The sequence below is a fragment of the Uliginosibacterium sp. H1 genome, assembly GCF_036017065.1.
In the GTDB taxonomy this organism is placed as follows: domain Bacteria; phylum Pseudomonadota; class Gammaproteobacteria; order Burkholderiales; family Rhodocyclaceae; genus Uliginosibacterium.
On record NZ_JAYXHR010000001.1, the window covers coordinates 1654655 to 1769997 of the forward strand.

General features: G+C 66.8%; 90 protein-coding genes, 1 other RNA gene and 1 pseudogene (1 of these 92 cut by a window edge). 26 read left to right on the forward strand and 66 right to left on the reverse strand.

Annotated features, from left to right (window positions below; translation table 11 throughout):
- Together VVD47_RS07535 and VVD47_RS07540 are read left to right on the forward strand one after the other, a co-directional pair.
- On the forward strand, positions 1–581 hold the 3' portion of the coding sequence (locus VVD47_RS07535; RefSeq protein ID WP_327602787.1) for an HD domain-containing phosphohydrolase. The gene continues 463 nt to the left of window position 1, outside the view; only the last 581 of its 1044 coding nucleotides appear in the window; its start codon lies off the left edge, out of view; the stop codon is at positions 579–581.
- Between the two features lie 12 nt (positions 582–593).
- Positions 594–4097: a PAS domain S-box protein gene (locus tag VVD47_RS07540; RefSeq protein WP_327602788.1), complete on the forward strand. Its 3504-nt coding sequence runs from the start codon at positions 594–596 to the stop codon at positions 4095–4097.
- A 34-nt stretch (positions 4098–4131) separates the two neighbouring features.
- On the opposite strand, the gene phoU is transcribed toward VVD47_RS07540, so the two are convergent.
- Positions 4132–4821 (reverse strand): phosphate signaling complex protein PhoU, encoded by a 690-nt coding sequence (gene phoU / locus VVD47_RS07545; protein WP_327602789.1) that lies wholly within the window; start codon positions 4819–4821, stop codon positions 4132–4134.
- Positions 4822–4892: 71 nt separating this feature from the next.
- On the reverse strand, positions 4893–5555 hold the full coding sequence (gene rpiA / locus VVD47_RS07550; protein ID WP_327602790.1) for a ribose-5-phosphate isomerase RpiA: 663 nt from the start codon (positions 5553–5555) through the stop codon (positions 4893–4895).
- Between the two features lie 122 nt (positions 5556–5677).
- Here rpiA and VVD47_RS07555 point away from each other — a divergent pair, with 122 nt between their 5' ends.
- Positions 5678–6100 carry a YidB family protein gene (locus tag VVD47_RS07555; protein ID WP_327602791.1) on the forward strand — a complete coding sequence of 141 codons (423 nt, stop codon included), beginning with the start codon at positions 5678–5680 and terminating at the stop codon, positions 6098–6100.
- Between the two features lie 70 nt (positions 6101–6170).
- Positions 6171–6335 (forward strand): annotated as a pseudogene (locus VVD47_RS20815) (GlsB/YeaQ/YmgE family stress response membrane protein); the annotation flags it as partial.
- A 72-nt stretch (positions 6336–6407) separates the two neighbouring features.
- Here the strand turns inward: VVD47_RS20815 and VVD47_RS07560 are convergent.
- From VVD47_RS07560 to aceE, 5 genes are all read right to left on the reverse strand, one after another.
- Positions 6408–7583 (reverse strand): acetyl-CoA C-acetyltransferase, encoded by a 1176-nt coding sequence (locus tag VVD47_RS07560; protein WP_327602792.1) that lies wholly within the window; start codon positions 7581–7583, stop codon positions 6408–6410.
- 179 nt (positions 7584–7762) lie between these two features.
- Positions 7763–9562 (reverse strand): dihydrolipoyl dehydrogenase, encoded by a 1800-nt coding sequence (lpdA, locus tag VVD47_RS07565; protein ID WP_327602793.1) that lies wholly within the window; start codon positions 9560–9562, stop codon positions 7763–7765.
- The gene (locus VVD47_RS07570; RefSeq protein ID WP_327602794.1) at positions 9559–10155 is read right to left on the reverse strand and encodes a hypothetical protein; all 597 of its coding nucleotides are present in this window, start codon (positions 10153–10155) and stop codon (positions 9559–9561) included. The genes lpdA and VVD47_RS07570 overlap by 4 nt, the downstream gene beginning before the upstream one ends.
- Before the next feature lie 97 nt (positions 10156–10252).
- The gene (aceF, locus tag VVD47_RS07575) at positions 10253–11929 is read right to left on the reverse strand and encodes a dihydrolipoyllysine-residue acetyltransferase (RefSeq protein ID WP_327602795.1); all 1677 of its coding nucleotides are present in this window, start codon (positions 11927–11929) and stop codon (positions 10253–10255) included.
- A 105-nt stretch (positions 11930–12034) separates the two neighbouring features.
- Complete coding sequence (gene aceE / locus VVD47_RS07580) at positions 12035–14707, reverse strand: pyruvate dehydrogenase (acetyl-transferring), homodimeric type (protein WP_327602796.1); 2673 nt, start codon at positions 14705–14707, stop codon at positions 12035–12037.
- Positions 14708–15171: 464 nt separating this feature from the next.
- Here aceE and VVD47_RS07585 point away from each other — a divergent pair, with 464 nt between their 5' ends.
- Both VVD47_RS07585 and VVD47_RS07590 read left to right on the forward strand, forming a co-directional pair.
- Positions 15172–17265, forward strand: coding sequence for a PAS domain-containing sensor histidine kinase (locus tag VVD47_RS07585; protein ID WP_327602797.1), 2094 nt, complete (start codon positions 15172–15174; stop codon positions 17263–17265).
- Entirely contained in the window at positions 17252–17887 is a 636-nt protein-coding gene (locus VVD47_RS07590; protein ID WP_327602798.1) for a response regulator transcription factor, read from the forward strand. Before VVD47_RS07585 ends, VVD47_RS07590 begins: the two co-directional genes overlap by 14 nt.
- Before the next feature lie 84 nt (positions 17888–17971).
- On the opposite strand, the gene VVD47_RS07595 is transcribed toward VVD47_RS07590, so the two are convergent.
- The 7 genes from VVD47_RS07595 to rpe form a co-directional block, all read right to left on the reverse strand.
- Positions 17972–21904, reverse strand: a complete 3933-nt coding sequence (locus tag VVD47_RS07595; protein ID WP_327602799.1) for a translocation/assembly module TamB domain-containing protein — start codon at positions 21902–21904, stop codon at positions 17972–17974.
- Positions 21905–21991: 87 nt separating this feature from the next.
- On the reverse strand, positions 21992–22822 hold the full coding sequence (gene trpC, locus VVD47_RS07600; protein ID WP_327602800.1) for an indole-3-glycerol phosphate synthase TrpC: 831 nt from the start codon (positions 22820–22822) through the stop codon (positions 21992–21994).
- 26 nt (positions 22823–22848) lie between these two features.
- On the reverse strand, positions 22849–23880 hold the full coding sequence (trpD, locus tag VVD47_RS07605) for an anthranilate phosphoribosyltransferase (protein WP_327602801.1): 1032 nt from the start codon (positions 23878–23880) through the stop codon (positions 22849–22851).
- A gap of 1 nt (position 23881) precedes the next feature.
- Entirely contained in the window at positions 23882–24445 is a 564-nt protein-coding gene (gene pabA / locus VVD47_RS07610; RefSeq protein ID WP_327602802.1) for an aminodeoxychorismate/anthranilate synthase component II, read from the reverse strand.
- Positions 24446–24467: 22 nt separating this feature from the next.
- Positions 24468–25955 (reverse strand): anthranilate synthase component I, encoded by a 1488-nt coding sequence (trpE, locus tag VVD47_RS07615; RefSeq protein WP_327602803.1) that lies wholly within the window; start codon positions 25953–25955, stop codon positions 24468–24470.
- A gap of 161 nt (positions 25956–26116) precedes the next feature.
- Positions 26117–26812: a phosphoglycolate phosphatase gene (locus VVD47_RS07620; RefSeq protein ID WP_327602804.1), complete on the reverse strand. Its 696-nt coding sequence runs from the start codon at positions 26810–26812 to the stop codon at positions 26117–26119.
- Positions 26812–27513: a ribulose-phosphate 3-epimerase gene (gene rpe / locus VVD47_RS07625; RefSeq protein ID WP_327602805.1), complete on the reverse strand. Its 702-nt coding sequence runs from the start codon at positions 27511–27513 to the stop codon at positions 26812–26814. The genes VVD47_RS07620 and rpe overlap by 1 nt, the downstream gene beginning before the upstream one ends.
- 94 nt (positions 27514–27607) lie before the next feature.
- Between rpe and apaG the strand changes: the two genes are divergently transcribed.
- A complete protein-coding gene (apaG, locus tag VVD47_RS07630) occupies positions 27608–27991 on the forward strand; it encodes a Co2+/Mg2+ efflux protein ApaG (protein ID WP_327603200.1) in 384 nt (127 codons plus the stop codon).
- 236 nt (positions 27992–28227) lie between these two features.
- Here the strand turns inward: apaG and VVD47_RS07635 are convergent, their stop codons facing one another.
- The 5 genes from VVD47_RS07635 to VVD47_RS07655 form a co-directional block, all read right to left on the reverse strand.
- Positions 28228–28857 carry a PEP-CTERM sorting domain-containing protein gene (locus tag VVD47_RS07635; RefSeq protein WP_327602806.1) on the reverse strand — a complete coding sequence of 210 codons (630 nt, stop codon included), beginning with the start codon at positions 28855–28857 and terminating at the stop codon, positions 28228–28230.
- A 183-nt stretch (positions 28858–29040) separates the two neighbouring features.
- Positions 29041–30279, reverse strand: coding sequence for a bifunctional glutamate N-acetyltransferase/amino-acid acetyltransferase ArgJ (gene argJ / locus VVD47_RS07640; protein WP_327602807.1), 1239 nt, complete (start codon positions 30277–30279; stop codon positions 29041–29043).
- 132 nt (positions 30280–30411) lie between these two features.
- Positions 30412–31803 (reverse strand): glycoside hydrolase family 53 protein, encoded by a 1392-nt coding sequence (locus VVD47_RS07645; RefSeq protein WP_327602808.1) that lies wholly within the window; start codon positions 31801–31803, stop codon positions 30412–30414.
- A 137-nt stretch (positions 31804–31940) separates the two neighbouring features.
- The gene (locus VVD47_RS07650; protein WP_327602809.1) at positions 31941–33275 is read right to left on the reverse strand and encodes a glycoside hydrolase family 43 protein; all 1335 of its coding nucleotides are present in this window, start codon (positions 33273–33275) and stop codon (positions 31941–31943) included.
- A 122-nt stretch (positions 33276–33397) separates the two neighbouring features.
- A complete protein-coding gene (locus tag VVD47_RS07655; RefSeq protein WP_327602810.1) occupies positions 33398–35161 on the reverse strand; it encodes an AbfB domain-containing protein in 1764 nt (587 codons plus the stop codon).
- 439 nt (positions 35162–35600) lie between these two features.
- Between VVD47_RS07655 and VVD47_RS07660 the strand changes: the two genes are divergently transcribed.
- From VVD47_RS07660 to VVD47_RS07680, 5 genes are read left to right on the forward strand one after another with little or no spacing between them, the layout of a single operon-like run.
- Positions 35601–35984 (forward strand): hypothetical protein, encoded by a 384-nt coding sequence (locus VVD47_RS07660; protein ID WP_327602811.1) that lies wholly within the window; start codon positions 35601–35603, stop codon positions 35982–35984.
- Positions 35981–36241 (forward strand): DUF5985 family protein, encoded by a 261-nt coding sequence (locus tag VVD47_RS07665; RefSeq protein ID WP_327602812.1) that lies wholly within the window; start codon positions 35981–35983, stop codon positions 36239–36241. Before VVD47_RS07660 ends, VVD47_RS07665 begins: the two co-directional genes overlap by 4 nt.
- Positions 36238–36525, forward strand: coding sequence for a DUF5985 family protein (locus VVD47_RS07670; protein WP_327602813.1), 288 nt, complete (start codon positions 36238–36240; stop codon positions 36523–36525). Before VVD47_RS07665 ends, VVD47_RS07670 begins: the two co-directional genes overlap by 4 nt.
- A gap of 42 nt (positions 36526–36567) precedes the next feature.
- Entirely contained in the window at positions 36568–42918 is a 6351-nt protein-coding gene (locus tag VVD47_RS07675; protein WP_327602814.1) for a HAMP domain-containing protein, read from the forward strand.
- A 27-nt stretch (positions 42919–42945) separates the two neighbouring features.
- Positions 42946–45156, forward strand: coding sequence for a response regulator (locus VVD47_RS07680; RefSeq protein WP_327602815.1), 2211 nt, complete (start codon positions 42946–42948; stop codon positions 45154–45156).
- A gap of 34 nt (positions 45157–45190) precedes the next feature.
- Here the strand turns inward: VVD47_RS07680 and VVD47_RS07685 are convergent, their stop codons facing one another.
- The 5 genes from VVD47_RS07685 to VVD47_RS07705 all read right to left on the reverse strand — a co-directional run bounded on the left by VVD47_RS07685 (position 45191) and on the right by VVD47_RS07705 (position 53237).
- On the reverse strand, positions 45191–46624 hold the full coding sequence (locus VVD47_RS07685; protein WP_327602816.1) for an HDOD domain-containing protein: 1434 nt from the start codon (positions 46622–46624) through the stop codon (positions 45191–45193).
- Positions 46625–46782: 158 nt separating this feature from the next.
- Positions 46783–49515, reverse strand: a complete 2733-nt coding sequence (gene ligD / locus VVD47_RS07690) for a DNA ligase D (protein ID WP_327602817.1) — start codon at positions 49513–49515, stop codon at positions 46783–46785.
- An 18-nt stretch (positions 49516–49533) separates the two neighbouring features.
- Positions 49534–50496 (reverse strand): non-homologous end joining protein Ku, encoded by a 963-nt coding sequence (gene ku / locus VVD47_RS07695; RefSeq protein ID WP_327602818.1) that lies wholly within the window; start codon positions 50494–50496, stop codon positions 49534–49536.
- 124 nt (positions 50497–50620) lie between these two features.
- Positions 50621–51253 carry a hypothetical protein gene (locus VVD47_RS07700; RefSeq protein WP_327602819.1) on the reverse strand — a complete coding sequence of 211 codons (633 nt, stop codon included), beginning with the start codon at positions 51251–51253 and terminating at the stop codon, positions 50621–50623.
- A 100-nt stretch (positions 51254–51353) separates the two neighbouring features.
- Positions 51354–53237 (reverse strand): potassium transporter Kup, encoded by a 1884-nt coding sequence (locus tag VVD47_RS07705; protein ID WP_327602820.1) that lies wholly within the window; start codon positions 53235–53237, stop codon positions 51354–51356.
- A 362-nt stretch (positions 53238–53599) separates the two neighbouring features.
- On the opposite strand from VVD47_RS07705, the gene VVD47_RS07710 reads away from it, so the two are divergent.
- Positions 53600–53902, forward strand: a complete 303-nt coding sequence (locus tag VVD47_RS07710; RefSeq protein ID WP_327602821.1) for a hypothetical protein — start codon at positions 53600–53602, stop codon at positions 53900–53902.
- 27 nt (positions 53903–53929) lie between these two features.
- Here VVD47_RS07710 and kdpE read toward each other — a convergent pair whose 3' ends face one another.
- From kdpE to secA, 10 genes are all read right to left on the reverse strand, one after another.
- Positions 53930–54628 carry a two-component system response regulator KdpE gene (kdpE, locus tag VVD47_RS07715; protein ID WP_327602822.1) on the reverse strand — a complete coding sequence of 233 codons (699 nt, stop codon included), beginning with the start codon at positions 54626–54628 and terminating at the stop codon, positions 53930–53932.
- Positions 54625–57348, reverse strand: coding sequence for a two-component system sensor histidine kinase KdpD (kdpD, locus tag VVD47_RS07720; RefSeq protein WP_327602823.1), 2724 nt, complete (start codon positions 57346–57348; stop codon positions 54625–54627). Before kdpD ends, kdpE begins: the two co-directional genes overlap by 4 nt.
- 18 nt (positions 57349–57366) lie before the next feature.
- Entirely contained in the window at positions 57367–58359 is a 993-nt protein-coding gene (locus tag VVD47_RS07725) for a magnesium transporter CorA family protein (protein ID WP_327602824.1), read from the reverse strand.
- A 233-nt stretch (positions 58360–58592) separates the two neighbouring features.
- Positions 58593–58886, reverse strand: coding sequence for a hypothetical protein (locus VVD47_RS07730; protein ID WP_327602825.1), 294 nt, complete (start codon positions 58884–58886; stop codon positions 58593–58595).
- The gene (locus VVD47_RS07735; RefSeq protein ID WP_327602826.1) at positions 58883–59083 is read right to left on the reverse strand and encodes a hypothetical protein; all 201 of its coding nucleotides are present in this window, start codon (positions 59081–59083) and stop codon (positions 58883–58885) included. The genes VVD47_RS07730 and VVD47_RS07735 overlap by 4 nt, the downstream gene beginning before the upstream one ends.
- Positions 59084–59107: 24 nt before the next feature.
- Positions 59108–59692, reverse strand: a complete 585-nt coding sequence (gene kdpC / locus VVD47_RS07740; RefSeq protein WP_327602827.1) for a potassium-transporting ATPase subunit KdpC — start codon at positions 59690–59692, stop codon at positions 59108–59110.
- A 29-nt stretch (positions 59693–59721) separates the two neighbouring features.
- Entirely contained in the window at positions 59722–61806 is a 2085-nt protein-coding gene (gene kdpB / locus VVD47_RS07745) for a potassium-transporting ATPase subunit KdpB (RefSeq protein WP_327602828.1), read from the reverse strand.
- Positions 61807–61829: 23 nt separating this feature from the next.
- Entirely contained in the window at positions 61830–63635 is a 1806-nt protein-coding gene (gene kdpA / locus VVD47_RS07750; RefSeq protein ID WP_327602829.1) for a potassium-transporting ATPase subunit KdpA, read from the reverse strand.
- A complete protein-coding gene (locus VVD47_RS07755) occupies positions 63632–63724 on the reverse strand; it encodes a potassium-transporting ATPase subunit F (RefSeq protein ID WP_327602830.1) in 93 nt (30 codons plus the stop codon). Before VVD47_RS07755 ends, kdpA begins: the two co-directional genes overlap by 4 nt.
- A 517-nt stretch (positions 63725–64241) precedes the next feature.
- Positions 64242–66971 (reverse strand): preprotein translocase subunit SecA, encoded by a 2730-nt coding sequence (secA, locus tag VVD47_RS07760; protein WP_327602831.1) that lies wholly within the window; start codon positions 66969–66971, stop codon positions 64242–64244.
- A 155-nt stretch (positions 66972–67126) separates the two neighbouring features.
- On the opposite strand from secA, the gene VVD47_RS07765 reads away from it, so the two are divergent.
- Complete coding sequence (locus tag VVD47_RS07765; protein ID WP_327602832.1) at positions 67127–67564, forward strand: DciA family protein; 438 nt, start codon at positions 67127–67129, stop codon at positions 67562–67564.
- A gap of 15 nt (positions 67565–67579) precedes the next feature.
- Here the strand turns inward: VVD47_RS07765 and VVD47_RS07770 are convergent, their stop codons facing one another.
- The 18 genes from VVD47_RS07770 to rnpB form a co-directional block, all read right to left on the reverse strand.
- Positions 67580–67768, reverse strand: coding sequence for a hypothetical protein (locus VVD47_RS07770; RefSeq protein ID WP_327602833.1), 189 nt, complete (start codon positions 67766–67768; stop codon positions 67580–67582).
- A 5-nt stretch (positions 67769–67773) separates the two neighbouring features.
- Positions 67774–68691, reverse strand: coding sequence for a UDP-3-O-acyl-N-acetylglucosamine deacetylase (gene lpxC, locus VVD47_RS07775; protein WP_327602834.1), 918 nt, complete (start codon positions 68689–68691; stop codon positions 67774–67776).
- A gap of 178 nt (positions 68692–68869) precedes the next feature.
- The gene (gene ftsZ / locus VVD47_RS07780) at positions 68870–70009 is read right to left on the reverse strand and encodes a cell division protein FtsZ (RefSeq protein WP_327602835.1); all 1140 of its coding nucleotides are present in this window, start codon (positions 70007–70009) and stop codon (positions 68870–68872) included.
- Positions 70010–70194: 185 nt separating this feature from the next.
- Positions 70195–71424, reverse strand: coding sequence for a cell division protein FtsA (ftsA, locus tag VVD47_RS07785; RefSeq protein WP_327602836.1), 1230 nt, complete (start codon positions 71422–71424; stop codon positions 70195–70197).
- Positions 71421–72236 (reverse strand): cell division protein FtsQ/DivIB, encoded by an 816-nt coding sequence (locus VVD47_RS07790; protein WP_327602837.1) that lies wholly within the window; start codon positions 72234–72236, stop codon positions 71421–71423. Before VVD47_RS07790 ends, ftsA begins: the two co-directional genes overlap by 4 nt.
- Positions 72229–73146, reverse strand: a complete 918-nt coding sequence (locus VVD47_RS07795; RefSeq protein WP_327602838.1) for a D-alanine--D-alanine ligase — start codon at positions 73144–73146, stop codon at positions 72229–72231. Before VVD47_RS07795 ends, VVD47_RS07790 begins: the two co-directional genes overlap by 8 nt.
- An 8-nt stretch (positions 73147–73154) precedes the next feature.
- Positions 73155–74549: a UDP-N-acetylmuramate--L-alanine ligase gene (gene murC / locus VVD47_RS07800; RefSeq protein ID WP_327602839.1), complete on the reverse strand. Its 1395-nt coding sequence runs from the start codon at positions 74547–74549 to the stop codon at positions 73155–73157.
- 295 nt (positions 74550–74844) lie between these two features.
- Entirely contained in the window at positions 74845–75906 is a 1062-nt protein-coding gene (gene murG, locus VVD47_RS07805; RefSeq protein WP_327602840.1) for an undecaprenyldiphospho-muramoylpentapeptide beta-N-acetylglucosaminyltransferase, read from the reverse strand.
- 205 nt (positions 75907–76111) lie between these two features.
- Positions 76112–77350, reverse strand: coding sequence for a putative lipid II flippase FtsW (gene ftsW / locus VVD47_RS07810; RefSeq protein ID WP_327602841.1), 1239 nt, complete (start codon positions 77348–77350; stop codon positions 76112–76114).
- Positions 77347–78708: a UDP-N-acetylmuramoyl-L-alanine--D-glutamate ligase gene (gene murD / locus VVD47_RS07815; RefSeq protein ID WP_327602842.1), complete on the reverse strand. Its 1362-nt coding sequence runs from the start codon at positions 78706–78708 to the stop codon at positions 77347–77349. The genes ftsW and murD overlap by 4 nt, the downstream gene beginning before the upstream one ends.
- Before the next feature lie 29 nt (positions 78709–78737).
- Positions 78738–79826, reverse strand: coding sequence for a phospho-N-acetylmuramoyl-pentapeptide-transferase (gene mraY / locus VVD47_RS07820; protein WP_327602843.1), 1089 nt, complete (start codon positions 79824–79826; stop codon positions 78738–78740).
- A 4-nt stretch (positions 79827–79830) separates the two neighbouring features.
- On the reverse strand, positions 79831–81222 hold the full coding sequence (locus VVD47_RS07825) for a UDP-N-acetylmuramoyl-tripeptide--D-alanyl-D-alanine ligase (protein WP_327602844.1): 1392 nt from the start codon (positions 81220–81222) through the stop codon (positions 79831–79833).
- The gene (locus VVD47_RS07830) at positions 81219–82727 is read right to left on the reverse strand and encodes a UDP-N-acetylmuramoyl-L-alanyl-D-glutamate--2,6-diaminopimelate ligase (RefSeq protein ID WP_327602845.1); all 1509 of its coding nucleotides are present in this window, start codon (positions 82725–82727) and stop codon (positions 81219–81221) included. The genes VVD47_RS07825 and VVD47_RS07830 overlap by 4 nt, the downstream gene beginning before the upstream one ends.
- Positions 82727–84472 (reverse strand): peptidoglycan D,D-transpeptidase FtsI family protein, encoded by a 1746-nt coding sequence (locus VVD47_RS07835; protein WP_327602846.1) that lies wholly within the window; start codon positions 84470–84472, stop codon positions 82727–82729. The genes VVD47_RS07830 and VVD47_RS07835 overlap by 1 nt, the downstream gene beginning before the upstream one ends.
- The gene (gene ftsL / locus VVD47_RS07840) at positions 84469–84768 is read right to left on the reverse strand and encodes a cell division protein FtsL (RefSeq protein ID WP_327602847.1); all 300 of its coding nucleotides are present in this window, start codon (positions 84766–84768) and stop codon (positions 84469–84471) included. The genes VVD47_RS07835 and ftsL overlap by 4 nt, the downstream gene beginning before the upstream one ends.
- Positions 84769–84771: 3 nt before the next feature.
- Positions 84772–85734 carry a 16S rRNA (cytosine(1402)-N(4))-methyltransferase RsmH gene (rsmH, locus tag VVD47_RS07845; protein WP_327602848.1) on the reverse strand — a complete coding sequence of 321 codons (963 nt, stop codon included), beginning with the start codon at positions 85732–85734 and terminating at the stop codon, positions 84772–84774.
- A complete protein-coding gene (gene mraZ / locus VVD47_RS07850) occupies positions 85731–86183 on the reverse strand; it encodes a division/cell wall cluster transcriptional repressor MraZ (protein WP_327602849.1) in 453 nt (150 codons plus the stop codon). Before mraZ ends, rsmH begins: the two co-directional genes overlap by 4 nt.
- Positions 86184–86471: 288 nt before the next feature.
- An RNA gene (rnpB, locus tag VVD47_RS07855) (RNase P RNA component class A) lies at positions 86472–86885 on the reverse strand.
- A 119-nt stretch (positions 86886–87004) separates the two neighbouring features.
- On the opposite strand from rnpB, the gene VVD47_RS07860 reads away from it, so the two are divergent.
- Entirely contained in the window at positions 87005–88222 is a 1218-nt protein-coding gene (locus VVD47_RS07860; RefSeq protein ID WP_327602850.1) for an HD-GYP domain-containing protein, read from the forward strand.
- 15 nt (positions 88223–88237) lie between these two features.
- On the opposite strand, the gene VVD47_RS07865 is transcribed toward VVD47_RS07860, so the two are convergent.
- Both VVD47_RS07865 and pyrC read right to left on the reverse strand, forming a co-directional pair.
- Complete coding sequence (locus tag VVD47_RS07865; protein WP_327602851.1) at positions 88238–88648, reverse strand: hypothetical protein; 411 nt, start codon at positions 88646–88648, stop codon at positions 88238–88240.
- A 48-nt stretch (positions 88649–88696) separates the two neighbouring features.
- Positions 88697–89740, reverse strand: coding sequence for a dihydroorotase (gene pyrC, locus VVD47_RS07870; RefSeq protein ID WP_327602852.1), 1044 nt, complete (start codon positions 89738–89740; stop codon positions 88697–88699).
- Positions 89741–90027: 287 nt separating this feature from the next.
- On the opposite strand from pyrC, the gene VVD47_RS07875 reads away from it, so the two are divergent.
- The 3 genes from VVD47_RS07875 to VVD47_RS07885 are packed head-to-tail and all read left to right on the forward strand — an operon-like array spanning position 90028 to position 93213.
- Positions 90028–91230, forward strand: coding sequence for a cation:proton antiporter (locus tag VVD47_RS07875; RefSeq protein WP_327602853.1), 1203 nt, complete (start codon positions 90028–90030; stop codon positions 91228–91230).
- A gap of 1 nt (position 91231) precedes the next feature.
- Positions 91232–92395 carry a YbdK family carboxylate-amine ligase gene (locus tag VVD47_RS07880; protein ID WP_327602854.1) on the forward strand — a complete coding sequence of 388 codons (1164 nt, stop codon included), beginning with the start codon at positions 91232–91234 and terminating at the stop codon, positions 92393–92395.
- Complete coding sequence (locus tag VVD47_RS07885; RefSeq protein ID WP_327602855.1) at positions 92377–93213, forward strand: gamma-glutamyl-gamma-aminobutyrate hydrolase family protein; 837 nt, start codon at positions 92377–92379, stop codon at positions 93211–93213. The genes VVD47_RS07880 and VVD47_RS07885 overlap by 19 nt, the downstream gene beginning before the upstream one ends.
- A 142-nt stretch (positions 93214–93355) precedes the next feature.
- On the opposite strand, the gene VVD47_RS07890 is transcribed toward VVD47_RS07885, so the two are convergent.
- The 7 genes from VVD47_RS07890 to VVD47_RS07920 all read right to left on the reverse strand — a co-directional run bounded on the left by VVD47_RS07890 (position 93356) and on the right by VVD47_RS07920 (position 101309).
- The gene (locus VVD47_RS07890; protein WP_327602856.1) at positions 93356–95257 is read right to left on the reverse strand and encodes an ABC transporter ATP-binding protein; all 1902 of its coding nucleotides are present in this window, start codon (positions 95255–95257) and stop codon (positions 93356–93358) included.
- 57 nt (positions 95258–95314) lie between these two features.
- Positions 95315–95563: a GNAT family N-acetyltransferase gene (locus VVD47_RS07895; RefSeq protein WP_327602857.1), complete on the reverse strand. Its 249-nt coding sequence runs from the start codon at positions 95561–95563 to the stop codon at positions 95315–95317.
- A gap of 272 nt (positions 95564–95835) precedes the next feature.
- Entirely contained in the window at positions 95836–97137 is a 1302-nt protein-coding gene (locus VVD47_RS07900) for an MFS transporter (RefSeq protein WP_327602858.1), read from the reverse strand.
- A gap of 139 nt (positions 97138–97276) precedes the next feature.
- A complete protein-coding gene (locus VVD47_RS07905) occupies positions 97277–98146 on the reverse strand; it encodes an NADPH-dependent oxidoreductase (RefSeq protein WP_327602859.1) in 870 nt (289 codons plus the stop codon).
- Between the two features lie 114 nt (positions 98147–98260).
- The gene (locus VVD47_RS07910) at positions 98261–99136 is read right to left on the reverse strand and encodes an ABC transporter permease (RefSeq protein ID WP_327602860.1); all 876 of its coding nucleotides are present in this window, start codon (positions 99134–99136) and stop codon (positions 98261–98263) included.
- A gap of 10 nt (positions 99137–99146) precedes the next feature.
- Positions 99147–100079: an ABC transporter permease gene (locus VVD47_RS07915; protein ID WP_327602861.1), complete on the reverse strand. Its 933-nt coding sequence runs from the start codon at positions 100077–100079 to the stop codon at positions 99147–99149.
- A gap of 36 nt (positions 100080–100115) precedes the next feature.
- Positions 100116–101309, reverse strand: a complete 1194-nt coding sequence (locus VVD47_RS07920; protein WP_327602862.1) for an ABC transporter substrate-binding protein — start codon at positions 101307–101309, stop codon at positions 100116–100118.
- Between the two features lie 480 nt (positions 101310–101789).
- Between VVD47_RS07920 and VVD47_RS07925 the strand changes: the two genes are divergently transcribed.
- From VVD47_RS07925 to VVD47_RS07955, 7 genes are all read left to right on the forward strand, one after another.
- Complete coding sequence (locus tag VVD47_RS07925; protein ID WP_327602863.1) at positions 101790–102926, forward strand: ABC transporter substrate-binding protein; 1137 nt, start codon at positions 101790–101792, stop codon at positions 102924–102926.
- A 14-nt stretch (positions 102927–102940) separates the two neighbouring features.
- On the forward strand, positions 102941–103990 hold the full coding sequence (locus tag VVD47_RS07930) for a D-2-hydroxyacid dehydrogenase (RefSeq protein ID WP_327602864.1): 1050 nt from the start codon (positions 102941–102943) through the stop codon (positions 103988–103990).
- A gap of 245 nt (positions 103991–104235) precedes the next feature.
- Positions 104236–105243, forward strand: coding sequence for a TauD/TfdA dioxygenase family protein (locus VVD47_RS07935; protein WP_327602865.1), 1008 nt, complete (start codon positions 104236–104238; stop codon positions 105241–105243).
- Between the two features lie 28 nt (positions 105244–105271).
- Positions 105272–106660 carry an LLM class flavin-dependent oxidoreductase gene (locus tag VVD47_RS07940; RefSeq protein WP_327602866.1) on the forward strand — a complete coding sequence of 463 codons (1389 nt, stop codon included), beginning with the start codon at positions 105272–105274 and terminating at the stop codon, positions 106658–106660.
- A 250-nt stretch (positions 106661–106910) separates the two neighbouring features.
- Positions 106911–108209, forward strand: coding sequence for a serine hydrolase (locus tag VVD47_RS07945; RefSeq protein WP_327602867.1), 1299 nt, complete (start codon positions 106911–106913; stop codon positions 108207–108209).
- A gap of 97 nt (positions 108210–108306) precedes the next feature.
- A complete protein-coding gene (locus tag VVD47_RS07950) occupies positions 108307–109269 on the forward strand; it encodes a serine hydrolase (protein WP_327603201.1) in 963 nt (320 codons plus the stop codon).
- Between the two features lie 22 nt (positions 109270–109291).
- The gene (locus VVD47_RS07955; RefSeq protein WP_327602868.1) at positions 109292–110119 is read left to right on the forward strand and encodes a ferritin-like domain-containing protein; all 828 of its coding nucleotides are present in this window, start codon (positions 109292–109294) and stop codon (positions 110117–110119) included.
- Positions 110120–110155: 36 nt separating this feature from the next.
- On the opposite strand, the gene VVD47_RS07960 is transcribed toward VVD47_RS07955, so the two are convergent.
- From VVD47_RS07960 to VVD47_RS07980, 5 genes are all read right to left on the reverse strand, one after another.
- Positions 110156–110746 (reverse strand): malonic semialdehyde reductase, encoded by a 591-nt coding sequence (locus tag VVD47_RS07960; RefSeq protein ID WP_327602869.1) that lies wholly within the window; start codon positions 110744–110746, stop codon positions 110156–110158.
- Positions 110747–110782: 36 nt separating this feature from the next.
- Positions 110783–111403: a glutathione S-transferase family protein gene (locus VVD47_RS07965; protein ID WP_327602870.1), complete on the reverse strand. Its 621-nt coding sequence runs from the start codon at positions 111401–111403 to the stop codon at positions 110783–110785.
- A gap of 92 nt (positions 111404–111495) precedes the next feature.
- Complete coding sequence (locus VVD47_RS07970; protein WP_327602871.1) at positions 111496–111957, reverse strand: RidA family protein; 462 nt, start codon at positions 111955–111957, stop codon at positions 111496–111498.
- Entirely contained in the window at positions 111947–112756 is an 810-nt protein-coding gene (locus tag VVD47_RS07975) for a class I SAM-dependent methyltransferase (protein WP_327602872.1), read from the reverse strand. Before VVD47_RS07975 ends, VVD47_RS07970 begins: the two co-directional genes overlap by 11 nt.
- Positions 112757–112900: 144 nt before the next feature.
- Positions 112901–113764: an ABC transporter ATP-binding protein gene (locus VVD47_RS07980; protein WP_327602873.1), complete on the reverse strand. Its 864-nt coding sequence runs from the start codon at positions 113762–113764 to the stop codon at positions 112901–112903.
- A 295-nt stretch (positions 113765–114059) separates the two neighbouring features.
- Here VVD47_RS07980 and VVD47_RS07985 point away from each other — a divergent pair, with 295 nt between their 5' ends.
- Positions 114060–115280: an MFS transporter gene (locus VVD47_RS07985; RefSeq protein WP_327602874.1), complete on the forward strand. Its 1221-nt coding sequence runs from the start codon at positions 114060–114062 to the stop codon at positions 115278–115280.
- Positions 115281–115343: the final 63 nt, after the last annotated feature.

Genomic DNA, 115343 nt, shown 5'->3' on the forward strand with positions numbered 1-115343 from the left:
GCGAAACCGTCGTCCGGCTGGCGCGCGCCGCGGAGTTCCGCGACCCGGAAACCGGTGCCCACATCAACCGGATGGCGCAGTACTCGCTGCTGATCGCGCGCCACCTCGGCCTCGATGAAGACGACCTCGACTCCCTGTTGACCGCCGCACCGATGCACGATGTAGGAAAACTGGGCACGCCAGACCACATCCTGCTGAAGCCGGGCCGCCTCACCGAGGACGAACTCAAGATCATGCGACTCCACCCGCTGATCGGCTACGAAATTCTCAAGGATTCGGCCTCGCCGATGCTGCAGATGGCCGCCCAGATCGCGCTGTCGCATCACGAAAAATTCGACGGCTCCGGCTACCCTCACGGATTGCATGGCAACGACATCCCCCTGGTGGGACGCATCGTTGCCGTGGCGGACGTGTTCGATGCCCTGACCTCCGCCCGCCCCTACAAACCGGCCTGGGACATCGAGCGGGCGCGCAACTACCTCATCGACAATTCCGGCTCGCATTTCGACCCGGCCTGCATCGACGCCCTGCTCTCCCAGTGGAGCGAAGTGCTGGGCGTCCGCCAGCACTACCAGGACTAGGCGCCCGTTTCCATGCTTGCGGTCGGAGACCAGTTCAGGCGCTGGCTGCCTCGCGGTCTGCTGTGGCAACTGGCAGTGCTGTTCGCGCTGCTGTTCTCCGTGTCGATCGGGCTCTACGCCTTCTACACCGCCCACACCCAGGGCGAGCACCTCAGCAGGCAACTCGAAGCCCAGGCGGTGGCGCTGTCGTCCGGACTCGCCGCGGCTGCAGCCAACGAGGTCAAGCGCCAGAACGCCGCGCAGATCGAACAGATCCTGCTCCAGGCGCGCGATTTCTCGGACGTGCTGCGCATCGAAGCCATCAGCACCGCCGGCAAACCCTTCGCGTCCCTGTCCCGCCATGATGATGGCGTACTGCGGCCCGACGAAGCGCCGCGGCCCGTGATGCCACCGGGCAAGCTGCAGACCGAGGTGCGCCTCACCGACAATCCGGACATCAGCCACAAGGAGACGCTGCTGGAGGTGTGGCAACCCATCGTGCCGGGCTACCACGTCGGCTGGATCCACCTGTATTACAGCACCCGCCAGGCGGCCAGCCTGCGCAAGGGCATGATGATAGACAGCGTAGTGGTCGGCATATCCGCCGCCCTGTGCGCGTCCATCCTCGTCCTGCTGTTCCTGCGCCGGCCCCTGCTGCGCCTGCGCGCCGCCACCGGTTTCGCCGAGCGGCTGGACCGCGAGTACGGACGCACCCTGGACGCCGACGCCGGTGTCGAAGACATCGACGCCCTGGTGCGGGCGCTCAACTGGACGTCGACGCGGCTGCACGAGCAGCAGTCTGCGCTTGCCCAGAGCGAGTCACGCAAGCGCGCCATCGTCGAGTCCTCGCTGGACGCCATCATCTCGATGGACGGCGATGGCCGCATCCAGGAGTTCAACGAGGCGGCGGAGCGCATCTTCGGCTACACCCGCGAGGAAGTCCTGTTGCAGCCGGCAGATGCCTTCATCGTCCCGCCCGGCCTCCAGCGCAGCGGACTGAAAGGCCTGCAGCACTACCTTCATGGCCAGGCCGCGGGGATGTTCGGCCAGCGCTTCGAGGTCAGCATGCAGCGCAAGGGCGGCGAGGTGTTTCCTGCCGAACTCGCGGTGGTGCGCATTCCATCGGAGAGCGAACCGCTCTACTCCGCCTTCCTGCGCGACATTTCCGAGCGCAAGCACGCCGAGCAGGCCCTGGTGGTCAGCGAGACGCGCTTCCGCAACACGGTGGAATCGCTGTCCGAGCTGGTCTTCGAAACCGACGCGCTGTCGCGATGGACCTATCTCAACCCGGCCTGGAAGACCATCACCCAGTACGAGATCGATGAAGGCCTGGGGCGTTCGGTCATCGACTTCGCGCCAGCAGACGAACGACCACGCATCACCGCAGCCTTCAAGCCGCTGTTCCGCGGCGAGACCGACACGCTCCACCAGGAATTCCGCTACCTCACCAAGTCCGGCGGCATCCGCTGGCTGGAAGTGTTCTGCCGCGCGCGCCGCGACGAAACCGGACGCTTCCTGGCCTACACCGGCACGGTTACCGACATTACCGCGCGGAAACTGTCGGAACGCGCGATGCAGGACCAGCTGCAGTTCATGCAGAGCCTGATCGACAGCATTCCGAACAGCATCTACATGAAGGACCGCAGCGGCCGCTACCTGGCCTTCAACCGCGCCTGCGAAGCCTTCTTCGGCATCGACCGCAACGAGTGGATCAACCGGACGGTCTTCGACCTGTATGACGACCGGGAAATGGCCGCCTGGCACCACGAGCGCGACATCGTCCTGCTGCGCGAAGGCGGCGCGCAGAGTTTCGAGACGGTGATCCGCAACCGTCGCGGCGACATGATCGACACGCTGTACCAGAAGACCCTGTACTACCACGCGGACGGCAGCGTCGCCGGCATTGTCGGCACCATGACCGACATCTCCGAACGCAAGACCGCCGAACGCGCCATCCTTCGCGCCAAGGAAGCAGCCGAGGCAGCCAGCCGCGCCAAGGGTGACTTCCTGGCCAACATGAGCCACGAAATCCGCACCCCGATGAACGCCATCATCGGCATGACGGAGCTGACGCTCGACACCCGGCTCGACGACCAGCAGCGCGAATACCTGCAGCTGGTGCGCGACTCGGCCGATTCGCTGCTGACCATCATCAACGACATCCTCGACTTCTCGAAGATCGAGGCTGGTCGCATGGAGCTGGAGCAGGTGCCCTTCTCCCTGCGGGACTGCGTGAACGGCACCCTGCGCATGCTGACGCGCAGTGCGCAGGACAAGAACCTGGAGCTGGAGTCCCGCATCGACGCCGATCTGCCGGCACGCCTCATCGGCGACCCGCACCGGCTGCGCCAGGTATTGCTCAACCTGCTCTCCAACGCGCTGAAGTTCACCGAGGCAGGCGGCGTCAGCGTATCGGTGGACCGTTTGCACAACGCGACCGACGACGCCGGCACGATCTCGCTGCGCGTGGCCGTCGAGGACACCGGCATCGGCATTCCGGCAGACAAGCAGGCGCTCATCTTCGAGGCCTTCTCGCAGGCGGACACCTCCACGACGCGCCGCTTCGGCGGCACCGGGCTGGGGCTCGCCATCTGCAGCCGCCTGGTCGACGCCATGGGCGGACGTCTCATCGTGGTCAGCACGCCCGGTGTCGGCAGTACCTTCAGCTTCCTGATCGCGCTCCAGGTCGCCGACGGCGACGCACCCGCCGCAAACCTGCTGCCGGATGCTGCCAGCGCCGCGCCGACGCGCCCGCTGCGCCTGCTGCTGGCCGAAGACAACCCGGTCAACCAGACGCTGGCCTTGCGGATGCTGGAAAAGCTCGGGCACACCACCCTGGTCGTCGACAACGGCCAGCTGGCATTCGACACGCTGCGCAGCAACGAACATTTCGATGCCGTGCTGATGGATGTCCAGATGCCGATCATGGGGGGCTTCGAGGCCACCCAGGCGATCCGCCAGCTCGAACAGAACATGCAGCGGGTGCGCATGCCCATCATCGCGATGACCGCCCACGCGATGAGTGGCGATCGCGAACGCTGCATGGCCGCCGGCATGGACGGCTACGTCACGAAGCCGATTTCACTGGCGGCGCTGGCGCGGGAACTGGGCCGCCTCACCGAAGGCCGCGCCCCGTTGACCGCACCACCGCCCTTGCCGACCACGGCCAGCTTCAATCGCGAAGAGGTGCTTGAGCAGATCGGCGGGGACCTCGACCTGCTGCACGAGATTGCCCGCATCTTCCTGCGTGACGGCGAGACGCTGATCGCGCGGCTGCGTCGCGCGCTGGCGGCCGGTGATCGCGAGGAGCTGGCGCACGCCGCGCATACGGCCCGTGGTGCGGTGGGAAACTTTGGCGCCCGCACGGCAATGGCTGCCGCGACGACGCTGGAGAATGCCTGCAAGCGGGCCAGCACCACACCGCTGACGCCGGCCTGCGAGAAGCTGATTGCGGAGATCGAGAACCTGCTGCACAACCTGCGGGAAGAACTGGCCCGCGCCGACACCAGCCCACTCGCCAGTCGTCAGGACGCCTGAGCGGGCGAATGCCCGCCGGCGTCCTGGGTAACGCTCAGACCTTGCGCTGAGCGTCCTTCACGTGGCGCACGTCGCGGCCTTCCACGAGGAACACCACGTACTCGGCCAGGTTCTTCGAGTGGTCGCCGATGCGCTCGAAAGCCTTGGCGGCGAACAGCACGTCGATGCCACGCGAGATCGTGCGCGGATCTTCCATCATGAAGGTGATGAGCTGGCGCATCACCGACTTGAATTCGGTGTCCAGCTGCTTGTCTTCGCTGTGCGCTTCCAGCGCCGCATCCACGTCCAGACGGGCCATCGCGTCGAGCGACTTGCGCAGCAGTTCGATGGCGAGGTTGCCGAGGTGGCGCAGCTGCACGCGGGGAATGCCGCTGCCGGCGTCGCCGCTGTGCAGCACCTTGGCCATCTTGGCGATCTTCTTGGCTTCGTCGCCGATGCGCTCCAGGTCGGTCACGGCCTTCGACACGCTCATGATGGTGCGCAGGTCGTTGGCCGCGGGCTGGCGCTTGGCGATGATCTGCGCGCAGGCTTCGTCGAGCTCGCGCTCCAGTTCGTTCACACGGTGATCGTTCTCGATCACGCGGTCGATGACGTCCATCTCGCCCTTGAGCAAACCTTCCAGGGCCTTGACCACCTGCAGCTCGACATAGCCGCCCATCTGCAACACGCGGGTGCGGATGCCGTCGAGTTCAAGGTCGTACTGGTGATGGGTGTGGTCGTTCATGAAATCAGCTCCGAGGGACGGGAGAACGGGATTGGGCCGCAAGTATGCATGCCCTGCATGACTGAAATATTTCAGTCACGTTTCAGGGTCTGCACTCCGTTTGCCGTGCCCAGCAGCAGAACGTCAGCCGGACGCGCGGCGAACAGGCCATTGGTCACCACACCGACGATCTGGTTGATCTGCAGCTCCAGTCCGACCGGATCGGTGATGGACAGGCCATGCACGTCGAGGATCACATTGCCGTTGTCGGTGACCACGCCTTCGCGCCAGACCGGGCGGCCGCCCAGCGCAACCAGCGCGCGCGCCACCTGCATCCGCGCCATCGGGATGACCTCGACCGGCAGCGGGAAGCGCCCCAGGACCGGCACCTTCTTGCTGGCATCGCAGATGCACACGAACCGCTGCGCCACCGCCGCAACGATCTTCTCGCGCGTCAGCGCCGCTCCGCCACCCTTGATCATGCACAGCTGCGCATCGATCTCGTCCGCACCGTCCACATACACCGACAGCGATTCGATCTCGTTGAGGTCGAACAGCGGGATGCCAAGGGCCGCGAGGCGCGTGGCGCTGCCTTCGGAACTGGCCACTGCCCCTTTGATACGGTCGCGCATGCGGCCAAGACCATCTATGAAGAAGTTGGCGGTGGAGCCCGTACCCACCCCGATGATCTCGCCTTCCGGCACATGGGCCAGCGCGGCCTCGGCCACTGCCTGTTTCAACTCGTCCTGGGTCATGTCGCAAACATCCCGTATCCGTTGCAAGAAATCCTGCCCAGGATTGTACTGCCGCCGCACGCCCGGGCATGGCCCCGGGCGACGCATCCGTGCCCCTCGATAACCGCAAGGAGATGAACAACATGGGACTGCTCGATCAACTCGCCGGCCAGGTGCTTGGCTCCCTGAACGGCAACACCGCGTCCGCCGCGGGTGACTCGCCCCTCCTCCAGATCGCGGCCAGCCTGCTGCAGGGCCAGGGCGGACTGGGCGGCTTGCTGCAGCAGTTCCAGGCGGCCGGCCTCGGTGAGCAGGCCGCCTCCTGGGTCGGCACCGGACGCAACCTGCCCATCGACGCCAGCCAGCTGACCGAGGCGCTGGGCAGCGGCCAGCTCGGCGAACTGGCCGCGCGCTTCGGCATCAACCCGGAACAGCTCAGCGCCGGTCTGGCCCAGGTCCTGCCGCAGTTCGTCGACGGCCTGACCCCGCACGGCAACCCCAACGAGGCCAGCGACCTGCTCTCCCAGGGGTTGTCCGCGTTCGGCAGCGTGTTCGGCAAGGCCTGAGGAGCGCGCAATGGACTTCCTCTGGTTCATCATCGTCGGTCTCATCGCGGGCTGGCTGGCCGGCGTGATCATGAAAGGCGGCGGCTTCGGCGTTGTCGGCGACATTGTCGTGGGCATCGTCGGTGCGCTGATCGGCGGCTTCGTCTTCGGTGCGCTGGGTATCGGAGCCGGTGGCCTGCTCGGCAGCATCATCGTCGCAACGGTCGGCGCGATCCTGCTCATCTTCCTGCTGCGGCTCGTCAAACGGGCCTGCAGACGAAGAAAAAGCCGACCCGCGGGTCGGCTTTTTCTTCGTGCGGGCAAGCGCTCAGCGTTCGACTGCCAGCGCCACGCCCATGCCGCCACCGATGCACAACGAGGCGAAGCCCTTCTTCGCGTCGCGCTTCTGCATCTCGTGCAGCAGGCTGACCAGCACGCGGCAGCCCGATGCGCCGATGGGGTGGCCGATGGCAATCGCGCCACCGTTCACGTTGATCTTCGACGTGTCCCACTCCATCTCCTTGTTCACCGCGATGGCCTGGGCGGCGAAGGCTTCGTTGATCTCCATGAGATCCGGGGTGTCGATGGTCCAGCCGGCCTTCTGCAGCGCGCGACGGGAAGCCGGTGCCGGGCCGATGCCCATGATGGCCGGGTCGACCCCCGCCGTGGCGTAGGACGCGATGGTCGCCAGGATCGGCAGGCCCAGTGCCTTGGCCTTCGACTCGGTGGTCACCATCACCGCGGCGGCGCCGTCGTTGATGCCGGAAGCATTACCGGCGGTCACCGTCCCGGCCTTGTCGAAGGCCGGCTTCAGCGCCCCCAGCGATTCGGCCGTGGTGCCGTGCTTCGGGTACTCGTCGGTATCGAAGACGATGTCGCCCTTCTTGTTCGGGATCACCACCGGCACGATCTCGTCCTTGAACTTGCCGGCCTTCTGCGCAGCTTCGGCCTTCTGCTGCGACGCGGCCGAGAAGGCATCCTGGTCTTCACGGCTGATGCCGTATTTCTTGGCCAGGTTCTCGGCCGTCACGCCCATGTGGTACTGGTTGTACACATCCCACAGGCCGTCGGTGATCATGGTGTCGATCAGCTTCGCATCGCCCATGCGGAAACCATCGCGCGAACCGTTCAGCACATGCGGGCTGGCCGACATGTTCTCCTGTCCGCCAGCGATGACGATCTCGGCGTCACCGCTGCGAACGGCCTGAGCCGCCAGCATCACCGCGCGCAGACCGGAGCCGCACACCATGTTGATGGTCATGCCGGGCACACCTTCCGGCAGACCGGCGCGGATCACCGCCTGGCGCGCCGGGTTCTGACCGACGCCCGCGGTCAGCACCTGGCCCAGGATCACGTCGCTGATCTGGTCCCCGCTCACCCCTGTCTTCGCCAGCAGGCCACGGATGACGGTCGCGCCGAGTTCGGCTGCCGGTACCTTCGCCAGGGTGCCGCCGAATTTGCCGACCGGCGTACGGACGGCAGCCACAATCACAATGTTTTCCATCGCAAAACTCCTGAGGGGTAGAGGTCAAGCACGGGTCAAACACATCGAAAACAAATCGGGGCCCGGCAGGCTTGCGCCCACGGGCCCCGAGGATCACCACACGGGCCGAGCCCTGATGCGGTGCAGCATATCACTTTCCTGAGGCCGCAAAATCCGCCGCGCCCGGGATGGTCGTTTGCTTACTTCTTGCGCACCGGCGGCAGGTCGGTACAGGTGCCTTCGTACACTTCGGCAGCCTTGCCCAGCGACTCGCCCAGCGTCGGGTGCGGGTGGATGGTCTTGCCGATGTCCACCGCGTCGCAGCCCATCTCGATGGCCAGCGCCACCTCGCCGATCATGTCGCCCGCGTTCGGGCCGACGATGGCACCACCGATGATGCGGTGGGTCTCCTCGTCGAAGATCAGCTTGGTGAAACCGTAGTCGCAGCCGTTGGCGATCGCGCGGCCCGAAGCCGCCCACGGGAACTTGCCGACGCCGAACTTGATGCCCTTGGCCTTGGCTTCCGCTTCGGTCAGGCCCGCCCACGCCACTTCCGGCTCGGTGTAGGCCACCGACGGAATCAGCTTGGCATCGAAGTGCGCCTTCTCGCCGTGCGCTGCCTCGGCGGCAACGTGGCCTTCGTGCTCGCCCTTGTGGGCCAGCATCGGCTGACCGACGATGTCACCGATCGCGAAGATGTGCGGCACGTTGGTGCGCTGCTGGCTGTCGACCGGAATGAAGCCTCGGTCGCTGACGATGACGCCAGCCTTTTCGGCGCCGACCTTCTTGCCGTTCGGGCTGCGGCCCACGGCCACCAGCACGAGGTCGTACTTCTGCTCGTCGGCCGGTGCGCCCTCGCCTTCGAATTTCACCAGGATGCCGTCCTCGCGCACGGTGGCGCCGACGGTCTTGGTCTTCAGCATGATCTTGTCGAAGCGATGGGTGTTCTGCTTCTCCCACACCTTCACCAGATCCTTGTCAGCGCCCGCCATCAGGCCGTCCATCATTTCCACGACGTCGATGCGTGCGCCCAGCGACGAATACACCGTCGCCATTTCCAGGCCGATGATGCCGCCGCCGACGACCAGCATGCGCTTCGGGATCTGGCGCAGCTCCAGCGCGCCGGTCGAATCGACGATGCGCGGATCTTCCGGGAAGAAGGGCAGCTTCACCGCCTGCGAGCCGGCAGCGATGATGCACTTCTGGAACTTCACGACCTTCTTCTCGCCGGTGCGGTCCTGGCCGGTGCCGCTGGTGACTTCCACTTCGATGTGGTTGGCATCCAGGAAGCTGCCGTAGCCACGCACCACGTCCACCTTGCGCGACTTGGCCATGCCATTGAGGCCATTGGTCAGCTTTCCGATGACCTTTTCCTTGTGCTTGCGCAGCTGCTCGAGATCGACCTTCGGCGACGCGAAGGCCACGCCCACGTCGGAGAAGTGCGACGCTTCGTCCATCACCGCCGCCACGTGCAGCAGCGCCTTGGACGGAATGCAGCCCACGTTCAGACACACGCCACCGAGGGTGGCGTAACGCTCGATCAGCACGGTCTTCATGCCGAGATCGGCGGCGCGGAAAGCTGCGGAGTAACCGCCGGGGCCAGCGCCCAGCACCACCATGTCGGTCTCGACATCCACTTTGCCGGTGTAGCTGCCGGCAACCGGTGCCGCGGCAGGTGCCGCTGCGGGGGCGGGAGCCGGTGCAGCAGGCGCTTCGGCCGGTGCCGGTGCGGCCGCCGGAGCAGGCGCAGCCGCGGCGCCCGAGGCTTCCAGCACGACCACCACGGCGCCTTCGCCGATGCGCTCACCGACCTTGACGCGCACTTCCTTCACCACGCCAGCGGCCGAGGACGGCACGTCCATCGTGGCCTTGTCGGATTCCAGCGTCACCAGCGAATCGTCCACCTTCACGCTGTCGCCCGGCTTGACCATCACTTCGATGACCGGCACGTCCTTGAAGTCGCCGATGTCGGGAACCTTCACTTCAACCAGTTGGCTCATTGTTCTTCCTCTCGTGAGCGAGTCACGTCACTGAGTTGCATCAAATACGAAACGATCTTGCCGCCGCTGGCGGTATCGAATTCCACGCCTGCGCGCACACCGAGCCTTGCAATGTCCTCCGCCGACAACTGCGAGTTGTAGGCCGCGTACATGGCCCCCAACGCGAAGCTGCGCCCCGACCCTGCCGCCCAGAAGCGATCGAAATCGAACACCTCGCGATACGAGTACACCGCGTAGATGCCGGTGGCATTGGCGATCACGCAGGTGACCTGCGAGGACTCGTAGGGGTCGTCATCCTCTTCCTTGGGGTTGAGGAAGGCGTGCTCCTTGAGCACCGGATGCAGGCGGCGGAAGGTATCGTAGATCTCCTCGCGGCTGTCGAAGCTCACTTCTTCCAGCTGCGCGAAGGCGCTCTCCAGCACCAGGTGGTGCGCCGAACTGCCGCACACGCCGATCCACGAATCCGCCACGTACAACAGCTTGTCCGGATCGCGCTTGTACTCGCCCGACAGTCGCGTATCGCCGAAGGTGGTCAGCCCATCGGCTGCGATGGCGACCTGGCCGTTCTTGCGGACGATGGCGAGCGTGGTCATGGCGTTGGCCGTGAAACGTGATGGCGCCAAGGGCGCCGGTGAAAGGTGAAACGCACACACATCCCCGTTTCACCTTTCACGTTTCACATTTCAGCTGTCAGAGCAGTACGCGACGGAAGTCCTGCAGCACGCCGGCGAAGTAGGTGTTGAAGCGCGCGGCTTCCGCACCGTCGATCACGCGGTGGTCCCAGGACAGCGACAGCGGCAGGATCAGGCGCGGCTGGAAGGCCTTGCCGTCCCACACCGGCTTGGTGGCGGACTTGCAGACCCCCATGATCGCCACTTCCGGCGCGTTGATGATCGGCGTGAAGTACGTGCCGCCGATACCGCCCAGCGAGCTGATGGAGAAGCAGCCGCCCTGCATCTGGTCCGGCTTCAGCTTGCCTTCGCGGGCCAGCTTGGCGAGGTCGCCCATTTCCTTGGCGATCTCGATGACGCCCTTCTGGTCGGCGTTCTTGATCACCGGCACCACCAGGCCATTCGGGGTGTCCGCCGCGAAACCGATGTTGTAGTACTTCTTCAGCACCAGGTTGTCGCCGTCCAGCGAGGCATTGAAGCTGGGGAACTTCTTCAGCGAGGCGACCGCGGCCTTGATCATGAACGCGAGCATGGTGAGCTTGGCGCCGCTCTTCTCCAGCTCCTTGTTCATCTGCACACGGAAGTTTTCCAGATCGGTGATGTCCGCGTCGTCATGGTTGGTGACGTGCGGAATGACCACCCAGTTGCGGTGCAGGTTGGCGCCGCTGATCTTCTTGATGCGCGACAGCGGTTGCGTTTCCACCGCGCCGAACTTGCTGAAGTCGACCTTCGGCCAGGGCAGCACGGTAAGACCACCGACGCTGCCACCGGCCGTGGTGCCAGCCGGCGTGGACTGCAGGCCGCCGGAAGCGACCTGGGCCATCACGCCCTTGATGAAGTTCTGCACGTCCTCCTGCAGGATGCGGCCCTTCGGACCGCTACCCGGCACCAGCGCCACATCCACGCCCAGCTCGCGCGCGAACTTGCGCACGGACGGGCTGGCGTGGGCCTTGCCAGCAGCGGCGGTGGCCACCGGTGCTGCGGCGGCAGGTGCAGGCGCTGCAACGGGAGCAGGAGCTGCGGTTGGGGCCGGCGCTGCAGCAGCAGGAGCCAGTGCGGGAGCAGCAGCCGGAGCGGCAGCGGCAGGCACGCCACCAGCGCTTTCGACGACGATCAGCACGGCGCCCTCGCCCACCTTGTCGCCGACCTTGACCTTCACTTCCTTCACGGTACCCGCGGCCGAAGACGGCACGTCCATGGTGGCCTTGTCGGACTCCAGCGTGGCGATGGCGTCATCCACCTTGATGGTGTCGCCGACCTTCACATGCAGTTCGATGATGGGCACGGTGTCGAAGTCGCCGATGTCCGGCACCTTCACTTCGACCGGGCCGGCGGAGGCAGCCGGTGCAGCAGCGGGCGCCGGTGCCGGCGCAGCGGCCGCAACGGGTGCGGGTGCTGCTGCCGCAGCAGGAGCGGGGGCCGGTGCTACAGCCGGTGCTGCGGCAGCCGCCGCGCCCGCGGCTTCGATGAGGACCACGACGGCGCCTTCGCCGATGCGGTCGCCGACCTTGACGCGCACTTCCTTCACCACGCCGGCGGCCGAAGACGGCACGTCCATCGTGGCCTTGTCGGATTCCAGCGTCACCAGCGAGTCGTCCACCTTCACGCTGTCGCCCGGCTTGACCATCACCTCGATCACCGGCACATCCGTGAAGTCGCCGATGTCGGGAACCTTAACTTCGATGAGTTGGCTCATTTGTTTTCCTCAGTGAGACGTGAAACGTGATGGCGCCTGCGCGCCGGTGAAACGTGGAACGCGCGCCGAACACACGTTCCACATTTCACTTTTCACCTTTCACTGTCACGCATGCAGCGGGTTCGGTTTGTTCGGATCGATGCCGTACTTGACCATCGCTGCTGCCACCTTCTCGCGATCCACCTTGCCTTCGGCCACCAGGGCCGACAGCGCAGCCACCACCACCCAGTGACGGTTCACCTCGAAGTGGTTACGCAGCTTCTCGCGGGTGTCGGAACGGCCGAAGCCGTCGCAGCCCAGCACCACGTAGCGTTGCGGCACGTAGGGGCGGATCTGCTCGGCATACAGGCGGATGTAGTCGGTTGCGACCACCACCGGACCCTGCGCGTCCTTCAGCTTGGCTTCGACGTGCGACACGCGCGGGGTTTCCAGCGGGTGCAGCATGTTCCAGCGCGCGGTGGACTGACCGTCGCGGGCCAGTTCGTTGAAGCTCGGTGCGCCCCAGATGTCGGCTTCGACACCCCAGTCGCTCTTCAGCAGTTCGGCCGCGGCGATGACTTCGCGGAAGATCGTGCCGGAACCCATCAGCTGGACGCGCGGGCCCTTGGACTTGCCGCCATCCTTGAGCTTGTAGAGACCCTTGATGATGTCGGCTTCTGCTCCGGCCGGCATCTCGGGGTGCTCGTAGTTCTCGTTCATGACGGTCAGGTAGTAGTACACATCTTCCTGATCCTGGTACATGCGACGCAGGCCGTCCTGGAAGATCACCGCCAGTTCGAACGAGAACGCCGGGTCGTAGCTGATGCAGTTCGGGATGGTGTGCGCCAGCACGTGCGAGTGACCGTCCTCGTGCTGCAGGCCTTCGCCGTTCAGCGTGGTGCGACCGGCGGTACCGCCGACCAGGAAGCCGCGGGCACGCGAGTCACCGGCAGCCCAGCACAGGTCCATCGTGCGCTGCATGCCGAACATCGAGTAGAAGATGTAGAACGGGATCATCGGCACGCCGTGCACCGAATACGCGGTGGCGGCGGCGATCCAGTCGGCCATGGCACCGGCTTCGTTGATGCCGTCCTGCATGATCTGGCCGTCCTTGACCTCCTTGTAGAACATCAGCTGGTCATGGTCCTGCGGGACATACTTCTGACCATCCTGGTTCCAGATGCCGTACTGGCGGAACATGCCTTCCATGCCGAAGGTGCGCGATTCGTCGACGACGATGGGCACCACGTACTTGCCGACGTTCTTGTCCTTCAACAGGATGTTGAACATGCGCACGATGGCCATCGTGGTGGAGATTTCGCGGCCTTCGCCGGATGCCTTCAGCAGTGCGTCGAACGCGGACAGCGGCGGCACCTGCAGGCTGTCGCCCTTGCTCACGCGCGCGGGCAGGTAGCCACCGAGATCGGTGCGCTGCTTGCGCATGTACTCCAGTTCCTTCGAGCCCTCTTCGAACTTGATGTAGGGCATCTTCTCGATCTGGTCGTCGGCGACCGGGATCTGGAAGCGGTCGCGGAACGCGCGCAGCGAATCCGTCGACATCTTCTTCTGCTGGTGGCTGATGTTCTGCGCTTCGCCGGAGTCGCCCATGCCGAAGCCCTTGATGGTCTTCGCCAGGATCAGCGTCGGCTGGCCCTTGTGCTCCACGGCCGCCTTGTAGGCCGCGAAGATCTTGAACATGTCGTGGCCACCGCGGTTCAGGCGCCAGATGTCGTCGTCGGTCCAATCGGCCACCATGGCCTTCAGTTCCGGCGTGTTGAAGAAGTTCTCGCGGACGTAGGCACCGTCCTTGGACTTGTAGGTCTGGTACTCGCCGTCGACCACTTCCATCATCCGCTTCTTCAGCAGACCCTGGGCGTCGCGCGCGAACAGCGCATCCCAGTGGGTGCCCCAGATCAGCTTGATGACGTTCCAGCCGGCGCCGCGGAATTCGGCTTCCAGCTCCTGGATGATCTTGCCGTTGCCACGCACCGGACCATCCAGGCGCTGCAGGTTGCAGTTGATCACGAAGACCAGGTTGTCCAGGCGCTCGCGACCGGCCACGCCGATGGCGCCGAGCGACTCGACTTCATCCATCTCGCCGTCGCCCATGAACGCCCACACCTTGCGGTTGGTCGTCTGCGCGATGTTGCGGTCCTGCAGGTACTTCATGAAGCGGGCCTGGTAGATGGCCTGCAGCGGGCCTAGGCCCATCGACACGGTGGGGAACTGCCAGAACTCCGGCATCAGCCACGGGTGCGGATAGGACGGCAGGCCCTTGCCGCCGGTTTCCTGGCGGAAGTTGTCGAGCTGTTCGTCGGTCAGGCGGCCGAGCAGGAACGCGCGCGCGTAGATGCCCGGGATCGAGTGACCCTGGAAGAAGATCAGGTCGCCGCCGTGGCCTTCGTGGGCAGCGTTCCAGAACCAGTTGAAGCCCACGTCGTACAGCGTGGCGGAAGACGCGTAGGAAGCAATGTGGCCGCCCACGTTGGTGTGCTTGTTGGCACGCACCACCATGGCCATCGCGTTCCAGCGCAGGTAAGCCTGGATGCGTTCCTCGATGGCGGTATTGCCCGGGTACTTGGGCTGCAGTTCGGTGGGGATGGTGTTGATGTAGGCGGTGTTGGCGCTGTAGGGGATATCAACACCGGCCTCGCGTGCGGCTTCGATCAGCCGTTCGATCAGGTAGTGAGCGCGCTCGGGGCCCTCTTGGGACATTACCGCGCTGAGCGCTTCCAGCCACTCCTGCGTTTCCCGCGCGTCCGGGTCGGACTGCAGGAGAACGTGGGGCACTGCTGCCATCTTGCTTCTCCTCGGTTGGGGGTTATGGCGTCCGCGACGCGCCATCGCTGGCGATCAGGACACCACATGGTCAGTACTTGTGTGTTGCCTGCGGATACCGGACAGCGCCGGTATCGCCCAGTGCGAACTGCCCTTCGACAGAGCGGCAGCGTAAAGATCCGCACGTTACCGCAGATCGAGGCAGCCGCCCCGACCCGGATTTTCACAATATAAAACACGCATTCATCAGATGCAATTCCTTTCTCCGCAGGCCGTTTGCGCAGCGCAACAGAAAAAGAGTGTCAAATCATGATGTTGCGGCGCACAAAACAAATGCCATCCGCATGCTTGCCGCAACGGGCGAACACGACCTGCATGGCGGGGCTTCGCCTTGAACCAGACTGTGTCCATGCTTACGGGAAAGTCCGAATCTCCACCTTGTGCTCGAGCCACCAGAATGCCCTGACTGCCGTATTTCCCCCGCCATGAATCGCTCGCGCCAGCCCCGCCTTTCCGACCGACTCAGCCGCCTCCTGTGGTGGCTGGCACTCGCCGCGGCACTGGTGCTGTTGACCTGGACCCTGCCGGGCGTGCTGGAGGGTGAACGAGGCCTCAGCGCCCTGCTCGGGGCTGTGGGGCTGGCAGTCGGCGTGCTCGCTTTCGGCTCGGCCAACGCACTCAAGCGCGAGCAGTTGCGCACCCAGCTCGCCCGCAAGGAGCGCGACCAGCTGTTCAGCCTGTCGCTGGACCTGATGGCGGTGCTCGATCGCGAGGGCCGCTTCCAGCGCACCAACCCGGCTTTCCATCGTGTGCTCGGTTATCCCTTCGATGCCTTGGTCGGCACGCGGCTGCCCGACGTCGTCCACCCCGACGATACCGCCATCGCCGTCGGCGCCCTGCGTGACCTGCGCAACCAGCGCAGCGCCAGCTTCGAGCTGCGCTGCCGCTGCGCCAATGGCAGCTACCGCTGGCTGAGCTGGAACGCCAACCCTGTGCCGGACGATTCGCTGATCTACGCCGTCGGCCATGACGTCTCCGACCGCAAGGCCAGCGAGGACGCGCTGCGTGCCGAAATGGCCTTCCGCAAATCCATGGAGGAATCCGTCCTGACCGGCCTGCGCGCCTTCGACCTGCGCGGCCGCATCCTGTACGTCAATCCCGCCTTCTGCGAGATGGTCGGCTGGACGGCTGACGAACTGATCGGAATGGAGCCCCCCTACGCCTACTGGCCGCAGGAGAACCTCGAACTGCACTGGCGCAACCTGGCCCTGGTGCTGTCGGGCAACGCACCGGCCTCCGGCTTCGATGCGCCCATCCTGCACCGCGACGGCCACCAGATGCTGATGCGCTTCCATATATCCCCGCTGATCGACGCCACCGGCGCACAGGTGGGCTGGATGGGCGCCATGCACGACGTGACGGAAGCGCGCGAGGCGCGCGCCCACCTCGAGGTCGCCCACGAGCGCTTCGTCGCCGTGCTGGACGGTCTGGACGCTGCCGTGTTCGTCGCCGACGCCGCCAGCGACGAAGTCCTCTACGCCAACCGCGCCTGCCTGGACGAGCAGCACGCCGCGTCCGCCACGCTCATCGCCCCGCGCCTGGCCTCGCAACTTGCCGTGCCACAACCCGAGCGTGGTGACTACACGGTGGACCCGCGCCGGCTGGTGGACGCCGACCTGCCACGCGAGCTCTTCGACGGCGAACTGCAGCACACCCAGAGCGGACGGTGGTTCCACCTTCGCGAGCGCGCCACCCGCTGGGTGGACGGGCGTGTCGTACGGCTGGCCGTGGCCACCGACATCACCGATCGCAAGGAAGTGGAAGAGGTCAACCGCGAGCAGGAGGAGCGCCTGCAGCGCACGTCCCGCCTCATCACCATGGGCGAAATGGCTTCCACCCTCGCCCACGAGCTCAACCAGCCGCTGTCCGCCATCGCCAACTACAACATGGGTTGCGTCAATCGCCTGCGCGCCGGCGGCTTCCGCCAGGAAGACCTGCTGTCCGCCATGGAAAAGGCCAGCGCCCAGGCCGAGCGGGCCGGCAAGATCGTGCGGCGCGTGCGCGACTTCGTGCGCAAGAGCGAACCCAGGCGCGAACGTGCCGATCTCGCCGACATCGTGGAAGACGCACTGGGCTTCGCCGAGATCGATGCCCGTCGCCTGGGCGTGCGGCTGGTCAATGACATCGCGGCCGACCTGCCCCCCGTCCATGCCGACCGCATCATGATCGAGCAGGTCCTGCTGAACCTGGTGAAGAACGCGGCCGAGGCCGTGGCCGGATTTCCGCCCGAGCGGCGCGACGTATGGGTGGGCGCGGCGGCCCGTGACGGCCAGGTGGAAGTGTCGGTGACCGACTACGGCCCCGGCATCGCCCCCGAGGACCTGGAACGCCTGTTTGCCGCCTTCTTCACCACCAAGGCCGAAGGCATGGGCATGGGGTTGAACATCTGTCGCTCCATCATCGAGTTTCATGATGGTCGCTTGTGGGTTGACCCCAACCCGGCCGGAGGGAGTATCTTCCGCTTTACTTTGCCGCAGGAGCTCACCCTTGAATCTCGCGCCCCCCATGTCCCCCTCTGACAACGCCGCGAAACAGCTCGTGCACATCGTCGACGACGACGAGGCCCTGCGCGACTCGCTGGTGTGGCTGCTGGAGTCCACCGGCCTCGCCGTATCGGCCTACGCGTCGGCGGAAGAATTCCTTGCCGCCTGGCGGCCGGACATCACGGGCTGCCTGGTGCTGGACGTGCGGATGCCGGGCATGAGCGGGCTGGAGCTGTACGAGAAGCTCAACGGCATGCACTCCACCCTGCCGGTCATCTTCATCACCGGCCACGGCGACGTGCCGATGGCGGTCTCCGCGCTGAAGAAGGGCGCGGTCGACTTCATCGAGAAGCCCTTCAATGACCGCGACATGCTCAAGCTCATCGAGCAATGCCTCGCACAGGAACGCAGCCAGCGCGAAGCGCGCCGCCAGGGCGCCGAAGCGCAGCGGCGCATCGAGCAACTGACGCCGCGCGAGCGCGAGGTGCTGGATCTCATCGTCGCCGGCCGCCTCAACAAGCAGATCGCCGACGACCTCGGCATCAGCATCAAGACCGTGGAAGTGCACCGCGCCCGTGTCATGGAAAAGATGGGCGCCAACTCGCTGGCCGAGCTGGTGCAGCACGTGCTGATCACCTCGCCGGCCAAGGCAGGCTGACACGCAGGTACGGCAGTAACGACAAAGGGCCGGCAGATGCCGGCCCTTTGTCGTTGACCACCTTGTCGTTGCCCCCCACCGCGCTCAGCGGAAGGTGATCGAGTAATTGAGATCGATCGCGTTGTCGGTACCGGCCCGCAGGATCAGCGAGAACAGCCGCGAGATGTTGTAGGTCAGCTTCACGATGCTCTCGGTACCGATGAAGTTCTGCTCCAGCGACAGGTAGACATCGCGCGTCAGCCGCTTGCCGACAGCCACCGCCTGGTCCGAGTCGCCACCGCCCCGCCCCGCGCTGGTGCCGGTGGCATCGGTCGCCACGCTGGAACTCAGCGGGCGCCCTGCCATGCTGCTGTCCGACTGCCCGATGATGATGTCGTCGAAGCCGAAGCTGCGCGCCACCTTGTCCTTGATGCCTTCGCCGTCGTCATTGAACAGCACGCCGGCTGCCGACAGCAGCAAGGCCGCGTCCTGCGAGCCGACATCGCTGCCGCGCCCCAGCAGGATCCAGGAGAGCTTCTCCGAATCCGGCACGTTCGGCTCCGACACCAGCCGCACGCGAGGACGCTGTGCCGTCCCGGTCACCTCCACACCGGCTTCCACCGCCAGGCCGGTGCGCTTGGCAACGATGTTCAGGCCGGGATTGTCCAGCGGCCCCTGGAAGTTCACCACGCCCCGCTCGATCGCCAGGCGCTGGCCGTAGGCGTCATACACGCCCTCGCGCGTCCGCACCGAGCCGTTGGCACGCAGACTGCCATTGTCCGCCCGCGCGATATGAAGGCCGCCCGACAGCATCGCGTCCACGCCGTAGGCACGGACGAGGAAGCGCTCGCCGAAATCGAACTTCACGTCCGCCTCGAAGCGCAGCTTGCGGCCCGCTGCCGTCTTGCTGCCGCGGATCACCACGTCATCCGACAACGACGGCGCACCAGTACGCGCAAAGCCGACGAAACCCGCGTCGCTGGCGAGGCGGGCCTCCAGTTTCGCCCCCTCCCAGGTCGTGTCGATGCGTCCGTCGCCAGACACCAGCACCCAGATGTCGCTGCGCTGCATGACGCCGATGCGCTCGGCCCGCAGGTCGAATCGCCCTTCGCCCGTCGTCAGCGCCATGGTCCCCTCGCCGCTCAGGCGGCCGGGCTTCGCACACAGCGCATTGGCCGCCACGCGCATGTCGCCCGGTCGGTGCACGCACTCGGAGCTGAACGCCAGCGTCTGCAGCTTCAGTGTCTGCGCGTCGAACGCCAGCACCACCTCGCCATCCTTCAGCCGCAGGCCCTGGTCGGCCAGACCGACCACCAGGGCCTTGCCCTGTACCTGCCCGGCGCTGACCGGGCGGGCGGGCGTACCGGACAAGGAAAAGTCGCCCACCACGCCGCCACCGGTCTGCAGGTTCTGGTTGACCAGTGGCCCCACCCAGTCGATGTTGGGCACCTCGATACGCGCCGCACCCAGCAGCGGCTGGTCCGGGTCCAATCGCACCGCGCTGCCCACCCGTCGCGCGGTGGCGGTCGCAGTCGCCGAAATGACACCGATGCGGCGCCCTTCGGCAGACGCCGCCAGCGCCAGGCGGTTGTCGGTGGCAGCAAGAATGACCTCCAGCTCGCTCAGGCCCAGGGCTATTGGTGCGTCGCCCTGCAACACGATGTCGCCACCTTCGCGGAACACACGTACCTGCCCGTTGGCGAGTTCGCCCAGCGTGACATCCCACTCGCCCCCCAGGCGCAGGCTGCGGCCGCGCATGACGGTGCGCCGCTCATCGTCCAGCGACACCCCGACCTCCACCCCGGTGAAGCTGCCGCGTGCTTCGATCCGCGTCGGCGTCCACGCCGTGCGGGCCAGGTGGATGCGTACCTGTTCGCCGCGAATATCCGCCTCGCCCAGCTCGACGCCCGCGCTGCCTGCGTTCAGGCTGGCCGGCGCACTCAGCGCCATGGCGTACTGCCCCTTGCCTTCCAGTTGCTCGACCCTGCCGCGCCACCCTCCATCAACCAACCCGCCGGAGACCCGCAACAGGAGCTGCTGGGGCGTACGCGCCGCCGGATCGCCGAGCACGGCATCCAGGCTGGCCTGGTGGCTGGCGCGCGTCCCGTCCACGGTCAGCTGGGCGCGCGGCACCCCCTGGCGGATGTCATCGCCCACCAGCAGCGACTGCATGTCGGCGGCAAGCGAGAAGGCACCGCCGGCCCCTTCACGCAGCTGCAATCGCGCATTGGCTTCCGCCAGGCGAACGTCACCGGGCAGCCGCAACTGGCGCAGGCGGGCCTGGAGTTCCCCCGCTGGCTCCGCGAGGGAGCCCCGCAACTCACCTTCGGCCTGCAGGCTGCCGCCGTATCCTTCGGCCAGGCGGGCCAGGGCCGGCGCATCGAGCTTGAAAGTCAGGCGATCGCCCGGCTTGCCGAAATCGCCGCGGATGTTGAGCGTATTGCCCAGCAGGTTGAGGTCGCCCTGCACGCCCTGCATGCGGTCAGGTGACACCGTGCCCCCCAGGTTGCCCTGCAGGGGGAATTTGCCCAGTCGGCCTTCGTCCATGTTGAGCTGGGCGGTCACCTGCCAGCGCGGTTGCAGATGCCCCTTCACCGCGACACCGGCATTCAGGTCGCCACGCGGCGCACTCTGCAGGAAAGCGCTGGGGTCCACGTGCTTCAGCGTGCCGCTGAACTCGAAAGCCTGCTGACCGCGCAAGCCCAGCTTGCCGGTCGCGCTGGCCTCCGCCTGCCCGGCGTTGAGTCGTGCCCGCGGCAGTGACAGCACGCCGTCGCGCAAATGCACGGCCGCATCCAGGCGCTTGTCGCCACCAGCCAGTTGAAGGGTGAAGCGTTGCGCAGCCGTCTCGACCTCTGCGGTCAGGGCACCGCTGACCCGCAGCGGACGTAGCGCCGCCACCATTTTCTGCAGGTCCACCTGCGTCACGTTGAGCCGACCGTCCAGGCGCCCGAAGCCTCCTGCATTGTCGGGACGCCAGGTCAGGCGGCCACCGACGCGCCCCCCGCCGGGTACCTGCGCCTGCAGGGGCTCGGCGCGCAGCACGCCGGCCTGCCAGTCGAGCTGGGCGGTCAACGCCTCGATCGCAATCCCCTGTCGGTCGAAGGGCCCCGGCTGCGTGTTGCGCACGGACAACGGACCACGTACCCGCCACTGCGCCGGCCCCCGCATATCGCCTTTCGCCGGAAGCTCCGGCGTGAGATCGGCGTCGATATCCAGCAGGGCCTGCGGCGCCGACGCATTGAACGCGGCCGGGTTCAGCCCGCTGAGCTTCACTTGCGCACGCCGCAAGGGCAAGGGCTCGAAGGGCGTCAGGTGCAGTTGTGCATTGCCTTTCAGGCCATCGCCCTCGGCGAGCAAGCTCGCGTCCAGGCTTGCCAGCGAGCCACGCGCCTGGCCTGTGACACTGAAGCTGCGCGCCTCCAGCCGGCCCTGCAGGCTGGCCCTGGCATCCAGTGCGAAAGGCGCGGCAGTCTCGATCCGGCCTTGCGCCTGCACGCGGCCGAAGGGCGTCACGGCACTCGCCCGTTCGGCCGACAGGGCATCGCTCCGCAAGGCCAGCCCGGCGACGTCGATCTCGCCGAGATCGACGTAGGGCGGTGCTTGCGTCGGCCCGTCGCTGAGGTCGCCCACCTGCAGGCGCGCAATGAACGCGCTGTCCGCCTCGATGGACAGCGGCAGCAACAGGTTCTGCGGCAGGCTCAGCGGCTTGGGGTCGGCACTCGGGCGGATGCGGATCTCGACACGCTCGGCACGCAGGCGGGACAACTGGATGTCACGCGCCAGCAGCGGCCAGAAACGCCAGTCGGCCTCGGCCCCTTCCACGACGATGCGCATGTCGGCCAGGTTCAGCTCGAAGCGCTTCAATCGCCAGGCGTCGAACAGCCGGCCCTGCCAGCCCTCCAGGATGAGCGAAGGCCCGCCCCAGCGACTGGCCCATTCGGAGGCCACGCGACTGCCGGTTTCGCTGCGGATCATCCAGGTCAGCAGTGCCATGCTCAGCAGCACCGCGAACAGCGGCACCGCGGCGGCCAGCATGAGCCATCGCAGCCAGCGCCGCGGGCGGGCGCTACCGTCGCTACGCTTGCGGGGACTGTCGGGAGTCGCCGCCGTCATGCCTGGGCGTCAGGCGAACAGCGCCGCCAGTTGCTGGCCCGGGTCCGGCGCGCGCATGAAGGCCTCGCCGACCAGGAAGGCATGCACGTCGCGACCGCGCATGAGGGTCACGTCGTCGCGGCCGAGGATGCCGCTCTCGGTGACGACGATGCGGCCTTCGGGAATGCGCGCCAGTTGCGACAGCGTGGTGTTCAGCGTGACCTCGAAGCTGCGCAGGTTGCGGTTGTTGATACCCAGCAGCGGCGTCGTCATCTGCAGCGCGATGTCCAGCTCGTCGGCGGAGTGCACTTCGACCAGCACGCCCATGCCGAGATCGTGCGCCAGCTGTTCCAGCTCCAGCAACTGCGACAGCGCCGCGCGGCTGGTGGAACTGTTGACCGTGCCGTCCGGGGGCAGGAAGGCCGCCACGATCAGCAGGATGCAGTCCGCGCCCATCATGCGTGCCTCGAACACCTGGTAGGCGTCGATGATGAAGTCCTTGCGCAACACCGGCAGGCTGCAGGCTTCGCGCGCCTGCTGCAGGTGTTCGGTGGCGCCCTGGAAATACTGGCGGTCCGTCAACACCGACAGGCAGGCCGCACCGCCGGCTTCATACGAGCGGGCGATATCGGCCGGCACGAAGTGCTCGCGCAGCACGCCCTTTGACGGGCTGGCCTTCTTCACTTCGGCGATGACAGCGGCCTTGCCGGCAGCGATCTTCGCGCGCACGGCGCCGACGAAGTCACGCGGCTCGGCAGCCTCGCGCGCTTCTTCCACGATGTCCTCGCGCGACAGTTCGCGCTCGGCGGCGGCGATCTCTTCGTGCTTGGTCGCCAGGATCTTCTGCAGGATGTCCGACATGCGCTTCTCTATATCCTTGTCAGTACTCAGCTTGCCGCGGTGAATTCGCGGGTGCGTGCCACGAAGGCATCCAGCTTCTTGCGCGCGGCGCCGCTGGCGATCGCATCCAGTGCACGCTCCACGCCATTGGTGAGCGAGTCGGCCACGCCCGACACGTAGAGGCTGGCGCCGGCGTTGAAGGCGACGATGTCACGCGCCGCCGGCAGCTTGCCGTCCAGTGCGCCGAGCACCACGGCCTTCGACTCCTCCACGTTGGCCACCCGCAGCGTCGATGCCGCATGCAGCGGCAGGCCGACGTCTTCCGGGCTGATGCGGTACTCGCGCACCTCGCCGTCACGCAATTCGCCCACCAGCGTGGGCGCGGAGATGGACAGCTCGTCCAGCCCTTCGACCCCGTGCACGATCATGACATTGCGGGCGCCCAGACGTTCCAGCACCCTCACCTGGATGCCGACCAGGTCGGGATGGAACACGCCCATGACCTGGTTGGCCGCACCCGCCGGGTTGGTCAGCGGACCCAGGATGTTGAAGATGGTGCGCACGCCCAGCTCGCGGCGTACCGGCGCGGCATGCTTCATCGCGGCGTGGTGGTTCGGCGCGAACATGAAGCCCAGGCCCACCTCGTCGATGCACTGGCCGACGCGTTCCGGCGTCAGGTTGATGTTGGCGCCCAGCGCTTCCAGCACGTCGGCCGAACCGGACTGCGAGGACACCGACCGTCCGCCGTGCTTGGCGATGGTCGCGCCGGCCGCCGCCGCCACGAACATCGACGCGGTGGAGATGTTGAAGGTATGCGCACCGTCACCACCGGTACCCACGATGTCGACAAGCTTGCTGGCATCGACGACGGGAACGCGCGTTGCCAGTTCGCGCATCACGGTCGCCGCGGCGGCAATCTCGCCGACGGTTTCCTTCTTCACCCGCAGGCCGGTGATGATGGCGCCGATCAGCGTCGGCGACATCTGTCCCGACATGATCTGGCGCATCAGGTCGACCATCTCGTCGTGGAAGATCTCGCGATGCTCGATGACGCGTTGCAGGGCTTCTTGCGGGCTCATGTCAGCGCTCCAGGAAATTCTTCAGCAGTTGGTGACCGCCTTCGGTCATGATCGATTCGGGGTGGAACTGCACGCCCTCGATGGCCAGCGTCTTGTGGCGCACGCCCATGATCTCGCCATCCTCGGTCCACGCGGTGACCTCCAGGCAGTCCGGGCAGGTCTCGCGCTCGATGGCCAGCGAATGGTAACGCGTTGCCGTGAAGGGGTTCGGCAACCCTTTGAACACGCCGGTGTTCTCGTGCTGGATCGGGGATGTCTTGCCGTGCATCAGGCGCTTGGCGTGGATGATCTTGCCGCCGAAGGCCGCGCCGATGCTTTGGTGGCCGAGGCACACGCCGAGGATAGGCAGCTTGCCGGCGAAATGCCTGATGGTGGGCACCGAGATGCCCGCCTCGTTCGGCGAACACGGCCCGGGGGAGATCACGATCTTGTCGGGCCGCATGGCCTCGATCTGCTCCAGCGTGATCTGGTCGTTGCGATGCACGCGCACGTCGGCACCCAGCTCGCCGAAGTACTGCACCAGGTTGTAGGTAAAGCTGTCGTAGTTGTCGATCATCAGCAGCATGGCAGGCTCCAATCCTTGAGACTTATTCGATTCGGGTATCGAGACCGGATTCCGCGATCTCGGCGGCGCGCAGCACGGCGCGGGCCTTGTTCAACGTTTCCTGCCATTCCGAATCGGGGTTGGAGTCGGCGACGATGCCGGCGCCGGCCTGTACGTGCAGCACGCCGTCCTTGATGACGCCGGTGCGGATCGCGATCGCCACGTCCAGGTCGCCATCGAAGCCCAGGTAGCCGACAGCACCCGCGTAGATGCCGCGCTTGGTGGGTTCCAGCTCGTCGATGATTTCCATCGCGCGCACCTTGGGCGCACCGCTGACGGTGCCGGCCGGGAAGGTCGCGCGCAGCACGGCGAGCGCCGCGGCGCGATGGTCGGTGCCCTTGGGCAGCGTGCCCTCCACGTTCGACACGATGTGCATGACGTGGGAGTAGCGCTCTATGGTGAAGCGGTCGGTCACCTTCACGCTGCCGGTGGCAGCCACGCGGCCGATGTCGTTGCGGCCGAGGTCGAGCAACTGCAGGTGCTCGGCCAGTTCCTTCTGGTCGGCCAGCAGGTCGGCTTCCAGCGCGAGGTCTTCCTCGTGCGTGGCGCCGCGCTTGCGGGTGCCGGCGATGGGCCGCACGGTGACGGTGTCGTCCTCCACCTTGACGAGGATCTCCGGCGAAGCGCCGACGATATGGAAGTCCTCGAAGTTGAAGAAGAACATGTAGGGGCTGGGGTTCAGCGCCCGCAGCGCGCGATACAACTGCATCGGGCTGGCGGCAATCGGCTTGCTCATGCGCTGGCTGAGCACCACCTGCATGATGTCGCCTTCGACGATGTATTCCTTGGCGCGCAGCACGGCGGCCTTGAAGGCGTCCTCGCCGAAACCGGACACCGCCGGCTTCGATTCGGCACACACGTCGGCGGGAATGGCCACCGGCTCGCGCAACTTGCCGAGCAGCGCCTTCAGCCGCGCCTGGGCCTTCTTGTAGGCACCGGGCACTTCCGGCTCGGCATACACCACGAGGGTCAGCTTGCCGGACAGGTTGTCGACGATGGCGATCTCTTCCGACAACAGCAGGGCGATGTCGGGGACTTCCAGGTCGTCCTTCGGCTGGTGCTTCGCCAGCTTCGACTCGATGTAGCGCACCGTGTCGTAGCCGAAGGCGCCGACCAGGCCGCCGCAATAACGCGGCAGGCCGTCGCGCGGCGGCACCTTGATGCGTTGCATGAACTCGCCGACGTAGGCCAGCGGATCACCGTAGTCGCGGCGCTCGACGATGTGGTCGTTGGCGATCAGCAATACGCTGCGACCACGCACCTCGATGCGGGTATTCGCGCGCAGGCCGATGATGGAATAGCGGCCGAAACGCTCACCACCCTGCACGGATTCCAGCAGGTAGGTGTAGGGCTCGTTGGCCAGCTTGAGGTAGATCGACAGCGGGGTGTCGAGATCGGCGAAAGTCTGGAGGGTCAGGGGGATGCGGTTGTAGCCCTGCCCGGCCAGCGCCAGGAATTCAGCTTCGGTCATGATGACTCCAAGTGCGTGTTCTTCTTGCGACAACGGGTGTTGCGGCGCGCAGCCCGCGCCGGCGGCTCAGGAGAGAGCGCGCCACGAGTACCCGACGCGCTGCCAGCTGGGGGCGGCGCGGTTCGGGAAACTCCCCTTTCCGCAGAACAGGCTCTTGTCAGTCACAGGATGCTTTCACGCTTGAGCCGGGGCTCCGGGCCGAACAGGCCGGGCAACTCGGCGAGGCCCGATACTAGCTTGTCGCAAGGAATGCTGTCTACGGGCTGGCCCTCGCTGTAGCCGTAGGTGACGAGCACCAGGCGGATACCTGCCGCATGGGCCGCCTGGGCGTCGTTCACGGAGTCGCCGACCATCACCGCATCGTCCGGTGCCACACCGAGCTGTGCGCAGGCATGCCACAAGGGCTCGGGCTGAGGTTTCTTCTGCGGCAGGGTGTCGCCGCTGACGATGCTGTCCAGGAATTCGGCCAACCCCAACTGTCGCAGCAAGGGCTCGGTGAACTCGGCAGCCTTGTTGGTCACGCAGCCGAGCCTGAAGCCGCGCGCATGCAGCGTCTGCAGGGTGTCGCGGGCATGTGGGTAGGCCACAGCGCGGCGGCCGTTGGAATGCGCGTAGTGCCGCTTGAAGACGGCCAGCGCGTGGTCGATGCGTGCGGCGTCTGCCGGTGCCCGGCCCAGCGTCAGCGCCCGCTCCACCAGCACGCCCAGCCCCTTGCCGATGAACCGGCCAACCTCCTCGTCGCTGCGTGGCGCTTCGCCAAGCTCCACCAGCATGGCGCGGGTGGCGTCGGCGAGGTCGGGCACCGCGTCGACCAGGGTGCCGTCCAGGTCGAACAGCACCGCACGGCAAGCCAGCATCAGACTTTTTCCAGTTCGCTGCGCAGCGCGGCGATGACGGAGTCGTAGCGGTGCGGGTCGCTGTCCTTCGATGCGCCGAACACGGCGGAGCCCGCCACGAAGGTATCGGCGCCGGCGCGGGCAATCTCCGCGATGTTGTCGGTCTTCACGCCGCCATCCACCTCCAGCAGGATGCGCTTGCCGGTCTGCGCTTCGTAGGCGTCGAAGCGCTCACGTACGGCGCGCAGCTTGTCCAGCGTGGAGGGAATGAAGCTCTGGCCGCCGAAGCCGGGGTTCACCGACATCAGCATCACGATGTCCAGCTTGTCCATCACGTGGTCCAGCCAGTTCAGCGGCGTGGCGGGGTTGAACACCAGCCCGGCCATGCAGCCCTGGTCGCGGATGAGTTGCAGCGTGCGATCCACGTGGCGCGAGGCCTCCGGGTGGAAGGTGATGACGTCGGCACCGGCCTTGGCGAACATGGGCACAAGCGCGTCCACCGGCTCCACCATCAGGTGCACGTCGATCTTCGCCTGCGTGTGCGGCCGGATAGCCTGGCACACCAGCGGACCAACCGTGAGATTCGGGACATAATGGTTGTCCATCACGTCGAAGTGCAGCCAGTCCGCGCCCGCGGCAATGACGTTGCGGACCTCCTCGCCCAGGCGGGCGAAGTCGGCGGAAAGCAGGCTGGGGGCAATGCGGTAGGTCGGCTTGGACATGATGCGGAGTCTTGAATTGCGTGAAATGAAGCGGGAGCGGCAAGTGCGGCAGAATCTGCACCATGGCCACCCCGCCATTTTCCACTACCGGAGCGTGCTTGTGAGCAGCCACTACAAGATCGAGGTCGAGGCCAAGGCCCAGTTCATCGAAGAACAATCCGATGCGGACGCGGGACGCTACGTCTTCTCGTACCACATCCGCATCCGCAACGGAGGCGACGTGGCCGCCCAGCTCATCAGCCGCCACTGGATCATCACGGATGCCGACGGCGAAGTGCAGGAAGTACAGGGCATGGGCGTGATCGGCGAACAGCCGACGCTGCAGCCCGGTGAATCCTTCGAGTACAGCAGCGGCTGCTCGCTGGGCACGCCCTTCGGTACCATGCGCGGCACCTACCAGATGCAGGCGGCGGACGGGCATCGCTTCGACGCCGAGATCCCGCTCTTCTCACTGCTCGGGCCGCGCGTGCTGCACTGAGCGGCGCCGCTCCCTCGGTCAGGCAAAGAAAAAGGCCCCGTGCCATTTGCACGGGGCCTTCTCTTTCCGACTCTCTCCTCCGACCGCGCTGATGTCCTCCAGCCTCTCTACGGAGCTGTCCGCCTGTTCTGGTCCGCATTGCCGTGCGGCTTAGTTGGCGGTTCGATCAAACTTTGGGCGTTGGTGCTGACCGGGTCAATCTGCGTCGCACAAATTGCGCCGCTTACTTGGCCCGCTTACTTGGCCCGGCTACGACGACGTGCCGCGTAACCGAGCAGGCCGACGGCCAGCAGGGCCAGCGACGCGGGTTCCGGCACGTTGTTGTTCGGCGCAGCCGGCACGGCGGTGTCGATGGTGATCGAGCCCACGTAGAAGTCCGAGTCATTGCTGTTGGTGCCGCCCACGGCCTTGATGCGGAACCAGGAGCCGATGGCGTCCGGATTGACGTCGTAGGTGAAGGGGTTGGAGACACTTCCCAGCGGGCTGACGGTCAGGCTGTTGCTCAGCGCACCCACGCCCCAGCTCAGCTCGAAGCCATCCACGGCATCGATCGAGGTCAGGAGGAAGCTGGTCAGCGCAACCGGGGTGGCGAACTTGAACAGCAGCCATTCGCCGTCCGCATCGGGCGGCGAGTTGTTGACGTGTCCCTGGCCCAGCCCCTGGACACCCAGGCCACCGGAGTTCTCGACGATGGAGCCCGGCGCGGAATCCACATCCAGCAGGACGCCGCCTACGGTCATCTTGCCGTCGTTGTCCAGCGGGTTGCTGGTGCGGAAGTTGAAAGTGACCGGCACGGCCTGGGCAGCAGCGCTGGCAACCAGGAGGGTGGCCAGCAAGGCGGAACGAACGGTGGTAGCGACAGACATCAAGCTCTCCCTGTGTTTTTTTGAACAGACGGGAGAGCTTTAGCAAGCCGCGGACCAATTTCTAAAAGTTTTTTCGTCTCAAAGACTTAAACGATCTTTTTGACAGAAATATTTCCGCAAAATCACAAAATTCGTCAAATTCACCGACAGTGATTTTTGTCACACACTGTCGGGCGGACGCGATCAGCTGCGGTAGTCGGCATTGATTTTCACGTAGTCGTAGGAGAAGTCGCAGGTATAGACCTCGGCCGCCGCATCGCCGCGCGCCAGGTCCACACGCACCGTAATCTCCGCGTTCTTCATGATGCGGGCACCTGCATCCTCGACGTAGCTCACCGCGCGACCACCCTTCTCGGCCACCAGCACTTCCTCGCCACCGCCGCCCAGCCAGACACGCAGGGTGTTCACGTCCAGATCGTTCACGCCGGCATACCCGATGGCGGCCAGGATGCGGCCGAGGTTGGGGTCGGAGGCGAAGAACGCGGTCTTGACGAGCGGCGAATGCGCCACGGCGTAGGCCACCTGGCGGCACTCGTCGCGGCTCTTGCCACCGCCGACGGCGATGGTCATGAACTTGGTGGCGCCTTCGCCATCGCGCACGATGGCCTGCGCCAGCCACACGGAGAGCTCGACCACCGCGTCGCGCAGGGCCTTGTACTCGGCGCTGGCTGCGTCGCTGATCTTTGCGCCGCCAGCGGCGCCGGTGGCGATCAGGATGAAGCTGTCGTTGGTCGACGTATCGCCATCGATGGTGATGCTGTTGAAGGACAGGTCTGCCGCTTCGCGCACCAGCGCTTCGGTGAGCGCCTGCGACAGCGGCGCGTCGGTGGCGACGTAGCCCAGCATGGTCGCCATGTTGGGGCGGATCATGCCGGCGCCCTTGCTCATGCCGGTCAGCGTGTAGGTCTGGCCGCCGATCTTCACCTGGCGCGAAGCGCACTTCGGCTGGGTGTCGGTGGTCATGATGCCGTGGCAGGCGTCGTACCAGCCGTCGGCCTTCAACGCGGCTTTGGCTGCGGGCAAGCTGGCGACGAGGCGATCCATCGGCAGGTGCTCCAGGATCACGCCGGTGGAAAACGGCAGCACCTGCTCCGCCTTCACACCGAGCTGCTCGGCCACCGCGGCGCAGGTCGCACGCGCATTCGACAGGCCCAGTTCGCCGGTGCCGGCGTTGGCGATGCCGGTATTCACCACCAGCGCGCGGATGTCACCGCTGGCGAGGTGCGTCTTGCAGACCTGCACCGGCGCGGCGCAGAAGCGGTTCAGCGTGAACACGCCGGCGACGGCACTGCCGGCAGCCAGCTCGATCAGCGTCAGGTCGCGGCGATTGGCCTTGCGGATGCCCGCCTCCGTCACGCCCAGGCGCACACCGGCGACGGGCAGGAGTTGATCGGCAACGGGCAGGGGCAGATTGACGGGCATGGCGCTTCCTCGCAGATGGTCGACACACGGACCCTCAGCGGTCCGGACGTGGGAAGCGCGCATTGTAGCGGCTGCACATGACAAGGGCCGCGCATGCGGCCCTTGTCATGTCCTCGATTGCCCGCCGTCAGCTCACTGCTGGTAGGCGCACTTGTTCGGGTTGCCGCCCGGGTCGCTGCCGAAGGCTGCGACGGTGCAGGCAATGCTGCTGCCCACGCCGACGTGCTTCGCCACCCACTTGCCCTTGCGACCGAAGGCCACCCATCCCGTTCCCTTGCTGACGTTGCAGGTGCCGCCCAGTTCGGCGCACTTGCTGAAGCCGCTGGGGTAGTCGCCGGTGCCGCCGAGAACCGGTGCGCCGCCGGAGGAGCTGCTGGACGATGAAGAGGAGGATGAAGAAGACGAACCGGAACTCGACGAGCTGCTGGAGGAACTCGACGACGAACTGCTCGACGAGCTGGAGCTCGATGACGAACTCGATGAAGACGAACTCGACGACGAGGATGAAGATGAGGAAGAAGACCCTTCCAGGAAAGCATCCATCGCCACCGACGGCCGTCCGTTGTCCTGCCAGGCCGCCTTGCCGTAGCCCTTCCACATGCCGTAGGCCTGCGGCTCCCAGTAGAACACGCCCAGTGCGCCGGCCGAACGCGCCTTGGCCAGGATGTCCTGGATGAAGGCGCGGCTGGTCGTGGCGGCGGACGCCTCCATGCCGATCTCGACGATCATCACGTCCTTGCCGTAACGCGACTTCATGTCGCGCATGTTGCTCAGCGCCTGGCTGTTCAGCGTCGGCCAGTCACTGGTCGTCGGGTACAGCGACATGCCGATGATGTCCCAGCGCGCGCCGTTGTTCTTCAGGCCGTCGAACATCCAGCGGAACAGTGAATTGTCGTAGGCGTTCGACAGGTGCACGATGACCTTCGCGCTGGGGAACACTTCCTTGGTGGCGTCGTAGCCGCTGTTCACCAGCCACGCGAAGTTGCGCATGTTGGCCGAGGCTCTGCCCTGCTCCCACAGCATGCCGTTGTTGGTCTCGTTGCCGACCTGCACCCATTCCGGCGAGATGCCGTTGGACTTCAGCGTGTTCAGCACGTCACGCGTGTGGCTCCACACATCGTTCATGAGCTGCTCGAAGGAGTGGCTGCTCCACGCCGCCGGCTTGTTCTGCTGGCCCGGGTCCGCCCAGGAGTCGCTGTAGTGGAAGTCGATCATGATGCGCAGGCCGGCGGCCTTGGCGCGCTTCGCCTTCGCCACCACATCGTTGACACCGTTCCAGCCACCCTGCGGATTCACCCATACGCGCAAACGCACGGCATTCACGCCGTGGTCCTTCAGGATCTGCAGCACGTCCTGCTGCGAACCGCTGTCGCTGTAGAAGCGCGTACCCGCCGCTTCCTGCTCGGTGATCCAGCTGACGTCCGCGCCCTTGGCGAACTGCGCCGCCGCTTCGCCGCCCAGCAAGCCGAAGCTCAGCCCCAGGCAGGCGGCGGCACGCAGCGCCTGCGAAAGAAATCGGTTCATGTCCTGTCTCCTTGTCCTCGTCCGTGCATGCGTGCTTCATCACAACCCGTATCGCGAAAGGCTGCGCGTCACGCTCAATGAACTCGGGCCGCGTGTGCGGCCCGAGTGCTTCTTTCAGTGGTCGTTCAGGCGCTGGCTCAGTACGTCGGCCAGCCGGACGAATCCCACTTCAGGTCGTTGATCAGCATCTTCGGTGCGCCGTTGGCGGTCGCGTCGTAGGCGTGACGGATGATGACGTTGCTGCCGTCCACGTCCTGGCCGCCCGGGCCGATCCACTGTGCATTGCCGGAATCGAACACCGTGCCGCCGCCGTCGAGCATGCTCTTGCCGCTCTTGTCCTTGTAGGGACCGGTGATGCTGGTGGAGCGGCCGACGACGATCTTGTAGGTGCTGTCCACGCCGGCACAGCAACGGTCGATCGAGGCGAACAGGTAGTAGTAGCCGTTGCGGTAGGTGATGGCCGGCGCTTCGATGCCGTTGCTGCGCTTGGCGATCGAGGTCACGGAGCCGGTCGGCTTCATGGTGTTCTTGTCGACCTTCACGATCTTCAGGCCGCTCCAGAACGAGCCATACGCCAGGTACGGATTGCCGCTGCTGTCGAAGGTCAGGTGCGGGTCGATGGCGTTGTAGTCGTTGGAACTCGTGCTACGCAGCACCATGCCGTCGTCGCGCCAGGCACCACCACCGATGCTGGGCGCGGACACCAGGCCGATGGCCGAGGTGTTCTGGCCAAACGTCGAGATCGAGTAGTACAGCCACACACGCCCGTTGTAGATCTGCACGTCCGGCGCCCACACGTCGAGGCCGCTGTGCGCGGGCACGTAGGTGCTCCACCAGCTCGGACGCTGCAGGAAGATCTGCGGTGTCGCGGCCCAGTTGCGGCCGTTATCGTTGGAGTAACGCACCTGGATGCCGGGGCCGGTCTGGAACACCCACCAGGTGCTGCCTTCCTTGGTGATGGTCGGATCGTGCGAACCGATCTCGCCCTGCGCGCCCCAGAAGCCGGCGCCCTGACCACCACCGGTGCTCGACGAGCTGGAGGATGAGCTGCTGGACGAAGAGCTACTGGACGAGGAGCTGGAGCTCGAGGACGAAGAGGACGAGCTGGAGCTGGAAGAAGAGCTGGACGACGAGCTCGACGATGAACTGGACGAAGAGCTGGAGGAGCTGGACGAACTGCTCGACGAGCTGCCACCCGACGAGGACGTCGTGCTGTTCGCGTACGAACACCAGGCCGACGAGGTGAAGCTGTTGCTCGGGAAGTTGCTGCCGGAGCACACCACGCTGTTGGTGAACGTGGCGTAAACGAAGCTGCCGGACTTGCCCAGGGCCACCGAGCGGGTACCGCTGAAGGAACAGGTGGCGCCGGTGTTCTGTACGCACTTGGTGTAGCCCGACGGATAGTCGGTCGCCGCCTGGGCACCCAGGCTGAGCAGGCCGACGCTGAGGCCGGCCAGTAGTTTGCGGATCATGGTTGTCTCCTCCGGAAATCTCTTGTTGTGTTGCCTTGTGGTACTGCCTTGCCACGCCGCACGGCGACTGCCAGATCGCCATGCGGATTCACCGTGTCACGCCTTCTCGTGGTCTGTCCTCGTCACTCCACGATCCTGAACGTCGCATCCTGCCGGTCGGCGTCGTTGCTGATCGGGTGCAGCTTCAACGAGTACGCCGAGTGACGGATGTAGAGATCCGGGAAGTTGTACGACTGGAACGACGACGCCCCGCTGTTCGCAAGACCGGGCACCACCCTGAACGTCGCGTCCTGACGGAAGGTGTCGCTGCCGTCATGCTTGGCCAGGCTGAAGTCCAGGTCGGCGTGGCGCAGGTAGTAACCCGGCACATTCACCGACTCGAAGGACACGTAGCCCGAACCGGTGTTCGCCAGGCCCGGCACCAGCTTCCAGCGTCCATCCAGCGCCGGGGTCACGCCCGGATCCAGCAGCACGTCGAAGTTGGCGTGACGCACGTAGCGGTCGCTGAAGTTGTACGACTGCAGCCGACGGCTGATGCCATGCACACCGGTCGATGTCTGCGGCGCCGGCTGGATCGTGCCATCGGAGTTATAGGACAGTTTGTCCACCGCCACCGAGCGACGGTAGTCGCCGCCGGTGGGCAGCGCAGCCGTGTGGTAGATGATGTAGCTCTGGCCGTTCAGCTCCACGATCGCCTGGTGGTTGGTGCCCACGTTGAAGTTCGGCGTCTGGAGGATGCCGCGGTAGGTCCACGGGCCGCCGGGGCTCGACGCCGTGGCGTAGGCGATGTTCTCCGGGAAGTTGTAGGCGTAGGACAGGTAGTAGGTGCTGCCGCGCTTGTGCACGAAGGGCGCCTCGGTGAACCAGTCCAGGTTGATACGCTGGATGCTGCCGTTCAGCTCGATCATGTTGCTCTTGAGCTTGACGTACTTCAGCACCGTGTTGCCCCACCACATGTGCACCGAGCCGTCGGAATCCACCAGCACGGCCGGGTCGATGTCGTCCCACCAGATGTCGGTGTGGGTCGTCATGTCGTTGGTGACGATGGCCGAGCCCTTCGCATCCTTGAACGGGCCGGTCGGGCTGTCGGACACCGCCACGCCGATGGCCATGCCGGACTTCGTCTTGTGCTCCACCGTCACGTACCACCAGTACTTGTTGTCCTTCTTGACGACGTGGCTGGCCCACGCACGGCCCTTCGCCCAGCTGAAGGTGCTGACGTTCATCGGCGAGCCGTGATCGGTCCAGGTCTTCATGTCGGCGGAGGAGTACACGCGCCACTGGTTCATCACGTAGTCGGTGCCACCCACGGCCGCCTCGTCGACGCCGACATAGACATACACCCGACCGTTGTCGACGATCGCCGACGGGTCCGCGGTGAAGCGGTTGGTCACGATCGGATTGCCGTGCTGGCTGATGTAGGCCGTGCCACCCGACGAGCTGCTGGAGGAGCTGCTGCTCGACGAGGAGGAGGAGGACGAAGACGACGACGAACCCGTGCTCGACGAAGAACTGGACGAGGAGCTGGAGGAAGAGCTCGATGAAGAACTCGAAGAACTGGAACTCGACGACGAGCTGGAGGAAGACGAACTGCTCGACGAGCTGCCGCCCGACGAGGAGCTCGTGGTGTTGGCGTAGGAGCACCAGGCCGACGAGGTGAAGCTGTTGCTCGGGAAGTTGCCGCCGGAGCACACCACGCTGTTGGTGAAGGTGGCGTAGACGAAGCTGCCGGACTTGCCGAGCGCCACCGAGCGCGTGCCACTGAAGGTACAGGTCGCGCCGGTGTTCTGGACGCACTTGGTGTAGCCGGAAGGGTAATCGGTGGCGGCGAACGCAGGGCTCACCGCCAGGCTCACCACGAAGGCGGCCAGGACTTGACGCATCATGTTGTCTCCAATGTTTCGTTCTGTTTTTGTGCTGGCAGCGTTGCCGCGCCGCATGTGTGCGCGAGCATACGCCTGCGCGAAAAAAGGGCGATGTGCGCTGCATCGAGAATCGTCAGAACTGTTATCCGACCCCGGCACGGCCACCGTTATTGGCACTTGCAGGGGGATTCCGCCAGTCACGGACAACGGCCCTCTCCGTAGCCCCTCCCGCCGTCACACATATCGGCCCCCGTGTGACCGGATCAACGCCGCGTCTTGTCCCAAGACGCCTCCTACACGGGAGTAGGACGACTCCTACACCCCATCACCAGGCTGCATGCCAGCATCCGCTGACGCTGCGCGTACCAACGGGGATGGTATGTCTGCGCAACGGGGGGATCGTTTTCCGTCAGGAGAGCGCTCGGGGAAGCAACGGAAGCGTCATCGTCAGCCTGCGCGCATGTCTGGTTCAGAAATCTCGCCACAGACCGCCGCGTTCATTCGCCGCCACATCCGGTCGATCGGCCTGCTCGAAGCCCTGCTCCTGCTGCAGGCCGATGCGCCGCAACCGTGGTCGGCGGAGCGGCTGGCGCGCGAGCTGTTCGTGCAGGAGAACGGGGCCTTGGGTTTCCTCAGCGAACTGGAACGCAGCGGACTGGTGAAACGCACCGGGGACGGCAGTTTCCTCTACGCCACCCGCAACCCCCAGGACGATGCGGTCGTGCAGGACCTGCGCGACGCCTACAACGAACGACGCGTCACCGTCACCAGCCTGATCTACGCACGGCCGAGCGACGCACAGACATTCGCCGACTCCTTCGTCTTCCGGAAGAAATCGCCATGATCGAGAGCGTCTATGTGCTGTGCACGCTGACCTCGTTGCTGTGCTGCGGCCTGCTGGCGCGCGGCTATCGTCGCAGTGGCGTCCGGCTGCTGTTCTGGGGCGCCCTCGCCTTCCTGGGCTTCACGCTGAACAACGCGATGGCCATCGTCGACATGATGATCCTGCCCGACGTGGAGCTGTCCATCCTGCGCCTGCTGCCTGCCGTGCTGGGCGCGATGGCGATGCTCTACGGCCTGATCACGGAGGCCGACCGATGAGCATCGGACCGGACACCCAGGGCTGGCTGTACTTCCTCACCGGCATGCTGTTCATCTGCCTGGTGAGCTGCTCGCTGCTGTTCCTGCGGCAGTGGCGCCGCACCGGGGACCGCATCTTCGGCTTCTTCGCGCTGGCCTTCCTGATTTTCGCGCTGAACCGGTTCGGCAATCTCTTCGTCTCCGAACCGGACGAGACTTTCACCTATCTTTACCTGATGCGCCTGTCAGGTTTCCTGATCATCCTGTACGCGATCATCGAGAAGAACTTTCTCGTGAAACGCTGACACAACCGCCGACAACCGTCGCCCGACCGGAGGAGCGTCGTCATGAATGCAGTGGGAGAAACCGTCGAGTTCGACGAGACCGAAGAACTCACCATGCTGTTGTCGGCGCTGGTCGCACTGCGACGCGGAGACGCCAGCGTGCGCCTGCCCTACGGTGGGCACGGCGTGTTCGCCAAGGTGGCGGAAGTGTTCAACGATCTGGTCGAGCAGAACGCCACCATGGCCGACGAGCTGGAGCGCCTGAGCCAGATGGTCGGCAAGGAAGGCAAGCTCAAGCAGCGCGCGGCCCTGCCGAATGCGCGCGGTTTCTGGGCCAGTTCGGTCGACAACATCAACTCGCTGATCGACGACCTGGTGCACCCCACCTCGGAAGTGGCACGCGTGATCGGCGCCGTGGCGCAGGGTGACCTGTCCAAGAGCATGGCGCTGGAAGTGGATGGCCGACCGCTGGAAGGCGAATTCCTGCGCACCGCCAAGACCATCAACAAGATGGTGGACCAGCTCGGCAACTTCTCCGCCGAAGTGACGCGGGTGGCGCGCGAAGTGGGGACCGAAGGCAAGCTCGGCGGCCAGGCCAAGGTGAAGGGCGTGGCGGGTACCTGGAAGGACCTCACTGACTCGGTGAACTCCATGGCCGGCAACCTCACCGACCAGGTGCGCAACATCGCCGACGTGACCACCGCGGTGGCGAAGGGCGACCTTTCCAAGAAGATCGAAGTGGACGTGAAGGGCGAGTTCCTCACGCTGAAGAACACCATCAACACCATGGTGGACCAGCTGCGTTCCTTCGCCTCGGAAGTGACGCGCGTGGCGCGGGAAGTGGGTACGGAAGGGATTCTCGGCGGTCAGGCGCGGGTGGAAGGTGTGTCGGGGACGTGGAAGGACCTGACCGACTCGGTGAACTCCATGGCCGGCAACCTCACCTCGCAGGTGCGCAACATCGCCGACGTGACGAAAGCGGTGGCGGCCGGTGACTTGTCGAAGAAGATCACGGTGGATGTGAAGGGCGAAATCCTCGAACTGAAGAACACCGTCAATACGATGGTGGACCAGTTGCGATCCTTCGCCGCGGAAGTGACGCGGGTGGCGCGGGAAGTGGGTACCGAAGGCAAGCTCGGCGGCCAGGCCGACGTGCAAGGCGTGGCCGGCACCTGGAAGGACTTGACCGAGTCGGTGAACTTCATGGCCGGCAACCTGACGTCACAGGTGCGCAACATCGCCGACGTGACCAAGGCGGTGGCCGCCGGTGACTTGTCGAAGAAGATCACGGTGGATGTGAAGGGCGAAATCCTCGAACTGAAAAACACCGTCAACACCATGGTGGACCAGCTCAACTCCTTCGCCGCGGAAGTGACGCGCGTGGCGCGGGAAGTGGGCACCGAAGGCAAGCTCGGCGGCCAGGCCGACGTGCAGGGCGTGGCCGGGACCTGGAAGGACTTGACCGACTCCGTGAACTCGATGGCGTCGAACCTGACTTCACAGGTGCGCAACATCGCCGACGTGACCAAGGCCGTGGCCGCCGGTGACTTGTCGAAGAAGATCACCGTGGACGTGAAGGGCGAGATCCTGGAACTGAAGGCCACCATCAACACCATGGTGGATCAGCTCTCGTCGTTTGCTGCGGAAGTGACCCGGGTGGCGCGGGAGGTGGGTACCGAAGGCCGCCTCGGCGGTCAGGCGGAAGTGCGCGGCGTGTCGGGTACCTGGAAGGACCTCACCGACAACGTAAACTTCATGGCCGGCAACCTCACTTCGCAGGTGCGCAACATCGCGGACGTGACGAAAGCGGTGGCCGCGGGCGACTTGTCGAAGAAGATCACCGTGGATGTGAAGGGCGAAATCCTGGAACTGAAAGCCACGGTGAACACCATGGTGGACCAGTTGCGATCCTTCGCCGCGGAAGTGACGCGGGTAGCGCGGGAAGTGGGTACGGAAGGCAAGCTCGGCGGCCAGGCCGACGTGCAGGGCGTGGCCGGTACCTGGAAGGATCTGACCGAGTCGGTGAACTTCATGGCCGGCAACCTCACGTCCCAGGTGCGCAACATCGCGGACGTGACGAAGGCGGTGGCGGCCGGCGACTTGTCGAAGAAGATCACGGTGGATGTGAAGGGCGAAATTCTTGAGCTGAAGAACACCGTCAACACCATGGTGGACCAGCTCAACTCCTTCGCCGCGGAAGTGACGCGCGTGGCGCGGGAAGTGGGCACCGAAGGCAAACTCGGTGGCCAGGCCGACGTGCAGGGCGTGGCCGGTACCTGGAAGGATCTCACCGAGTCGGTGAACTTCATGGCCGGCAACCTCACGTCACAGGTGCGCAACATCGCGGACGTGACGAAAGCGGTGGCGGCGGGCGACTTGTCCAAGAAGATCACCGTGGATGTGAAGGGCGAGATCCTGGAACTGAAGGCCACCATCAACACCATGGTGGACCAGCTCTCATCGTTTGCCGCGGAAGTGACCCGGGTGGCGCGGGAAGTGGGTACCGAAGGCAAGCTGGGCGGCCAGGCCGACGTGCAGGGCGTGGCCGGTACCTGGAAGGACTTGACCGAGTCGGTGAACTTCATGGCCGGCAACCTCACGTCACAGGTGCGCAACATCGCCGACGTGACGAAGGCGGTGGCGGCGGGTGACCTCTCCAAGAAAATCACGGTGGATGTGAAGGGCGAAATCCTGGAGCTGAAGAACACCGTCAACACCATGGTGGACCAGCTGCGAAGCTTCGCTGCGGAAGTGACCCGCGTGGCGCGCGAGGTGGGCACCGAAGGCAAGCTCGGCGGCCAGGCCGACGTGCAGGGTGTGGCCGGCACCTGGAAGGATCTGACCGACTCGGTGAACTCCATGGGTTCCAACCTGACGTCACAGGTGCGCAACATCGCCGACGTGACCAAGGCGGTGGCCGCCGGTGACTTGTCGAAGAAGATCACGGTGGACGTGAAGGGCGAGATCCTGGAACTGAAGGCCACCATCAACACCATGGTGGATCAGCTCTCATCGTTTGCCGCGGAAGTGACGCGGGTGGCGCGCGAGGTGGGCACCGAAGGCCGCCTCGGTGGTCAGGCGCAGGTGCGCGGCGTGTCCGGTACCTGGAAGGATCTCACCGACAACGTGAACTTCATGGCCGGCAACCTCACCTCGCAGGTACGCGGTATCGCCAAGGTGGTGACCGCCGTGGCCAACGGCGACTTGAAGCAGAAGCTCACCGTGGAAGCCAAGGGCGAGATCGCTGCGCTGGCCGACACCATCAACTCCATGACCGACACGCTGGCGATCTTCGCCGACCAGGTGACGACGGTGGCGCGCGAGGTGGGAGTGGAAGGCAAGCTCGGCGGACAGGCCAAGGTGCCGGGTGCGGCGGGTACGTGGAAGGGCCTCACCGAGAACGTGAACGAACTCGCGGCCAACCTCACCACGCAGGTGCGCGCGATTGCGGAAGTGGCCACCGCGGTGACGCAGGGCGACTTGACGCGATCCATCACGGTGGACACCCAAGGCGAAGTGGCGGCGCTGAAGGACACCATCAACGAGATGATCCGCAACCTGAAGGACACCACGCAGAAAAACACCGAGCAGGACTGGTTGAAGACCAACCTCGCCAAGTTCTCGCGCATGCTGCAGGGCCAGAAGGACCTGGTGACCGTGGGCCAGTTGATCCTGTCCGAACTCGCGCCGGTGGTCGGCGCCCACCAGGCGGAGTTCTACGTGCTCAACGCCACGGCCGAAACCCCGCGCCTCAAGCTGCTGGCCAGCTACGCCTCCGGCGGACAGCCGGCGCATGGCAAGGAGGTGAGCCTCGGCGAAGGCCTGGTCGGCCAGTGCGCGCTGGAGAAGGAGAAGATCCTCCTCACCAATGTGCCGTCGGAGGCCTTCCGCATCGCCAGCGGCCTGGCCGAGACCGCGGCGCTGGACGTGCTGGTGCTGCCGGTGGTGTTCGAAGGCGAGGTGCGCGGCGTCGTCGAACTCGCTTCGCTGGAACGCTTCAACCCGTCCCACCAGGCCTTCCTCGATCAGCTCACCGAATCGATCGGTATCGTGATCAACACCATCGAGGCCAATACCCGGACGGAGAACCTGCTCAAGCAGTCGCAATCGCTCGCGGAAGAACTGCAGAACCGCCAGCAGGAACTGCAGACCACCAACGAGGAACTGCAGGAAAAGGCCCGCCTGCTCGCCCACCAGAACCAGGAGGTGGAGCGCAAGAACACCGAGGTGGAACAGGCCCGCCAGGCGCTGGAGGAAAAGGCCGAGCAGCTCGCCCTCACCTCCAAGTACAAGTCGGAGTTCCTCGCCAACATGTCGCACGAGTTGCGCACCCCGCTCAACTCGCTGCTGATCCTCTCCGACCAGTTGTGCAAGAACGCGGAAGGCAACCTCACCGGCAAGCAGGTGGAGTTCTCCAAGACCATCCACGCCTCCGGCAACGACCTGCTGGCGCTCATCAACGACATCCTCGACCTGTCGAAGATCGAATCCGGCACGGTGGCGGTGGACATCAGCGAACTGCGCCCGGAAGACCTCAACCGCTACGTGGAGCGCAGCTTCAGCCACTTCGCCGACGGCAAGCACGTCGACTTCAAGGTGGCGATGGAGCCGGGCCTGCCCAAGACCATCCTCACCGACATCAAGCGCCTGCAGCAGATCATCAAGAACCTGCTGTCCAACGCCTTCAAGTTCACCCACGTGGGCGAAGTGCGCTTCACGGTGGCACCGGTCATGCACGGCTGGTCACCGGAGAACGAAGACCTCAACCGCGCCGCCCAGGTGGTCGCCTTCTCGGTGGCGGACACCGGCATCGGCATCTCGGCCGACAAGCAGCAGATCATCTTCGAGGCCTTCCAGCAGGCCGACGGCTCCACCTCGCGCAAGTACGGCGGCACCGGCCTGGGCCTGGCGATCAGCCGCGAACTCGCCCGGCTGCTCGGCGGCGAGATCAGGCTGGTAAGCTCGCCGGGACATGGCAGCATCTTCACGCTCTACCTGCCGCAAACCTACGCCGGCCGCGTCAGCCGCCCGCGCGCCAGTGCCGCGCAGGCCATCGAAGCCCGCCTGGACACCGTGCCCGCCAGCCGCAGCACCGTGCCCCTGCAGGAGGTGGAGGCGGTGGCCGGCAACGACGTGCTGATCAGCGAGTTCATCAACGAGGCCGGTGACGACCGCGACAACATCGGGCCGGACGACCTGGTGTTGCTGATCATCGAGAACGACCTGGGCTTCGCCAAGGTGCTGCTGGAGTCCGCGCGCGACAACGGCTTCAAGGGCATCGTCAGCACCACCGGTGCTGCGGGCCTGGCCATGACCAAGGAATACCGGCCCGCGGTCATCACGCTGGACATCTTCCTGCCCGACATGCAGGGCTGGCGCATCCTCGACCGCCTGAAGGCCGACCTGCACACACGCCACATGCCGGTGTGCGTGGTGTCCACCGACGATTCGCGCGAACGCGCGCTGAACTCCGGTGCCATCGGCTTCATCACCAAGCCGCTGCAGTCGCGCGACGTGGTGGATGCCGCCATCGCGCAGCTCAAGGAGTTCTGCGCCCGCAGCACCCGCCAGCTGCTGCTGGTGTCGCCGGACGACGCCCTGCGCGACGAACTGGCGGAGCGCTTCTCGGACGACAATGTGGTGCTGCACATCGAGGCCGATGCCGCCAGCGCGCGGGAGAAGCTGGGCAGCCAGGCCATCGACTGCCTGGTGGTGGACCAGCGCGTCGGCGGCATGGGGCCGCAGGACGTGCTGGACGCACTCGACGGCTGGGCGCTGACGCGCCAGTTGCCGGTGGTGCTGTTCCAGGAGAGCGAGATTGCCGACGGCGACGCGGAAGCGGATACGCACGCCGCCTTCGACGCCGACGCGATGACCGACCTGGGCTGGAAGGGCGGCGACGGCGTGTTCGCGCTGCGCCATGCCCACTCGCTGGCGCGGCTGGTGGACCACATCTCCTTCTTCCTGCACCGGAGCATCGACGACATGTCGGCGGAGGAGCTGAGCGCCATCGAGCTGCTGCACGCGTCCAACCAGATCCTCACCGGCAAGAAGGTGCTGATCGTCGATGACGACATGCGCAACATCTTCGCGCTGGCCACCGTGCTGGACGAACAGGGCATGCAGGTGATGTCCGCCAACAACGGCCGCGAGGCGATCCGCCTGGTGGAGCAGAACGACGACATCGACATCGTGCTGATGGACATCATGATGCCGGAGATGGACGGCATCATGACCATGACGGAGATCCGTAAACTGCCACGAGGCCGGGACCTGCCGATGATCGCGGTGACCGCCAAGGCGATGAAGGGCGACCGCGAGAAATGCATCGAGGCCGGCGCCTGGGACTACCTGTCCAAGCCGGTGGACACCGTGCATCTGCTGTCCGTATTGCGCGGCTGGCTGTACCGCTGAACGATGTCGCGCGCCATGGAGCCGAGCATGCTCACTGAACAGGCCTTCAAGCCGGCAAACATCCTCATCGTGGATGACATGCCGGAGAAGCTGCTGGTCTTCAAGACCGTCCTGGAGGACCTGGGCCAGAACCTCGTGATGGCGCATTCCGGCGCCGAGGCGCTGCGGGAAATCCTGCACCGCGACTTCGCGGTCATCCTGCTCGACGTGAACATGCCGGACATCGACGGCCTGGAAACCGCTAGCATGATCCGGCGCTACAAGCGCACGGCGCACACGCCCATCATCTTTATCACCGCCTTCGCGGACGAGATGCAGACCGCACGCGGCTACTCGCTGGGCGCGGTGGACTACATCCTGTCGCCGGTGGTGCCGGAAGTGCTGCGCAGCAAGGTGATGGTCTTCGTGCAACTGCACGAGATGCAGCGGCGCAGCCAGTGGCTGGCCGACGAGCGCATCGCGCTGATGCAGGCGGAATCCGCCCGTCGTACGGCGGAGGAAGCCACCCGGCGCGCCAATTTCCTGTCGCGGGCCAGCCGTGACCTGGGCACCTCGCTGGACCCGCTCGCCACCATGCAGAAGCTGCTGGAACTGGTGGCGCCGGGCATGGCGGACCTGGCGATCCTGCACCTGGACATGGACGACCAGCCCGCCAGCATGCTCATCCGCCACGCCGGCAGCGATGCGGCACCGGCGCAGACCAGCATGGTGCAGCCCTTCGAGAAGCTGCCCGCGCAGGTCGTGGCGATCCTGCGGCAGCACCTGTCCGACGACACCACCATCCAGGTGGAACTGGACCCGCTCGCCGGCGCGGCGACGGACGACGAGTTGTGGCGCAACGACCTGCGCAACCTGCTTCTGGTGCCCATCCGCGCCGGCGACCGCGCCCTCGGCCTGCTGGCGCTGGCCAATGCGCGGCCCTCGCCGGCCTACGCCCCGCAGGACCTCGCCACCATCGACGAGCTGGCCAGCCGCGCCGCCATCGCCTTCGACAACGCGCGCCTGTACCGCAACCTGCAGCAGGAGATCATCCGCTCACGCGAAGCGGAGGAAGGCCTGCAGGACGCCAGCCGGCGCAAGGACGAGTTCCTCGCGATGCTGTCGCACGAGCTGCGCAACCCGCTGGCACCGATCCGCAATGCGGTGGAGATCATCCGCCGCCTCGCCCCGCCGGAGCCCGCGCTCACCTGGGCCCGCGACGTCGTCGACCGGCAGGTGACCCACCTCGCGCGCCTGGTGGAAGAGCTGCTCGACGTCTCCCGCATCAGCCAGGGCAAGATCGCGCTGAAGACCGACGCGGTGGAACTGGGCAACGTGGTGGCGCATGGCGTGGAAACCGTGCGGCCGCTGATCGAGGCGCGCAAGCACACCCTGGTGGTGTCGGTGCCCGAGGAACCGGTGTGGCTGCGCGGCGACTTCGCGCGGCTGGCGCAGGTCGTGTCCAACCTGCTCAACAACGCCGCGAAGTACACGCCCGACGGCGGACGGATCGAACTGCTGGCGGGCAACGAGGACGACGCGGTCATGCTGCGCGTCCGCGACAATGGCATCGGCATCGACGCGGCACTGCTGCCGCGCATCTTCGACCTGTTCGCCCAGGGCGAGCGCTCGCTGGACCGGTCGCAGGGCGGCCTGGGCATCGGCCTGACCCTGGTGCAGCGCCTCGTCGAAATGCACGGCGGCAGCGTGCAGGCCTGCAGCGACGGCATCGGCCGCGGTGCGGAGTTCATCGTCGCCCTGCCCGCCTACGTCGTCAGTGCCGGCGAAGGATCGGCGCTGGTGGAGTTGCCACGGCAGGCGCGCCAGGAAGGACGCGGAGCACGCGTCGTGGTGGTGGACGACAACAACGACGCGGCGGAAAGCGTTGCCGCCTTCCTGCGGCTGGAAGGCCACGAAGTGAAGATCGCCGGCGACGGCAAGCAGGCGCTGGCCTGCGTCGAGGCTTTCTCGCCGCACGTGGTGGTGCTCGACATCGGCCTGCCGGGCATGAACGGCTACGAAGTGGCCAAGGCGCTGCGCGGCAATCCGCACACCAGCGAGTTGTTGCTGATCGCGCTCACCGGCTACGGGCAGAAGGAGGACCAGGCGATGGCGCGGGACGCCGGCTTCGACCATCACTTCATGAAGCCGTCCGACCCGCACGCATTGCAGACGGTCATCATGGAATGGGCGGACGCGGCGGGACACACCGCCGCCATCGGCCGACGCAAGAGCGACAGCGCCACCACCGCGGCCTGAGCGTCGCGGCCCGGGGCTGCGCCCCGCCCCGAGGCTACTGCTGGCGCTTGCCCTTGCCCGCCACGTGCTCGAAGCACAGGCCGGCCTGCTGCACGAAATGCTGGAAGCCTTGCCAGCCTTCCTCGTCCAGCGCCAGGCCGCTACGGTCCGCGTAGAACACGCCGATCACCCGCCCGCTGGTGACGATGGGCGCCAGGAAACCTTCCTCGCAGCCGGTCACCCGCACCAGGCGCTCCGGCTTCACGCGGTCGACCATTGCCGGCTTCAGCCAGACGTTGCGGCGCTGCTCGAACACTTCGTTGATGATGTCGCCCGGCATGCCGTCCAGCGCGAAGGCGAAGCGCCGCACCAGGGTTTCCGCACCCCGCCCCAGCGCCGCCTTGCCGACCACCTGCAGGCGGTCGGCACTCTGCAGCGCGAACACGGCGCGGCCCATGCCGAGCCCCCGGTAGATGCCCTCCAGCACCAGCTGCAGCACGTCGTTGAGCGAAGGCCGGCCCGCCACCAGCGCCGACAGGTCGCGCAGGATGCGCAACTGCAGCAGCGAGTCGGGGCCGGGGTCGGCCGCCTCGGCCTGGATGTCCACGCCCAGGCCCTTGGGCGGGATGGGAATCAGCCGGGCCGCATCCTCCGCGCCGAACTGGGCGGCCACCCGCGCGGCATCCGTCGCGTTGGCGGACACCGCCGCCGCCACGTCCGCCGCGGGCTGGCCGACGAACTCGGCATACTGGGCCAGGGCCGCCAGCGCCTGCGGCGACTCCCAGCCCTGTTCCACCGCGGCGGCCAGGCGATAGCCAAGGCCGATGGCGGCCTCCGACGTATCCGGGTTGTTGCCCGGTGCGAGTGCGCCTTCCACCAGCGGCCCGAGGCGCCAGGCGCGGGTCAGCTCCAGGCTCAGCGAGCGCAGGCTGAAACCGAGAATGTCGCGTTGCAGGTCTTCCGGCCGCGAGTCGGGGTCGTCGTTCATGGCCTGGTCCAGTTCGCGCGCGGCAGCGCCGCCAAAGCACCAGAACGCCATTTCGCCGACCCGGCCCAGCAAGGCCGCCACGAAGACTTCCTCCGCGTCCTGCGCGCCGCGCAGCATGGCGGCGGTGCGCGCCTGCACGGCGGCATGGAAGCAGCGCGCCATGTCGGCCGCGACCCGCTCACGCAAGCCGCCTGACAACAAGGCGTCGATGAGGTGGATGGACAGCACCAGGTCGCCCACCACGTTGAAGCCGAGCAGCACGATGGCGCGGCTGACGGTGTTGATCGGCTGGCGGGAGGGGTTGAACAGCACGCTGTTGGCGAGCTTCAGCACCTTGGTGGTCAGTGCCGCATCCTGCAGGATGCCCTGCGCCAGCGCGGCGGCCGACGCGTTCTCGTCGGCGGTCACGGCGCGCACGATCTGCACGGTGCGACCGAAGACCGGCATGTCCTGGTCCTTGATGCGCTCCACCCAGCCCTGCAGATCCAGCCTGGCTTTCATGTGATGTGTCTGTCTCCGTCCCTGCGCGGGCATCCGGAAGGCCCACGTCATGGCCGGTCAACGGCAAGTGCCCGACAGGCCTTGAGGCTGGGTGCTTTGGTCTTTCTGGCAAACATTTGTGGCCGCCTTGTGGGGCAGCTCGTGGCCGAAGCCAGGGCTCAGTCTTGCGTGGCCGCCTGCAGCCTTTTCATCGCGGGGCCGAGCCGCTGGGCGCTTTTCGCGTAGTCCTGCCAGGGCGCATTGCCCACGTCCAGCCGCGTATGGATGTTGCGCAGCGTCCATTGATCGGCCGCCTTGAGGCCGGCCAGTTCATCCCAGCCCACCGGCACGGACACGCCCATGCCCGGCCGCGCCCGCGCCGACCACGCCGCCGCGGTGGTGGCGCCGAAGCCGTTGCGCAGGTAGTCCACGAAGATTTTGCCGACCCGGTTTTTCGGCCCGCTCTTCGCAACGAACTGCTTCGGCAGCGTTTCCGCGAGATGGCGGGTCACCGCCTGCGAAAAATCCTTCACTTCGTCCCAGCCCAACTCGCGACGCAACGGCACCACGATGTGCAGGCCCTTGCCGCCGCTGGTCTTCAGAAAGGACTTCAGGCCCAGCTCGTCCAGCAGCACCCGGACCAGCTCCGCACCCTGCTGCACGGTGCGCCAGGCCACACCTTCGCCGGGGTCCAGGTCCAGCGTGAAGCGGTCGGGCTTCGTGATGGCGCCCTTCACCGCGTTCCAGGTGTGCAGTTCGATGACGTTCATCTGCGCCGCCGAAAGCAGTCCCTTGGCGCTGACGATCTCCAGCAGCGGGTCGTGCCCCGGGTCCAGCGCCGGGTCCAGCAGTTTCACGTCCGGCAAGGAGTCGGCCTGGGCGTGCTTCTGGAAGAACAGCTGGCCGCCGATGCCATCCGGCGCACGCACCAGCGACACCGGCCGGCCCTTCAAGTGCTCCAGCATCAGCGGCGCGACCAGGCCGTAGTAGCGGACCAGCTCGATCTTGGTGATGCCGGTGCTGGCGTCCACGACGCGCTCAGGGTGAGTGACACGCAGGCCGGACGGCAGGGTGCCTTGCAGGGCTGCATCCCCGCCTTTCGATGCAGGGGCCGCATGGGTCGGTGCCTTGCCCTGGGCGCGCCCGGCCGCGCGCGACTGCACCGGCGCGCGACGGGCTTCTTCACGGATGATCACGGCTGCCTCCTTGTCGTCGCGCAGGCCGTGGAAGACCGCCTGCCGCACGTGATGCGATGAGGTCCACTCGGCGAACGACACCTCGGCCACCAGCTTCGGCTTCACCCAATGGGCCTTGCGGTCGATGCCGGTTGTCGCGGCGAATGGACGCTTCTCCGTCTTCAGCGCCTGCAGCTTGCGGTGCAGTTCGCCGAGCAGGCGCGTATCGAAACCGGTGCCGACGTTGCCGGCGTACTGCAGCTTGCCGTCGGTGTCATGCACGCCGAGCAGCAGCGAGCCGAAGCCGGTGCGCGAGCCCTGCGGATCGGTGTAGCCGGCGATGACGAACTCCTGTCGGTGGCCGCACTTCAGCTTGATCCACGCACTGCTGCGTCGCGAGCTGTACAGCGAATCGCGACGCTTGCCGATGACACCCTCCAACCCCATGTGACAGGCCGCACCGACGATGTCGCCGGCCTCGGGCGCGAACACTTCGCTGAGGCGGACGGAATCCGGCAGCTTGCGGTCCAGCGCCCGCGCCAGGACGGCGCGACGCTGCGCCAGCGGCACGCCGCGCAGGTCGTGGCCATCATGGAACGGCAGGTCGAACAGGAAGAACACCACCTGCTTGGTGGAAGCAGTGTCGAAGGCATTCTGCAGGGCCTGGAAATCCGGCACGCCATCGTCATCCAGCACGACGATCTCGCCGTCGTACCAGCCCGGCTTCAGCTTCAGCCGGCGCAGGTCGTCGGCGAGTGCCGGCAGGCGCTCCGTCCAGTCATGGCCGGCGCGGGTCAGCAGCCGCACCTCGCGGCCCTCGATGCGCGCCAGCATGCGGTAGCCGTCGAACTTGATCTCGTACAGCCAGTCGGCTGCGTCGGCAGGCGGCCGGTCCACCAGCGTGGCGAGTTGCGGTGACAGCCTGGCGGGCAGCTCGGCCGGCTCCGCGCCTTCCGGCAAGGCAGCGCGACTGCGCTTCGTACGCGCGGAGGAAGACGTAGGCGACAACGCCTTTGCAGGCGAGGCCCCATCCTCCAGCGCGGTGTTCAACGACGAAGTGGATGTCGATGCCTTGCGTGTGCCGGTCGAGGCAGTCTTCGCAGCAGCGGCGGGCTTCTCGTCACGAAGCGCACTGACGGTGCGCTTCTTCTCACCCTTGGCAGTGCCGGCTTGCGTCCGGGGTTGCGACGACAGGCGCGCCACGCTGTCCGGCAACTCGTCCACCACGGAGTATTCGCCGGCCGGCCGTACGTGCTCGTCGCGCTCCTTGATGAGCAGCCAGGGCTCCTGCTTCTCGTCACTGCGCATGCGCACCAGCGCCCAGTGGCCGTGCAGCTTGTGGCCGCGCAACTCGAACTTCAGCTTGCCGGCCTTGTAGCCCTTGCGCGGGTCTTCCAGCGGCACCCACACGCCCTTGTCCCAGATGATCACCTTGCCGGCGCCGTACTGCTTCGGCGGAATCGTGCCCTCGAAGCTGTTGTACGAGATGGGATGGTCCTCGACATGCACCGCCATGCGCTTGTCCTGCGGGTCCAGGCTGGGGCCCTTGGGCACCGCCCAGCTTTTCATGGCGCCATCGAGTTCGAGGCGGAAGTCGTAGTGCAGGCGGCTGGCCCAGTGCTTCTGGATGACGAAGGACAGCGCGTGCTCATTGGCTTCGCCACCGTCCTGCGGCTCGGTCGTCACCGCGAAGTTGCGCTTGGCCCGGTAGCGGTGCAGCGGATCGGTGCGCGCCATGGCGGACTCCCGCGTGTGTCAGGCGGCACGCTTGCGCGTGGCTGGCTTCGCGGGTGCCTTGGTGGCTGTCCGGCTGGCGCTCTTCGCCGCCGGTCTGGCACGCGGCGCGGCTGTTCGCGTGGATGCCGTCTTGCCGGTGTCTGTGTCGGCGCCACCGCGCTTGCCCAGGCTGCGCTTGAGCAGGTCGGCCAGGTCGTAGATCTGTGCGCCGCCGGTCTCTTCCTTCTCGACCGCTTCCACCTTGGTGACCGTGCGCGTCTTGCCGGCCTTCTTCTTGCGCTCCACCAGCGCCAGCACCTGGTCCTTGAACGAATCGGTGAATTCGTCGGGCTGCCAGTCACCGCTCATGTCTTCGACGAGCTGCGTCGCCATCTGCATCTCGCGCTCGCTGATGCCCGCGCCCTTCACGCCCTTGGCCGGCAAATCGAGATCCGCCATCGAGCGCAACTGGTCGTTCCAGCGCAGCAGGTTGAGCACCAGCGCGGTGTCCGTCGCCACCAGTGCGGCGAGATGCTGGCGCGTCTGGATGACCACCCGGGCGATGCCGATGCGCTGCGTCTTCAGCAGCACCTCGCGCAGCAGCGCATACACCTTGCCGCCACGCCCCACCGGCGCGATGTAGTAAGGCCGGTCGAGGTACACGAAGGGCACCGCGTTCACCGGCACGAAGGACTCGATCTCGATGGTCTGCGTAGTCTTCGGGTAGGCGGCCTCGATCTCGTCGGGCGACAGCACGATGTACTCGTCGCCGCCGATGTTCAGCCCCTTCACGATGTGCTCGGCGGTGATCTCCTTGCCGGTGCGCTTGTTGATGCGCTTGTAGCCCACCGGGTCCAGGGTGCGCTTGTCCAGCCAGTCGAAATCCAGGCCGTGGTCCGAGGTCGCCGGGTGCAGCGACACCGGGATGTGCACGAGCCCGAAGGAGATGGCGCCCTTCCACAAGGCGCGCTTGCTCGATGTTGCCTTGCTGGATGTCGCCATGACCGCCACCGCCGGGAGAGCTTCGGGAGCTTTCAGGCTAGGCGACATTCCCTTTCCGTGGAATGGGACTCCCCGCAGTCGCGGTGTCGGTCGCGTCCTACTGCGCGCCTGACCTACTGCACGCCTAACCCTGCCCGTACTCTTCGTAGACCTCGTAGAGCCAGGACAGGCCGAGCGCCAGCAGCACCACGCCGACGACCAGCTTGAGCTTCACCTCCGGCACCTTCTTCAGCTGCCCGTGCAGCAGGAAGGCCAGCACCGACACCACGACGATGCCGGCCGCCACGCCGAGGATGACCTGGCCCCAGGCCGCCGTCGCGGCCGCCACCGGGAAGATCACCAGCAGGATCTCGGCCGCCTCCACGACCGCGCTCTTGCCCATCACGAAGAACACGAACAGCGAAAAGCCGCCCGCCGCGGCCACCCCGTCGTTCGGCGTGACCTGCAGCTTGCCCAGCGGATCCTCCGCCCAGCGCGGCCGCTTGTGCGCCCACAGGCGGCGCAGGGACTTCTGCGTCCAGTGCAACCCCATGCCCGTCAGCAGCAGCGCCGCCACCAGCCGCAGCCAGAACACCGGTACCACGTCATGCAGCGGGAACAGGAACGCCGCGAGGATGAACACCAGCACATGGCCGATCACCACGGCCGACAGGGCCTCGCGCGGGTAGCCCGCGCGGACGATGGCATAGGCGATGGCGACGGTCTCGAAGAACTCGACGGCGGTGCCGGTGAAGGAGGCGATGAAGGCGGGGGTCATGACGAGACGAACGGGACGGGTGCAGGACTGCTTGCGGCGAGAGCGGCCGTGCAGAGGGATGGTGTGCCGCTCGCGAGCGGCACACCGGGACTGGCATTGCTCAGATCGCCACCTGGCTCCCCAGCTCCACCACCCGACCCGGTGGCAGGTTGAAGAAGTTGGAGGCTGGCGTGGCGTTGCGGAACATCACTTCGAAGAGGCGCTCGCGCCACATCGGCATGCCTTCGCCCGGCGCGGGCAGCAAGGTCTCGCGGCTGACGAAGTAGGAGACGGCCTGCGGGTCCAGCGGCAGGCCCTGCTCCTCCACCCATTCGAGCGCGGCGGGCAGGTCGGGGCGTTCCATGAAGCCGAAGTAGAGCTTCACGCGGTACATGTTGTGGCACACGCGCTCCACCAATGCGCGCTGTGAATCCGGCGTGCGTGGCACCGGCAGGAAGTTGACGGTGAGGAAGATGACCGTCTCGTGCACCACGAGGTTGTGCTTGAGGTTGTGCAGGAAGGCGTTGGGCACCTGCTCCGGACGCGGCGTGAGGAACACCGCGGTGTGCGGCACGCGGGCGATGTTCTCGTGCTCGATCATGCGCACGAAGGGTTCCAGCGGCACGCTGTCGCTGACCATGCGGTCGGCGAGCTGCATGCGTCCCCGCCGCCAGGTCGACAGCATGAAGTAGATGGTGCCGCCGAAGATGATGGGGAACCAGCCGCCATCGGCGATCTTCAGCGTGTTGGCGCTGAAGAAGGTGAGCTCGATGGCCAGCAGGGGGCCGAACACCAGCAGGGCGAAACCGTTGGACCAGTTCCAGTCGCGGCGCGCCACCGAGAAGGCCAGCACGGTGGTGACCAGCATGGTCATCGTCACCGCGATGCCGTAGGCCGCGGCCAGCGCGGACGAGGAGCGGAAGCCCAGCACCACCGCGATGACCAGCACGAACAGCGACCAGTTAACGAAGGGCAGGTAGATCTGCCCCATGTGCTGGCCGGAGGTGTGGCGGATGGTCATGCGCGGGCAGTAGCCGAGCTGGATCAGCTCCCGCGTGACCGAGAAGGCGCCGGTGATCAGCGCCTGCGAGGCGATCGCGGTCGCCGCCGTGGCCAGCGCCACCATCGGGTACAGCGCCCACTCCGGCACTGCGAGGAAGAAGGGGTTGCGTGCCGCCTCCGGTTCGTAAGTCAGCAAGGCGCCCTGGCCGAAGTAGTTGAGCAGCAGCGAGGGCAGCACCAGGCCCAGCCAGGCGAGGCGGATCGGCCGCTTGCCGAAGTGGCCCATGTCCGCGTACAGCGCTTCGCCGCCGGTCACCGTCAGCAGCACCGCGCCCATCGCGAAGAAGGCCGTCAGCGGCTGGTGCCACGCGAAAACCGCCGCGTAGTGCGGCGACAGGGCGAACAGCACGTCGGGATGCTGGGCGATGTTGTAGATGCCGATCGCCGCCAGCGACAGGAACCAGGCGCACACCACCGGACCGAACAGCTTGCCCACGCTGCCGGTGCCGAAGCGCTGCACGAAGAAGATCACGCTGAGGATGCCGATCGTCGCCGGCAGCACGTAGGGCTTGAAGGCCGGCGTCGCCACCTCCAGCCCTTCCACCGCCGACAGCACCGAGATGGCCGGCGTGATGACGCCATCGCCGTAGAACAGGGACGCGCCGAACAGGCCCAGCGCAATCGCCAGCGCCTTCTTCCTCGGCCGGTCCCTGGACTGCTCCACCACCCGCGCCATCAGCGCCACCACGCCGCCTTCGCCGTGGTTGTCGGCGCGCAGCACGACGATGACGTATTTGAAGGTGACGATGATGAGCAGGCTCCACACCATCATCGACAGGATGCCGAGCACGTTTTCCGGCGACACTTCCAGGTCGAAGTGGGTCTGCGCGAAGGCTTCCTTCATCGCATACAGCGGGCTGGTGCCGATGTCGCCGAAGACGACCCCCAGCGCGGCCAGGGTCAGCACGCGCAGGCTTTGCGATTCGCCATGGGCTTGGCTCATGGGGTGAAGCTCCGGGGGACAGTCGGGGAGCGCGCAGATTACTCCTGCCGTCATACGAAGTCGCTTACATCGGGGAGGATTCACCACCGGCCCGCGACGGGCTTTTGCGCGGATGCAACAAGGGCTTGCGGCGCCCCGGACATTGCGGCAGGCAAGCACTGCCATCCGCCCGGACTGCGCACCTCGCCGCAAAGCCTTGTTTCACGGGCGTTACAGCCCGCGTGAAGGCCTGTCAGCCCCCTCCTACGCGGGCCAGGCACCCGCCGTTCATCCCGGCATTCCAACCTTTTATCTCTGGCACGGACGGCGCTGCGTTAGCATCGAATGGTCGTTTTGCAGCAAACAGGAAAGCCGGAAACGCCATGACCGCCACCTATCTGATCGCCTCCCAGAGCAACCAGGAACTCATCGTCCTCGACGACCAGCACCGGGTCATCCAGTCCGTCTGCGCGATGTTCGACGACGAGCTGCGCACCGCCCTGCATGGCTGCGACTGGCAGGCGGGCGTGGAAGGCAACGAGTGGGACGAAGCCTGCGAGCACTGGAACATGGTGCAGCGGCAGCACGGCCGGCACTGCATGATTCCCGGCGACTTCCTGATCAGTCAGTTCGGCCACCACACCCCGCCGGTCGACCTCGACGACATGCTGCAGCAGGCCGCCTGAGCCGCCCCTGCCTCCGTCCCCCCTGCCTCAGGGGTTGAAGCGGTACCCCACGCCAGTCTCGGTCAGCAGGTGCTTCGGCTGGGCCGGATCGGCTTCCAGCTTGCGGCGCAGCCCGGTCATGTACACCCGGAGATAGTGGTTGTGCTCGGTATGCCCCGGCCCCCACACCTGCGCCAGCAACTGGCGATGGGTCAGCACGCGGCCGGTGCTGGCCACCAGCACCGTCAGCAGGCGGTACTCGATGGGCGTCAGGTGCAGCGGCTCGCCACCGCGCGTGACGACACGACGCGCGAGATCCAGCGTCACCTCCCCGAAGCTGACCTGCGGCGAGGCATCCGCCGCCGCGCGTTGCCGCCGCAGCAGCGCACGCACCCGCGCCATCAGCTCCGCCACGCCGAAGGGCTTGGTGAGGAAGTCGTCGGCGCCGGCATCCAGCGCCTCCACCTTGTCGCGCTCGTCACTGCGCGCGGACAGCACGAGGATCGGCAGGCTGGACCAGCCGCGCACGTCGCGGATCAGGCTCACGCCGTCGCCATCCGGCAGGCCGAGGTCGAGGATCAACAGGTCCGGTTTGCGGGTGCCGGCCTCGATGAGTCCGCGCTGCATCGTCTCCGCCTCGAAGACGTGGCAGCCCTCGCCTTCCAGCGCGGTGCGCACGAAGCGGCGGATCTGCTGTTCGTCCTCCACCAGCACGATGCTGGGAGCATTGCTGTCGGCGGTGTTCATGGTGGCGGCTCTTCCGGCAGTTGCGGGGCTTCCTTGCGCGGCAGCTCGAAGACGAAGCGCGCGCCATGCGTGGCACCGCCTTCGCTGTCGCTTCCGGTGCCGACATTCTCCGCCCACACGCGGCCACCGTGCGCCTCCACGATGGCACGCACGATGGCGAGCCCCAGGCCCACACCGGGGATGGCGGACTCTTCCTGTCCGCGGGTGAACTTGTCGAACAGGCGCTCGGCCCGCCCCGCGGGCAAGCCCGGGCCGTCGTCCTGCACCCACACCCGCAGGCGTTCCGGCAAGGCCTGCGCACCGATCTCGATGCGGCTGCCCACCGGTGTGTACTTGGCCGCGTTCTCCAGCAGGTTGGCGAGCACGCGCTCCATCAACACCGCGTCGAATTCCACCAGCGGCAGGTCGTCCGGCAAGGCCACCCGGATGGCATGGCCGGCCAGGGCGCCGGCGCGCGACTTCAGCGCCGCGCCCACGCTCTCCTCCAGCGACTGCCATTCCCGCCGCAGCGCCACCTTGCCGGATTGCAGGCGCGCCATGTCCAGCAGGTTGTTCACCAGCGCGGAGGTGCGCAGCGCCTCGTCGCGGATGCTGTGCGCCAGCTCGCCGTGCAGTGCCGCCTCGCGTGCCGGCGTGAGCGCCAGCGTATCGGCCAGCCCCACCAGCGCGGTGAGCGGGGTGCGCAGGTCGTGCGACAGCGCCGACAGCAAGGAATTGCGCAGGCGCTCCGACTCCATGTTCACCAGCGCGTCCTGCGCGACGGCGATGTAGTGCACGCGCTCCAGCGCGGTGGCGATCAGCGAGGCGCCGGTGTCCAGCAGGCGCTGCTGTTCCGGCGTGACACCCCAGCTCCGGTCCGCATCATCCGCCGGCCGCAACGCCAGCACGCCGCGGGTGCGCATCGGCGCGCGCAGCGCCACGTACAGCAGCGGCGACGACGGCAAGGTGCCGGTGCCACGGCCCGCCATGTCGGCATGGTCGTAGGCCCACTGCGCGATGGCGGTGTCGGCGAAGCTGGCGTCGCTGCCCGCCTGGATGCGCCCGTCCTCGTCGGGCAGCAGCAGTGCAGCCTGCGCCGCGAGCCCCTGTTGCGCGAAGCGCAGGCCCGCCGCCTCCACCTCCTGCACGGTCAGCGCGGCCGACAGTTCGCGCGCGGTCTCGTAGAGGATGCGCGTACGCCGCTCCCGCGCCTGCGCGGCGGCTGCCTCGAAACGCAGGCGCGCGGTGAGCTGGCCGATCACCAGGCCCACGGCGAGCATCACCGCGAAGGTCACGAAGTACTGCACGTCGCTGACGGCGAGCGTCAGGCGCGGCGGCACGAAGAAGAAGTCGAAGGCCGCCACCGACAGGAAGGCCGCCAGCACCGCCGGCCCGCGACCGAAGCGCAGCGCCGACACGACCACCGCCAGCAGGAACAGCATGACGATGTTGGTGAGATCGATGCGGCCGAGCAGCGGCGTCGCCAGCACCGCCACCAGGGCGACGCCAGCCGCTGTCCACGCGTAGTGCGTCCAGCGCTCCTGCCACGCGGCGACCCATGCGCGCCCGGCGTCCGGCCTGGTGGCGTCGCGCTCCTCCACCGCGATCTCGATGACATCCAGATCGCCGGCCTGCTGGCCTGCCCTGCGCAGGAAGCCCGGCCGCCAGAGCGAAGCGGGCGACCATGCGACGCGACTGCGGCCAACCAGCAGCTTGCCAAGGTTGTGCTCGCGCGCGTAGGCCACCGCCGCGGCCGCTGCATCATGGCCGGCCAGGGTGGCGGTCGCCGCGCCCAGTTCCTGCGCCAGCCGCAGGGCACGCAGCGCCTGCATGCGTACGTCCTCCGGCGCGCGCAGCATCGCCGGCGTCTCGACATGCACGGCATGCCAGGGCGCACCGAGCTGCGCGGCCAGGCGGGCGGCGCTGCGTACCAGCTTTTCGCCACCCTGCGCGCCGATGCACACCAGCAACGCGTCCTGCGTGGGCCACACGGCGGCGACGGACTGCTCGCGGCGGTAGGCACGCACGTCGTCGTCCACCCGGTCCGCGGTGCGGCGCAGGGCGAGTTCGCGCAGCGCCAGCAGGTTGCCCTTGCGGAAGAAGCTGGCCATCGCACGCTCGGCCTGCTGCGGGATGTACACCTTGCCTTCACGCAGGCGTTGCAGCAGTTCGGCGGGCGGCAGGTCCACCAGCACCACTTCGTCCGCGTCGTCGAAGACGTGGTCCGGCACCGTCTCCCACACCCGCGCGCCGGTGATGCCGGCGACGATGTCGCTGAGGCTCTCGATGTGCTGCACGTTCACCGTGGTGAACACATCCACGCCGGCCGCCAGCAGTTCCTCGATGTCCTGCCAGCGCTTCGGGTGGCGACTGCCCGGCGCATTGGAATGCGCGAGCTCGTCCATCAGGACCAGGGCCGGCGCACGTGCCAGCGCGGCGTCGATGTCGAACTCCTGCAGGCGGTGGCCGCGATAATCGATGTCGCGACGTGGCAGCACGGGCAGCCCGCGCAACATCGCCTCGGTCTCGCCACGGCCATGCGTCTCCACCACGCCGACCAGCACGTCGAGCCCGCCCTCCACCAGCACGCGCGCGGCGGCAAGCATCGCGAAGGTTTTGCCGACCCCGGGGCTGGCGCCGAAGAAGATCTTCAGTCGCCCGCGCCGCGCCTGTGCCGCTTCGGCATCCAGCCGCGCGAGCAGCGCATCGGGGTCCGGACGGGTCGCGTTTTCCTGGAACATCTTCGTGGCGGCCCGGGCTCAGGGTGCCGGCCGCAGGCGGCCCGGCGGGCGCCACCAGCCCCGGCGACGCGTCGGGTCGCCAGCCCGCCGGTTGAGCACGCGCGTCAGCAACATCCAGGTGCTCCAGCCGATGAGCGCCATGACCAGCACAAAGACTGCGTAGGCGATGCGCCAGTCCAGGTGCTGCGTCCAGGCGCTGAATTCCGACATGCCGCCGATGCTGGCGAGCAGGTTGAGCGGCAGGAAGATGACGCTGATGAGCGTGAGCTTCTTCAACAGCACGCCGATGTTGTTGTTGATGATGTTGCCACGCGCATCCATCAGGCCGGACAGCACGTTGCTGTAGATGTTGGCCTGGCGCGCACATTGCTGGGTGTCCAGCAGGATGTCGTGCAGCGTGTCGACCTGCGAAGGCGTGAGCGAAAGCCGGTCGGCCGCCGCGCGCAGCTTGTTTATCACCGCGGCATTTCCCTCGATGGCGTCGATGTAGTAGATGAGGCTCTCCGACAGCGCGATCATCTGCAGGTAGTAGCGGTTCTCCATCGACACGCTGATCCTGGTGCCCAGCTCCGCCGTGATCTGCTTGATGACTTTCAGGTGGCCCTGGAAGTGATGGACGGTGTGCAGCAGCATCCGCAGGAGCATGTCGCTGGCGTCGCGCACGCTGCGGAATTCCCGCTCGCCGAAAGGCAGGTGGTCATCGGAAGTCACCAGCAGCATGGCGCCCGGCCGCAGGAACAGGCCTGCCGAGCCGACGTCGAAACGCAATTGCTCGCCCACCGACACGTTCCTGGGCTGCTTCCAGATCATCGTCGTGCCAGCGGTGCCGACCTCCAGACGTGGAATCTCGTCAGGGTCGAGCGCGGCATCCAGGTCGTAGCCGTCCAGGCCGAAGACCTCCACCAGCTCCTTGCGCTCGTCCTTGCCGGGGGCGATGAAGACGCGGATCAGCCCGACGCCTTCCTCGCAGGGCCGTAACCCGCCTTCGTGCACCTCATAGCTCGACTTCATGGTGCGCCTCCCGCGTCTTGTCTGCCTGTCCGATGATAGGGGAAGTCGGTGGCGCCGGCACGGCGGCCAGCACCTGATGACGCCGCAATAGCTTGCAACGCGGGCTGCACGTCAGGACCCGGCCGCACGCCAGGCGATGCGTCACGTCGCTGACGCGGTGCTCGTGACCACAGACGGGGCATCGGTGCCAGGGCATGCGGCGGGTTGTGGATTGCGGGCCTGATACCCCGGCCTCAGAGCATCCGCTCGGCGATGCGCGCCAGCGCCGCAGGCTGGCTGGCCACCGGGCTGGCGACCAGCATCACCTCGCGCACCACCGCGTCGCCCAGCGCCATCACGAATCCGAAGGCGCTGCTGCTCACCGCGAATCGCAATGGCCTGCGCAGGTTCTGCAGATACACGCGCAGCAGGCCGGCACCTTCGGCGTTGTCGGGCACGCTCAGGCTGGCCACCTCCTCGCCGTCGCGACTGATCACGGCACAGCAACGCCCCTGCCCGGTCGTCACCCCCACGCCCAGCGCGTTCATCGACTGCCCTCCCTTCGCGTGTGCGACAGCGCGCGCCTGGCTGGCGGCCGCTGCGTGGCGCGTCGGCGGCGATGGCGCCAGCACTCCAGGTGAACCACGCCCGCCACCGTCAACCACACCACGGCCATGCAGCCGAGGAAGCCCATGAAGGCCAGCACTACGGGCCACCAGTTGTCCACGATTGCCGTTTCCATCATCGCTGCGTCCGGTCCTTCGCCTGTTCATCGCACGGCATCCAGGGCGAGATTGAGCAGCAGCACGTTGACCCGTGGCTCGCCCAGCACGCCGAGCTGGCGGCCCTCGGTGTGCGCCGCGACCAGCTGTTGCACGCGGCCGGCGTCCAGCCCGCGTGCGTGCGCGACGCGCGCTACCTGCCAGTGCGCGGCGGCCGGGCTGATGTGCGGATCCAGCCCGCTGGCAGAGGCCGTGACCAGATCGACCGGGATGGCGCCGCTGGGCGTCGGCTCAGCCGCCTTGAGCGCAGCGATGCGCGCCTGCACCGCGTCCGCCAGCGCCGGGTTCAGCGGCCCCTGGTTGCTGCCGCTGGAAGCCGCGGCGTTGTTCGGCATCGGCGCCGTCGCCGAGGGACGCGGCCAGAAGTACTTCGTGTCGCTGAAGGGCTGGCCGATCAGCGAGGAGCCGACGATGCGGCCATCGCGCTCGACGAGGCTGCCCTCGCTCTGCGCGGGGAATGCGACGCGGGCCACACCGGTCACCACCAGCGGATACAGCACGCCGGTCAGTACGCTCATCACGAGGAGCAGGCGCAGCGCCGGCAGGGTGCAAGTCTTCAGTTCTTGCCACATGTTCGTTCTCCGGAAGAGTGAGGGAAGAATCAGCCCAGGCCCATGCCGACCAGTGCGAGGTCGATGGCCTTGATGCCGATGAAGGGCACGACCAGCCCGCCCAGCCCGTACACCAGCAGGTTGCGGCGCAGGATCGCGGCCGCGCCGAGCGGCCGGTAGGCCACGCCTTTCAGCGCCAGCGGAATGAGCGCGACGATGACGAGTGCATTGAAGATCACCGCCGACAGGATCGCCGAGTCTGGCGTGGCCAGTCCCATGACGTTGAGCGCGCCCAGTGCCGGGTAGATGCCGACGAAGGCGGCGGGGATGATCGCGAAATACTTGGCGACGTCGTTGGCGATCGAGAAGGTGGTGAGCGCACCGCGCGTCATCAGCATCTGCTTGCCGGTCTCGACGATCTCGATCAGCTTGGTGGGGTTGGAGTCGAGATCCACCATGTTGCCGGCCTCCTTCGCCGCCTGCGTGCCGGTGTTCATCGCCACCGCCACGTCGGACTGCGCGAGTGCCGGCGCGTCGTTGGTGCCGTCGCCCGTCATCGCCACCAGCCGGCCGCCGGCCTGGTACTCGCGGATCAGCGCGAGCTTGGCTTCCGGCGTGGCTTCGGCGAGGAAGTCATCGACGCCGGCCTCGGCCGCGATGGCGGCGGCGGTGAGGCGGTTGTCGCCGGTGATCATCACCGTCTTGATGCCCATGCGGCGCAGCTCGGCGAAGCGCTCCCTGATGCCGCCCTTGACGATGTCCTTCAGCTCCACCGCGCCCAGCGCCTGCGCGCCGTCGCACACCACCAGCGGTGTGGCGCCCGCGCGCGCCATGTCGTCGACGACGGTCTGCAGCGCCAGCGGCCATTGCCCGGCCTGCGCTTCGACATGGCGGCGCATCGCTTCGGCAGCGCCCTTGCGGATGCTGCGGCCCTGCCAGTCGATGCCGCTCATGCGCGTCTGCGCGCTGAAGTGCACGAAACTCGCGCCTTCCGCCTGGCTCATCGGCGCAAGATCGCGGCCCCGCTGTTGCAGCGACTGCTTGGCCAGGGTGACGATGGAGCGGCCCTCCGGCGTCTCGTCCGCCAGCGAGGCGAGCAGCGCGGCCTCGGCGAGCTGGCGTTCGCTCACGCCGGCCACCGGCACGAAGCGCGCGGCCTGGCGATTGCCCAGCGTGATGGTGCCGGTCTTGTCGAGCAGCAGCACGTCGACGTCGCCCGCCGCCTCCACCGCGCGACCGCTGGTGGCCACCACGTTGCGTTCCATCAAGCGGCCCATGCCCGCCACGCCGATGGCCGACAGCAGGCCGCCGATGGTGGTGGGGATGAGGCACACCAGCAGCGCCACCAGCACCGTGACGCTGACCGGCGCGCCGCTGCCGGCGGCATCCACCGCGAACAGCGAGAACGGCAGCAGCGTGGCGGTAGCGAACAGGAAGGTCAGCGTCAGCGCCACGAGCAGGATGGTCAGCGCGATCTCGTTCGGCGTCTTCTGCCGCTTGGCCGCCTCCACCATGCCGATCATGCGGTCGAGGAAGGTCTCGCCGGGGTCGCGCGTGATGCGCACCACCAGCCAGTCCGACAGCACGCGGGTGCCACCGGTGACGGCGGAGAAATCGCCACCCGCCTCGCGGATCACCGGCGCGGATTCGCCAGTGATGGCGGACTCGTCCACCGAGGCGACGCCCTGCAGCACCTCGCCATCGCCCGGCACGATGTCGCCGGCTTCCACCAGCACCGTCTGGCCCTTGCGCAGGCTGTCGGCCGGCACGGACTCCCACTGCGCGCCGTGGCGCGGCGCGAACAGCTTCTTCGCATTCACACGCTGGCGCAGGCCACGCAGCGTCGCCGCCTGTGCCTTGCCGCGCCCTTCCGCCACTGCTTCGGCGAAGTTGGCGAACAGCACGGTGAACCACAGCCACAGCGTGACGGCCAGGATGAAGCCCGCCGGCGCATCACCATCGGCCCCGCCGCCGATGAGTGCCTGCAGGCAGAGCCCGCTGGTCAGCACGCTGCCCAGCCACACCACGAACATCACCGGATTGCGCAGCTGATGGCGCGGCGTCAGGCGTTTGAGGGCGACGATGGCCGCCTCGCGCATCAGCGGGCCGTCGAAGGTTTGCTTGCTTGTTTGCATGGATGAATCCTTTCCGGCGGCACTCAACGGGTGGCCCACATCTGCAGGTGTTCGACGATCGGCCCCAGCGCCAGCGCCGGCAGGAAGCTCAGCGCACCGACGACGACGACCGTGCCGATCAGCAGCACCACGAACAGCGGCGTGTGCGTGGGCAAGGTGCCGGCGGATTCCGGCACGCGCTGCTTGGCCGCCAGCGAGCCGGCGATCGCCAGCACCGGCACGATCAGCCAGAAGCGCGACAGCAGCATCGCGAAGCCGAGCAGCAGGTTGTAGAACGGCGTGTTGGCGGAGAGGCCGGCGAAGGCGCTGCCGTTGTTGTTGCCGGCCGAGGACACCGCGTAGAGGATTTCCGAAAAGCCGTGCGCGCCGGGGTTGGCGATGCCGGCACGGCCGGCGTCCAGCACCACGGCCAGCGCGGTGCCGGTCAGCACCGTGAGGCAGGGCACCAGCACGGCGACGGCGACCATCTTCATCTCGAACGCCTCGATCTTCTTGCCGAGGTATTCCGGCGTGCGACCGATCATCAGGCCGGCGACGAAGACCGCCATCAGCGCGAAGACGATCATCCCGTACAGGCCGGAGCCGGCACCGCCGAAGATCACCTCGCCGAGCTGCATCAGCCACATCGGCACCAGCCCGCCCAGCGGCGTGAAGGAGTCGTGCATGGCGTTCACCGAGCCGTTGGAGGCCGCCGTGGTCGCCACCGCCCACAACGCGGAATTGGCGATGCCGAAGCGCGTCTCCTTGCCTTCCATGTTGCCGCCGGCCTGCAGCTCGCTGGCCTGCACGTCGAGTCCCAGCTTCGCGAACAGCGGGTTGCCCGCCTGCTCCGCCAGGTGGCACACCGCCAGCAGCGCGACGAACACCACGGCCATCGCGGCGAACAGTGCGCGGCCCTGGCGGGCGTCCTTCAGCATCGCGCCGGCGGTGAAGCACAGCGCAGCCGGAATCAGCAGGATGGCCAGCACCTCCAGGAAGTTGGACAACGGCGTCGGGTTCTCGAAGGGATGCGCGGAGTTGGCGTTGAAGAAGCCACCACCGTTGGTGCCGAGTTGCTTGATGGCGATCTGCGAGGCCGCCGGGCCGACGGCGAGCGTCTGCGTCGTCACCATGACCTGCTCGGTGACCGGCGCCCCGGATGCATCCGTCATCGGCTGGTCATTGGCATCCAGCTTCGGCTGGCTGATCTCCACCGGCTGCACGAGTTGCGTCTCGTGGTAGGGCGAGAAACTCTGCACCACACCCTGCCCCACCAGCGTCACCGCGAGCAGCAGCGACAGCGGCAGCAGCACGTACAGCACCGAGCGCACCATATCCACCCAGAAGTTGCCGATGCCGCGCGCCTCGCGCAGCACGAAGCCGCGCAGCAATGCGACCAGCACCGCCATGCCGACCGCGGCCGACACGAAGTTCTGCACGGTGAGGCCGAGCATCTGCGTGAGATAACTCATCGTCGTCTCACCGCCGTAGCTCTGCCAGTTGGTATTGGAAGCGAAGCTGATCGCCGTGTTGAAGGCGAGATCCGGCGTGGTGCCCGCCATGTCGGCCGGGTTGAGCGGCAGCACGCCCTGCAGGCGCGCCAGCGCATACACCGCCAGCAGGCCGACGAGGTTGAACAGCAGGCAGGCCAGTGCATAGCGCTGCCAGCCCATGTTCTCGTCCTCGCGCACGCCGCCGAGGCGATAGATGCCACGCTCCAGCGGCCGCAGCCAGCCCACGAAGCGCGGCGCATCCCCCGCGAACACCCGCGCCATGTAGCGCCCCAGCGGCCAGGCCAGTGCGGTCAGCACCAGCGCATACAGGCCGAACTGCATCCATGCGTTGCTCATGAATGGTCCTCCGGGAAGAACAGCACGAAGACCAGCCAGGCGAACACGCCCAGCGCCGCGACCAGCGCGATCAGGTAGAGCGTACTCACTGGCGCCTCCGCAGCTTCTCGAAGGCCGGGACAAGCGCCGCGCTCAAGGCGAAAAAACCGAGCGCCAGCAGCAGGTAGAAGAGATCCATGACACCTCCCGTATCGGAACGATCAGGTTCCGGATTCTGGGAATGGCGGCATCAAGACAGGGCTAAGAGTGGGGAGGCGGGTGTAAAGAAGGTGTTAACGCGAGAAACGGCAAGGCCCGGTGGTCCCGCAAGGTGGGTTCGCGAAGCAACCGAGCGTCGCAACGCGGCGACTCCGAACCACAGGTGGGCGGTGGATTGTCGCTGCGCTCCGACCCCACCCTACGAGCACGACGAGCGTCCATCGCGGCTGTAAACGAAGGAAGCCAACCCAAGGGTTGGCTTCTTTTCTCCTCACTCCGCTTCACCGCCGGACCTTGGCGGAGAGCGTAGCGAGCGGGTCGAGGTCGAAACGAGGAACGGAGACGTACGAGCAGTACGTTGAGTACCGGAGTTTCGAGATCGGCCCACGCAGTAGCCTCAGTTGAAACTCAGGCCAACGTCCCGTGGCAGTGCTTGTATTTTTTGCCTGAGCCGCAAGGACACGGATCGTTGCGCCCCACCTTCGGCAGCCCCGCGCCCTGCGGCAAGGGTTGCTTGCTTGCGGTCGCCGCGGCAGCCAGCGCCTCGTCGTAGTCGGCGTGGTGGTACTGCACGTTGTCGACACCCGGATGCTGCTCGGCCACTTCCTCGATCTGCTCTTCGTTGCGCACCTGCACCGTCAGCAGCAGCTTGGTGACGTCGTTGCGGACGGTGGTCAGCAGGTGGTCGAACAGTTCGAAGGCTTCGCGCTTGTATTCCTGCTTGGGGTTCTTCTGGGCGTAGCTGCGCAGGTGGATACCGGAACGCAGGTGATCCAGCGCGGAGAGGTGCTCACGCCAGTGCTGGTCCAGGTTGTTCAGCATCACGTTGCGCTCGAAGCCCTGCCAGGCTTCCAGGTTCACCAGCGCGACCTTGTCGGCGTAGGACTTGTCGGCATGCTCGATGACGCGGGCCAGGATGTCTTCGTCGGACAGGTTGGTCTCGTTCTTGCCCCACTCCACCACCGGCAGCTTGATCTGGAATTCGCCTTCCAGCGCGCGCTCGAAGCCGGCCAGGTCCCATTGCTCTTCGACCGACTCGGCCGGCACGTACTGGCGGAACAGGTCGCTCAGCACACCCTGGCGCATGGCGACGACGGTTTCCGAGATGTCGCTGGCTTCCAGCAGTTCGTTGCGCTGCTGGTAGATGACCTTGCGCTGGTCGTTGGCGACGTCGTCGTATTCCAGCAGCTGCTTGCGGATGTCGAAGTTGCGCTGCTCGACCTTGCGCTGGGCGGACTCCAGCGAGCGGTTGATCATGCCGGCCTCGATCGGCTCGCCTTCCGGCATCTTCAGGCGCTGCATGATGGAGGCCAGGCGCTCGCCGCCGAAGATCTTCATCAGCGGATCATCCAGCGACAGGTAGAAGCGGCTCTCGCCCGGGTCACCCTGGCGACCGGAACGGCCGCGCAGCTGGTTGTCGATACGACGCGACTCGTGGCGCTCGGTACCGATGATCTTCAGGCCGCCGGCCGCCAGCACCTGGTCGTGCAGGACCTGCCACTCGCTCTTCAGCGCCGCGACCTTCGCTTCGCGCTCGGCTTCCGGCACGGACTCATCTTCCTTCAAGGCGGCGATGGTCTTCTCGACGCTGCCGCCCAGCACGATGTCGGTACCGCGACCGGCCATGTTGGTGGCCACCGTGATCACGCCGGGACGACCGGCCTGGGTGACGATGTCGGCTTCGCGGGCATGCTGCTTGGCGTTCAGCACCTGGTGCGGCAGCTTCTCGCGCTCCATCAGTTGCGCCAGCAGCTCGGAGTTCTCGATGGAGGTGGTACCCACCAGCACCGGCTGGCCACGGCCGTGGCATTCCTTGATGTCCGCGATGATGGCGTCGTACTTCTCCTGCGCCGTACGGTACACCAGGTCGTTCTGGTCCTTGCGGACCATAGGCCGGTTGGTCGGGATGATCACCGTCTCCAGGCCGTAGATGTTGTGGAACTCGTAGGCCTCGGTGTCGGCCGTACCGGTCATGCCGGCGAGCTTGCCGTACATGCGGAAGTAGTTCTGGAAGGTGATGGACGCGAGCGTCTGGTTCTCGGCCTTGATGGCCACGCCTTCCTTCGCCTCGACGGCCTGGTGCAGGCCTTCGGACCAGCGACGGCCCGCCATCAGGCGGCCGGTGAATTCGTCGACGATCACCACCTCGCCGTTCTGCACCACGTAGTGCTGGTCGCGGTGGTACAGGTTGTGTGCCCGCAGCGAGGCGTACAGGTGATGGATCAGCAGGATGTTGGACGGGTCGTACAGGCTGGCGCCTTCGCCGAGGATGCCGAGGCGCGACAGGATTTCCTCCGCCTTCTCGTAGCCCTGCTCGGTCAGCAGCACCTGGTGGGCCTTGAGGTCCACCGTGAAATCGCCCGGCACCGTGACGTCGTCACCCTCGCCCTCCTGCTTCGAGAGCAGCGGCGCGACGCCGTTCATCTTGAGGTAGAGGTCGGTGTGATCGTCAGCCTGGCCGGAGATGATCAGCGGCGTACGCGCTTCGTCGATCAGGATGGAGTCGACCTCGTCGACGATGGCGTAGTGGAGGCCGCGCTGGCGCTTGTCCTCCACGCGGTACTCCATGTTGTCGCGCAGGTAGTCGAAACCGAATTCGTTGTTGGTGCCGTAGGTGATGTCGGCCGCATAGGCAGCCTGCTTCTCCTCGTTGGGCTGCTGCGACAGGATCACGCCCACCGACAGGCCGAGGAAGCGGTAGATGCGGCCCATCCAGTCCGCGTCACGGGCGGCGAGATAGTCGTTCACCGTCACCACGTGCACGCCCTTGCCGGTCAGCGCATTGAGGTACACCGGCAGGGTCGCGGTCAGCGTCTTGCCTTCACCGGTGCGCATCTCGGAGATCTTGCCTTCGTGCAGCACCATGCCGCCGACGAGCTGCACGTCGAAGTGGCGCATGCCGTGCACGCGCTTGCCGGCCTCGCGGACGACCGCGAAGGCTTCCGGCAGCAGTTCGTCCAGCGCGGTGCCGCTGGCAATACGTTGCTTGAACTCGTCCGTCTTGGCCCGCAAGGCCTCGTCGGAAAGGGCCTGCATCTGTGGCTCGAGGGCGCTGATGGCGCGCACCTTGTTCGTGTACTGTCGGACCAGCCGGTCGTTGCGGCTACCGAATACCTTTTTGAGCAGGCCTGCGATCATGTCGGGACGTGAATGAGAGCTGAAGGATTTGTGCTTGCGAAACAAGGCGCTTGCACGGAAAAGTCGGGCATTCTAGCATGCCCGTTCATGGTGCCTTGCCGCGTGGCCTGATGCTCCGCAACAGGGCGCGAGACTCTAGATGGGGATGTGACAGCGTGAATGCAAGTCCGATCGGACGCGTACTGGGGGGCTCGGATGCGCTGACGCGCCTGCGTGATCACGCCGCACGCCTGGTGCGCATGCAGCGCACGATCGACCAGGTGCTGCCGCGTGCCAACCGCGGCCGCGTCGCCGTTGCGAACCTGCAGGACGGGGAGCTGGCACTGCACGTCAGCTCCGCAGCGCTGGCCGCACGCCTGAAGCTCAGCGTGCCCACCCTGCTCATGAACCTTCAGAATGCCGGCGAGCCGGTGACGGGAATCCGCATACGGGTACGGGCACGCGGCGAAATGGCGGAGCCGCCAGCGGACGCGGTGTCACCGCGCAGTATCGGGCAAGGTGGAAAACAGTCCCTGAAGGCGCTGCAATCTTCGCTGAAGGAAGACTCGGCGTTGGCACGCGCACTCGGCGAGATGATCGCCAAGTCGCGCTGAATTGCGGGCCAGGCGTCAGACCATCGGCGCGAGGAATCGCTCCAGCACCATCAGCGCCAGGAAGACCAGCGAAACCGCTACGCCGACCTTGAAGGTCTTCAGCGCCCAGTTGAGGTAGCGGCGATCACGGGTGAACAGGTAGGCCGCCGCGCAGACGGCAATGGCGACCAGCAGGATGAGCCCGACGAAACGCAGGATCAGCATCGGCGTCAGGCACCCTGCCAGGCGATCTGGCCTTGCAACGGCGCGGGAATGGCGGCCGTGTCCTCGAAGGTGACGATCTCCCACGCTTCCTTGTCTTCCAGCAACACGCGCAGGATCTGGTTGTTCAGGGCGTGGCCCGACTTGTAGGCGCTATAGCTGGCCAGCAACAGGTGGCCGCACAGGTAGAGGTCGCCAATCGCATCCAGCACCTTGTGCTTCACAAACTCGTCGGCATAGCGCAGGCCGTCGGCGTTCAGCACGCGGTACTCGTCCATCACGATGGCGTTGTCCAGGCTGCCGCCCTGCGCCAGCCCGACATTGCGCATCGCCTCCACCTCCTGCATGAAGCCGAAGGTGCGGGCACGGGCCACGTCACGTGCGTAGTCCTGGCTGGCGAAATCCACCGTCACCTCGGTGCCGGTGCGGTCGATGGCCGGGTGATTGAACTTGATGGCGAAGTTCAGGCGATAGCCGTCGTAGGGCTCCAGCTTCACCCACTTGTCGTCCTCGCGATACTCGACCGGCTTCTTCACGCGCAGGAAGCGCTTCGGCGCATCCTGGAACTCGAAGCCGGCGCTCTGCAACAGGTAGACGAAAGGCGCGGAGCTGCCATCGAGAATGGGGATCTCCGGTGCGTCGATGTCGACGTGGCAGTTGTCGACACCCAGTCCCGCCAGGGCAGACATAAGGTGCTCGACCGTGCGTACCTTGGCGTCGCCCTTCTCCAGGCCGGAGCACATGCGGGTATCGCACACCGCGTAGGGATCGGCCGGCAGGCTGACCGGGGGATCGAGATCGATGCGGTGGAAGACGATGCCGGTATCCGGGGCAGCCGGCCGCAGGCGCAGACGCACGCGTACGCCGCCGTGCAGGCCGACGCCGGTGGCTTCAACAATCGTCTTCAGGGTGCGCTGGCGGATCATGCTGCGGATCTTCTTGAAATCATTCTGTTTTCGGATGCCGAGTTTAGCACCGGGGCAAACCGGGCTTGTGCGCCATGGCATCAATCAGCCCGATAGTCCGCCGCGCTGGCAGGCGCAAAGACAAAGGGCGCAAGGCCCGCTTAACGGCCCTTGCGCCCCAGGCGTTGACTCGACGATCTCAGTCGGCTTGCTTGCGCAGGAAGGCCGGGATGTCGTAGGTGCCGAAGCCGTTGGCGCTCATCGCCTCGACGGTGGTGCGGGTGTCGCGGCGGCGGATCACGGCGGGCATTTCCAGGTCACCGTAGTTCACTTCCATGCCGACGTTGTCGGTGCCGGTCTTGTTGACCACCATCACCGGGCGGGCAGCGGCAGCGCGGCGGGTGCCGAGGCCGGTGGCCAGCACGGTGACGCGGATGCGGTCTTCCATTGCCTCGTCGAAGACGGTGCCGTAGAACACGGTGGCCTCTTCCGCGGCGAAGGCGCGCACGGTCTGCACGGCTTCACGCACTTCGGACATCTTCAGCGAACGGCTGGCGGTGATGTTGACCAGCACGCCACGTGCGCCGGCCAGTTCCACGCCTTCCAGCAGCGGGCTGGCGGCAGCCTGTTCGGCAGCGATGCGCGCGCGGTCGAGACCGGCCGCTTCGGCCGAACCCATCATGGCGCGGCCCATCTCGGCCATCAGCGTACGCACGTCCTGGAAGTCGACGTTCACCAGGCCCGGCACGTTGATGATCTCGGCGATGCCGCCTACTGCTTTCCTCAACACTTCGTCTGCCGCGCGGAAACAGTCTTCGCAGCTGGCTTCCTCGCCGTAGACTTCCATCAGCTTGTCGTTCAGCACGACGATCAGCGAATCGACGTGCTTCGAGAGTTCCTCGATGCCGCTGTCGGCGACGCGCATACGGTTCTCGAAGTCGAAGGGCTTGCTCACCACCGCGACGGTCAGGATGCCCATCTCGCGCGCCACTTCGGCGACCACCGGGGCAGCACCGGTGCCGGTACCGCCACCCATGCCGGCGGTGATGAACACCATGTGTGCACCTTCCAGCGCTTCGGCGATGCGCTCGCGCTCTTCCAGCGCAGCCGCACGGCCGGCTTCCGGCTTGGCACCGGCGCCGAGGCCGGTCTTGCCGAGCGAGAGTTTGACGGGAGCGAGAGAACGTTTGAGAGACTGGGCGTCGGTGTTGGAGCAGACGAACTCCACACCCTGAACGCCCTCGCGGATCATGTGATCGACTGCGTTGCCGCCGGCTCCGCCGACGCCAATCACCTTGATGACGGTACCGCTGGCTTCCTTCTCAACGATCTCGATCATGGATGCATCCCCTTGGCCTGATGTGCCACAAATGTGCCGCTGATCGGAGACCGACGCATTTGCGTCGACCCCCTAAATCTAGTATTAGCGGCGAAGTCTACTACTAAATATCCTGTCTGCGCACAAGCATTGCAGAACAATTTCACCTGCACGTACTCAAGTACGCCAGAAACGAAAAATCCAGTTCAAAAATTCTTCTCCAGCCACGATTTCATGCGCGCGAACATCTGCTTCACGTTGCGTGTTTCGCGTGCCTGAATGCCACGTCGACGCTGTGCCGCGCCCTCGAGCACGAGACCCATCACGTTGGCGTATTGCGGCTGGCAGATCACATCCGCGAGGCTGCCGGTGTAGACCGGCGTGCCAATGCGCGCCGGCAGATGGAACAGCTCTTCGCCGAGTTCGCAGATGCCTGCAAGCTGGGCGGTACCCCCGGTGAGGACCAGGCCGGAGGACAGCAGTTCCTCGTAACCGCTGCGGCGCAGTTCGGCCTGCACCAGCTCGTAGAGCTCGGTGACGCGCGGCTCGATCACGTCGGCCAGCGCCTGGCGCGACAGCTTGCGCGGCGGACGGTCGCCGACGCTGGGCACTTCGATCATCTCGGCCGGGTCGACCAGCGCCTGCATGGCCAGACCATGACGCAGCTTGATCTCCTCCGCCTCGGCGGTCGGCGTGCGCAGGGCCATCGCGATGTCGTTGGTGATCTGGTCGCCGGCGATGGGGATCACCGCCGTGTGGCGGATCGCCCCCTGCGTGAACACGGCGAGATCGGTGGTGCCGCCGCCGATGTCCACCAGGCACACGCCCAGTTCCTTTTCGTCTTCCGACAGCGTAGAGAAACTGGACGCCAACGGCTGCAGCACCAGGTCGACGACTTCCAGCCCGCAGCGGCGCACGCACTTCAGCAGGTTCTGCGCGGCGGACACCGCGCCGGTGATGATGTGCACCTTCACTTCCAGCTTCACGCCGCTCATGCCGATCGGCTCGCGCACGCCGTCCTGACCGTCGATGATGAATTCCTGGGTCAGGATGTGCAGGATCTGCTGGTCGGCCGGGATCGGCATGGCGCGCGCCACTTCGATCACCCGCTCGACGTCCAGCGGCGACACTTCCTTGTCCTTCACCGCCACCATGCCGTTGGAGTTGAAGCTGCGGACGTGGCTGCCGGCGATGCCGGTGTAGACGTCGCGGATCTTGCAGTCGGCCATCAGCTCGACCTCCTGCACGACGCGGCTGATCGCATCCACCGTCGCCTCGATGTTCACCACCACGCCCTTCTTCAGGCCGCTGGCGGGATGCGTACCCACCCCCACCACTTCGAGGCGGCCATCGGGCCGCAGCTCGGCGACCATGGCGGTGATCTTGGAGGTGCCGATGTCGAGACCGACGATCAGATCCTTGCTGTCCCTGCTCATTTCTTTTCCTTGGGTGCCGCGGCCAGCCTGACGGCGAAACCGCTGGGATATCTCAGGTCCGCCACCGCGACGCGGTGGTCCAGTCTTTCCTGCATCCGGGGGTAGTTGGCGATGAAACGCTTGAGGCGATCGTCGATCGGCGCCTTGATCTGGTCACGGCCCAGCTCGATCACCATGCCGTCGTCCAGCCGCAGCTGCCAGGCCATGCGGCTGGTCAGCGCGACGCCGGCGACATGGCGGCCGATGGACCTGAACATCTCGTCGAATTCGCGGTAGCGCGCCAGGATGGATGGCGCACGGTCCAGCGGTCCGGAAAATACCGGCATGTCGGCGTTGCTGGCTGCGTCGAAGACTTCGCCTTCGCTGTTCATCAGGCGCATGTCGCCCTCGGAGCCGCGCCAGTAGGCAACCGCGGCATGCTCTTCCAGGCTCAGCTCGACGGTGGCCGGCCACACGCGGCGCAACTGCGCGCTGCGCACCCACGGGAGCTTCTCGAAGGCGGCGCGCGCGTCTTCCAGATTGACGGTGAAGAAGTTGCCACGCAGCGAGGAGCTGGCGGCGTATTCCAGTTGCGCGCCCGTCACCTGCCCCAGCGGCGAAGTGACCACCACCTCCTGCAGGCCGAACACGGGCAGGCGGGCAACCGCCTTCACGACGGCGTAACCGATGGCGACGGAGGCCACCAGCAACAGCACGTCCGCCACCAGATTCATCAGCTCCGGGCGATGCCAGAACCCGCCCGCGGCGCGCGCAGCGCCCGGCTTGCCGCGTGCGGCACCGGGGTTGCGGCCGAAGGCGGGCGTCTTAGTCAAGGCTCGCCAGCTCCAGGATGTTCACGCACAACTGCTCGAAGCTCATGCCGGCAGCGCGTGCGGACATGGGCACCAGCGAATGGCCGGTCATGCCGGGCGCGGTGTTCATTTCCAGCAGGTAGGGCTTGCCATCCCGCAGCATCAGGTCGGCGCGTCCCCAGCCGCGGCAGCCCAGCGCCTGGGCGGCGCGCAGGATCACGGCCTGCAGCGCGGATTCCTGCTCCGCCGGCAGGCCACTCGGGCAGTGGTATTGCACGACGTCGGTGAAGTACTTGTTCTGGTAGTCGTAGTTGCCGCCGGGCGCGACGATGCGCACCAGGGGCAGCGCCTTGTCGCCGAGGAAGGGCGCGGTCAGCTCCTCACCATCGACGAACTCCTCCGCGATGACCAGACTGTCGTAGCGCGCCGCCAGTTCCCAGGCGGCCTTCAGCTGCGAGGCGTCGGTGACCTTGGTGGCGCCGACGCTGGAGCCTTCGTGCACCGGCTTCACGAAGATCGGCAGGCCCAGTTCGCGTGCCACTTCGTCCCAGTTGGTATCGGCGTAGAGGATGCGGAAGCGCGGCGTCGGCAGACCGGCGGCGATCCACACCAGCTTGGTACGCCACTTGTCCATGGAGACGGCGGAGGCCATTACGCCGCTGCCGGTGTAGGGGATGCCCATCCACTGCAAGGCGCCCTGCAGCGAACCATCTTCGCCACCCCGACCGTGCAGCGCCACGAAGGCGCGCTCGAAACCGTCCGTCTTCAGCTCCGACAGCGAACGTTTCGCGGGGTCGAAGGCGTGGGCATCGACGCCCTGCGACTGCAGGGCGGCCAGCACGGCGTTGCCGGACATCAGCGACACCTCGCGCTCCGCCGAGTGACCACCCAGCAGGACCGCGACTTTTCCGAATTCAGGCGACTGACTCATCTCGCGTCTCACGCTTCCGCACTGGCCAGCTTGCCAGGCACACCGCCGATGGAGCCGGCGCCCATGGTCAGCACCACATCGCCGTCCTGCGCCACTTCGAGAATGCGGGCCGGCAACTCGGCCACGTCTTCCACGAACACCGGTTCAACCTTTCCCGCCACGCGCAGGGCACGCGCCAGCGAGCGGCCGTCGGCAGCCACCAGCGGCGCCTCGCCGGCGGAATACACCTCGCCGAGCACCAGCGCATCCACCGTACCCAGCACGCGGACGAAGTCCTCGAAGCAGTCACGGGTGCGGGTGTAGCGATGCGGCTGGAAAGCCAGCACGAGGCGACGGCCCGGATAGGCGCCACGCGCCGCCGACAGCGTCGCGGCCATTTCCACCGGGTGGTGGCCGTAGTCGTCGATCAACGTGAACTGCCCGCCCGCCGGCAGCGACACTTCGCCGTAGCGCTGGAAGCGGCGGCCCACGCCGTGGAATTCGGCGAGCGCCTTGCAGATGGCCGCATCGCTGACGCCCAGCTCGGTCGCCACCGCGATGGCGGCCAGCGCGTTCTGCACGTTGTGCACACCGGGCAGATTGAGTACCACCGGCATGCGCGTCACTTCGCCGTTGCGGCGCACGCAGTCGAAGTGCATCTGGGTGCCGACGGCACGCACGTTCTCGGCGCGCACCTGGGCATCTTCCGCTAGGCCGTAGCGCACGATCTGCTTGGACACGAAGGGAATGATCTCGCGCACGTGCGGGTCATCCACGCACAGCACGGCGACACCGTAGAACGGCAGGCGGTGCAGGAAATCGACGAAGGACTGGCGCAGCTTCGCGAAATCGTGGCCGTAGGTCTCCATGTGGTCGGCGTCGATGTTGGTGACGACCGACACCACCGGACTCAGGAACAGGAAGGACGCGTCCGACTCATCGGCTTCGGCGACCAGGAATTCGCCGGTGCCCAGCTTGGCATTGGCACCCGCGGAATTGAGGCGGCCGCCGATGACGAAGGTCGGGTCCAGCCCGCCCTCCGCGAGGATGCTGGCGACCAGGCTGGTGGTCGTCGTCTTGCCATGGGTGCCGGCGATCGCGACGCCCTGCTTCAGGCGCATCAGCTCGGCCAGCATCTGGGCGCGCGGCACCACCGGCAGCTGGCGGCGGCGTGCCTCGATGACCTCCGGGTTGTCACCGCGAACGGCGGTGGAGGTCACGATGGCATCGGCCTCCTGCACGTTGGCGGCATCATGGCCGATGTGGACACGCACGCCCAGCGCTTCGAGCCGGCGCGTGGTGGCACTGGCCGAAAGGTCGGAACCGCTGACGGTGAAGCCCTGGTTGGCGAGCACCTCGGCGATGCCGCTCATGCCGGCGCCACCGACGCCGACGAAATGGATGTGACGGACCTTGTGCTTCATGCGCGGCCTCCACGGAGGGCGCACGACGGGAAAACTGCAACGGACATGTTCGGATCTTGAGACAGGACTGAGGCGGGCTTGCCGGCCCCATGGCGATGGGCACCGACAAGATTCTTTGCGCGCACGTGCGGCCACACGTGCTGCCGCATTTCCGCGCGCACGCGCGAGCGGCCCGCAGTGTTGCAGAAATCGCCCCCCAGTTCACGTCTTGACGCTGGGCGACGGAGGCTCTCCACGGCCAGCCTGCTGGCTGTGCGGCAGACGGGATTTTTTTCCGGCTTGCCCGCGAGAACGCTCATGGCTTCACCAGGCCCTCGCAGATGCTGGCCACGGCCTCGGCGGCAGTCGGCCGGGACTGCGCGCGCGCCGCCTGGGCCATCTCCAGCAAACGCGCGCGATCCAGCTCGCCGAGCAGGCGCGCGAGTCGTGCGGGGCTGAGTTCGGTCTGCGGCAGCAGGATGGCCGCGCCATGCTCGGACAGGAAGCGCGCGTTGCCGGTCTGGTGGTCGTCCACCGCATGCGGGAAAGGCACCAGCACGCTGCCGATGCCCGCAGCCGCCAGCTCCGCGACCGTCAGCGCGCCGGCGCGGCAGATCACCAGGTCCGCCTCGGCGTAACGCTCTGCCATGTTCTTGATGAAGGACACCAGCTCGCCTTCCACACCTGCGCGGGCGTAGGCCTGCTGCAGGATGGGCAGCTGCTTCTCGCCCGACTGATGCACCACCAGCGGACGCTGTGCCGGCGGCAGCAAGGCCAGCGCCTTGGGCACCGCCTCGTTCAGCGCCTGCGCCCCGAGCGAGCCGCCGACGATGAGGACGCGCAGCGGGCCGCTGCGGCCTGCGAAACGCTCGGCCGGATCGGGCAAGGCGGCGATGTCGGCGCGCACCGGGTTACCCACCCACTGCGCATCTTTCAGCACTTCGGGAAAGCCGCTGACGATCCGGTCCGCCACGGCCGCCAGTACGCGGTTGGCCAGGCCGGCCACGGAGTTCTGCTCATGCAGCACCAGGGGGCGGCCGATCAGCGCAGCCATCATGCCGCCGGGAAAAGTGACGTAGCCGCCCATGCCGAGCACCACGTCGGGACGCACGCGGCGCAATGCCCCCAGGGCCTGCCAGAAGCCGCGCAACAGGTTGAGCGGCAGCAGCAGCATGCGCAGCACGCCCTTGCCCCGCAGCGCGGAGAACTGCACCCAGGCCACCTCGTAACCCTGCTGGGGAACGATGCGCGCCTCCATGCCCTCGGCGTTGCCCAGCCAGGCCACGGACCAGCCGCGGGCGCGCAGGGCTTCGGCGACGGCAATGCCAGGGTAGATGTGCCCGCCAGTCCCACCCGCCATGACGAGCAGCTTGGGCATCAGGCACTGCCCCCGGGAGGATTGGAGCGTCCTGGCAGCGCGGCAACGCCGCTACGTCCGGACAGACTCATGCAGTACCCCGACCGGGCGGAGTGTTCTGGCTGCACGGCTGCGCCGCTACGCCGAAACCGACAAGTCATGCGGCACCCCGATTGGTTGGAGTGTTTTGGCTGCGCGGCTGCGCCGCTACGCCGAAACCGACAAGTCATGCGGCACCCCGCATGACTTGTCGGTTTTCCCAGTCGATCCGGAGCAGGATGCCCAGCGCGATGCAGTTGGCAACGATGCCGGAGCCGCCGAAGCTCATCAGCGGCAGGGTGAGGCCCTTGGTGGGCAACAGACCCATGTTCACGCCCATGTTGATGAAGGACTGCACGCCGATCCACAGGCCGATGCCTTGCGCGACGAGGCCGGCGAAGAAGCGGTCGAGTTGCAGGGCCTGGCGGCCGATGGCGAAGGCGCGCTGCACCAGCACCGCGAACAGCACCACCACCGTCATCACGCCAGCGAAGCCCAGCTCCTCCGCCACCACGGCGAGGATGAAGTCGGTGTGCGCTTCCGGCAGGTAGAACAGCTTCTCGACGCTGGCACCGAGGCCGACGCCGAACCATTCGCCGCGACCGAAGGCGATCAGCGCGTGGGTGAGCTGGTAGCCGCTGGTGAGCTCGTTCTTCCAAGGGTCGACGAAGTTCACCAGGCGCTCCAGGCGGTACGGCGAAGTAATCGCCAGCACGGCGAAACCCAGCAGGGCTACGACCAGCAGCAAGGCGAAGATGCGTGCGTTCAGGCCACCGAGGAACAGGATGCCGAAGGCGATGCAGGTGATGACCACGAAGGCACCGAAGTCCGGCTCGCGCAGCAGCAGCGCGCCGACCAGCAGCACGACGCCAGCCATGGGCAGGAAGGCGCGCTTGAAGCTGGACATGTCGGGCAGCTTGCGCACGGTGTAGTCGGCAGCGTACAGCGCGACGAAGACCTTCATCAGCTCGGACGGCTGCATGTTGATCGGGCCGAGACCGATCCAGCGCCGCGCGCCGTTCACCTCCTTGCCGATGCCGGGGATCAGCACCAGCACCAGCAACACGATGCCGATGAAGAACAGGGTCGGTGCCATCTGCTGCCAGATGCGCACCGGCATCTGGAAGGCCGCGGTGCCGGCCACCACGCCGATGGTCAGGAACACCGCGTGACGCAGCAGGAAGAAGTGCGATTGATGACCGGACAGGCGGCTGCCTTCGGCGAAGGCGATCGACGACGAGTAGACCATCACCAGGCCGAACAGCAGCAGTGCGCTGGCGGACCAGAACAGCAGTGCGTCGAGCTCCCGCTCCTGATGGCTCGCGCCCCCCAGGCGACCGACCGCGCGGTAGGTGGCGCGGTTGTCGAAGGCGCCGACGTTGCGACGCCAATCGTTGAACTGGTTGAACAGTGACAGCGCCTTCATGCGCGCTCCACTCCTGGCAGCGCCCACACGGCCTCGCAGAAGACCTGCGCGCGGTGGGCATAGTTACGGAACATGTCGAAGCTGGCACAGGCCGGCGACAGCAGCACCGCATCCCCTGCCTGCGCGACGGTACTGGCGGCGCCTACCGCGTCGGCCATGTCGCGGCCATGCAGCACCTTCACATCACTGCCAGCCACGGCGGACTGGATCAGCGGCGCGTCACGACCGATCAGCACCAGGGCACGCGCGTGCCGTGCGAGCGCGGGCGCCAGCGGTGCGAAGTCCTGCCCCTTGCCATCGCCACCGGCGATCAGCACCACCGGGCGGCCCATGCCCTGCACGGCGGCCAGCGTGGCGCCGACGTTGGTGCCCTTGGAATCGTCGAAGAACTCCACGCCGTCGCCACGCCGCGCAATGCGTTCGACGCGGTGCGGCAGGCCGCGGAATTCGCGCAGCGCACCGATCAAGGCGGCACGCGGCAAGCCGACGGCTTCGCACAGCGCCAGCGCGGCCAGGGCGTTGGCAACGTTGTGCTGGCCAGCCAGCCGCAGTTCCGCGGCGGCCATCAAGGCCTCGTCGCCACGCGCCAGCCAGCCGTCGCGCACACCGTACTGGTCGCGCGTCGGGACATCCAGGCCAAAGCTGACGACACGCCGACCCGGCAGGGCCATGTCGTGCACCAGGGCGTCGTCACGGTTGAGCACCTGCACGCCCTCACCGGAAAAGATGCGGGTCTTGGCGCCGGCGTAGGTCTGCAGATTGCCGTGGCGGTCGAGGTGATCGTCACTGACGTTGAGCACGGTCGCCGCGTCAGGCCGCAGCGAGGTGGTGCTTTCCAGCTGGAAGCTGGAGAGTTCCAGCACCCACGCGTCGGGCAGTTCCTTGGCGTCGATGCGACGCATCAGTTCGGTGAGCGCGGAGGGCGAGATGTTGCCGGCCACCGCGGCATCCAGGCCGCAGGCGCGCACCAGTTCGCCGGTGAGCGTGGTCGTCGTGGTCTTGCCGTTGGTCCCCGTGATCGCCAGCAGCTTCGCGGGCTTGGGCAGCGTCGGCAGGGCCTGTGCAAAGAGCTCGATCTCCCCCACCACCGGGACGCCGAGGGTGCGCGCCTTGCGCACCAGCGGCTCGTCGATGGACAGGCCGGGGCTGATCGCCACCTGGCTGACACCATCGAGCAGGCTGTCGGCGAAGGGGCCGGCATGCAGCGTGGCGGCCGGCACGCTGCTTCGCAGGTCATCGACACCCGGCGGCTGGGCGCGCGAATCGGCGACGCGCAGCGCGTGGCCCTGGCGTGACAGCCAGCGGGCCATCGCCAGCCCGCTTTCGCCCAGTCCGAGAATCAGTGTCAGCGCCTGCATGTGCGGTGTCGTCGGGAGTCGGTCTGGGGTCAGCGCAGCTTGAGGGTGGAGAGGCCGAACAGCACCAGCATCAGGGTGATGATCCAGAAGCGCACGACCACCTGCGTTTCCTTCCAGCCGCCCAGTTCGTAGTGGTGGTGCAGCGGCGCCATGCGGAAGATGCGCTTGCCGCCGGTCCACTTGAAGTACGCCACCTGCAGCATCACCGACAGGGTCTCGGCGACGAACAGGCCGCCCATGATGAACAGCACGACCTCTTGCCGCACGATGACCGCGATGGTGCCCATGGCCGCGCCGAGCGCCAGTGCGCCCACGTCACCCATGAAGACTTCCGCCGGGTAGGCGTTGAACCACAGGAAGCCGAGGCCCGCGCCGCAGATCGCGCCGCACAGTACGGCGAGTTCGCCAGCGCCTTCGATGTAGGGCACGCCGAGGTACTTGGAGAAACCGACGTGGCCGGCCACGTAGGCGAAGATCGCCAGCGCGGCGGTGACCATCACGGTGGGCATGATCGCCAAGCCGTCCAGGCCGTCGGTGAGGTTCACCGCGTGGCTGGTGCCGTTGATGGTGAAGTAGGTCAGCGCGATGAAGCCGAACACACCCAGCGGGTAGGCCACCGACTTGAAGAAGGGCACGATCAGCTCGGTCTGTGCCGGGAAGTCGGCACTGAAACCCAGGTAGATCGCCGCGGCAGCCGCGATCAGCGACGTCCACAGGTACTTCCAGCGCGACGCCAGGCCCTTGGGGTCGCGATGCACGACCTTGCGCCAGTCATCCACCCAGCCGACGGCGCCGAAGCCCAGGGTCACGAACAGCACGACCCACACGTAGCGGTTGTCGAGGTTGCCCCACAGCAGGATGGTGATGGCCACCGCGATGAGGATCAGGGCGCCGCCCATGGTCGGCGTACCGGCCTTGGTGAGGTGCGACTTGGGGCCGTCGTCGCGCACCGCCTGGCCGATCTTCTTGGCCGCCAGCCAGCGGATCACGCCGGGCCCGAAGATGAAGGAGATGACCAGCGCGGTCAGCGCGGCCAGCATCGTCCGCAACGTGATGTAGCCGAACACGTTGAAGGCGCGGATGTCCTGGCCGAGCCAGAGGGCAAGTTCGAGCAGCATGTGTCTAGTTCTTCGTTTCGGTTGTCGGCTGCGAGGATGCGGCCACGGCCACGGCGTCGCTCACGCGCTCCATGCGCATGAAACGTGACCCCTTGACCAGCACCACCGCGTCGGGCTTGAGCATCGGCCGCAGCGCAGCCACCAGTTCCTCGACCGTCGCAAAATGCTCGCCACCGACACCGAAATTGCGGGCCGCCAGCGCGCTCTGGTCGCCGAGTGCGAGCAGGTGGTCGACCCCCTGGCTCTTGGCATAGCCGCCGACTTCGTCGTGGTACTGGGCGCTCATCTCGCCGATCTCGCCCATGTCGCCCAGCACGAGGATCTTGCGCCCCGCCGCCGAGGCCAGCACGTCGATGCCGGCGCGCACGGAGTCCGGGTTAGCGTTGTAGGTGTCGTCCAGCAGCACGGCGCCGCCATTGGCGGCGCGGATCTGCAGGCGCCCCTTGGCGCCGCCAAAGCCTTCCAGCCCGGCGACCACCGCGGCAAGCGGCACACCTGCCGCCAGCGTGGCCGCAGCGGCGGCCAGCGCGTTGCGCACGTTGTGCACGCCCGGAACGCGCAGCGCGATGCTCGCCTCGCCTGCCGGCGACCGCAGTGCGATGCGGCTGCCGAAATTCATCGGCTCGTGGGTGGCCGTGACGTCCGCATCCGGTGCGAGGCCGAAGCTGACCACACGGCGCGGTGCTGCCATCTGGCGCCACAGGGCGGCATGCGCGTCGTCGGCGTTGATCGCCGCGATGCCCTGCGCGTCCAGCGCGCCGAAGATGGCACCCTTCTCCGTCGCCACCGCGGTCAGTTCGCCCATGCCGGCCAGGTGGGCACGCTGGGCGTTGGTCACCACGGCCACACCGGGCGCGGCAAGACTGGCGAGGTAGCCGATCTCGCCGGGACGGTTCATGCCCATCTCGAACACCGCGGCGCGATGCGTGGCGGACAGGCGCAGCAGCATCTGCGGCAGGCCGATGTCGTTGTTCAGGTTGCCCTGGGTGGCCAGCACGGCACCTTCGGCCGGATAGGCTGCACGCAGGATCGCGGCGCACATTTCCTTGACCGTCGTCTTGCCGTTGCTGCCGGTCACGCCGATGACGGGCAGCGCGAACTTGCGACGCCAGTGCGCGGCCAGGCGGCCCAGCGCCAGGCGCGTGTTGTCCACCTTCAGCAGCGGAAAACCGGCCGGCGCCTCCACCGCGATGTCGCGATCCACCATGGCGGCCGAAGCGCCCGCCTCGGCTGCCTGGGCAATGAAGCTGTGGCCATCGAAACGCTCGCCACGCAGGGCGACGAACAAGGTACGGGCCAGCACGCCGCGAGTATCGGTGCCGACCCCCTCGAAGCTGTCGTCACCGCCGGTCAGAACGCCGCCAGTGGCCTGCGCGGCTTCGATGAGATTCATCATGAGCGCAGCTCCTGGGCACGGTTCCAGGCGGCCAGTGCCGCACGCGCCTGTTCGACATCGCTGAAGTGGGTGCGCTCACCGCGCACCTCCTGGTAGTTCTCGTGGCCCTTGCCGGCAATGAGGATCACGTCGTTCGCATCCGCGCCGCCGATCGTCGAGCGGATCGCCTCGCTGCGGTCCTCGATGGCCAGCGCTTCCGGCGCACCCTTCAGCACCGCGTCCATGATGGCGCGCGGATCCTCGCTGCGCGGGTTGTCGCTGGTCACCACCACGCGCTGCGACAACCGTGCCGCCACGTCGCCCATCAGCGGGCGCTTGCCCGGATCGCGATCACCGCCGCAACCGAACACGCACACCAGGCTGCCGTTGCGCGACATGGCGGTATGGCGCAGTGCCAGCAGGGCCTGCTCCAGGGCATCCGGCGTGTGGGCATAGTCGACCACCACCAGCGGCTCGCCCACGCCGCCGACCGTCTGCATCCGCCCTTCCGGCGGCGTCAGGTCGCCAGCGGTGTCGACCGCCTGCTGCAGGGTGTATCCCGCCTGCATCAGCACCGCCACGACGGCCAGCAGGTTGGAGACGTTGAACTGGCCGACCAGCGCGACGCTGACATCCGCGCGCTGGTCTTCGCAGACCACGGTGAAGCGCAAGCCGGTGGCGGTGGTGCGCAGGTGCTCTGCCACCAGCACGCGGGAGGACGGTGCGGCCAGCGCGTTGTCCGGAATCAGCGTATAGCCGACGACCTCGATGCCACGGCCCTGCAGGCGGCGCGCCAGCGACACGCCCATCAGGTCATCCAGGTTCAGCACCACGGCCTTCAGCTCGGGGCGGTCGAACAGCTTCGACTTCGCCGCAGCGTAGCGCTCCATGGTCTGGTGGTAGTCGAGGTGGTCGCGGGTCAGGTTGGTCAGCACCGCGATATTGATGCGGCAACCGTTGATGCGGCCCTGGTCGAGGCCGATGGAGGACACTTCCATCGCCACCGCCTGGGCACCTTCCGCGCGGAAACGGGCCAGCTGCTCCTGCAGCAGGATCGCGTCCGGCGTGGTGTTGGATGATGGATTCAGGCGCCCCGGGAAACCCATGCCCAGGGTGCCGATGACCGCGCACTTCTTGCCGAGCACACCGAACGCACGGGCCAGCCACTGCGTCACCGAGGTCTTGCCGTTGGTGCCCGTGACGCCGACCGTCACCATCTGCTCGCTGGGGCGGCCGAACACCTCGTCGGCAATCTCGCCAGCCAGCCAGCGCAACTGGTCGACCGGCACGTTGGGTACGTTCAGTCCTGCGTCCCACTCGTAGCCGTCCCGCTCCCACAGCACCGCCACCGCGCCGCGCTCCACCGCGTCGGCGATGAAGCGGCGGCCATCCACCGCATGGCCAGGGTAGGCCAGGAAGACGTCGCCCGGCTTGACCATGCGCGAGTCCGCACAGACGCGCTTCGGCACGATGCCTTCGGCGTGCAGGAGGTTCAGCATGGCGCTGGCGAGCGAGGGGCTCTGCATCACATCGCGTCTCCGGCCGGGCGGGTGGCGTTCTGGCGGGCCAGTTGCTGCGCCGCTGCTGGCGCATCCGGCCGCACGCCCATGCTGCGCAGGGCACCGCCCATGACCGAGGCGAACACCGGGCCGGCCACGCCGCCACCGTAGTGGCCGCCGACGGAGGGCTCGTCGATCATCACCGCGACGATCAGGCGCGGGTCGGAGGCCGGCGCCAGCCCGACGAAAGAGGACACGTACTTCTTGGCATAGCGGCCGCTCTCGACCTTGTAGGCGGTACCGGTCTTGCCGGCCACCCGGTAGCCGGGGACCTGCGCCTGCGGTGCCGTGCCGCCCTCCTGGGTGACGGTCTCCATCATGGCGAGCATCTGCTTCGCCACTTCCGGACTGAACACCTGCTTGCCATGCAGGGGCGGTGCATCGACGCGGGTCAGCGACAGCGGCAGCAGTTCGCCACCGCGTGCAAACACCTGATAGGAGTGCGCCATCTGCATCAGCGTCACCGAAATGCCGTGGCCATACGCCATGGTGGCCTGTTCGATCGGGCGCCAGTGCTTCCACGGACGCAGACGGCCGCCGACCTCACCGGGGAAGCCGGTACCCAGGGGCGAGCCGAAGCCAAGCGCATCGAACATGTTCCACATCTCCTCCGGCCGGATGCTCTGGACCATCTTGGCCGAGCCGACGTTGGAGGACTTCTGGATGATCTGCGCCACGCTCATGATGCCGTGCGGGTGCGCGTCGGTGATGGTGGCGCCCTCGATGGTCAGGCGACCATTGTTGGTGTCGATCAGCGTGTCCGGACGCACCTTGTTCATTTCCAGCGCCAGCGCGCCGGTGAGCGGCTTCATGGTGGAGCCCGGCTCGAAGCTGTCCGTCAGCGCGCGGTTGCGCAACTGCGCACCGGTCAGCTTGACCCGGTTGTTCGGGTTATAGGTCGGGTTGTTCACCAGGGCCAGCACTTCGCCGGTCTTGGCGTCCAGCACCACCACGCCGCCAGCCTTCGCCTGGTGCTGCTGCACCGCCTGTTTCAGCGCGCTGTGCGCCAGGTACTGGATCTTGGCGTCCAGCGACAGCACGATGTCGCGGCCGTCCTGCGGCAGGCGGATGGACTGCACGTCCTCGACGATCTGGCCGCGACGGTCGTGGATGACGCGCCGCGCGCCCGGCTTGCCGATGAGCTGCTGGTCCATCGCCAGCTCGATGCCTTCCTGGCCGCGGTCGTCGATGCTGGTGAAGCCGACGACGTGCGCCGTGACATCCCCCACCGGGTAGTAGCGGCGGTACTCGGATTCGGCGCGCACGCCCGGCAGCTTGAGGTCGGCCACGCGCTGCGCCACGGCCGGCGACACGCTGCGCTTGAGGAACACGAAATCGCGTTCGCTGGACAGGCGGCGGTTGATCTCGCTGGCTTCCATTTCCAGCACGCGGGCCAGGTCGCGCACCTGCTGCTGGTTGAGGTTGGCGGCATCGGGAATGGCGGCGATCGACTTCACCGGCGTGCTCATCGCCAGCGGCTCGCCGTGGCGGTCGAGAATGCGGCCGCGGTTGGCCGGCATCGTCAGCGTGCGGGCGTAGCGGGCTTCGCCCTTGGTCTGCAGGAACTCGGTATTCACGCCCTGCAGGTACATCGCACGGCCGACCAGCGCGAAGGAACCCAGCAACAGGGCCACCAATACAAAACGCGCCCGCCATTCCGGCAGGCGCTCACAGAGCAGCGGGTTGTGGTTGAAGGTGAAATTGCGCTTCATCGCCCGATGCCTCCCGGCGCCGCGCCTTGCGTCGGCATGCCGTCCAATGTGACCAGGGCCTGATGCTGTGGCGTCACCATGGCCAGTTTTTCACGCGCAATCTTTTCGACGCGCGCATGGGCTGCCCAGGTGCCACTCTCGATCTGCAACTGCCCCCATTCGACATCCAGGGCGCGGGCACGGTTCTGCTCGCGCTCGATGGCGGCCACCAGCTTGCGCGACTGGTGCTGCATCGACACGGCGGCGAGTGCGCTGGCCACCAGCAGCACGACGATGAGGGCGTTGAGGCGGGCCATCGTTCAGGCCTCCGCGCTGCCGAGGTCCAGCCACGGCGCATCGTTGCGCACCGCGACGCGCATGATGGCGCTGCGGGCACGCGGGTTGGCGGACACCTCGGCCGCCGAGGGGCGGATCGCATCGCCTTCCAGCGTCAACGGCGGGCGCGGGCGCTCCGACTCTCGGATCGGCAGGCCGCGGGGCAGCGCGGGCGGACGCGCGTGATCGCGCATGAAGCGCTTCACGATGCGGTCCTCCAGCGAGTGGAATGCGATGACCACCAGCCTGCCTCCCGGTTTCAGTCGCCGTGCCGCCTGCGGCAGCGTCAGCGAAAGCTCCTCAAGCTCCCGGTTAACGAAAATCCGTACAGCCTGGAAGGTGCGCGTCGCCGGGTGCTGGCCCGGCTCGCGTGTACGGACGGCCGCTTCCACGATCGCGGCAAGTTGTCCAGTGGTTGCAACAGCCCGCCCTTGCCGAGCAGTTGCAACCGCCTTTGCAATCGCATAAGCAAACCGTTCTTCACCGTATTCCCTCACCACTGTTGTGATTTCGGCCACGCTCGCGCGGGCCAGCCAGTCCGCGGCACTTTCGCCACGGGTCGGATCCATGCGCATGTCCAGCGGCGCATCGAACCTGAAACTCATTCCCCGGCTCGGGTCGTCCAGTTGCGGCGACGACACGCCCAGATCCATCAACACCCCATCCACCTGCCCGATGCCCGCGGCATCAAGCGCTTCATCCATCGCCGAGAACGGCTCGTGCACCAGCCTCAGGCGTTCGTCGCCCAGCGCCTGCCCAGCCGCGATGGCCTGCGGATCGCGATCGAAGGCCACCAGCCGCCCTGCCTCGCCCAGCTTGCGCAGCACTGCGCCGCTGTGGCCGCCGCGGCCGAACGTCGCGTCTATGTAGAGGCCGTCGGGCTGTATCGCCAGCGCATCGACCGCCTCCTGCAACAGCACCGTGACGTGGCTCAGGCCTCCGCTCACAGCGACAGGTTTTCCAGCCCCGGCGGCATGCCGGCGGTGCTGAGCTGCGACAGCAACTCGTCCTGCTGGGCGCGCCAGCGCTCGTCCGACCACAACTCGAAGCCCTTGCCCTGCCCGACCAGCCAGACCTGCTTCTCCAGCCCGGCCCAGTCGCGCAGTTCCGGTGCGATCAGCACACGGCCGGCGGTATCCACCAGCTCCTCGCGCGCAAAACCCACCAGCAGGCGCTTGACCTGCGCGATGCGCGGATCGCCCAGGCTGGGCAGCGCGGTGAGCTGGTCGCGGATCGGCGTCCACGCCGGTTCCGGGTAGATCGCCAGGCATTTGTGCGGGTGGGCGGTCAGCACTAGGCGGCCGCCGCAGGTGGCCGCCAGCGCGTCGCGATGCCGCGCGGGAACGCCGAGGCGACCCTTCGCATCGAGACTGAGCATGGCTGCACCCTGAAACATTTGGCTCGCTGATTCCTTGTCCGGAGAGGGCCTAGACCACCCGGCACAGCGCCGGATATCGTCCTTTCACCCACTTTTACCCATTTCACACCACTTTGCACCACTCTAGTGAAAATAAAAATCACGGTCAAGCAAAGGGCATGGCGGAAAGCCCGTAAGGACAGGGGTTTACGACGATCGAGATAGGCGGAGGCGGGACGCTCGTGGCAAGCGTGTGCGGCGCGGCCGGGCGACGGTCACGCCGGTGCGTGCTGCCGTGCCTCGCTGCAGCGGAAGGGATCTGAATCGGGGGGAAGTCCGCCGATAAGCCGGGTTCTGTCGCGCAGCCTTGCGGCTACGGGGCAGTCATTCCTCTGGGCGACACATTGCTGTGCCGCTCTAGCAGCCTACCCGGGGGCTCTGCGGGCCGCATCGACGCCCCCCTATTTGGCCTTGCCCCGGATGGGGTTTAGCGTGCCAGTCCTGTCACCAGTCCTGCGGTGGGCTCTTACCCGACGGTGCTTGCGCATCGCCCCGCACCTTGCTTGCGCTCGGTCCGGCACCATTTCAACCTTGCCTGATCCCTTGCGGGCCATCGGCGGTGTGTTTTCTGTTCCACTTTCCGTCGCCTCACGGCGCCCGGCCGTTAGCCGGCATCCTGCCCTGCGGGGCCCGGACTTTCCTCCACATGCGAACACATGCAGCGACTGCCTGGCGGACTTCCGGCGGCCATTGTACGGAGTTATCAGCAGCGGAGTTCCGTGCAGATTGTGTCCTTGATTTGTCAGGCATTCAGCTTGGCAAGAGGTGGCCGATAACCGATGGGTAGCCCGGAACACGCCATGATCAAGAAGATTCCCGTCTCAGTGCTGCGCGTCGGCATGTATATCCAGGAGCTGGACTGCGACTGGCTGACCCATCCTTTCCTGCGCTCCAGCTTCAAGGTGTCGGACGAGAAGCAGATCGCCAAGATCGTCGAAACCGGCATCCACAACGTCTATATCGACACCGACCGGGGCTTGGACGCACCCGACGCGCCCACCGAGGCGGAAGTCCGGGAAAGCCTGCAGCAGGAGATCATCAAGCTTGCGCAGGACGCACCCGCCCCGGTGATCCGCGTGAGCACTGCCGAAGAGATGGCGCGGGCGACCGCCGTCAAGAGCCGTGCCCAGGCGCTGGTGCGCAATGTAATGGCGGACGCCCGGCTCGGCCGCGCGGTGGAGGTCGAGCAGGCGGAAGGCATCGTCGAGCAGATCACCACGTCCATCCTGCGCAACGGCGGCGCCCTGGTCGGCCTGCTGACCATCAAGAATAAGGACGACTACACCTTCCTGCACTGCGTCAGCGTCTGCGCTCTGCTGGTTGCGTTTGCGCGCAGCCTGGGGCTGGACGACGAGACCACCCACCTCGTCGGCATGGGCGGCCTGCTGCACGACACCGGCAAGGCGCTGGTGCCGGACCACGTCCTCAACAAGCCCGGCCGCCTGACCGACGCCGAGTTCGACATCATCAAGCGCCACCCTCGCGACGGCTACGACATCCTGCGCAAGACGCCAGAGGTCGGCGACATTCCGCTGGACATCACGCTGCATCATCACGAGCGCATGGATGGCAAGGGCTACCCCGACGGCCTGCCGCCGGACCGCATCCAGCAGGTGGTGCGCATGGCAGCGATCGCGGACGTGTACGACGCCATCACCGCCGACCGTTGCTACCACCGCGGCATCCCGGCTACCGACGCGCTACGCAAGCTGCATGAATGGAGCGCCCACCACTTCGACCCGCCGCTGGTACAGGCCTTCATCCGTTGCGTGGGAATCTACCCGGTAGGCACGCTCGTGCGGCTGGAGTCCGGCCGCCTGGGCGTGGTCCTGCAGCAGAACGAGAAGAACCTGCTGCAGCCGCTGCTGAAGATCGTCTTCAACAGCAAGAGCAAGACACCGGTGGAGCCCTACGAGCTGGATCTGTCGCGCGGCATGGGCTTCGGTGGCGCCGACAGCATCGTGGCGCACGAAGACCCCAAGAAATGGGGAATCGACGTCGGCCGCTTCATCGCCTGAGCGGGGACTGCCCGCTCACTGTGCTTTCGCGGCGACGAAGCCCAGCTGTTCGCCCTGGTAGCGGAAGCTGCCGAGAGCCCGCAGGTTGGCGGCATCCGGCGGCGCATCGAAGCGCTGCAGCTTGCACTCCTCGGTGCCCAGCGCATACCAGTCGCGCCCCTGGTGCAGCACGTACAGCATCGGCCGCGCCTCGAACAGCTCGATCTGCACGTTGCCTTTCACGCCACCTGCAATGTCGTAGCGCGACTGGCATTCCGGGTAGCGCGCCACCACCACGTGCTGCTCGATCTTGTCGTCCCACACCCAGCGCTGCTCGCGCAACAGCGAGATGGAATGATGCGGGTCGTCCGCCACCATGTACGACGCCCCTTCGTTCACGCAGCCCGACAGCAGGACCGCAGCAAGGACAATCAGGGCGCGACGCATGGTGGTGGGTTCTCCGGGTGCAGTGATGGTTGTCGTGGCCGGACTGGATCAGGCCAGCTTCCAGTGACAGTGCTCGCCGGCACGCAGCGGCACGATGGGGTCGCCAGGCAGGTAGTCGATGGTCGCCGGCACCGCCCAGTCTTCCCGCGTCAGCGTGATGCGGTCCGGATTGCGCGGCAGGCGGTACCAATCGGGGCCGTGATGGCTGGCGAAGCCTTCCAGCTTGTCCAGCGCGCCCGCCTGCTCGAAGGCTTCGGCGTACAGCTCGATGCCGGCATGCGCCGTGTAGCAACCGGCGCAGCCGCAGGCGGCCTCCTTGGTGCTCTGCGCATGCGGCGCGGAATCGGTCCCGAGGAAGAACCGCGGGTTGCCGGAAATGGCCGCCGCGACCAGCGCCTTGCGGTGCGTGTCGCGCTTGAGGATCGGCAGGCAGTAATAGTGCGGACGGATGCCGCCCACCAGCATGTGGTTGCGGTTCAACAACAGGTGGTGGGCCGTGATGGTGGCGGCGATGTTGTCGCCCGCCTCGCTCACGAACTGCGCCGCGTCCTGCGTCGTGATGTGCTCGAAGACCGTGCGTAGGCCCTGGAATCTTTGCGCAAGTGGCGCGAACACGCGATCAATAAAAACACGCTCGCGATCAAACACGTCAACGTCAGCATGGGTCACCTCCCCGTGCACACAGAGCACCACCCCGCGCTTCTCCATCCGCTCCAGCACTGGATAGACACGCTCCATCGCGGTAACGCCGGCGTCGGAATTGGTGGTGGCTCCGGCCGGGTACAGCTTCACCGCATGGACAAAACCGCTCTCCGCCGCCCGATCAATCTCGTCCGGCTCGGTCCTGTCTGTGAGGTACAACGTCATCAGCGGTTCGAACTTGAGGCCGTCCGGCACCGCGGCAAGAATGCGCGAACGGTACTCGGCGGCCAGTGCCACGGTGGTCACCGGCGGCTTCAGGTTGGGCATGACGATGGCACGGCCGAAGCGGCGCGCGGCGTCCGGCACGGTGCGCGCCAGGGCGGCGCCATCGCGCAGGTGGATATGCCAGTCGTCTGGGCGGGTGAGGGTGAGGCTGGTGAGGGTATTCACTGAGGCGTCCGGAATGAAACAGGGTGGATCATGCTGCGCGTCGCCCGCCACGCCGGGCTGCGCGAAGTCCCTGATTCTAGGTTGATCCGGGCCACCTGTCTCGACCACCCTGTTGCACGGTGCGGAACTCATTGGCGCTCTGTGGCGACAAACCTCGGCATCGACCATCATCGTCCGCTCAACGGACGGCTTAAAAATCCAAAGAACGTCCGGCGCCATTATCGCGGCACACCCGCGCAGTACCGGCCCGGCCGATATCGATGCCTGCCCCGGGAGGGTCCAACGCAATGACCGAGTATTTCTTCCTGCCGGCCTGGCCGCCAGTCTTCGGCAACCTGCTGTGGTTCGGCGTCACGCTGCTGGTCGCCGTACTGCTGGGCGAACTTGCCCATCGGCTGCGCCTGCCGCGCATCACCGGCTATGTCTTCACCGGCTTGCTGCTGAGCCCGCAGCTTGGTGGCCAGTGGGCACCCGACATCTTCGAACGCCTGCGCCCGTTCTTCACGGTGGCCTTCGGCCTGCTGCTGTTCGAGCTGGGCCAGCGCATCGACCTGGGCTGGCTGCGCCGCAACCCCTGGCTGCTCGCCACCGGGGTCGCCGAGGCCGGGCTGGCCTTCGTGCTGACCGCGAGCCTGCTGTACTTCATCGACGTGCCCGGCCCGGTGGCGGTGCTGGCCGCGGCGCTGGCCTGCGCCACGGGCCCGGCCGTGGTGCTGTCGGTCTGCAAGGACGCGGCCGCGCGCGGCCCGATCACCGAACGCCTGCACATGCTGGCCGCCCTCAACAGCGCCATGTCCTTCGTCGCGGTAGGCATCGTCTACGCCTGGCAGCACATGACCGATGCCAGCCGCCTGGAAATCAGCCTGCTGCATCCGCTCTATCTCATTGCCGGGTCGGTCGTGCTGGGCGGGTTGCTGGCGCTGGCCGTGCTGGCCCTGCTGGCACGCCTGCGGCCCGCGCACGGCACGCAGACCATCGGCGCCATCGCGCTGATCATCGCCGCGGTTGCGCTGGCCGACACGCTGCAACTCTCCGTCGTCATCACGCTGCTGGTCGGCGGCACGCTGGCACGCGCCTGGGACAGGCAACGCCGCCTGCAGCCGATGGACTTCGGCCTCATCGGTCGCCTCGCGCTGATCGTGGTCTTCGTGTCCACCGGCTCGCTGCTGCAACTCGACGCCGTCGGCGCGGCCATGGTGCCGGCCGTGGCACTGATCGCCGCCCGTGCACTGGGCAAGATCATCGGTGTCTTCGCCTTCGCGTATCCAAGCGGCCTGTCCCAGCGCAAGGCCTCGCTGCTGTCCATCGGCCTGCTGCCCATGACCGGCGCCGCCCTGCTGTGGGTGGAACGCACCATCCAGGTGTGGCCGGAACTGGGCGCGCAACTCGCCGCCATCGTGCTCACCGCGCTGATCATCATGGAAGTGCTGGCGCCACCGGCCCTGCAGTTCGCGCTGAAGCGCGCTGACGAAACCAACCCGGAGCGCTGACATGGCCGCCACTGAAATCCTTGCCGACGCCGCGCAACCCGAGCAGGACTACTCGCTGGACTTCTCGCGGTCCGAGACGCTCACGCTGGGTGTCGAACTGGAGCTGCAGATCGTCAGCCGCCTGGATGGCGACCTCACGCGCGGCGCCACCGAGCTGCTGGCGCTGATCGAGCGCAAGCAGCACCACGGCGACTTCAAGCCGGAGATCACCGAGAGCATGATCGAGGTGAGCACCAGCGTGCATCACAACTGCGCGACGATGAGCGCGGAGCTCACCGACGTACGTCGCACCTTGATCCAGGCCGCCGACCAGCTCAACCTGCTGATCTGCGGCGGCGGCGCCCACCCCTTCCAGCATTGGGCGGAGCGCAAGATCTTCGACAAGCCGCGCTTCCACCACCTGCACGAACAGTACGGCTACCTCGCCAAGCAGTTCACCGTGTTCGGCCAGCACATCCACGTCGGTTGTCCCAACGGTGACGAGGCGCTGTTCCTGCTGCATGCGCTGTCGCGCTACCTGCCGCACTTCATCGCGCTGTCGGCCGCCTCGCCCTACTACCAGGGCGTGGATACCGCCTTCGACTCCTCGCGACTCAACGCCGTGTCCGCCTTCCCGCTGTCGGGCCGCGCGCCGCTGGTGCGCAAGTGGAGCGAGTTCATCGCCTACTTCGAGCACATGCGCGGCTTCGGCGTGGTGGAGAGCATGAAGGACTTCTACTGGGACATCCGCCCCAAGCCGGAATTCGGCACCGTGGAGATCCGCATCTGCGACACGCCGCTGGACATCGAACGCGCCGTGGCGCTGGCCGCCTTCTCGCAGGCGGTGTGCCGCTACCTGCTGATCGAACGCCCCTTTGTCATCGACGAATCGCTGTACGCCGTTTACACCTTCAACCGCTTCCAGGCGGCCCGCTTCGGTTTCGACGGATCGTTCATCGACCCGACCACGCGCGAGAAGAAAGTCCTGCGCGACGATTTCATCGAAACCCTGCAGAAGCTGGCCCCGCATTCGGCCGAACTCGACGTCACCGCCCTGCTGCTGGGGCTTGAAAAGGTGGCGCGTGAAGGCAACGATGCGTTCTGGATGCGCGAAGCGTATGCACCGACCCGCTCCTTCGGCGACCTGGTGTGGCAAGTGGCGCAAAGATGGCGCGGAAACAACTAGAACCTCCTCCTCTTCCTGTTGCCCCTGAACGGCCTGCACCCCTGCGCATCGGGCTCACCGCCCGCCTGCTGCACAAGGTGCCGGCCGAAATGGGTTTCCGCAACAAGACGCTGCAGTACCTGGAGCAATCGCTGGCCCACTGGGTCATCGCGGAAGGCGCGCTGGCCTTCATGATCCCCACGCTGGAGTCCGAAAGCGGCCTGCGCCGTGCCGCGGTGCACGTCAGCGACTACGTGCGCGCCATCGACGGCCTCGTGCTGCAGGGCGGCGCCGACGTCAGCCCGGTGAGCTACGGCGAAGAGGCCCTGCGCCCGGAATGGTCAGGCGACCGCGTGCGCGACCTCTACGAGCTGGACCTCATCTGGGAATGCATCATCCAGGGCAAGCCGGTGCTGGGCATCTGCCGTGGCTGCCAGCTGCTCAACGTGGCGTTCGGCGGCACGCTGTACCAGGACATCGCCACGCAGATCGACGGCGCCCACATCCACGTGGACAAGGAAGCCTACGACACGCACATCCATGACCTGGAACTGCTGCCGGACTCCCTGCTCGCCCGCCTCTACCCGACTATGGGCCAGGCCCAGGTCAACAGCATCCACCACCAGAGCATCAAGGACCTCGGCAACAGCCTGACCGTCGAGGCCCGCTCGCTCGGCGACAACGTTGTGGAAGCCATCCGCTGGAACGGCAGCAGCTTCGTGTACGGCGTGCAATGGCACCCGGAATTCCATCCGCCGGAGGCCAGCCACCTGCTGGATGGTGCGGCGCTGATCGGCGAATTCCTGCGCGAGGCGGCGACGCGCAGGGCACGCGGCTGAAGACCTGCCACGTGCAGGAGTTGCGAGATGCCTTGGGCACGCCAGATGGCTCGGCATCGGCACGGAAGCGAGCAGCACGCCACCGACAAACCAGCTACCCGGCACCGGCAGCTGTCGAGGCCGGCGACGTGCTGATTGCGGCTCAGGCCGGCATCAAGCTTTCTTGCGGGTGGTCGTCCGCCGGCCCCGTGAGCGACGGCGTCGAGATGGTTGCATCCTTGCTCACGGCGGTGTCGCTTGCCGATGCTTCAGGCAGGAAGCCATTCACCTGCCTGCTCCACAGCCGCCAGTACGCGCCTCGCCTCGCCAGCAGTGCTTCGTGCGGACCATCCTCGACGATGCGGCCGTTGTCGAAGACGAGGATGCGGTCCAGGTGGGCGATGGTGGACAGACGGTGCGCCACCACGATCACCGTCTTGTCGCGCATCTCCTCGTCCAGGGTCTGCTGGATAGCCTGCTCGGTAATCGAGTCCAGTGCCGAGGTGGCCTCGTCGAGGATCAGGATGGGCGCGTTCTTCAGGATCACGCGGGCGATCGCGATACGCTGGCGCTGGCCACCGGACAGCTTGACGCCGCGCTCGCCCACCATCGCGTCGTAGCCCTCCTTGATCTGCGCGATGAACTCATGCGCGTGCGCCTTGCGCGCGGCCGCTTCCACCTCCTCGTCGCCGGCCTCGACGCGACCGTAGCGGATGTTCTCGCGCAGGCTGCGATGGAACAGGCTGGGATCCTGCGGAATCAGCGCGAGCTGGCTGTGCAGCGAGTCCTGCGTCATCGCGCGGATGTCATGGCCGTCGATCTCGATGCGGCCGCGCTGGGGATCGTACAGGCGCAACAACAGGCTGACGAAACTGGACTTTCCGGAACCCGACTGGCCGACCAGGCCGACGCGCTGGCCAGCGGGAATCGTGAGTTCGAGTGCCTGGAAAACCGGCTTGTCCGCCGCGTAGTGGAAGTCCACTTTCCTGAAAGCAATGTCGCCACGCGTGACCCGCGCAGGTTGCGCATCGTCGCGGTCCACCAGCTCGTGGGGCTGCACGATGGTGTGCACACCGTTGGCCACGTTGCCGATGAACTCGAAGAATTCCAGGAAGCGGCGACTCAGGTTGCGCGCCTCGTTGATGATCAGCAGCGACAGGCTGACCGCCATGACGAACTCGCCCACTCCGATGGCGCCCTGCCCCCACAGGCGCAGCGCGTAGTACAGCAGGCCGATCTTGAGCACGGCCGCTGCCGAGAACTGGAACCAGCGCACCCGTTCCGAATAATTGTTGGAGCGGCGCACTGCCTTGAACTCGCGACGCAGCGTCTCGTCCAGGTGTGAGCGCTCGAAGCCCAGGCGCGCGAAAAGTCGCACGCTGGTGAGATTGGTCACCGAGTCCACCACTGCCCCGGTCGTCTCGCTGCGTGCCGAGGCTGCCTTGAAGGCGTATGGCTGGCAGGCACGTGCCAGCACGAAGGACAGGCCCACGAAAGCCACTGCCCATATCAGCGCAAAGAGCCCTAGCTGCACATGGGCACCGAATAGCAGTGCCACCGACACACTGATGACGATGGTCGTCGGCCAGAACTCGGTGATGATGGACCACAGCGTCTGCGTCACACCCATCGAGGTCTCCGAGATGCGATGGGCCAGCGCGCCGGCAAAGTTGCTGGCGACGTAGCGGTGCGAGTGATGCTGCAGGTAGTGGTAGAGCGAGCGCGTGACGTTCTGGCGCTGGCGCGGCCCGAGACGGATCTGGATGCCCCCGGCGGTTCGTCCGGCCAGCACCTCGCCGATGCTGAAAGCCACGAACAGCATCAGCGGTCCCTGCAGGGAGGCCATCAGGTCGGCCGATGCACCGCCGCTGGCCGTCACGCGCTTGATGATCTGCGAGATGGCGTAGGGAATCATGATCCCGCAGGTGGCATTGAGCGTCTCGAACACCACCATCGTGCCGTACCACCAGCGGTACTGCAGCACGAAATGCAGGATGAAGCGGAACGGCGTGGTGGGCAGCACCGGGCTGCCTGGAGCACGCTGGAATCTGTAGCTGGACGTCATGGATGGATGAAGAGATGAATGACCGGCCATGCCGGTATAACGATGTCCGTCACGCGCTCAGCCAACGGTCTGCTTTGCTTGCAGGCTGCCGGGACCGGCGCGCAGGTCGATGATCATTCCCTGCTTGGCTTCCGCATCGAAACCCAAGCCGCGATAGAAGCCGAGCGTGGCGGCATCCTTGCGACCGGTCAGCAGCATGCGCTTGTAGCAGTTCGCCGCACGTACGCGCTCGATGGCCTCCCGTAGCACTGCGCCTCCGTGCCCCTGGCGGCGATACGTGGCATCGGTGACTACTTTCTCCCCCAATGCATATGAACGACCGCCACGCGTTCAGGTTGGGCACGGTGCTCAGGCTGCAGGTCGCCACCAGCGTCTCTGGCGATGTCTCTGCCAGGAAACGTCCCAGCACCTGCAAGGCGGGATTGCCGAGGATCGCTGCCCAGGTCGCCGCTGTCACATCCGGCGACGGCGGTGTATCACCGGGATGCAACTGGCCAGGATGCAACTTGCCATAGAGATGGAGCAGCGCGGGCAGGTCCTGCAGCGACAGCGCGCGGATGACCGGAAGAATGCTGCACTCAGGCACTACTTGCACTCGGCTGCGCGAGCGACGGCAATCCAGCGGTAGCAACGGTTGCCGGCACTTCGTTACGCTGCACGTGCGGGAAGCGATCCATCTTGCGCAACACCGGGAACAGCCGGGTCCACAGCACGGTGACACCCAGCGTCGCAATGCCGCCGATGACGATGGCCGGACGCAGGCCGAACCAGCCCGCCGTGGCACCGGACTCGAACTCGCCCAGTTCGTTGGAAGCCCCGATGAACACCGCGCTCACCGCGCTGACGCGGCCGCGGATCTCGTCCGGCGTTTCGAACTGCACCAGCACGTGACGGATGTAGACGCTGACCATGTCTCCCGCGCCGGTCAGCACCAGCGCCGCGAGTGCGATGGCGAAATGCTCGGTACTGCCGAGCACGATGGTGGCGAGGCCGAACACCGCCACGCCACCGAACATCCACGGCCCGACGCGTCGGGTGATCGGCCAGTAGACCAGCGCCAGGGCCGTCAACGCCGCGCCCACCGCCGGCGCGGTACGCAGCAGACCGAGGCCGATGGGACCGGCGTGCAGCACGTCGCGCGCGTAGGCGGGCAGCAAGGCGACGGCGCCCCCGAACAGCACGGCGAAGAGGTCCAGCGATATCGCCCCCAGCACCACTGGCCGCGTACGCACGAAGCGCAGGCCTTCCAGCAGCTCGTGCCAGGCATCGCCCGTGGGCGGACGCAACTCCTGCTTGCTGTGGATGCGCAGCATCAGCACCAGCGACAGCAGCAGGATGATCGCAACCAGCGCATACACAGTGCCCGGCCCCGCCAGGTACAGCACGCCGCCTAGGGCCGGACCGGCAATCACCGCGACGTGGAAGGTGGAGGAACTGAGCGCCACAGCCTGGCCGAAGTCCTCCGCCGGCACGAGGTTCATGATGATGGCCTGCTGCGAGGGCATGGCGAAGGCACGCGCGACGCCGAACAGGGCCAGCACCGCAAACACCGGCCACAACGTCTGCAGGGAAAGCAGCGTGAAGCCAAGCAGCAGCGCTGCACACAACAGCTCGATGGCGAAGCAGCCGGCAATCACGTTGCGCCGGTTGTGCCGGTCCGCCACCTGCCCGGCCGGCAGGATGAGGAACAGGAAAGGCAGGAACTGCGCGAGCCCGATGAGGCCCAGGTCGAACACGTCACCACTGATGGCATACACCTGCCAGCCGATGGCGACGCTCTGCATCTGAACCGCCAGGGTCGCCAGCAGCTTGGCGGAAAGGTAGAAGCTGAAGCTGCGATGACGCAGCACGCCGAAGCCGGATCGAAGTGATGAACTCATTGAGCAGAGATAAGCGAGGAGTGAGTGTGGATCAATAGGGGGACGGGAGAGACACAAGTCGCCATTCCCTGCTCGCAGGGAAGGGCGGCTCGGGGAACGGATGAAGCGAGCACCCGATGACTCGGGAATCGCCTGCCGCTCAGCGCAGCTCGAAGCCCTGATTCGCCAGTGCTTCCTTGAGGCGGTCGCGGCCACGCAGCGCGGCGCCGTCCTTCAGACGCGCCAGGGTGCGTTCCGTCCAGCGTGCGGGCGGTTGGCCCTGCGCGCGGTTGAAGGCCTCGATGTGTGCGTCATAATCGGCGATCCGCTCCGCGATGGGGGCTTGCGAGTACTGCTCGCGATGCAGCATCAGCGACTGGGCCAGGCGCGGCTTCACGTCAGCCGGGCGTGCCGGGTCGGGGCGGCCCAGGGCCAGGCCGAAGATCGGGAACACGTGCTGCGGCAAACCCAGCACGGCCGACACCGGCTCCGGCTGGTTGCGCAGCGCGCCGACATAGACACCCCCGAGGCCCAGCGATTCGGCGGCGGTGAAGACGTTCTGCGCGGCCAGTGCGGCGTCGATGGCACCCATGATGAAAGTGTCCAGGTACTTCAGGCCTTCCGCTGGCGCGGCCGTGTCACGAGCAATCTGCTCGATGCGCGACAGGTCGATCAGCCAGGCGAGGAACACCGGCGCGTCGCGGATGAAACTCTGGTTGCCGGCCAGCTCTGCCAGCGCCGCCTTGCGCGCCGACTGCTCCACCGCCACCACGCTGAACACCTGCAGGTTCGAGGAGCTGGACGCGGATTGCGCCGCAGCGATCAGCCACTCCAGCGTACCGGCCGGCAAGGCATCGGGCAGGAAGGCGCGCACCGAGCGGTGCGACAACAGCGTTTCCAGCACGGGGTTCAGCGCGATGGACGGAACGCCTTCGGGCGCCGTGCCGTAACGGGCACTCAACAAGGCGTGCGGATCAACAACAGGGGCGGTGGCAGAAGGAGAGGAGAGCCTGGGTTCGGGTGCGTTCATGGAGGACTCGACGAGGACAATGCTTCGCTGCGCGAAGTGGAGAGCTGGAAAAACGGCGCTCCCGCGCGACAGGAAATCGCGCGGGAGCCCGGGACAGTAAGGAACTTCAGGTGGCTAGCTGAACTTGGCGATGGACGTCCCCCGCCAGCCGAGAAGGCGCTTCTCCGCAATCTGCGAGGCCGTGTTGAGCAGGTAGCCCACCAGGCCGACGACGATCACGCCGAGGATCACCTGGTCGAACCAGAAGTGTTCGCGGCCATCCACCATCAGGTTGCCGATGCCCACGCCGGAGGTCAGCACGTACTCCGCCCCCAGCGTCGCGATCCACGAGTACATCAGCGCCAGTTGCACACCGGTGAGGATGGACGGCAGCGCGGCCGGCAACACCACGCGGCGGATCAGCTGCCAGCGCGAGTAGTCGAACACGCGCGCCACTTCCACCAGCTCGCGCGGCACGCTGCGGATGCCCTCATAGGTGTTCAGCACCGTCGGGAAGAAGGCGGCCAGCGACAGGAAGGCCACCTTGGCCGGATCGCCGAGTCCGAACCACAAGGACAGCAGCGGAATCCAGGCCAGCAGGGACACCTGCTTGACGGTGTGGAAGCTGGGGCCGACCACGCGGTCGATCCAGCGCGAGAAGCCCATGCCCACGCCGACCACCAGCCCGATCACCGAGCCGATGCAGAAGCCGATGACGTCACGACGCAGGCTGGCGTACAGCGACTCCCACAGGTAGCCGTTGGAAGACAGGCGCAGGAAGGTGTCCCACACCTGTTCCGGCGGTGCCAGGAAGTCTGTGCGCACCCAGCCGAAGCGGAAGGCGCTGGACCACAGCACCAGCAGCAGCACCGGGATGGTCAGGCCGCGCAGCACCTTCTTCCAGCGCGGCGTGGGGCCGGCGACGGCCTTCTTCTTCGGCACGACCGCGGTCACCGCGCGGGGTGCGGCAGCGAAGCCGGTGGGCTGCGCCGGGGTTTCGGATCGACTCATCGCATGCTCCTCAGAAACTCTCGCGGCGCCAGCGCAGCAGGCGTCGCTCCACCAGCTCCAGGCCCTTGTCCAGCGTGAAGCCGACAGCGCCCACGACGATCACCGCGGACATCACCACGTCGAGCTGGAACAGCTGGCGGCCATACACCAGCAGGAAGCCCAGGCCTTCGCTGGACGCCAGCAGCTCCACCGCCACCAGCGCCAGCCAGGCCTTCGTCATGCCGAAGCGCACACCACTCCAGATCTGCGGGAATGCGGCCGGGAAAACCACCTTGCGCAGCAGCTGCGCACGCGTGAAGTTGTAGACCCGCGCCACCTCGATCAGGCGTGTCGGCACGTTGCTGATGCCCTGGTAGGTGTTGATCGCTACCGGCACCAGCACCGCCTTGGTGATGAGGATGATCTTCAGCGATTCCTCGATGCCGACCAGCATCATCAGCAGCGGCAGCCAACCCAGCGAGGGCACCTGCGCGAAGGCGTTGAAGATGGGATGGATGTAATCCTTCGCCACCGGCGACAGGCCCATCGCCACACCCAGCACGAGACCGAGGCCGGCGCCGATGAGGAAGCCATACACCACGCGCAACAGGCTGATGCCGAGGTTGGTGGTGATGTCGCCGCTCTGCCACAGCTCACCGAAAGTCTGCGCCACGAAGGCCGGCGGCGGCAGGATCTGCTCCGCCACCCAGCCGTACTTCGCCGCTGCCCACCAGAGGGCGAACACCGCCAGCGGCAGCACCCAGGCGAGGAGGAAACGGCCCGTCGCGGCCTGCCAGTTATCGCGGACGGATTGCAGGCGGGCCTCGACCCAGATGGAGAATGCGGACGGACGCCGGGATGCGGCAGGCTCGGCACCAAGGCCCAGCCCACCGCCCGCCGGCAGCTCGACCGCCAGCTCGCTGCCGGTGAGTGCCGTCCGGTGAGGAACGAGGAAGGATGACATGCGGGTCTCCTGGAAAAGCGGGCAGCGGCCGGTGGCTTACTTGGCTGCCGTATTGGCGGCAGTCTTCGCAGCCGGCGGAGCGGCCTTGTCACTGGCTGCACTACCGCGGGCAGCGCCCTTGATGGGCTTGCCGTTCACATCCAGCGGCACCCAGAAGCCTTCGAGCTTTTCTTCCTTCAGCACCGCATTGAGGAAGCTGCGATCCACCCAGGGTTCGACATCGAAAGTCTTGCGGGTGAGCTTGTACTCCAGCGCGTCTTTCACGACATCCTTGTAGCGGCCGACCAGGAAGGGGTCGAAGTACGGGCTGAAACGATCCTTCAGGTCAGGACCGTAGTCTTCTTCAAGAATGCCCACGGTATACACGCCGGGAATCGCCCACAGCTTCAGCACCTCGGCACGGTTCTCCGGCAAGGACCCCCAATGCGCGGCCTTCACCAGCACCTTGACGATGCGCTTGGTGGTCTCCGGATACTTGGTGGCGAACTCGTCATCCACGTGGATGTGCGCCTGGCGGGTATAGATCGGCGAATCGCCGTTGCTGGTGTAGAGGATCTTCAGCTTTCCTTCGTCGCGCAGGGTCAGCAGGTCGATGCTGCCGAACAGGGCGTCGATGTCGCCATTCAACAGCGCTGCCTTGCCACTGGCGGTATCCAGGTTCACCACGCGGATGTCGCGCTCGGTCAGGCCGTTGGCGCGCAGCAGACGGTTGATCGGCGTCTGCGAGTTGGTGCCCTTGAAGAAGGACACCTTCTTGCCCTTCAACTCTTTCACTGACTTCAACGTGGAGTTCGGCGGGACCGCCAGGTAGATGTTGTTGCGGTGGTTGTTGGCGAACAGCAGACGCGTCTTCAGGCCGGCAGCACGACCAATCACGGAAGGCAGGTCACCATGGGCAGCAAAATCGATCTGCTTGTTGGTGAAGGCTTCATTCACTGCCGGACCCGCACCCTTGAAGAAGAAGAACTCGATCTTCGTCTTGTCGTTCTTGAACTCCTCTTCAAACCAGCCCTTGGTGAAGGCAATGCCTGCACTGCCCAGGGTGTACTGCGGCGGCGAGCCGACCTTGGGGCTGGCGAAGGCAAATCGGATTTCCGCGGGCGGCGCTTCCGCCGCGGCCGGCAGCGCGGTGGCGGCCAGGGTGGTGACGAGCCCCAGCGCAGCAGCGAGGCGGCCCAGGAAGGCGGGACGTCGCAGGCGACGGCTGTTGGCGATGTGGGTGGATTTCATGCTGATGCTCCTGTTATGTCGTGAGGGCGTTTCACCACCTGACCCGTGTCGGGCCAGGAGCGTTGGAACCCTCCTTCGCAACTAGCGTGCCGAGACGGTAAATCCCCGTTTCACGGGGCTTTTCGGCGATTCCCGTCGCACAGGAACGCGCGGCCATGTACGTCACGCAGCATCCGCACCGCACGCTGCTGCGAACGGTTCAGAAGCAGAACGAATATCCGGCATGGGCGCGCCGTATATGAGCAAGCCCGGCACCGCGCCGTCGCACCTGCCCGACACGCACCTGCTGCGCAGCCCACACAGCCGCCGCGACGCTGTCGCGCGTCGCACAGTGTCCGGCGTGCTCCTGCTGGTCGCGCAGCAGAACGGAAATACCCAAGGCATGTGGACCGCAAGTTGCAGAACGAACGCTGCAAGGCGGCCCCGCTCCATTCCCTGCCGGCCCGCCACCCACTTCCCTACCAACGAACGGAACCCACCATGCACAAGGAATCCACATCGCGTATCCGCCAGCCACTCCTCGCGGCGCTCTACCTCCTGCTCGCACTCCTCGGCCTGGCCGGCGTCGGTGCGGCACGCGCCGAGGAGCCGCCCGCCGTCATCCGCTTCGGCGTATCCAACGCTGGCGTCGGCAATCCCCCGCGCGTGGGTACCGGCTGGAACGCCGTCGCCCAGCAACGTGGATTCGTGGAAGAGGAATTCAGGAACGACAAGACCAAGGTCGAGTGGATCTTCTTCAAGGGCCAGGGCCCCGCCGTCAACGAAGCCTTGACCAACAAGCAACTGGATTTCACGACACTGGGTGATCTGCCCTCCATCGTCGGCCGCTCGGTCGGCGTGCCGGCGCGCCTGGTGCTGGTGACTGGTCGCACCAACACCTACCTGATCGCCCGCACCGGTAGTGGCATAGAGAAGTTCAGCGACATCCGCGGCAAGCGCATCGGCCTGCACAAGGGCACCGCCACGCAACTGGCCGCCAACCGCGCCTTCCAGCGCCACAAGCTGACCGAGCGCGACGTCAAGCTCGTGAACCTGGAGCCGGCAGCGTCCCTCGCCGCCTTCCAGTCCGGCGACCTCGACGCGGTGTTCGGCAGCAACAACAACCTGTTCCTGGTCGACAAGGGCGAAGGCAAAGTGGTGTACAGCACGCGTGAAGAGCCCACCAACAACGGCCAGGGCCACATCCTCGTACACGAGGACTTCTCGGCGAAGTACCCGGAGACCACCAAGCGCATCGTCAAGGCGCTGCTGAAAGCTGCGCACTACACCTCGGAAGACGTCAACCGCGCCGAGGTCATCAAACTGTGGGCCTCCGCCGGACGCGTCACCGAAGCCCACTACAACTGGGAGTACCAGGGCGTGCCACTGGCCTGGCGTTTCTCGCCGTTGTTCGACGCCTACGCGGTCGCGCGCAACAAGCAATCGGTGGAAGAGGCCTTCCAGTACAAGCTGATCCGCAAGAAGTTCGACGTCGATCAATGGATCGACCGGCGCTGGCAGAACGCCGCGCTGAAGGAGCTGCAGCTGGAGAACTACTGGACCCAGTTCGATGCGAACGGCAAACCATTGCGCGACACCGGTGGCGCCCGCGTCGAACGCCTTGGCAGCAGTCGCTGACACGAGACGCGCCCATGAGCCTTGATGCTAGGAGCACCGCAGGCGTTGCCACGGCCAGCCATGCAGAGCCCGACCTGCAGTCGCTGCACAACATCGTGCTGAGCAATCCACGCGCCGGCGAGGACCTGGTGCACTTGCAGGCCACCTGGCCGCAGCTCGCCTTCAGCGTCGCCCATGGTGAGGACTGGCGTACTCAGGTGGCGGACGCCGAAGCCATCCTGCTGCGCTACGACCTGGGTATCGACGAAGTGCTGGCCCATGCGCCTCGCCTGCGCTGGATCCACGCGCTCGGTGCGGGCGTGGACCGCGTACTGTCGCAGCGCCTGCGCGACAGCGGCATCCTGCTGACCAACAGCAGTGGTGTGCACGCGACAAACATCGCGGAACACATCCTCGCGCTGGCGCTGTCCTTCGCGCGGCAACTGCACGTACTGGGCCGCGCCCAGGCACGCAGCGAATGGCTGGGACCTACCGGCAAGGGTGCCTACAAGCCGCTGCCCGGGGTGTTTGAACTGGAGGGACAGACCCTGGCCGTCATCGGACTGGGCGCCATCGGCCAAGCGCTGGCGCGCAAAGCGGAAGCCCTGGGGCTGCACGTGCTGGGCGTACGTCGCAGCAAGACCGGCGACAAGGTGTCGGGTGCTCATGAGGTCTTTGATGCCTCGGGATTGGATGCCGTGCTGGCCCGGGCCGATCACGTCGCCATCACGCTACCGCTGACGGCGGAGACACAAGGCCTGTTCGACGCCGCCAGGATCGCCCGTATCAAGCGCGGCGCCTACGTGTACAACATAGGCCGCGGTCCGATCATCGACAGCCCGGCATTGCTGGCCGCGCTGGACAGCGGTCACCTTGCCGGTGCCGGCCTGGACGTCACCGACCCGGAGCCGCTGCCACCCGAGGCCACACTGTGGCTGCACCCCAAGGTCATCATCACCGCGCACACTTCCGGCAGCACACCGCACAACGGCGCCCGCACGCTACGCATCTTCAGTGACAACATCGGGCGCGCGCTGCGTGGCGAGCCGTTGCACAACGTGGTGGACAAGCAGCTCGGCTACTGAGACCAGCCCGCACTGTCGCAATCCGGGCAGTGCCTGCGGCCTCCTGTTGCATCCGCCGCAGCAGGTCGCACTGCGTGCATTCGTGCCGGTTACCGCCAGTACCCGCGAACGCCCGCCCAAGCAGGCTCTCCCTGTCGTGCCGCAATCGACGCTGGCCACTGGCACGACGCATGCAATGGGCTCCTACCCGAACCCGAGCGAACGCCGCGCAACACCTGGCGCCCTCGCCTGTCACAGGAGCCCGCATGAGCACCGTTGCCGAACCCCTCGCTTCCAGTCCCGTCCTCGTGGCGCCCAGTCCCGCGCCGCTCGACAACACGCGCTTCGCCATCACGCCGCTGTTCACCCAGTTGTCGCTGGCCGTGCACGCCGCCGCGTACAGCGACCTGCCCGCCCAGCGCGCCGACGACGTCAGCATCACCGCCACCGGTGGCGGCGTCGGTGCCGTGGTGCGCAATCTCGACGGCCGCCGTCCCCTGACGGCCGCGCTGGTGCAGCGCCTGCAGAACGCGCTGGACGACAACGGCATCCTGGTCTTCAAGCAGCAACTGTTGAGCGACGAACAGCTGCTGGCCTTCGCCACGCACTTCGGGCCGGTGTTCCATTCGCCGGCCGACGTGCCGGTGCTGGGCTCGTCCGATCACGGCGGCACCGCGCCCGACGTGGTGCCGGTGGCCAACGTGGAGGGCGGCTACACCGGCAACGGCGAGCTGTATCCGCACATCGACCACCAGTGGACGCCGCTGCCCTCCGCCGGCTCGCTGCTGTACGCGCAGGAAGTGCCGCGCGTGGGTGGCGACACCACCTGGTACAACCTTGCCCAGGCCTATGCCGACCTGGACGAAGAGACGCAGCGCCGCATCGAGGGCCTGCAGCTCATCACCTACAACCCCTTCGTGCGCGCCAGCGGCCAGAAGCGACCGCTCTACCGCACGCCGGACGTCACCCCGCTGGGCCACGGCTTTCCGCATCCGCTGGTGCGCACCCATCCGCGCAGCGGCCGCCGGATCCTGTTCCTCGCCACCCACTCCGAGGTGGAGCTGGTCGGCGTGGAGCCCAGCGTCGGCATCGCGCTGATCGCGCATCTGCGCGCCCACCTGTCGCAACCGAAGTACCAGTACACCCACCGCTGGGAAGTGGGCGACATCGTGCATTGGGACAACCAGGCCACCCTGCATGCGCGCACCGCCTTCGACGCCGGCGAGCGCCGCGTGCTCAAGCGCGTGAGCCTGGCCGGTGCCCGTCCTTTCTGACTTTCTCGGAACCTCCCGGAGACTTCCCATGAGCCAACGCAAGCTGCGCCTCGGCGCTTTCATCATGGCCACCGGCCACCACGTCGCCGCCTGGCGCCATCCCGGATCGCAGATCGATTCCGGCGTGAACATCGATCACTACATCGAGGTCGCGAAAACCGCCGAGCGCGGCCTGTTCGACCAGGTCTTCGTCGCCGACAGCCCGGGCATCCGCTGGATCAACGACCCGGAGGCCTTCAGCCGCCAGGGCCGCGTGTCGCACTTCGAGCCGGTCACGCTGTGGGCCGCGCTCGCCGTCGCCACCAAGCACATCGGCTTCGTCGCCACCGCCTCCACCACCTACGAAGATCCCTTCCTGCTGGCGCGCAAGTTCGCCTCGCTGGACCACATCTCCAAGGGGCGTGCCGCGTGGAACGTGGTCACCACCAGCGCCGAGACGGTGTTCGGCAACTTCGGCTACGACAAGCACCCGGAGCCGGAGCTGCGCTACGAGCGCGCGCATGAATTCGTCGACGTCGTGAAGGGCCTGTGGGACAGCTTCGAGGACGATGCCTTCAAGCGCGACGCAGCGTCCGGCGTGTACTTCGATCCGGCCAAGCTCCACAAGATCAACCACGACGGCAAGTTCTTCAAGGTGAGTGGTCCGCTGAACATCGAGCGCCCGCCGCAGGGCTACCCGGTGATCGTGCAGGCCGGCTCCAGCGAGCCCGGCCGCGAACTGGCCGCCGCCACCGCGGAAGCCATCTTCACCGCGTGGACCAGCCTCGCCGAAGCGCAGGCTTTTTACCGCGACATCAAGGGCCGCATGGCGAAGTACGGCCGCCGCCCGGAAGAGCTGCTGGTCCTGCCCGGCATCTCGCCGGTGATCGGCCGTACCGAGGAGGAAGCGCAGGCGAAGTGGGCGAAGCTGCAGGGTCTCATCCACCCGTCGGTGGGCCTGGGCGAGATCGCCAAGTTCTGGCCCGGCGAGGACGTCACGACATGGAACCTCGACGCACCGCCGCCCTACTACCCCGAGCTGGAAAAGGGTCGCAACAGCCGCCAGAACGTGGTGCTGACGCTGGCAAAGCGCGAGGGCTTCACGGTGCGCCAGCTCTACGAGTACCTCGCCGGTGCGCGTGGCCACTGGGTGGTGGTGGGCACGCCGCAGACCATCGCCGACAGGATGCAGGAGTGGTTCGAGAACGAGGCGGCAGACGGCTTCAACGTGATGCCGCCGGTGCTGCCGGAGTCACTCGACGAATTCGTCGACCTCGTGGTGCCGGAGCTGCAACGCCGCGGCCTGTTCCGCACCGAGTACGAGGGCAGGACCCTGCGCGAGAACCTGGGGCTGGCCCGCCCGGCCAACCAGTTCACCGTCGCCCGTCGGCTGGGTGCCGCGCAGGCCGCGACGAAGTCCGCCGATACGGTCGCCTGACCGGCTGAACCTGCCGCAGCGGGACTCCGTCCCGCTGCGGCAGCTGGCGGCACCAGATTCGTCGGGCGGCTCGCCGACCTGACGATAGGACGCCTCTTACAACGTCCCCGCACCGCAGCACCGTAACTTGAGCCGATCCGTCCTGACCGGGACCCGGATCGTGCATCACGCAACTCTTCGTTCCCACCGGCGGCATTGCGATGGCCATAGCGATCGCGTGTCGCCACAGCAGCTTGCAGCGGACCGCGCCGTGCGCCCGCCGCAGCGTCGCCCTGCGCGTGCGCTGCGTGCACTCGCGGTGAGCGTCGCGCTGGCGCTCGGCAATCCGGTGACCAGCGCGGCGGACCCCTTGGCCGATGCGCCCGCCGCAGCGTGGACCAAGCGCTTCGAAAAAGCGCTGGACGTGGTGGACGCGGAACATCGCGGCGCGGAGATCGGCGTCTACGTGCGTGACCTGGAGTCAGGCCAGACCGCACGCTACCGCGCCAGCGAGACCTGGTACCTCGCGTCCACCGTCAAGGTGCCGGTGGCCATCGCCGTGCTGCGCGGCGTCGACGCGGGGCTGTTCACGCTGGACAGCAAGATCACCCTACGTGCCGCGGACTACGTGGACGGCGCCGGCCTCACCAACCGCCAGCGCGTCGGCGCGCACCTGAGCGTGCGCTTCCTGCTGGAGCAGATGATCATCCACAGCGACAACACGGCCAGCGACATGCTGATCGAGCTGGTGGGCATCCGTAACGTCAACTACGTGGCCCGCGAGATTGGCGGCGACGACTTCGGCCGCATCACCACGCTGGGTGACGTACGTCGCCTGGTGTATGGCGAGCTGACTCCGGCGGCGGAACGGCTGGCCGGCACCGACCTGTTGCTGCTGCACCGGCAGGTTCGCGACAAGGACCGCCTGGCGCTGCTGTCCCGCCTCACCGAGACACCCGTCGCGAGGTTCAGGCGCGCATCGCTGGACGAAGCCTTCGCCGCCTACTACGCGAGCGGCGTGAACAGCGCACGCCTGTCCGCCTACGGCGAACTGCTGGAAGCCCTCGCCGATGGCGAGCTGCTGTCCGCGAAACAGACCGACTACCTGCTGGGCGTAATGCGCCGCACCGCCACCGGCACGCATCGGGTGAAGGCCGGCCTGATTCCCGGCGCGCAGTTCGCCCACAAGACCGGCACCCAGCGCCGGCGCATCTGCGACAGCGGCGTCATCACCGTGCCGCACGGCCTGCACATGCAACGCATCGTCATAGCCGCCTGCGCGCGCGGCGAACTCTCACTTGAACGGTCCGAACGCGCGCTGCGCGACGTCGGCGTGGCGCTGTGCCGCTCCGGCCTGATAACAAGAGGAATCCCCGATGAACCAAGCTGCCCCCCACTCTCGCGAGAAGAAGTCCTGTCCGCCGCAACACCTGTGCCGCCCACCGTCCCGCCTGCCGTGGCGCCTGCAACCCGCGCCGGAGGACCCGGCCACGCCACCGGCCAGCGCGCCCCCGCTGCGCAGCCTGCTGCTCGCCCTGCTGGCGGCGTGCCTGCTGGTCCCCCACGTTGAGACGGCCAGCGCACAGGACGCGCAGGGCTGGCAGGACGCGCTGGGCGAGCAGATCGATCGCATCGACCGGCAGTCGACCGGCAAGCTGGGCGTGTACGTGAAGCGCCTGTCGACCGGCGAAACCTACTCGCACGCGGCCGACCAGCCCTGGTATCTCAGCTCCACCGTGAAGGTGCCGATCGCCATCACCGTGCTGCGCCAGGTAGACGCCGGCAAGCTGAGCCTGCAGACGCCGCTGACGCTGCAGGAACAGGACAAGGTGGATGGCGCCGGCGAGCTGTCCTGGGCGGAGAACGGCAGCCGGTACACCGTGGAATCGCTGCTGACCCGCATGCTGGGCGTGAGTGACAACACCGCCGCCAACCTGCTGATCCGCACCGTGGGGATCGACAACCTGAACAGCACCGCGAAATCGCTGCTGGGCAGCAAGGTGGAGCTCACCAGCTTCGTGACCGTGCGCCGCGAGATCTACGCGGAACTGCACCCGGATGCACGCAGGCTCGACAACCAGCAGCTCATCAAGGTGGCCGGCCCGGACATCGGCCCGCAACGCGTCGCGGCAGTGCGCCGCGAGTTGGACCTGCGCGAGCGGGACCTGAAGGCGAAGAACTTCAGCGAAGCCTATGCGCGCTACTACCAGCGCGGCATGAACACCGCGACGCTGCAGGGCTACGGCGACATGCTGGAGCAACTGGTGCGCGGCAAGCTGCTGTCGGCGCAAAGTACCCAGGCGATCTTCAAGATGATGAAGTACGGCCGCCGCGGCGATTACCGGCTGGAAGGCGGCATCCCCAAGAGCGAGATGATCATCCACAAGACCGGCACCCAGCACCGGCGCGCCTGCCACATGGCGGTGATCAACCCGCAGGACGTCGCGCGCGCCATCGTGGTGACGACCTGCGCGTCGGACATCAACGACCGCACGGAAGCCGGCGTGGTGTTCCAGCGCGTCGGCAAGGCGGTATCGGACGTGCTGATCAGCCGGACGGAGGCGGAGAGCCAGGCCGTGCGCAAGCCTGCCCCGCTCGCCGGCGCGGCAGCCGGAACCACCCCTCGCTGAAGCGCCGGACGACAGGAACCCCATGCGCGCAAACGACCTGCGTCTGCCGGACTGGACCCTGGACACCGTCCCCTGGGACCGCGTGGATCGCGACGCGGCACGCCGCCAGGGACAACTGCTGGACCTGGTTGCCGCGGCCTCGTTCGTGGAGATCGCCTCCGACCTCTACACCCGCAACCTCGCAAGCTACGCGCAGGGTAACGAGAGCCTGACCCGCTGGCTGGCCACCGGCTGGGAGCACGAGGAAATGCGCCACGGCCATGTGCTGCGCGACTACGTCCGCCACGTCGATCCGGACTTCGACTGGCAGGCCGCCTACACAGCCTTCTTCGCCGAGTACTCGGCCCTGTGCACGCTGGACGAGTTCGAGCCCACGCCGGGGCTGGAGATGGCGGCACGCTGCGTGGTGGAGACCGGCACCGCCACCTACTACGAGGCACTCAGCCTCGCGGCGAAGGAGCCGGTGCTGGCCGGCATCACCGCCCTGATCCGCGCCGACGAGGTGCGCCACTTCAAGCACTTCTATCGCTACTTCCGCGACTACCAGGAACGCGAATCCCATGGCCGCCTGCGCGTGTTGCGCGTGGTGCTGAAGCGCGTCATCGAGGCCCGCAACAGCGACGCCGAATGCGCGCTGTGGCACGTCTTCCACACCCGCCATGCTGGTGAGCGCCGCAACGGCGCCGCGTTCCGCGAATTCTGCCGGGCCAGCACCCGCGCCGTCATGCGCCATTACCCGATCGGCATGGCGATACGGATGGCGCTGAAGCCGGTCGACCTCGCCCCGTCCGTCGCCCGCAGGGTGGAGCCTGCGCTGGAGTGGGCGGCGCGACGCGTGCTCACGCTGTGAGCCCGCGCCCGCACTCCTGCCACGTCACCTCGCGGGTCAGACGATGCGCGCCACCTCGTCGAAGTCCAGGCGAGGGCCACGCGGCACCAGCTTCGACGGATCGCCGTAGCCGAGGTTGGCAAGGAAGTTGGCCTTCCAGCGACCGTCCGGGAAGAAAGCCGCGTTCACCACGTCCGGCTTGAAGCCGGACATCGGCCCGACATCCAGCCCCAGGGCGCGCGCCGCTACGATCAGGTAGGCCGCCTGCAGGTTGCCGCTGCGCAGCGCCGTCGGCTCGACCAGCGCCGGCGTGTCGTCGAACAGGGCCTTGGCGCTGGGCTTGTCCCACTGCGTGCCCAGATGCTGGTGGAACTGCGTGTCGTAGGCGAACACCACCGTCAGCGGCGCGGCAAGCGTCTTGTCGCGGTTGCCGGACGACAGCGCGGGCGCGAGCAACTCCTTCGCCTCCTTCGAGCGGACGAACAGGTAGCGGCCGGGCTGCGCGTTGAAGGCCGTCGGCCCCCACTTCAGCAACTCGTACAGCTCCCGGATGGTCGCGTCGTCGATGGCACGCGGCAGGAAGGCGGGGTAGGTGCGCGCCTGGCGGAACAGCTGGTCCAGGGCGCGGTCGTCAAGGCGTTCAGGCATGCAGGCTCCGCGGGTTCGGTCGTAGGCAGTCGGTGTTCAATCGGTATTCTCCAGCGCCAGGGCGGCTTTCACCGCGCTACGCGCATGGTAGCGGTCGCCGTAGGCAGCTAGGCCGGGATACTCCTTCGCGGCGTCGATGCCGGCACGCGGCAGCCAGCCGATGAACACGCCGAGGTAGGCATCCGCCGCCGTGAAGCGTTCCCCCACCGCCCAGGTCTTCCCTTCCAGCCTGCGCTGGATGGCGGACAGCAGGTCGCGCAGGCGCGTCAGCCCTTGCGCGCGCACCGCCGGGAACTGCGCTTCGTCGGGGTGGAACAGGTTGGGCCGGTTGACGGCGCGGAAAGCCGGATGCAGGTCGGAGTTCACCAGGCCGATCCACTCCTGGATGCGCGCACGCTCGACGCTGCCTGCCGCTGCGATGAGGCCGGCCTGCGGCTTCAGGTCGGCGAGGTACGGCAGGATGGCGGCGTTCTCGGTGATCACCTCGCCCTCGTCGGTCACCAGCGTCGGCACACGGCCCAGCGGGTTGACCTTGAAGATGGGGGAATCCGGCTGGCGCAGCGGCACCTTGACGATCTCGTGGGCGATGCCCAGCTCCTTGAGCACGACGTGCGCGCCCAGCGAGCAGGCGCCTTTTGCGACATACAGCTTCGGCATGGTGAGTCCTTGTGAGGTGGATATGTGGAACGGAAGACGCCGCCAGTGCTGCCGACGGCCAGGAAAGAATTGAGGAGAGGGGAATTAAGGGATCAGGTCCCGGGCCTGACCGCAACGGTCGCGGCCAGCAGCAAGGGCAGGCCACCACGCAGCGAGTGGGCGCCCGTGACGCTGCGCACATGCACGCCCCGCTCGCCCAGCGCCTCGTGCAGCAGGGCGGAGGCGGCATCCACCACCTCGTCATGCGCATCGAAGTCCGCGGTGGTGTTCAGCACGGCGCGCAGCTCCACGAGTTGCTGCACGCCGTCCAGCGAGCCGAGCGTGTCCTGCACCCGTGCGAGCAACGCCTCGGCCGCGGAGCGCGCAAGTCGCCGGCCGGCCTCGACGTCGAATGCCTGGCCCAGCTTGCCACGCGGCAGGACGCCCGCTTCCGGCAGCGGGCCCTGCTCGCCGATGAACAGCAGGTTGCGGCTGCGTACGACGCTCGCCACGCCATGGGCATCGGCGAGGAACGCGCCGGACACGATGGCCTGCGGTGGCAGTTCAGCGCCCATCCGGAGCCGAGGCCACGAGGAAGAACAGGTTGCGATGCAGGAGGATGCCCTGCGGCCCGCGACGCGCGAGCAGGCGCTCCTGCAAGGTGTTCAGCACCTTCGCGCGCACGTCCGGCAGGTAGTCGGTCAGGAAGTTGCCGAAGGAGCTGGCGAAGTAGAAGTCCAGCACCGATCCGACGTCGGGAAAGTAGTCGGCGAAGCGGCGCAGTTCCAGCCGTTCCAGCAGCAGGCCGGCCACTTCCAGTTGCTCGGTGAGCTCCGCCGCACTGACACGATGCGGCGTGCTGCCATTGACCACGGCACTGTTCAGGGCATGGCTTGCCAGCGCATCGATGAGCACCCGCTGCACGTCATGCGGGCGCTCGCGCGAGGCCACGCTGATGCCCAGGCGACCGCCCGGCTTCAGCACCCGGCGCACGCCGGCCAGCACGCTGCGCTTGTCCGGCAGCCAGTGGTACACGCTGTTGAGGTACACCACGTCGAAGCTCGCGTCCGCGAAGGCAGACAGGTCCTCCGCCCGCCCCACGCTGACGTGATGGTTGGCCGACGCACGCCGACGCGCGATGTCGACGCGCAGCGGCAGCGGGTCGATGCCCAGCACCTCGCCCTGAGGCCCGACACGCTCGCTCGCCACGTGCTCGCCGAGGCGGCCGGTGCCGCAGCCGATGTCCAGCACGCGCTGGCCGGGCTGGAGAGCCAGGTCGTCGAGCAGCAGCAGGCCGTGCTGGTACTGCTTGTCGCTGACGGTGTCGTACTTCTCGGCCAGCTCGGCCGAATCGAGTTGAAGGCTGGGCGGCATCGTTCTACGGGAAGGCGCAAGAGCATGAAGGGGAGCGTGGCGACACCGGTTCCTGCAACCGAGTGGCCGGGCGCATCGCCGCTGAAGGCACGCGTGGGACGGCAAGGCGATGCAGCAACGCCGGGATCATTTCTGTGCGCCTTCCTACCAGGCGAACACGAGATCCTGCGCACGGGGCTCCGGCCGCGTATCCACCAGCTGGTCCGGCGGCAGGTGGCTGAACTCGCGCAGCACGTCCTCCTTGATGCGGTTCAGTTCGTGGTCGTGCCGGTTGCGCGGATGCGGCACGGGCACCGGCACGATGCGCTTGATGCGCCCCGGGCGCGGCTGCATGACGACGATGCGGTCGCCGAGGAACACGGCCTCCTCCACGTCGTGCGTCACCAGGATCATGGTGATCTTCTCGGTCTGCCAGATGCGCTGCAGCTCCTGCTGCAGGTTGGCGCGGGTCAGCGCGTCCAGCGCGCCGAAGGGCTCGTCCAGCAGCAGGATCTCGGGGCGGTTCACCAGCCCGCGGGCGATCGCCACGCGCTGCGACATGCCGCCGGACAACTGGTGCGGATACGCCTTCTCGAAACCCTGCAGGCCCACCAGGTCGACGTGGTCCTGGATCGCCTTGCGCTTGGCGGCCTCGGACAGGTCGGAGTTCTGCAACGCGGCGCCGATGTTCTGCTCCACGGTCAGCCAGGGAAACAGGCGATGCTCCTGGAACACGATGCCGCGCTTGAGGCTGGTGCCGCGGATGCGCTCGCCGTCCAGCTGGATGTCGCCTTGGTAGTCGTCGTCCAGCCCGATGGCCAACCGCAGCAGGGTGGACTTTCCGCAGCCGCTGCTGCCGACGATGCTGACGAACTCGCCGGGCTTCACGTCGAGGTTGATGCCGTCCAGCACCTGGAGCGCCTCACCCTTCACCTCGTACTGCTTGCTGATGTTGCTGAAACGCAGGGTTCCACTTGCGTGTTCCTGTGTTTGTGTGTGTGCCTGGGGTTGTGTATGAACGACGCTCATCGACCATCTCCTGTGAAGTGCCGGGCGACCCTTCCGGTCACCGTGTCACACCACACTTAGCAGAGTGCATGCCAACGGCGTCGCCGCGCCACGGGCAAGGGGTTTGCAGGCTTACACCCGGAGAACAGGCGCCGCGAGGCTGCCGGCTTTCCAGCAGCCGGCGCGCGCGCATGCGCAGATCGCAGCAGTGACAGCGCGCGGCTGCGGGCCACGCCGCCCGCCCGGCCGGACTCGCCGGTCGTGGCCCGGAACCTGCGTAACCGACAATCTCCCGACGCCACCGCAAACCGAGTCCATGTCCACCAGCGCCAGCCCCTTCTCCGCCTTCGTCACCCGCCACCGCTTCCTGATCCTCTTCGCAGTCCTGTCCTCGCTGATGGGGACCAGCGTCGGCATCGCCAAGGTGGCGACCTCGCTGTACGCAGTGCAGCTGGGCGCCAATGAATCGCTGCTGGGCCTCATCGCCGCCGCGCAGATGGTGGGCATCCTGTTCGTCAGCATTCCCATCGGCATCCTGGTGGACAACTGGGGGCCCGCCAGGCTCTTCGTCATCGGCACCCTGCTGGCCGGCACGACCTACGTGCTGCTGCCCCTCATCCCCTCCACCGCCTTCCTGCTGGCGTGCACGGCGGCGATCAGCTTCTTCATGCCGATGCGCTTCGTGTCGCTGAACGCCGTGTTCATGGCGCAGCTGGAAGCGGTCGGCGAGAGCAAGGCCGGCTGGTACCGCGGCACCCACATGATCGGCATGTTCCTGCTCGGCCCCGTGGTGGCCGCGGCGGCGGTGCGCGGCGTGGGCTACAGCGGCACCTACTGGATGATCGCCGCGCTGTTCTTCCTCACCGTCTTCGTGTCGCCCATCGTGTTCCGCGGCTACACCCCGCGCCCGGAGCAGCGCCGCCGCCTGAGCTTCGCCGAGCTGCTGGCGCAACTGCGCCTGCTGCGCCACGAGCCGGAACTGCGCAGCGCCTGCCTGCTGGAAGCCTGCGGCCAGGGCATCAACGGCTTCTACGTATTCTTCATCGTGGCGATCGCCCTCCAGACGCTGGGCATGAGTGCCGCCGAGGCCACCCAGCTCATCACCGCACAGGGCATCAGCTTCATCGTCGCCTTGTTCCTGCTCGGTGGCCTGGTCTCGCGCCTGGGCCATGCCCGCGCCTACCCGGCGAGCTTCGCGCTGGTGGCGGTGTCGCTGGGCCTGCTGGGCAGCACGCAACTGCGGCCGCTGCTGCTGCTCGCGGCCCTGTTGCTGGGCCTGGGACTGGGTGGCATCCAGATCATGAACCTGACCCGCTTCGCACGCATCGGCGCCCAACTGGGGCGCGGCAAGGTGGCCGCGCTCAACGCGCTGGCCGGCCCGGCCGGCACCTTTTTCGGCAGCCTGGCCGGTGGCGCGCTGGGCCAGTTGATCGGCCTGCGCACGGTGTTCCTCGTGTGCAGCGCGGCCGCTGCCGTGCTGTTCGTCGGCGCACTGCAGAAGCTGCTGGCGACGCGCAGCGCCAGCGAGCCCGCATAGGGGCGACACGCCGCGACGGCGTGTGTGGCAATGCCAACACCACCGGCGCCAGGGTGTTGGCAT

What these genes read in the sequence shown, in the direction of transcription:
- VVD47_RS07795 (WP_327602838.1), bottom strand. Translation starts at nt 73,146, where the DNA reads ATGAGTCAGTCGCCTGAATTCGGAAAAGTCGCGGTCCTGCTGGGTGGT.
- phoU (WP_327602789.1), bottom strand. Translation starts at nt 4,821, where the DNA reads ATGAACGACCACACCCATCACCAGTACGACCTTGAACTCGACGGCATC.
- VVD47_RS07935 (WP_327602865.1), top strand. Translation starts at nt 104,236, where the DNA reads ATGAGCACCGTTGCCGAACCCCTCGCTTCCAGTCCCGTCCTCGTGGCG.
- VVD47_RS07900 (WP_327602858.1), bottom strand. Translation starts at nt 97,137, where the DNA reads ATGAGTTCATCACTTCGATCCGGCTTCGGCGTGCTGCGTCATCGCAGC.
- kdpD (WP_327602823.1), bottom strand. Translation starts at nt 57,348, where the DNA reads ATGTTCCAGGAAAACGCGACCCGTCCGGACCCCGATGCGCTGCTCGCG.
- VVD47_RS07890 (WP_327602856.1), bottom strand. Translation starts at nt 95,257, where the DNA reads ATGACGTCCAGCTACAGATTCCAGCGTGCTCCAGGCAGCCCGGTGCTG.
- VVD47_RS07675 (WP_327602814.1), top strand. Translation starts at nt 36,568, where the DNA reads ATGAATGCAGTGGGAGAAACCGTCGAGTTCGACGAGACCGAAGAACTC.
- VVD47_RS07970 (WP_327602871.1), bottom strand. Translation starts at nt 111,957, where the DNA reads ATGGGCGCTGAACTGCCACCGCAGGCCATCGTGTCCGGCGCGTTCCTC.
- VVD47_RS07730 (WP_327602825.1), bottom strand. Translation starts at nt 58,886, where the DNA reads ATGAACGCGCTGGGCGTGGGGGTGACGACCGGGCAGGGGCGTTGCTGT.
- argJ (WP_327602807.1), bottom strand. Translation starts at nt 30,279, where the DNA reads ATGCCCGTCAATCTGCCCCTGCCCGTTGCCGATCAACTCCTGCCCGTC.
- trpD (WP_327602801.1), bottom strand. Translation starts at nt 23,880, where the DNA reads ATGAGCCCGCAAGAAGCCCTGCAACGCGTCATCGAGCATCGCGAGATC.
- VVD47_RS07710 (WP_327602821.1), top strand. Translation starts at nt 53,600, where the DNA reads ATGACCGCCACCTATCTGATCGCCTCCCAGAGCAACCAGGAACTCATC.
- VVD47_RS07725 (WP_327602824.1), bottom strand. Translation starts at nt 58,359, where the DNA reads ATGAAGTCGAGCTATGAGGTGCACGAAGGCGGGTTACGGCCCTGCGAG.
- VVD47_RS07985 (WP_327602874.1), top strand. Translation starts at nt 114,060, where the DNA reads ATGTCCACCAGCGCCAGCCCCTTCTCCGCCTTCGTCACCCGCCACCGC.
- VVD47_RS07875 (WP_327602853.1), top strand. Translation starts at nt 90,028, where the DNA reads ATGACCGAGTATTTCTTCCTGCCGGCCTGGCCGCCAGTCTTCGGCAAC.
- VVD47_RS07560 (WP_327602792.1), bottom strand. Translation starts at nt 7,583, where the DNA reads ATGGAAAACATTGTGATTGTGGCTGCCGTCCGTACGCCGGTCGGCAAA.
- VVD47_RS07860 (WP_327602850.1), top strand. Translation starts at nt 87,005, where the DNA reads ATGATCAAGAAGATTCCCGTCTCAGTGCTGCGCGTCGGCATGTATATC.
- VVD47_RS07670 (WP_327602813.1), top strand. Translation starts at nt 36,238, where the DNA reads ATGAGCATCGGACCGGACACCCAGGGCTGGCTGTACTTCCTCACCGGC.
- rpiA (WP_327602790.1), bottom strand. Translation starts at nt 5,555, where the DNA reads ATGACCCAGGACGAGTTGAAACAGGCAGTGGCCGAGGCCGCGCTGGCC.
- mraY (WP_327602843.1), bottom strand. Translation starts at nt 79,826, where the DNA reads ATGCTGCTCGAACTTGCCCTCTGGCTCGGCCAGGACATCCGCGCCTTC.
- VVD47_RS07595 (WP_327602799.1), bottom strand. Translation starts at nt 21,904, where the DNA reads ATGCTGGCCGCCGCGGTGCCGCTGTTCGCGGTGCTGCTGAGCATGGCA.
- kdpA (WP_327602829.1), bottom strand. Translation starts at nt 63,635, where the DNA reads ATGAGCAACGCATGGATGCAGTTCGGCCTGTATGCGCTGGTGCTGACC.
- aceF (WP_327602795.1), bottom strand. Translation starts at nt 11,929, where the DNA reads ATGAGCCAACTCATCGAAGTTAAGGTTCCCGACATCGGCGACTTCACG.
- VVD47_RS07770 (WP_327602833.1), bottom strand. Translation starts at nt 67,768, where the DNA reads ATGCTGATCCTGCGTTTCGTCGGGCTCATCCTGCTGGTCGCCATTGCC.
- ftsA (WP_327602836.1), bottom strand. Translation starts at nt 71,424, where the DNA reads ATGAGCAGGGACAGCAAGGATCTGATCGTCGGTCTCGACATCGGCACC.
- kdpB (WP_327602828.1), bottom strand. Translation starts at nt 61,806, where the DNA reads ATGCAAACAAGCAAGCAAACCTTCGACGGCCCGCTGATGCGCGAGGCG.
- VVD47_RS07735 (WP_327602826.1), bottom strand. Translation starts at nt 59,083, where the DNA reads ATGATGGAAACGGCAATCGTGGACAACTGGTGGCCCGTAGTGCTGGCC.
- VVD47_RS07570 (WP_327602794.1), bottom strand. Translation starts at nt 10,155, where the DNA reads ATGACCACGCTCGCCATCGTCCGCAAGAACGGCCAGGTCGCCATCGCA.
- murD (WP_327602842.1), bottom strand. Translation starts at nt 78,708, where the DNA reads ATGCAGGCGCTGACACTGATTCTCGGACTGGGCGAAAGCGGGCTGGCG.
- ku (WP_327602818.1), bottom strand. Translation starts at nt 50,496, where the DNA reads ATGGCGACATCCAGCAAGGCAACATCGAGCAAGCGCGCCTTGTGGAAG.
- VVD47_RS07940 (WP_327602866.1), top strand. Translation starts at nt 105,272, where the DNA reads ATGAGCCAACGCAAGCTGCGCCTCGGCGCTTTCATCATGGCCACCGGC.
- aceE (WP_327602796.1), bottom strand. Translation starts at nt 14,707, where the DNA reads ATGGCAGCAGTGCCCCACGTTCTCCTGCAGTCCGACCCGGACGCGCGG.
- lpxC (WP_327602834.1), bottom strand. Translation starts at nt 68,691, where the DNA reads ATGATCCGCCAGCGCACCCTGAAGACGATTGTTGAAGCCACCGGCGTC.
- mraZ (WP_327602849.1), bottom strand. Translation starts at nt 86,183, where the DNA reads ATGTTTCAGGGTGCAGCCATGCTCAGTCTCGATGCGAAGGGTCGCCTC.
- VVD47_RS07680 (WP_327602815.1), top strand. Translation starts at nt 42,946, where the DNA reads ATGCTCACTGAACAGGCCTTCAAGCCGGCAAACATCCTCATCGTGGAT.
- rpe (WP_327602805.1), bottom strand. Translation starts at nt 27,513, where the DNA reads ATGTCCAAGCCGACCTACCGCATTGCCCCCAGCCTGCTTTCCGCCGAC.
- VVD47_RS07955 (WP_327602868.1), top strand. Translation starts at nt 109,292, where the DNA reads ATGCGCGCAAACGACCTGCGTCTGCCGGACTGGACCCTGGACACCGTC.
- VVD47_RS07925 (WP_327602863.1), top strand. Translation starts at nt 101,790, where the DNA reads ATGCACAAGGAATCCACATCGCGTATCCGCCAGCCACTCCTCGCGGCG.
- ligD (WP_327602817.1), bottom strand. Translation starts at nt 49,515, where the DNA reads ATGGCGCGCACCGATCCGCTGCACCGCTACCGGGCCAAGCGCAACTTC.
- VVD47_RS07865 (WP_327602851.1), bottom strand. Translation starts at nt 88,648, where the DNA reads ATGCGTCGCGCCCTGATTGTCCTTGCTGCGGTCCTGCTGTCGGGCTGC.
- kdpC (WP_327602827.1), bottom strand. Translation starts at nt 59,692, where the DNA reads ATGTGGCAAGAACTGAAGACTTGCACCCTGCCGGCGCTGCGCCTGCTC.
- VVD47_RS07585 (WP_327602797.1), top strand. Translation starts at nt 15,172, where the DNA reads ATGAATCGCTCGCGCCAGCCCCGCCTTTCCGACCGACTCAGCCGCCTC.
- ftsZ (WP_327602835.1), bottom strand. Translation starts at nt 70,009, where the DNA reads ATGATCGAGATCGTTGAGAAGGAAGCCAGCGGTACCGTCATCAAGGTG.
- VVD47_RS07885 (WP_327602855.1), top strand. Translation starts at nt 92,377, where the DNA reads ATGGCGCGGAAACAACTAGAACCTCCTCCTCTTCCTGTTGCCCCTGAA.
- VVD47_RS07830 (WP_327602845.1), bottom strand. Translation starts at nt 82,727, where the DNA reads ATGCAGAGCCCCTCGCTCGCCAGCGCCATGCTGAACCTCCTGCACGCC.
- VVD47_RS07705 (WP_327602820.1), bottom strand. Translation starts at nt 53,237, where the DNA reads ATGAGCCAAGCCCATGGCGAATCGCAAAGCCTGCGCGTGCTGACCCTG.
- murG (WP_327602840.1), bottom strand. Translation starts at nt 75,906, where the DNA reads ATGCCCAAGCTGCTCGTCATGGCGGGTGGGACTGGCGGGCACATCTAC.
- VVD47_RS07965 (WP_327602870.1), bottom strand. Translation starts at nt 111,403, where the DNA reads ATGCCGAAGCTGTATGTCGCAAAAGGCGCCTGCTCGCTGGGCGCGCAC.
- VVD47_RS07825 (WP_327602844.1), bottom strand. Translation starts at nt 81,222, where the DNA reads ATGATGAATCTCATCGAAGCCGCGCAGGCCACTGGCGGCGTTCTGACC.
- ftsL (WP_327602847.1), bottom strand. Translation starts at nt 84,768, where the DNA reads ATGGCCCGCCTCAACGCCCTCATCGTCGTGCTGCTGGTGGCCAGCGCA.
- pabA (WP_327602802.1), bottom strand. Translation starts at nt 24,445, where the DNA reads ATGCTGCTGATGATCGACAACTACGACAGCTTTACCTACAACCTGGTG.
- VVD47_RS07880 (WP_327602854.1), top strand. Translation starts at nt 91,232, where the DNA reads ATGGCCGCCACTGAAATCCTTGCCGACGCCGCGCAACCCGAGCAGGAC.
- VVD47_RS07635 (WP_327602806.1), bottom strand. Translation starts at nt 28,857, where the DNA reads ATGTCTGTCGCTACCACCGTTCGTTCCGCCTTGCTGGCCACCCTCCTG.
- VVD47_RS07910 (WP_327602860.1), bottom strand. Translation starts at nt 99,136, where the DNA reads ATGAGTCGATCCGAAACCCCGGCGCAGCCCACCGGCTTCGCTGCCGCA.
- kdpE (WP_327602822.1), bottom strand. Translation starts at nt 54,628, where the DNA reads ATGAACACCGCCGACAGCAATGCTCCCAGCATCGTGCTGGTGGAGGAC.
- VVD47_RS07960 (WP_327602869.1), bottom strand. Translation starts at nt 110,746, where the DNA reads ATGCCTGAACGCCTTGACGACCGCGCCCTGGACCAGCTGTTCCGCCAG.
- VVD47_RS07975 (WP_327602872.1), bottom strand. Translation starts at nt 112,756, where the DNA reads ATGCCGCCCAGCCTTCAACTCGATTCGGCCGAGCTGGCCGAGAAGTAC.
- trpC (WP_327602800.1), bottom strand. Translation starts at nt 22,822, where the DNA reads ATGTCGGACATCCTGCAGAAGATCCTGGCGACCAAGCACGAAGAGATC.
- ftsW (WP_327602841.1), bottom strand. Translation starts at nt 77,350, where the DNA reads ATGAAGGCGCTGTCACTGTTCAACCAGTTCAACGATTGGCGTCGCAAC.
- trpE (WP_327602803.1), bottom strand. Translation starts at nt 25,955, where the DNA reads ATGACCGAAGCTGAATTCCTGGCGCTGGCCGGGCAGGGCTACAACCGC.
- VVD47_RS07700 (WP_327602819.1), bottom strand. Translation starts at nt 51,253, where the DNA reads ATGACCCCCGCCTTCATCGCCTCCTTCACCGGCACCGCCGTCGAGTTC.
- VVD47_RS07665 (WP_327602812.1), top strand. Translation starts at nt 35,981, where the DNA reads ATGATCGAGAGCGTCTATGTGCTGTGCACGCTGACCTCGTTGCTGTGC.
- VVD47_RS07835 (WP_327602846.1), bottom strand. Translation starts at nt 84,472, where the DNA reads ATGAAGCGCAATTTCACCTTCAACCACAACCCGCTGCTCTGTGAGCGC.
- VVD47_RS07915 (WP_327602861.1), bottom strand. Translation starts at nt 100,079, where the DNA reads ATGTCATCCTTCCTCGTTCCTCACCGGACGGCACTCACCGGCAGCGAG.
- VVD47_RS07620 (WP_327602804.1), bottom strand. Translation starts at nt 26,812, where the DNA reads ATGCTGGCTTGCCGTGCGGTGCTGTTCGACCTGGACGGCACCCTGGTC.
- VVD47_RS07590 (WP_327602798.1), top strand. Translation starts at nt 17,252, where the DNA reads ATGTCCCCCTCTGACAACGCCGCGAAACAGCTCGTGCACATCGTCGAC.
- VVD47_RS07540 (WP_327602788.1), top strand. Translation starts at nt 594, where the DNA reads ATGCTTGCGGTCGGAGACCAGTTCAGGCGCTGGCTGCCTCGCGGTCTG.
- VVD47_RS07685 (WP_327602816.1), bottom strand. Translation starts at nt 46,624, where the DNA reads ATGAAAGCCAGGCTGGATCTGCAGGGCTGGGTGGAGCGCATCAAGGAC.
- VVD47_RS07920 (WP_327602862.1), bottom strand. Translation starts at nt 101,309, where the DNA reads ATGAAATCCACCCACATCGCCAACAGCCGTCGCCTGCGACGTCCCGCC.
- VVD47_RS07645 (WP_327602808.1), bottom strand. Translation starts at nt 31,803, where the DNA reads ATGAACCGATTTCTTTCGCAGGCGCTGCGTGCCGCCGCCTGCCTGGGG.
- VVD47_RS07555 (WP_327602791.1), top strand. Translation starts at nt 5,678, where the DNA reads ATGGGACTGCTCGATCAACTCGCCGGCCAGGTGCTTGGCTCCCTGAAC.
- lpdA (WP_327602793.1), bottom strand. Translation starts at nt 9,562, where the DNA reads ATGAGCCAACTGGTTGAAGTGAAGGTTCCCGACATCGGCGACTTCAAG.
- VVD47_RS07905 (WP_327602859.1), bottom strand. Translation starts at nt 98,146, where the DNA reads ATGAACGCACCCGAACCCAGGCTCTCCTCTCCTTCTGCCACCGCCCCT.
- VVD47_RS07930 (WP_327602864.1), top strand. Translation starts at nt 102,941, where the DNA reads ATGAGCCTTGATGCTAGGAGCACCGCAGGCGTTGCCACGGCCAGCCAT.
- VVD47_RS07655 (WP_327602810.1), bottom strand. Translation starts at nt 35,161, where the DNA reads ATGATGCGTCAAGTCCTGGCCGCCTTCGTGGTGAGCCTGGCGGTGAGC.
- VVD47_RS07650 (WP_327602809.1), bottom strand. Translation starts at nt 33,275, where the DNA reads ATGATCCGCAAACTACTGGCCGGCCTCAGCGTCGGCCTGCTCAGCCTG.
- secA (WP_327602831.1), bottom strand. Translation starts at nt 66,971, where the DNA reads ATGATCGCAGGCCTGCTCAAAAAGGTATTCGGTAGCCGCAACGACCGG.
- murC (WP_327602839.1), bottom strand. Translation starts at nt 74,549, where the DNA reads ATGAAGCACAAGGTCCGTCACATCCATTTCGTCGGCGTCGGTGGCGCC.
- VVD47_RS07980 (WP_327602873.1), bottom strand. Translation starts at nt 113,764, where the DNA reads ATGAGCGTCGTTCATACACAACCCCAGGCACACACACAAACACAGGAA.
- VVD47_RS07660 (WP_327602811.1), top strand. Translation starts at nt 35,601, where the DNA reads ATGTCTGGTTCAGAAATCTCGCCACAGACCGCCGCGTTCATTCGCCGC.